Annotated in this window: 108 protein-coding genes, 4 tRNA genes and 1 pseudogene (1 of these 113 running past the window's edge); 74 read left to right on the top strand and 39 right to left on the bottom strand. The window is 60.3% G+C overall.

Annotated features, from left to right (window positions below):
* The 8 genes from QM649_RS02720 to QM649_RS02685 form a co-directional block, all read left to right on the top strand.
* Positions 1–499, top strand: partial view of a DUF3857 domain-containing protein gene (locus tag QM649_RS02720; RefSeq protein WP_415197467.1) — the final stretch only. 2660 nt of this gene lie to the left of the window's left edge; 499 of the gene's 3159 nt are visible here — the last part of the coding sequence; the start codon falls outside the window, past its left edge; the stop codon is at positions 497–499.
* 98 nt (positions 500–597) lie between these two features.
* Positions 598–3081, top strand: coding sequence for an ABC transporter permease (locus QM649_RS02715; protein WP_415197466.1), 2484 nt, complete (start codon positions 598–600; stop codon positions 3079–3081).
* An 85-nt stretch (positions 3082–3166) separates the two neighbouring features.
* Positions 3167–3817 (top strand): tRNA (adenosine(37)-N6)-threonylcarbamoyltransferase complex dimerization subunit type 1 TsaB, encoded by a 651-nt coding sequence (gene tsaB, locus QM649_RS02710; RefSeq protein ID WP_415197465.1) that lies wholly within the window; start codon positions 3167–3169, stop codon positions 3815–3817.
* Between the two features lie 8 nt (positions 3818–3825).
* Positions 3826–4305, top strand: coding sequence for a ribosomal protein S18-alanine N-acetyltransferase (rimI, locus tag QM649_RS02705; RefSeq protein WP_415197464.1), 480 nt, complete (start codon positions 3826–3828; stop codon positions 4303–4305).
* A 61-nt stretch (positions 4306–4366) separates the two neighbouring features.
* Positions 4367–4585, top strand: coding sequence for a YdcH family protein (locus tag QM649_RS02700; protein WP_415197463.1), 219 nt, complete (start codon positions 4367–4369; stop codon positions 4583–4585).
* A 206-nt stretch (positions 4586–4791) separates the two neighbouring features.
* A complete protein-coding gene (locus QM649_RS02695; protein ID WP_415197462.1) occupies positions 4792–5460 on the top strand; it encodes a phosphatidylserine decarboxylase family protein in 669 nt (222 codons plus the stop codon).
* Between the two features lie 35 nt (positions 5461–5495).
* Positions 5496–6323 (top strand): CDP-diacylglycerol--serine O-phosphatidyltransferase, encoded by an 828-nt coding sequence (gene pssA / locus QM649_RS02690; protein ID WP_415197492.1) that lies wholly within the window; start codon positions 5496–5498, stop codon positions 6321–6323.
* Positions 6320–7375, top strand: a complete 1056-nt coding sequence (locus tag QM649_RS02685; protein ID WP_415197461.1) for an Asd/ArgC dimerization domain-containing protein — start codon at positions 6320–6322, stop codon at positions 7373–7375. The genes pssA and QM649_RS02685 overlap by 4 nt, the downstream gene beginning before the upstream one ends.
* A gap of 79 nt (positions 7376–7454) precedes the next feature.
* Here QM649_RS02685 and QM649_RS02680 read toward each other — a convergent pair whose 3' ends face one another.
* Positions 7455–8663: an aldose 1-epimerase gene (locus QM649_RS02680; RefSeq protein WP_415197460.1), complete on the bottom strand. Its 1209-nt coding sequence runs from the start codon at positions 8661–8663 to the stop codon at positions 7455–7457.
* Positions 8664–8845: 182 nt separating this feature from the next.
* Between QM649_RS02680 and QM649_RS02675 the strand changes: the two genes are divergently transcribed.
* Together QM649_RS02675 and QM649_RS02670 are read left to right on the top strand one after the other, a co-directional pair.
* The gene (locus tag QM649_RS02675; RefSeq protein ID WP_415197459.1) at positions 8846–9595 is read left to right on the top strand and encodes a uracil-DNA glycosylase; all 750 of its coding nucleotides are present in this window, start codon (positions 8846–8848) and stop codon (positions 9593–9595) included.
* Between the two features lie 88 nt (positions 9596–9683).
* The gene (locus tag QM649_RS02670) at positions 9684–9833 is read left to right on the top strand and encodes a DUF3309 domain-containing protein (RefSeq protein ID WP_415197458.1); all 150 of its coding nucleotides are present in this window, start codon (positions 9684–9686) and stop codon (positions 9831–9833) included.
* 115 nt (positions 9834–9948) lie between these two features.
* Here the strand turns inward: QM649_RS02670 and QM649_RS02665 are convergent, their stop codons facing one another.
* On the bottom strand, positions 9949–10884 hold the full coding sequence (locus tag QM649_RS02665) for a LysR family transcriptional regulator (RefSeq protein WP_415197457.1): 936 nt from the start codon (positions 10882–10884) through the stop codon (positions 9949–9951).
* 235 nt (positions 10885–11119) lie between these two features.
* On the opposite strand from QM649_RS02665, the gene QM649_RS02660 reads away from it, so the two are divergent.
* Together QM649_RS02660 and QM649_RS02655 are read left to right on the top strand one after the other, a co-directional pair.
* Complete coding sequence (locus QM649_RS02660; protein ID WP_415197456.1) at positions 11120–11860, top strand: SDR family NAD(P)-dependent oxidoreductase; 741 nt, start codon at positions 11120–11122, stop codon at positions 11858–11860.
* A gap of 89 nt (positions 11861–11949) precedes the next feature.
* Entirely contained in the window at positions 11950–12717 is a 768-nt protein-coding gene (locus QM649_RS02655) for an SDR family NAD(P)-dependent oxidoreductase (RefSeq protein ID WP_415197455.1), read from the top strand.
* 24 nt (positions 12718–12741) lie between these two features.
* On the opposite strand, the gene QM649_RS02650 is transcribed toward QM649_RS02655, so the two are convergent.
* Positions 12742–12816 (bottom strand) — tRNA-Gly (locus tag QM649_RS02650).
* A gap of 191 nt (positions 12817–13007) precedes the next feature.
* On the opposite strand from QM649_RS02650, the gene hemQ reads away from it, so the two are divergent.
* Positions 13008–13844, top strand: coding sequence for a hydrogen peroxide-dependent heme synthase (hemQ, locus tag QM649_RS02645; protein WP_415197454.1), 837 nt, complete (start codon positions 13008–13010; stop codon positions 13842–13844).
* Positions 13845–13848: 4 nt separating this feature from the next.
* Here the strand turns inward: hemQ and QM649_RS02640 are convergent, their stop codons facing one another.
* Entirely contained in the window at positions 13849–14505 is a 657-nt protein-coding gene (locus QM649_RS02640) for a TetR family transcriptional regulator (RefSeq protein ID WP_415197453.1), read from the bottom strand.
* Between the two features lie 136 nt (positions 14506–14641).
* Between QM649_RS02640 and QM649_RS02635 the strand changes: the two genes are divergently transcribed.
* The 3 genes from QM649_RS02635 to QM649_RS02625 are packed head-to-tail and all read left to right on the top strand — an operon-like array spanning position 14642 to position 20532.
* Positions 14642–15892: an efflux RND transporter periplasmic adaptor subunit gene (locus QM649_RS02635; protein ID WP_415197452.1), complete on the top strand. Its 1251-nt coding sequence runs from the start codon at positions 14642–14644 to the stop codon at positions 15890–15892.
* A 3-nt stretch (positions 15893–15895) separates the two neighbouring features.
* Complete coding sequence (locus QM649_RS02630) at positions 15896–19111, top strand: efflux RND transporter permease subunit (RefSeq protein WP_415197451.1); 3216 nt, start codon at positions 15896–15898, stop codon at positions 19109–19111.
* Positions 19112–19113: 2 nt separating this feature from the next.
* Positions 19114–20532 (top strand): efflux transporter outer membrane subunit, encoded by a 1419-nt coding sequence (locus QM649_RS02625; RefSeq protein WP_415197491.1) that lies wholly within the window; start codon positions 19114–19116, stop codon positions 20530–20532.
* A 66-nt stretch (positions 20533–20598) separates the two neighbouring features.
* Here the strand turns inward: QM649_RS02625 and QM649_RS02620 are convergent, their stop codons facing one another.
* The 7 genes from QM649_RS02620 to QM649_RS02590 all read right to left on the bottom strand — a co-directional run bounded on the left by QM649_RS02620 (position 20599) and on the right by QM649_RS02590 (position 29112).
* Positions 20599–21192, bottom strand: coding sequence for a biliverdin-producing heme oxygenase (locus QM649_RS02620; protein ID WP_415197450.1), 594 nt, complete (start codon positions 21190–21192; stop codon positions 20599–20601).
* An 11-nt stretch (positions 21193–21203) separates the two neighbouring features.
* Positions 21204–22697, bottom strand: a complete 1494-nt coding sequence (locus QM649_RS02615) for an ATP-binding protein (RefSeq protein ID WP_415197449.1) — start codon at positions 22695–22697, stop codon at positions 21204–21206.
* A complete protein-coding gene (locus QM649_RS02610) occupies positions 22687–23145 on the bottom strand; it encodes a response regulator (RefSeq protein WP_415197448.1) in 459 nt (152 codons plus the stop codon). Before QM649_RS02610 ends, QM649_RS02615 begins: the two co-directional genes overlap by 11 nt.
* Positions 23146–23159: 14 nt before the next feature.
* Positions 23160–25481, bottom strand: coding sequence for an ATP-binding protein (locus QM649_RS02605; RefSeq protein ID WP_415197447.1), 2322 nt, complete (start codon positions 25479–25481; stop codon positions 23160–23162).
* Between the two features lie 211 nt (positions 25482–25692).
* A complete protein-coding gene (locus QM649_RS02600) occupies positions 25693–28389 on the bottom strand; it encodes an ADOP family duplicated permease (protein ID WP_415197446.1) in 2697 nt (898 codons plus the stop codon).
* Positions 28390–28414: 25 nt separating this feature from the next.
* Entirely contained in the window at positions 28415–28768 is a 354-nt protein-coding gene (locus tag QM649_RS02595) for a PadR family transcriptional regulator (protein WP_415197445.1), read from the bottom strand.
* 188 nt (positions 28769–28956) lie between these two features.
* Positions 28957–29112 (bottom strand): hypothetical protein, encoded by a 156-nt coding sequence (locus tag QM649_RS02590; protein ID WP_415197444.1) that lies wholly within the window; start codon positions 29110–29112, stop codon positions 28957–28959.
* A 183-nt stretch (positions 29113–29295) separates the two neighbouring features.
* Here QM649_RS02590 and QM649_RS02585 point away from each other — a divergent pair, with 183 nt between their 5' ends.
* From QM649_RS02585 to QM649_RS02565, 5 genes are all read left to right on the top strand, one after another.
* Positions 29296–30696 (top strand): NTP/NDP exchange transporter, encoded by a 1401-nt coding sequence (locus QM649_RS02585; RefSeq protein WP_415197490.1) that lies wholly within the window; start codon positions 29296–29298, stop codon positions 30694–30696.
* A gap of 21 nt (positions 30697–30717) precedes the next feature.
* The gene (locus QM649_RS02580) at positions 30718–32025 is read left to right on the top strand and encodes a hypothetical protein (RefSeq protein ID WP_415197443.1); all 1308 of its coding nucleotides are present in this window, start codon (positions 30718–30720) and stop codon (positions 32023–32025) included.
* 84 nt (positions 32026–32109) lie between these two features.
* Complete coding sequence (locus QM649_RS02575; protein WP_415197442.1) at positions 32110–33369, top strand: hypothetical protein; 1260 nt, start codon at positions 32110–32112, stop codon at positions 33367–33369.
* Positions 33321–34949, top strand: coding sequence for a hypothetical protein (locus tag QM649_RS02570; RefSeq protein WP_415197441.1), 1629 nt, complete (start codon positions 33321–33323; stop codon positions 34947–34949). Before QM649_RS02575 ends, QM649_RS02570 begins: the two co-directional genes overlap by 49 nt.
* 50 nt (positions 34950–34999) lie before the next feature.
* Complete coding sequence (locus tag QM649_RS02565) at positions 35000–35974, top strand: metallophosphoesterase (RefSeq protein ID WP_415197440.1); 975 nt, start codon at positions 35000–35002, stop codon at positions 35972–35974.
* Between the two features lie 44 nt (positions 35975–36018).
* On the opposite strand, the gene QM649_RS02560 is transcribed toward QM649_RS02565, so the two are convergent.
* Positions 36019–38031, bottom strand: coding sequence for a glycoside hydrolase family 3 N-terminal domain-containing protein (locus tag QM649_RS02560; protein ID WP_415197439.1), 2013 nt, complete (start codon positions 38029–38031; stop codon positions 36019–36021).
* Between the two features lie 182 nt (positions 38032–38213).
* On the opposite strand from QM649_RS02560, the gene QM649_RS02555 reads away from it, so the two are divergent.
* Entirely contained in the window at positions 38214–39098 is an 885-nt protein-coding gene (locus QM649_RS02555) for a lysostaphin resistance A-like protein (protein ID WP_415197438.1), read from the top strand.
* Between the two features lie 190 nt (positions 39099–39288).
* Here QM649_RS02555 and QM649_RS02550 read toward each other — a convergent pair whose 3' ends face one another.
* The 8 genes from QM649_RS02550 to QM649_RS02515 form a co-directional block, all read right to left on the bottom strand.
* Complete coding sequence (locus QM649_RS02550; protein WP_415197437.1) at positions 39289–41331, bottom strand: TonB-dependent receptor plug domain-containing protein; 2043 nt, start codon at positions 41329–41331, stop codon at positions 39289–39291.
* A 201-nt stretch (positions 41332–41532) separates the two neighbouring features.
* Positions 41533–42915 carry an LLM class flavin-dependent oxidoreductase gene (locus QM649_RS02545; protein WP_415197436.1) on the bottom strand — a complete coding sequence of 461 codons (1383 nt, stop codon included), beginning with the start codon at positions 42913–42915 and terminating at the stop codon, positions 41533–41535.
* Positions 42916–44268, bottom strand: a complete 1353-nt coding sequence (locus QM649_RS02540) for an NtaA/DmoA family FMN-dependent monooxygenase (RefSeq protein WP_415197435.1) — start codon at positions 44266–44268, stop codon at positions 42916–42918.
* Entirely contained in the window at positions 44268–45101 is an 834-nt protein-coding gene (locus tag QM649_RS02535; protein WP_415197434.1) for an SDR family oxidoreductase, read from the bottom strand. The genes QM649_RS02540 and QM649_RS02535 overlap by 1 nt, the downstream gene beginning before the upstream one ends.
* A gap of 57 nt (positions 45102–45158) precedes the next feature.
* On the bottom strand, positions 45159–46379 hold the full coding sequence (locus QM649_RS02530; RefSeq protein WP_415197433.1) for an acyl-CoA dehydrogenase family protein: 1221 nt from the start codon (positions 46377–46379) through the stop codon (positions 45159–45161).
* 35 nt (positions 46380–46414) lie between these two features.
* The gene (locus QM649_RS02525) at positions 46415–47029 is read right to left on the bottom strand and encodes a CbiQ family ECF transporter T component (protein WP_415197432.1); all 615 of its coding nucleotides are present in this window, start codon (positions 47027–47029) and stop codon (positions 46415–46417) included.
* Entirely contained in the window at positions 47026–47832 is an 807-nt protein-coding gene (locus QM649_RS02520) for an energy-coupling factor ABC transporter ATP-binding protein (RefSeq protein ID WP_415197431.1), read from the bottom strand. The genes QM649_RS02525 and QM649_RS02520 overlap by 4 nt, the downstream gene beginning before the upstream one ends.
* Positions 47807–48349 carry a biotin transporter BioY gene (locus QM649_RS02515; RefSeq protein ID WP_415197430.1) on the bottom strand — a complete coding sequence of 181 codons (543 nt, stop codon included), beginning with the start codon at positions 48347–48349 and terminating at the stop codon, positions 47807–47809. Before QM649_RS02515 ends, QM649_RS02520 begins: the two co-directional genes overlap by 26 nt.
* A gap of 450 nt (positions 48350–48799) precedes the next feature.
* On the opposite strand from QM649_RS02515, the gene QM649_RS02510 reads away from it, so the two are divergent.
* The 4 genes from QM649_RS02510 to QM649_RS02495 all read left to right on the top strand — a co-directional run bounded on the left by QM649_RS02510 (position 48800) and on the right by QM649_RS02495 (position 54116).
* On the top strand, positions 48800–49402 hold the full coding sequence (locus QM649_RS02510) for a CGNR zinc finger domain-containing protein (protein ID WP_415197429.1): 603 nt from the start codon (positions 48800–48802) through the stop codon (positions 49400–49402).
* Positions 49403–49608: 206 nt separating this feature from the next.
* On the top strand, positions 49609–50784 hold the full coding sequence (locus QM649_RS02505; protein ID WP_415197428.1) for a serine hydrolase domain-containing protein: 1176 nt from the start codon (positions 49609–49611) through the stop codon (positions 50782–50784).
* A 451-nt stretch (positions 50785–51235) separates the two neighbouring features.
* Positions 51236–51718: a hypothetical protein gene (locus QM649_RS02500; protein WP_415197427.1), complete on the top strand. Its 483-nt coding sequence runs from the start codon at positions 51236–51238 to the stop codon at positions 51716–51718.
* Between the two features lie 853 nt (positions 51719–52571).
* On the top strand, positions 52572–54116 hold the full coding sequence (locus QM649_RS02495) for a protein adenylyltransferase SelO (protein ID WP_415197426.1): 1545 nt from the start codon (positions 52572–52574) through the stop codon (positions 54114–54116).
* 477 nt (positions 54117–54593) lie between these two features.
* Here QM649_RS02495 and QM649_RS02490 read toward each other — a convergent pair whose 3' ends face one another.
* Entirely contained in the window at positions 54594–56363 is a 1770-nt protein-coding gene (locus QM649_RS02490; protein ID WP_415197425.1) for a peptide-N4-asparagine amidase, read from the bottom strand.
* A 490-nt stretch (positions 56364–56853) separates the two neighbouring features.
* Between QM649_RS02490 and QM649_RS02485 the strand changes: the two genes are divergently transcribed.
* From QM649_RS02485 to QM649_RS02465, 5 genes and pseudogenes are all read left to right on the top strand, one after another.
* The gene (locus QM649_RS02485) at positions 56854–57228 is read left to right on the top strand and encodes a thiamine pyrophosphate-binding protein (RefSeq protein ID WP_415197424.1); all 375 of its coding nucleotides are present in this window, start codon (positions 56854–56856) and stop codon (positions 57226–57228) included.
* 17 nt (positions 57229–57245) lie between these two features.
* Positions 57246–57871 (top strand): annotated as a pseudogene (locus QM649_RS02480) (hypothetical protein).
* 43 nt (positions 57872–57914) lie between these two features.
* Entirely contained in the window at positions 57915–58142 is a 228-nt protein-coding gene (locus QM649_RS02475; protein WP_415197423.1) for a thiamine pyrophosphate-dependent enzyme, read from the top strand.
* A complete protein-coding gene (locus QM649_RS02470) occupies positions 58123–58398 on the top strand; it encodes a thiamine pyrophosphate-dependent enzyme (RefSeq protein ID WP_415197422.1) in 276 nt (91 codons plus the stop codon). The genes QM649_RS02475 and QM649_RS02470 overlap by 20 nt, the downstream gene beginning before the upstream one ends.
* Before the next feature lie 325 nt (positions 58399–58723).
* A complete protein-coding gene (locus QM649_RS02465; protein WP_415197421.1) occupies positions 58724–59047 on the top strand; it encodes a hypothetical protein in 324 nt (107 codons plus the stop codon).
* A gap of 53 nt (positions 59048–59100) precedes the next feature.
* Here QM649_RS02465 and QM649_RS02460 read toward each other — a convergent pair.
* Positions 59101–59177 (bottom strand) — tRNA-Met (locus tag QM649_RS02460).
* Between the two features lie 264 nt (positions 59178–59441).
* Between QM649_RS02460 and ffh the strand changes: the two genes are divergently transcribed.
* Genes ffh through QM649_RS02445 form a run of 3 tightly spaced genes read left to right on the top strand, consistent with a single transcriptional unit; the run spans position 59442 to position 61775 of the window.
* Positions 59442–60824, top strand: a complete 1383-nt coding sequence (gene ffh / locus QM649_RS02455; RefSeq protein WP_415197420.1) for a signal recognition particle protein — start codon at positions 59442–59444, stop codon at positions 60822–60824.
* Positions 60825–60830: 6 nt separating this feature from the next.
* On the top strand, positions 60831–61484 hold the full coding sequence (locus QM649_RS02450; RefSeq protein WP_415197419.1) for a peroxiredoxin-like family protein: 654 nt from the start codon (positions 60831–60833) through the stop codon (positions 61482–61484).
* An 18-nt stretch (positions 61485–61502) separates the two neighbouring features.
* Entirely contained in the window at positions 61503–61775 is a 273-nt protein-coding gene (locus QM649_RS02445; RefSeq protein ID WP_415197418.1) for a hypothetical protein, read from the top strand.
* 70 nt (positions 61776–61845) lie between these two features.
* Here the strand turns inward: QM649_RS02445 and QM649_RS02440 are convergent, their stop codons facing one another.
* The 8 genes from QM649_RS02440 to dnaK all read right to left on the bottom strand — a co-directional run bounded on the left by QM649_RS02440 (position 61846) and on the right by dnaK (position 70256).
* A complete protein-coding gene (locus QM649_RS02440; RefSeq protein WP_415197417.1) occupies positions 61846–63435 on the bottom strand; it encodes an NAD(P)/FAD-dependent oxidoreductase in 1590 nt (529 codons plus the stop codon).
* Between the two features lie 166 nt (positions 63436–63601).
* On the bottom strand, positions 63602–64804 hold the full coding sequence (gene hpnI / locus QM649_RS02435) for a bacteriohopanetetrol glucosamine biosynthesis glycosyltransferase HpnI (RefSeq protein WP_415197416.1): 1203 nt from the start codon (positions 64802–64804) through the stop codon (positions 63602–63604).
* Positions 64805–64920: 116 nt separating this feature from the next.
* Positions 64921–65334: a MerR family transcriptional regulator gene (locus QM649_RS02430; RefSeq protein ID WP_415197415.1), complete on the bottom strand. Its 414-nt coding sequence runs from the start codon at positions 65332–65334 to the stop codon at positions 64921–64923.
* 8 nt (positions 65335–65342) lie between these two features.
* Complete coding sequence (locus tag QM649_RS02425) at positions 65343–65819, bottom strand: hypothetical protein (RefSeq protein ID WP_415197414.1); 477 nt, start codon at positions 65817–65819, stop codon at positions 65343–65345.
* A 31-nt stretch (positions 65820–65850) separates the two neighbouring features.
* Positions 65851–67071 (bottom strand): DnaJ C-terminal domain-containing protein, encoded by a 1221-nt coding sequence (locus QM649_RS02420; RefSeq protein WP_415197413.1) that lies wholly within the window; start codon positions 67069–67071, stop codon positions 65851–65853.
* 57 nt (positions 67072–67128) lie between these two features.
* The gene (locus QM649_RS02415) at positions 67129–67923 is read right to left on the bottom strand and encodes an Fpg/Nei family DNA glycosylase (RefSeq protein WP_415197412.1); all 795 of its coding nucleotides are present in this window, start codon (positions 67921–67923) and stop codon (positions 67129–67131) included.
* Between the two features lie 133 nt (positions 67924–68056).
* Entirely contained in the window at positions 68057–68245 is a 189-nt protein-coding gene (locus QM649_RS02410; RefSeq protein WP_415197411.1) for a hypothetical protein, read from the bottom strand.
* A gap of 91 nt (positions 68246–68336) precedes the next feature.
* Positions 68337–70256 carry a molecular chaperone DnaK gene (gene dnaK, locus QM649_RS02405; protein ID WP_415197410.1) on the bottom strand — a complete coding sequence of 640 codons (1920 nt, stop codon included), beginning with the start codon at positions 70254–70256 and terminating at the stop codon, positions 68337–68339.
* A 275-nt stretch (positions 70257–70531) separates the two neighbouring features.
* Between dnaK and QM649_RS02400 the strand changes: the two genes are divergently transcribed.
* On the top strand, positions 70532–72106 hold the full coding sequence (locus tag QM649_RS02400; RefSeq protein WP_415197409.1) for a DHA2 family efflux MFS transporter permease subunit: 1575 nt from the start codon (positions 70532–70534) through the stop codon (positions 72104–72106).
* A gap of 64 nt (positions 72107–72170) precedes the next feature.
* Here QM649_RS02400 and lexA read toward each other — a convergent pair whose 3' ends face one another.
* Positions 72171–72776 carry a transcriptional repressor LexA gene (lexA, locus tag QM649_RS02395; RefSeq protein WP_415197408.1) on the bottom strand — a complete coding sequence of 202 codons (606 nt, stop codon included), beginning with the start codon at positions 72774–72776 and terminating at the stop codon, positions 72171–72173.
* Positions 72777–73009: 233 nt separating this feature from the next.
* Between lexA and QM649_RS02390 the strand changes: the two genes are divergently transcribed.
* The 10 genes from QM649_RS02390 (at position 73010) to QM649_RS02345 (ending at position 80920) form a co-directional block, all read left to right on the top strand.
* Positions 73010–73684, top strand: a complete 675-nt coding sequence (locus QM649_RS02390; RefSeq protein WP_415197407.1) for a response regulator transcription factor — start codon at positions 73010–73012, stop codon at positions 73682–73684.
* A gap of 43 nt (positions 73685–73727) precedes the next feature.
* On the top strand, positions 73728–75023 hold the full coding sequence (locus QM649_RS02385; RefSeq protein ID WP_415197406.1) for a sigma 54-interacting transcriptional regulator: 1296 nt from the start codon (positions 73728–73730) through the stop codon (positions 75021–75023).
* A 73-nt stretch (positions 75024–75096) separates the two neighbouring features.
* Positions 75097–75489 carry a flagellar basal body rod protein FlgB gene (gene flgB / locus QM649_RS02380; RefSeq protein ID WP_415197405.1) on the top strand — a complete coding sequence of 131 codons (393 nt, stop codon included), beginning with the start codon at positions 75097–75099 and terminating at the stop codon, positions 75487–75489.
* A 40-nt stretch (positions 75490–75529) separates the two neighbouring features.
* Positions 75530–75976, top strand: a complete 447-nt coding sequence (gene flgC, locus QM649_RS02375) for a flagellar basal body rod protein FlgC (RefSeq protein WP_415197404.1) — start codon at positions 75530–75532, stop codon at positions 75974–75976.
* Between the two features lie 37 nt (positions 75977–76013).
* A complete protein-coding gene (gene fliE / locus QM649_RS02370) occupies positions 76014–76334 on the top strand; it encodes a flagellar hook-basal body complex protein FliE (RefSeq protein ID WP_415197403.1) in 321 nt (106 codons plus the stop codon).
* A 77-nt stretch (positions 76335–76411) separates the two neighbouring features.
* Positions 76412–78088: a flagellar basal-body MS-ring/collar protein FliF gene (gene fliF / locus QM649_RS02365; protein WP_415197402.1), complete on the top strand. Its 1677-nt coding sequence runs from the start codon at positions 76412–76414 to the stop codon at positions 78086–78088.
* A gap of 118 nt (positions 78089–78206) precedes the next feature.
* On the top strand, positions 78207–78614 hold the full coding sequence (locus QM649_RS02360) for a hypothetical protein (RefSeq protein ID WP_415197401.1): 408 nt from the start codon (positions 78207–78209) through the stop codon (positions 78612–78614).
* On the top strand, positions 78583–79110 hold the full coding sequence (locus tag QM649_RS02355) for a FliH/SctL family protein (protein WP_415197400.1): 528 nt from the start codon (positions 78583–78585) through the stop codon (positions 79108–79110). Before QM649_RS02360 ends, QM649_RS02355 begins: the two co-directional genes overlap by 32 nt.
* Complete coding sequence (locus QM649_RS02350; protein WP_415197399.1) at positions 79094–80443, top strand: FliI/YscN family ATPase; 1350 nt, start codon at positions 79094–79096, stop codon at positions 80441–80443. The genes QM649_RS02355 and QM649_RS02350 overlap by 17 nt, the downstream gene beginning before the upstream one ends.
* Positions 80444–80920 carry a hypothetical protein gene (locus tag QM649_RS02345; protein ID WP_415197398.1) on the top strand — a complete coding sequence of 159 codons (477 nt, stop codon included), beginning with the start codon at positions 80444–80446 and terminating at the stop codon, positions 80918–80920.
* A gap of 497 nt (positions 80921–81417) precedes the next feature.
* Here the strand turns inward: QM649_RS02345 and QM649_RS02340 are convergent, their stop codons facing one another.
* On the bottom strand, positions 81418–81708 hold the full coding sequence (locus QM649_RS02340) for a hypothetical protein (protein WP_415197397.1): 291 nt from the start codon (positions 81706–81708) through the stop codon (positions 81418–81420).
* Positions 81709–82339: 631 nt separating this feature from the next.
* On the opposite strand from QM649_RS02340, the gene QM649_RS02335 reads away from it, so the two are divergent.
* From QM649_RS02335 to flgL, 23 genes are all read left to right on the top strand, one after another.
* Complete coding sequence (locus tag QM649_RS02335; protein ID WP_415197396.1) at positions 82340–82843, top strand: hypothetical protein; 504 nt, start codon at positions 82340–82342, stop codon at positions 82841–82843.
* 32 nt (positions 82844–82875) lie between these two features.
* Entirely contained in the window at positions 82876–83451 is a 576-nt protein-coding gene (locus QM649_RS02330) for a flagellar hook capping FlgD N-terminal domain-containing protein (RefSeq protein WP_415197395.1), read from the top strand.
* 40 nt (positions 83452–83491) lie between these two features.
* Positions 83492–84727: a flagellar hook protein FlgE gene (locus tag QM649_RS02325; protein ID WP_415197394.1), complete on the top strand. Its 1236-nt coding sequence runs from the start codon at positions 83492–83494 to the stop codon at positions 84725–84727.
* Between the two features lie 146 nt (positions 84728–84873).
* The gene (locus QM649_RS02320) at positions 84874–85224 is read left to right on the top strand and encodes a FliM/FliN family flagellar motor switch protein (protein ID WP_415197393.1); all 351 of its coding nucleotides are present in this window, start codon (positions 84874–84876) and stop codon (positions 85222–85224) included.
* Positions 85214–86200 carry a flagellar type III secretion system pore protein FliP gene (fliP, locus tag QM649_RS02315; RefSeq protein ID WP_415197392.1) on the top strand — a complete coding sequence of 329 codons (987 nt, stop codon included), beginning with the start codon at positions 85214–85216 and terminating at the stop codon, positions 86198–86200. Before QM649_RS02320 ends, fliP begins: the two co-directional genes overlap by 11 nt.
* Before the next feature lie 14 nt (positions 86201–86214).
* Positions 86215–86484 carry a flagellar biosynthetic protein FliQ gene (locus QM649_RS02310; protein WP_415197391.1) on the top strand — a complete coding sequence of 90 codons (270 nt, stop codon included), beginning with the start codon at positions 86215–86217 and terminating at the stop codon, positions 86482–86484.
* A 4-nt stretch (positions 86485–86488) separates the two neighbouring features.
* Positions 86489–87313 (top strand): flagellar biosynthetic protein FliR, encoded by an 825-nt coding sequence (locus tag QM649_RS02305; RefSeq protein WP_415197390.1) that lies wholly within the window; start codon positions 86489–86491, stop codon positions 87311–87313.
* Positions 87310–88608 carry a flagellar biosynthesis protein FlhB gene (locus tag QM649_RS02300; protein WP_415197389.1) on the top strand — a complete coding sequence of 433 codons (1299 nt, stop codon included), beginning with the start codon at positions 87310–87312 and terminating at the stop codon, positions 88606–88608. The genes QM649_RS02305 and QM649_RS02300 overlap by 4 nt, the downstream gene beginning before the upstream one ends.
* Positions 88605–90692, top strand: coding sequence for a flagellar biosynthesis protein FlhA (flhA, locus tag QM649_RS02295; RefSeq protein WP_415197388.1), 2088 nt, complete (start codon positions 88605–88607; stop codon positions 90690–90692). Before QM649_RS02300 ends, flhA begins: the two co-directional genes overlap by 4 nt.
* Before the next feature lie 146 nt (positions 90693–90838).
* On the top strand, positions 90839–91759 hold the full coding sequence (locus QM649_RS02290) for a FliA/WhiG family RNA polymerase sigma factor (RefSeq protein ID WP_415197387.1): 921 nt from the start codon (positions 90839–90841) through the stop codon (positions 91757–91759).
* 67 nt (positions 91760–91826) lie between these two features.
* On the top strand, positions 91827–92837 hold the full coding sequence (locus QM649_RS02285) for a flagellar motor switch protein FliM (protein WP_415197386.1): 1011 nt from the start codon (positions 91827–91829) through the stop codon (positions 92835–92837).
* Between the two features lie 77 nt (positions 92838–92914).
* On the top strand, positions 92915–93685 hold the full coding sequence (locus QM649_RS02280; RefSeq protein ID WP_415197385.1) for a FliM/FliN family flagellar motor switch protein: 771 nt from the start codon (positions 92915–92917) through the stop codon (positions 93683–93685).
* Between the two features lie 140 nt (positions 93686–93825).
* Entirely contained in the window at positions 93826–94599 is a 774-nt protein-coding gene (locus tag QM649_RS02275; RefSeq protein ID WP_415197384.1) for a hypothetical protein, read from the top strand.
* 66 nt (positions 94600–94665) lie between these two features.
* Positions 94666–95400: a flagellar hook-basal body protein gene (locus tag QM649_RS02270; protein ID WP_415197383.1), complete on the top strand. Its 735-nt coding sequence runs from the start codon at positions 94666–94668 to the stop codon at positions 95398–95400.
* A 79-nt stretch (positions 95401–95479) separates the two neighbouring features.
* The gene (flgG, locus tag QM649_RS02265) at positions 95480–96268 is read left to right on the top strand and encodes a flagellar basal-body rod protein FlgG (RefSeq protein WP_415197382.1); all 789 of its coding nucleotides are present in this window, start codon (positions 95480–95482) and stop codon (positions 96266–96268) included.
* Between the two features lie 11 nt (positions 96269–96279).
* A complete protein-coding gene (locus QM649_RS02260; protein ID WP_415197381.1) occupies positions 96280–96762 on the top strand; it encodes a flagella basal body P-ring formation protein FlgA in 483 nt (160 codons plus the stop codon).
* Positions 96759–97517 (top strand): flagellar basal body L-ring protein FlgH, encoded by a 759-nt coding sequence (locus QM649_RS02255; protein WP_415197380.1) that lies wholly within the window; start codon positions 96759–96761, stop codon positions 97515–97517. Before QM649_RS02260 ends, QM649_RS02255 begins: the two co-directional genes overlap by 4 nt.
* Positions 97518–97552: 35 nt before the next feature.
* Positions 97553–98722 carry a flagellar basal body P-ring protein FlgI gene (locus QM649_RS02250; RefSeq protein ID WP_415197379.1) on the top strand — a complete coding sequence of 390 codons (1170 nt, stop codon included), beginning with the start codon at positions 97553–97555 and terminating at the stop codon, positions 98720–98722.
* Positions 98719–99132, top strand: coding sequence for a hypothetical protein (locus tag QM649_RS02245; RefSeq protein ID WP_415197378.1), 414 nt, complete (start codon positions 98719–98721; stop codon positions 99130–99132). The genes QM649_RS02250 and QM649_RS02245 overlap by 4 nt, the downstream gene beginning before the upstream one ends.
* 47 nt (positions 99133–99179) lie before the next feature.
* The gene (locus QM649_RS02240) at positions 99180–99524 is read left to right on the top strand and encodes a flagellar biosynthesis anti-sigma factor FlgM (protein WP_415197377.1); all 345 of its coding nucleotides are present in this window, start codon (positions 99180–99182) and stop codon (positions 99522–99524) included.
* Positions 99521–99796, top strand: coding sequence for a hypothetical protein (locus QM649_RS02235; protein ID WP_415197376.1), 276 nt, complete (start codon positions 99521–99523; stop codon positions 99794–99796). Before QM649_RS02240 ends, QM649_RS02235 begins: the two co-directional genes overlap by 4 nt.
* A gap of 46 nt (positions 99797–99842) precedes the next feature.
* Positions 99843–101264, top strand: coding sequence for a flagellar hook-associated protein FlgK (gene flgK, locus QM649_RS02230; RefSeq protein ID WP_415197375.1), 1422 nt, complete (start codon positions 99843–99845; stop codon positions 101262–101264).
* A gap of 32 nt (positions 101265–101296) precedes the next feature.
* Complete coding sequence (flgL, locus tag QM649_RS02225; RefSeq protein ID WP_415197374.1) at positions 101297–102196, top strand: flagellar hook-associated protein FlgL; 900 nt, start codon at positions 101297–101299, stop codon at positions 102194–102196.
* Between the two features lie 111 nt (positions 102197–102307).
* Here flgL and QM649_RS02220 read toward each other — a convergent pair whose 3' ends face one another.
* The 3 genes from QM649_RS02220 to QM649_RS02210 all read right to left on the bottom strand — a co-directional run bounded on the left by QM649_RS02220 (position 102308) and on the right by QM649_RS02210 (position 103138).
* On the bottom strand, positions 102308–102625 hold the full coding sequence (locus tag QM649_RS02220; protein ID WP_415197373.1) for a DUF3467 domain-containing protein: 318 nt from the start codon (positions 102623–102625) through the stop codon (positions 102308–102310).
* 66 nt (positions 102626–102691) lie between these two features.
* Positions 102692–102776 (bottom strand) — tRNA-Leu (locus QM649_RS02215).
* Between the two features lie 122 nt (positions 102777–102898).
* Entirely contained in the window at positions 102899–103138 is a 240-nt protein-coding gene (locus QM649_RS02210) for a glutaredoxin family protein (RefSeq protein ID WP_415197372.1), read from the bottom strand.
* 138 nt (positions 103139–103276) lie between these two features.
* On the opposite strand from QM649_RS02210, the gene QM649_RS02205 reads away from it, so the two are divergent.
* Positions 103277–104857, top strand: a complete 1581-nt coding sequence (locus QM649_RS02205) for an outer membrane beta-barrel protein (protein WP_415197371.1) — start codon at positions 103277–103279, stop codon at positions 104855–104857.
* A 57-nt stretch (positions 104858–104914) separates the two neighbouring features.
* Here QM649_RS02205 and QM649_RS02200 read toward each other — a convergent pair whose 3' ends face one another.
* From QM649_RS02200 to QM649_RS02190, 3 genes are all read right to left on the bottom strand, one after another.
* Entirely contained in the window at positions 104915–107023 is a 2109-nt protein-coding gene (locus tag QM649_RS02200) for a penicillin-binding protein 1A (protein ID WP_415197489.1), read from the bottom strand.
* A gap of 358 nt (positions 107024–107381) precedes the next feature.
* On the bottom strand, positions 107382–108605 hold the full coding sequence (locus tag QM649_RS02195; RefSeq protein ID WP_415197370.1) for a S41 family peptidase: 1224 nt from the start codon (positions 108603–108605) through the stop codon (positions 107382–107384).
* A 143-nt stretch (positions 108606–108748) separates the two neighbouring features.
* Positions 108749–108825, bottom strand: a tRNA-Met gene (locus QM649_RS02190).
* 153 nt (positions 108826–108978) lie between these two features.
* Between QM649_RS02190 and QM649_RS02185 the strand changes: the two genes are divergently transcribed.
* From QM649_RS02185 to QM649_RS02165, 5 genes are all read left to right on the top strand, one after another.
* Positions 108979–109395, top strand: a complete 417-nt coding sequence (locus QM649_RS02185) for a hypothetical protein (protein WP_415197369.1) — start codon at positions 108979–108981, stop codon at positions 109393–109395.
* Positions 109396–109436: 41 nt separating this feature from the next.
* Positions 109437–110666 (top strand): hypothetical protein, encoded by a 1230-nt coding sequence (locus QM649_RS02180; RefSeq protein ID WP_415197368.1) that lies wholly within the window; start codon positions 109437–109439, stop codon positions 110664–110666.
* A gap of 220 nt (positions 110667–110886) precedes the next feature.
* Positions 110887–111240 (top strand): PilZ domain-containing protein, encoded by a 354-nt coding sequence (locus QM649_RS02175; RefSeq protein WP_415197367.1) that lies wholly within the window; start codon positions 110887–110889, stop codon positions 111238–111240.
* Positions 111241–111263: 23 nt separating this feature from the next.
* Positions 111264–112034 (top strand): LuxR C-terminal-related transcriptional regulator, encoded by a 771-nt coding sequence (locus tag QM649_RS02170; RefSeq protein WP_415197366.1) that lies wholly within the window; start codon positions 111264–111266, stop codon positions 112032–112034.
* Positions 112035–112178: 144 nt separating this feature from the next.
* Positions 112179–113444, top strand: coding sequence for an MFS transporter (locus QM649_RS02165; RefSeq protein WP_415197365.1), 1266 nt, complete (start codon positions 112179–112181; stop codon positions 113442–113444).
* Positions 113445–113480: 36 nt separating this feature from the next.
* Here the strand turns inward: QM649_RS02165 and QM649_RS02160 are convergent.
* Positions 113481–114629, bottom strand: a 1149-nt coding sequence (locus QM649_RS02160) for a mechanosensitive ion channel family protein (protein WP_415197364.1), incomplete at its 5' end; no start/stop codon positions are given.

The following is a 114629-nucleotide window of genomic DNA, read 5'->3' as shown; positions in this document are numbered from 1 at the left end:
GTCGGAGTCATATATTCAGGCAGCATGGGTTGGACGACGGAACCTGGTTATAGGCATGCATCTTGGGGAAGTCCTCGAGGCGCTGGGTCGCAAGGGGGAAGCGCTTAGCCAGGACGGAATGATGCTAGGAATGGCGAAGCTTCAGGGAGACGCATCCTCGCAGGACGAACTGAAGCTGCGGATCGAAAAGCTGCACGCGGAGCACGTCGCGGAACGGATGATGCCCATGTCTTCGATGGTCTCAGTACCGAGGGCGGCGGATGCCGCTGGCAGCGCGGTAATGATGGTCGCTGTGAAGGGTGGAGCGATCGAAGACCTGCGGCGGCAGAGCGGCGATGGAGGGCTTGGGGGAGTTGTTGCCGCGGTAAAAGGACGAAAATTGTCAGGGGTGGAGCCGGCAGGCTCACAGGCGCGCATTTTTTTTGAAGGAAATCTCAATTGTGTGAAGGGAGTTCCTACCTGCGAGATGACATTAATGCCTCCTGCGAGGTCCAACTGAAAAACTGCCTTTGGTGACAGGCAGAATGCGCCGGTGAGCGCTGTCCATCACTTCGGCGTCTGTTCGATCACGCACGTGAACGAGAGCTGGAGGCGATCATGGTGGGATGGTTGCAGGATCTTCGGATCGTGTTGCGGCAGCTTGGGCGCGCGCCCTTGTTTGCCTTGACGGCGGTGGTGACGCTGGGGCTGGGTATCGGCGCGAATACCGCGATTTTCAGTACGCTGAATGCGCTGCTGCTGCGGATGCTGCCGGTACGGGATGCGGCGAGTGTCTATACGGTGACGCTGGAGCATGGCGGCACGCAGCCGCCGAACACTTCAGGCTCAGGATACGGAAATACTTCTTTTGCTTTCCCCGTATTTGAGCGGTTGCGGGGCCGGTCGGATGTCTTCGATGCGTTGATTGCGCATGTGCCGCTGGGCGCCGGCAAGGTCGCGGTGCGCGTGGGCGATGCTCCGGACGAGCGCACGGGCGAGGAAGTGAGCGGTAACTACTTCTCCGGGCTGGGCGTGCCGATGGAACTCGGCCGCGGATTGACCGAGCATGAAGAGCGCACGCACGCGCAGGTGGTGGTGATCAGCGATCGCCTCTGGCAGGAGGGCTTTGGCGGTGCGCCGGATGTGCTCGGAAAAACGCTCTTCGTGAAAGGCGTGCCGCTGACCGTCATCGGCGTTACGGCTCCTGCGTTTCACGGCGTGAGCTACGCTGGTGCAGTCGATTTATGGGTTCCGCTGCAGACGCGACCGGAACTGGCTCCTTGGGGCGATGCGACCTCGTCACTGTACGGATCGCCGAAGTGGTGGGCGGTTCCCATGGTGGCGCGGCTGCGGCATGATGTCTCTCCTGCTGCGGCGGTGAATGCTCTTCAGGCGAGCTTCTGGCAAGCGTCGGAGGAGAGCGCAGGCAAGCTCGATCGCGCGAAGTGGCCGGCGACGCTCGGCTTTACGTCGGTGCGTGGCGTGCCGGGTGCCGAGGGGAGATATGGTCCGGCGCTGCGGATCATGATGGCGCTGGTGGGGCTGGTGCTGCTGATCGCCTGCACGAACGTGGCGTTGCTCATCACGGCACGGAACCATGCGCGTCGGCGCGAATTTGCGGTACGGCTGGCGCTAGGAGCGAATTCGCAACAGATACTGCGACAATTCCTCACGGAGAGTGTGCTGCTGGTGGCCGCAGGTTCGGTGCTGGGATGGGCACTGGCCCTGCTGGCGACGCGGGCGCTGGCGGCATGGGCGCATATCGAGAGCGGTCTATCCCCAGATGGGCGCGTGCTTGGGCTGACGCTCGCGGTTGCAGGTGTGACGGCATTGCTTTTCGGACTGGTGCCGTTGCGCAGCATGCTGCGGATTGGTCTGGAAGAAGAGCTGAAGGCCGGCCGGCAGATGGCGGGGCTGAGCCGCGCGCAGGCTTTCGCGGGTAACGCAGCGATGGCGGTGCAGATTGCGCTGTGCTTCACGCTTCTGGGGGCGTCGGCTCTGGCGGTACGCAGCCTGTTGCATTTCGAGGAGCGTGATCTGGGCATGGACGCGCAGAAGCTGCTGGTCTTCGACGTAACACCGCAGCAGGTGGCGACCGATGCACAGGCGCAGGGCTTCTATACGCGGCTTGTGCAGCGGCTGGAGGGAGTGCCAGGCGTGGCGTCTGCGTCACTGGTGCGCTTCCGGCCCGGGTCTTCGTGGCTGATGAGCGGAGGGATAAGTCTGGACGGGGTGCAGTTGAATGAGGCTTCCGGCGCAAAGGCGGATATCTCCTCAAACGATGTGGGACCAGGTTATTTCAGCACGATGGGTATCGGTTTGCTGCAGGGTCGCGGTATTGATGAGGGTGATCGCGATGGCTCACCGCTGGTGGCCGTGGTCAACGAAGAGTTTGCCCGGCGCTATCTGAAGGATGGCGCGCTTGGCCACCACATCGACGGAGAGCCGGGCGGCAATCCGGGGTATGAGATTGTCGGCGTAGTGAAGGACAGCAAGTACAAAAGCGTCACCGAGGCGACACGGCCCACGGTGTATCACGCGCTGGCGCAGCGCGGTATGCAGGGGCAGCTGACGGTGGAGGTGCGCGCCGGTGGCAATCCGCTGGCGCTGCTGCCGGAGATCGGGCGGGCGATGCGGGAACTGGACCCGGCGATGCCGCTGCAGAAGCCGATGACCGAAGAGGCGCAGTTTGCCGAGACGTATCTCGGATCGCGCCTGTTCTCGCGGCTGGCTGTGGGCTTTGGCGGCCTGGCAGTGCTGCTGGTGGCTACCGGTCTTTACGGCACGCTGGCATATCGCGTGCAGCGGCGGCGGGCGGAGATCGGTGTACGCATGGCGCTGGGCGCGGAGCGGGGCGGGATTGTGGCGATGGTGCTGGGCGAGAGCCTACGCATTGCTGCGGGCGGACTGCTGCTGGGCGCTCCGCTGTGTGTGATGGTAGCGCGGCTGCTGCGCACGCAGCTCTATCACCTTGACCCGCTTGATCCTCTGAGCCTGGGCATCGCTCTGGGCGTGACCCTGCTGATGGCGGTGACTGCGGCATGGGTTCCGGCGCGCCGCGCGGCTTCCTTCGATCCGATGGAGGCGCTGCGCGTCGACTAGTGCGCATCCCGTCCTGAGAGAATAGGGCGTGATCTTTTCGCGGACAGCCGGCCTTCGGCGTGCGCGGGAAGCAGGAAGGAATCGGATGTTGCTGGGAATCGATACGTGCGGCGCGGTGGGGTCGGTGGCGCTGGCGGCCTGGGATGGCAAGAACGCACGCCTGCTGGGAATGACGGAGCTGGCGGGCAAGACCTTTTCGTCTGACCTGCTGCCTGTGTTGCAGGCACTTCTCTCTGAGCACGCATTGGAAGCCGATGCGCTGAACGCGATTGTGGCCGTGCGGGGGCCGGGGAGCTTCACGGGGGTGCGCATCGGGCTGAGCACGGTGAAGGGCCTGTCGGAGGCGCTGGATATTCCGGTGGTGGCGGTGTCGCGGCTGGCGCTGCTGGCGCGCAAGGCTGGAACGAAGTCGGCGGCGCTCGATGCTGGACGGCGGGAGATCTATTTCGGCGAGACGGTAGCCGAAACATTCGCGGAACGCGTGATTTCGGTTAGCGATGCACCTTCGGCAGCGCAGGTTGCCGTCTGTGAAGAATCCCTGGCGTCGCTGCCGGGAGCGGTGCGGGTCGCGGATCCTACGGCGTGGGATGCAATCGAGGCCGCGCTCGACCGTCTATGGGCGGATGACTACGAGGATGTCGCGGCTCTCGATGCGAACTATGTGCGGCGTTCAGATGCGGAGCTCTACGGCAAGCCTGTGCTGGCGTCGCTCGAGCATCCTCCCGCCGGGGCGTGATCGGCGGTATGGCAGCAACTTTACGCGTTCTGAGACAGGAAGATCTGGCCGCGGTCATGGCGCTGGCCGCCGATGCTCCGGAAGCTCCGCACTGGAGCCTGGCGGTATGGCGACAGGTGCTGGAGCGGGTGGAGACGATTGCGCCTGCTGCCTTCGTCGACGGGCGGCTGGCCGGGTTTGCCGTGGCTGCAGTGACGCTCGATGTGGCAGAGCTGGAAGCGATTGCCGTGGCAGTGGCGTATCGGCGCCAGGGCCTTGGGGCGGCATTGCTTGCGGAGGTTATCCGGAAAGCGCAGGCGCTCGGGGCGATCCGGCTGGAACTCGAGGTGCGAGCCAGAAACGCTGCGGCGATCGGACTCTACCTGCGCGCCGGGCTGGCCAGCGAGGGGCTGAGGCGCCGGTACTACCGCGATCCGGAAGAAGATGCATTACTGATGGGGCGAAATCTCGGAAGTGCTCCGGAAAAGGGCGAAAAAACTCCCGGTTGATCGTTGCAGGCAGACCTCCTCGGTGCTAGGTTGTACGTCTGAGACAGAAGGAGGTATTTTCATGGCGCTGGAAGCGAATCGCTTGCCGGAGAGTGAAGAAATCCTGAAGCTCGAACAGGAGCATCGCCGCTACTCCGCTCAGCTCGAAGCACTCACCCAGAAGCCCTATCTTTCCGAGGAAGAGCAGCTTGAGGAGACTCGCCTGAAGAAGCTCAAACTGCGTGCCAAAGATGAACTGACCGCCCGACGAAGCGGTCAAACCCAGGCCTACGTCGCGTAGGAACCCATCATCCATAGACCCGAAGCAGCCGCTGCCGCGTGGCAGAAAAGGCCGGTCGTGCCAGAGTGCGGGGTCGCGCCTTTTCTGCCGGCGGAGTGGGACGGTGGCGTACCGCTCAGATCGAAGCTTGTCCATTCCTGATTGGAAACGGGGCTTGAAGGGGAACCTATCTATAATGAACGGGAGGTTGCGCCCTTTTAAAGCTCATGGTTCGTGACGGATACTTTTACGGAATCGCGCTGTTCGCGGTGGCCGCTCTTTTGTTTGTGCTGACGCACAGTGTGCTGTTGCCGGTAGTCCCGGTACTGCTTGCCTTCTTTTTCCTCTGGTTCTTTCGTGATCCGGAGCGGAGGATTCCCCAGGAGCCGGGGCTGGTGGTTTCGCCGGCCGACGGCAAGGTGACTTCCATTCTGCGGGTAACGACGCCCGAGGGTGAGTCGCTCAAAATGAGCGTCTTCCTGAATGTGTTTAATGTGCACGTGAACCGCTCGCCAGTGGCGGGCATTCTCGAAGACGTGCGCTACCAGAAAGGCCTGTACCTGAACGCGATGAACCCTGAATCTGCGGATAAGAACGAGCAGAACATGGCGGTGATCCGCGCGGACGAGGGCTATACGATCGCTTTCAAGCAGATTGCTGGCCTGCTGGCGCGGCGCATTGTCTTCCGCCCCGCAGTGGGTACGCGGTTGAAGCGTGGTGAACGCGTGGGGCTGATCAAGTTCGGCTCGCGCGTGGATGTGATCTTCCCCGGCCATGCGGAAATTCTCGTCAAGGTAGGCGATCACGTGAGCGGCGGTTCGACGGTGCTGGCGCGAATCCCGGAGCGTGCTCCGGCGGCGGATCACGACGAGCAGCTGGTGGAGACCCTGGCTTGAAGCCTGTGGTAAAAAGCGGACGGCGACGGCGGGGTATGTACATCCTGCCGTCGATGTTTACGGCGGGAAACATCGCCGCGGGGTACTACGCGATCACCCAGAGCCTGCAGGGTTCGGTGCGCGAGCCGCACCACTTCGACTACGCGGCGCTGGCCATCGGCTTTGCGATCCCGTTCGACGCACTGGACGGACGCATCGCCCGCATGACGAATACGACCAGCGAATTCGGCAAAGAGCTGGACTCGCTGGCTGACGTGATTACGTTTGGCGTGGCTCCCAGCATCCTGGCCTTCAGCTGGGGCGTGCATATGCTGCCGGTCACGATCGATCCGCTGCTGCGCGAAAAGCTGATCCAGTTCGGCGGCTTCCTGTGCTTCTGCTTCCTGCTGTGTGGGGCGAGCAGGCTGGCCCGCTTCAATATCAGCCATGATCCGGTGCCGAAGAATCCCGGGCGGCCGGGCCGAAAGTACTTTGTCGGTATGCCGATTCCTGCCGCGGCGGGTGTGGTCGCGGCCGTAGTGCATGCCTTTCTCGGACGGCCGGTCTTCAACCAGTGGATCGCCATGGTGTGGCTGGCGCTGGTGGGGTTGCTGGGCTTCCTGATGGTGAGTACCTGGCGGTTCTGGAGCGGCAAAGAAATCAATCTTTCGAGCCGGCATCCATTCCAGCTCATTATTCTGATTGGGCTGGTGATTTATCTGCTGGTCTTCTTCTCGCGGATCGTGCTCCCGGCGATGGCCCTGATCTACATGTTCTCGGGCATCGGGGCGCGTATCGCTTATTCGAGGCAGCGTCACCGGAAGACCGCGCATGCGGAGACGCTGGATTCCTCCTCCACTTCTTCCACGGGAACACCCGCATGACAGAGAGATACAGGATTGCCATTGTCGGAGCCGCGTCGCTGCGCGGCAAGGAGTTGAACGAAGCGCTGTCGGAGTCGCCCTTCACCACGTCAGAGTTTTCGCTGATGGACGATGAGTCGCAGCAGGGACAGCTCGAATCGGTGGGCGATGAAGTCACCTTTATCCAGCGCATCGAGCCCGACGCCTTCACCCGCGAAGACTTTGTCTTCTTTGCCGGGAGTGAAGAAACGACGCAGAAGCACTGGAAGCAGGCGCTGGCGAGCGGTGCGAGCATCCTCGACCTGACGTATGCGCTGGAGAATGAGCCCGGCGTGCTGGTGCGCGCTCCCTGGGTGCGTGAGGCTCTGGGCGAAGGCGCAGGCGATGCTTCCGCGGTCGAGCCCGACCTGGCGACGCCGGCGATTGTGCCAGCGCATCCAGTATCGGTGGCGCTGGCGCTGATCTTCGCCCGCCTCTCCGAGGTAGCGGAGGTGAAGTCGGCTTCGGCGACGGTGCTCGAGCCTGCATCGGAATACGGCCGCGCGGCGATGGACGAGCTGCATCAGCAGACGGTCGGCCTGTTGAGCTTCCAGAGCCTGCCGAAGCAGTCTTACGACGCGCAGGCTGCCTTCAATCTGCTGCCGGTGCTGGGTGAGGCGGCGAAGATCAACCTGGGTGCGAGCGAGGCTCGCATTCGGCGGCACTATGCCTTGCTTGCGGGGGAGACCCTGCCACAGCTGGCGATCCAGCTGCTGCATGCGCCGGTGTTCCATGGGCATGGCATCTCTCTGGCGTTGGAGCTGGAGCAGGCGGTGCAGGTGGAGCATCTGGAAGCGGCGCTGGGTTCCGAGCACATCGACGTGGTGCTGGGTGATACCGAGCCGCCGAGCAACCTGAGCAGTGCAGGACAGGGCGACCTGATGGTACGTGTGCGCACGGCCGAAGGTGGCGAGCAGGCTTCGAAGCGCTTCTGGATCTGGGCAGCGCTCGACAACCTGAAGTTCAGCTCTCTGAACGCGGTGGCCTGCGCGCAGGACCTGCGCCGTCTGCGTCCCAAGGGCAAGGTGCAGTAAAAGAGCGACTCATCCGGAAATAAAAGGCAGCGGCCGAGAGCCGCTGCCTTTTTGCATCTGTAACCGTGACAGTTGTGTTTTACTGCGCCGGTGGCACGAAGAGCTTGAGCGCAACATGCCAGGTGGTGGAAGCGCCGGGCTTGAGCGTGACCATGCCCGTATCCATGCCCTTCCATTCCTTGCCCCAGGGGTCGCCGAAGTTGTACTGCTCTTCGATGGCGGCGAATTCCTTTGTCGGTGGCGCATAGACCTGAACGGTCTTGATCTCGGGCGAGAGGCCGAGAACATCGATACCGTATTTGGCCGCGGGATCGATGAGCTTTACATCGACGGCGCCATCGGTGCGCTGGAGCTTCGACCAGTTGTCATCGAGGAAAATGTCGTTGAGCGGCCTACCGTCCGGCGCGGTGAAGTCGTACTTGGTGCCCTTTACCGGGATCAGCTTGCCGGTAGGGAAAACATCGTCGTAGTTGTTGACCTCGGCAGTCTGCTCGCCGGGAACATGCAGGCGGGCCTGCGTGCGATCGCCGCTGGGGATGTTGAAGTACGGGTGCCAGCCGATGGCGATGGGCTCAGCCTCGTCACCCACGTTCTTCGCGGTGATGGTGGCGTCCACCGTGTCGCCGGTGAGCGCGATGGTGAAGGCGAGATCGGTCTTCGAGGGCCAGTGGCCGCCGAAGTCTCCGGCATGGATGGTGCCGGTGATGGTCTGGCCGTCCGGCGTGGTCACGGTCTTCACATCGTCGGTCTTCACGTTCATGATGAGCCCGTGCATGGCATGCGGCTCGGCGCCAGCGTTCTTACCCTTCCAGTTCGCGGGCAGGGTTAGCGTCTTGCCATGCCACTCGGTGCTAATGGTAGTGCCGTCGGACGAGAGCTTGCCACGGATGCGGTTGGGATAGGGAACCAGGAAGGCTCCGCCGAAGGAGAAGCTGGCATTGCCGTCGAGGTCGGCCGGTCCGCCGAACTTTGCGTTTGCATCGGCGAGCGAGGGCGAAGCGAAGACTTCGACGTTGCCTTTACCGGGGATGTTGGCGGTGATCTGGAAGAGGTTCATGCCGCGGCCGGGCAGGATGGTAGCGGAGAGAAACTCCGGCTTCGCGCCATTCGAAGTGGGCTGGCGATGGAGGGTGACGACGTCTTCGCCATTGATCTGTGTGGGCGCGGCAGCGACGGCCGGCTGCGGCGTGGAGGCAGACTCAGAAGGCGCGGGGGCCGACTTGCATCCGCCGAGCGTAAGCAGAGCTGCGGCCGCGACGGGAAGGATGTACTGCGGGCGAAGAGACATGCGGATCGAACCTCGACAGGGGTATGGAGATGCTGCGTGTGGTTGCTGGCAGCGCTTAGGGGAACGGCAGAAGCGCGCTGTCGACCGACAGGTGAAAACGCCCTCATTCTACGACGAACGATGTACATCTGGCCCGCATGCTTCCGGTTGCGGCAGGGCGCGGCAAAATTAGAATCACAACGATGACGACCCGGAGCCCGAAGAAGCGCGCGAACGACAACTCCCATACCGAGCCGAATACTGGCTTGGATGCACTGGAAGCGCTGAATGCGCGCATCGTGGCATGTACGCGCTGTCCGCGGCTGCGGGCCTATGATCTGGAGATTGCGGCAAAGAAGCGGCGCGCTTATCTCGACCACGAGTACTGGGGGCTGCCGGTGCCTTCGTTCGGCGATCCCAGGGCGCGGGTGCTGATTGTCGGGCTTGCGCCGGGAGCGCATGGATCGAATCGCACCGGCAGGCCGTTTACCGGGGACGGCTCAGGGGATTTTCTCTATCCCGTGCTGTATGAGGCGGGGTTTGCCTCGCAGCCGCTGGCGACCAGCCGCGATGACGGCATGAAGCTGCGCGGGCTATGGATCACCTCCGTGGGCCGCTGTGCGCCGCCGGATAACAAACCTCTGCCGCAGGAGCTGGCGAACTGCGCGCCGTATCTCGATGAGGAGATTGCAGCGCTGCCACGCATGCGCGTCTTCGTGTGCCTGGGCAAGATCGCCTTCGATGGCGTGGTGCAGCACCTGCAGCGGAAAGGTGAGATCGCGCGGCGCGGCGAACTGAAGTTCGGCCACGGCGTGGAGTATCGCCTGCCGGGCGGACGCATCCTGATGGCGAGCTATCACCCCTCGCTGCAGAACACGAATACCGGCAAACTGACGGCGCCGATGTTCCTGGCCGTCTTCCGGCGTGCACGCGAGCTGGCCGGGCTCAGCTGAGTCCAGCGATGGATTGCGCTGCCGGGCATCTTGTCATGGTGAGAGCCGCATCTTTGAAGCAGAACGTATACGAGCGGAGGGTGGCACGATGACGATTCTTCTGGTGATCCTGATTCTGTTGTTGATTGGCGCGTTTCCGTCCTGGCCGTACAGCCGTAGCTGGGGATACTACCCGAGCGGTGGCCTGGGTCTGATCGTGCTGATTCTGGTGATCCTGCTGCTGCTGCACGTCGTGTAGCGGCAGGCAGAGAACCTGAAAGTCCACAAGGGAAGGCCCGGAAGCAGGCGTGCGCGCACGCATTGCCCGGGCGTTTTCCATTTTGCAATCGATTCGCGCTGTTGCGGGTAGGTAATTAGTCTGCGGCTGCAAGCTCCGCGGTCGCGGGATTGAATTGCGTACAGAGAGCGAACGTCTCTTCGAGATAGTCCGTGAGGGCGCGCACACGTGCCGGAGCACGGCGGCCCGCGGGTCGCACAGCAGAGATCGGCACGGTGCGTTCGTAGCTGGTGAGCAGACGCAGCACGGTGCCTTCCCGTAACTCAGCCGCGAAGAGCCATGCAGGCGCTTGTGCGATCCCAAGATGCTCAAGAACGCCCATACGCAGCTGCTCGTAGTCTCCGGTGCGGAAGACGCCGTTGGGAACCACGCGCAGCGGCTCCGAGCTCGATCGGCCTGCATCGAAATCCCAAGGCCGTACGGCGCCGCTTTCAATGCGGGGGATTGCTGGAAACGCACGCAAATCATCGAGGGTCTTCGGGATGCCGTGGCGCATGACGATCTGCGGCGTTGCTACGAGAACGATGCGGGTCTGCGCGAAGCGCCGTGCCACGAGGCCCGAGTCGGGAAGATGGCCCGAGTGCAGGGCGAGGTCGAAGCCATCTTCGATGAGCGTGGAAGGGCTGTCGGAGCATCCGAATTCGATGGCAATCTCCGGGTAGCGCTCGAAGAACGCGGCGAGTTTGGTGATCAGGTGAAGGCGTGCGAAGGATGCCTGCACAGACACGCGGATGAGGCCACGGGGCGCGGTCTGGCCCCGGCCGATGTGGGATGTGGCGCTCTCGAAATCTTCGAGGATGCGCTGGGCAGCCTGGTAGAAATCCCGTCCAGCTTCCGTCAATGCAATGGAACGCGTATTGCGGTGCAGGAGTTCGGTACCGAGCTCAGCTTCGAGCGCGGAGATCTGCTTGCTGACTGCTGGCTGTCCGACGCCGCGCTCGCGGGCGACCGACGAAAAGCTGCCGGAGTCGACAACGCGAATGAAAATCTCCATGGCTGCAAAGCGGTCCATTCGTTTCTCCGTGCGGCCGAGAGCTGCGGCCGGCTATCAGATTGGGCATTGAAATGGTTCAGGGGCATTTTACTGATCCGGCGAGCGCTGTCCTGGCGTTATTCCAAATATGAATAAGTCGTATTCCCCGGGCAGCATGATCGCGTGGGGGAGAATTCCATCTGATGTCTAGCTGCCGCCTGGGACGAATGTAGGCAAAGGGCCTCAGCGAATACGAGCGGCAAGAGGAGAGAGTATGGCGAAGCTTAAGGACAAGGTGGCTCTGGTAACGGGTGCCTCACGCGGGATCGGTGCGGCGATCGCGAAGCGGTTGGCAGCGGATGGCGCAGACGTTGTAATTACTTATGCACGCGACGCGGCTGCGGCGGAGTCCGTAGTGAAGGCGATTGAGGCGAGCGGGCGCAAGGCGTTGGCAGTGCAGGCGGACGCGGCCGATGGGAACGCGGTGACGGCTGCGGTCGACAAGGCGGTCAAAGCTTTTGGGCGCATCGATGTGCTGGTGAACAATGCGGGCACAGCCGTACCGAAGCCCTTTGAGCAGACGACACTCGATGAGATCGACCGGATGTTCGGGATCAATGTGCGAGGCGTGTTCGTGGCCACACAAGAGGCGCTCAAGCATATGCCTGACGGTGGCCGCATCATCACCATCGGCTCATGCGTGGGGGAGCGCATACTCACGCCGGGGCTTACGGCGTATTCGGCCACGAAGGGCGCGGTGAAGATGTTTACGCAGGGACTGGCGCGCGAAGTGGGTGCGCGCAAGATCACGGTGAACAACGTGCAGCCGGGGCCCATCGACACGGACCTGAATCCGGCAGCAGGCGACTGGGCGGAGCCGCAACTCGCGGTGACGGCTCTGAAGCGCTATGGGCATGTGGATGAGGTAGCCGCGCTGGTGGCATTTGTCGCGAGCCCGGAATCCTCCTACATCACGGGTGCAAACCTGACGGTGGATGGCGGTACGAATGCGTAATCTTCGCGGATCGGTGCTGCTTTTCCGGTTCGCTGGAAGAAGCAGCCCACTGCGGCGCTTCAGCAGGGATGAAAAGAAAGGACGAGACTGTGAGCAGTTCTGAGAAGAAGATCGCACTGGTAACGGGCGCGTCGCGGGGCATCGGCCGCGCGACGGCGCTGGCCCTGGCTGGCGATGGTCTGAAGGTGCTGGTGCATTATGGGCGTTCAGCGGTCGAGGCAGAGGCCGTGGTGGAGGCGATTCGCGCCAATGGCGGTGAGGCCGAAGCGCTTGGTGCTGACCTTGCGAGCGAGGATGGCGCGAAAACTCTGGCGGAGAAAGTGCGGACGATTGTGGGCTCGCGGCTGGATGTACTGGTGTTGAATGCGGGCGTGAGCAAGGCGGCGCGAATCGAAGACTACACCACGGCCGATCTCGAAACGCTGTATGCGACAAACGTGCGTGGACCGTTCTTCCTGGTGCAGCAGCTTCTGCCGCTGCTGGGCGAGGGATCGAGCATCGTGGTGGTGACCTCGGTTGTCGCTCGTGGAGTGGTAGGGAAGCCGGCGCTTGAGAATCCGTCGATCCTTGCATATGCCTCGACGAAGGGCGCACTGGAGACGCTGGTGAAGAACTGGGCGGCGATCCTGGGACCGCGCGGCGTGCGTGTGAACGCGGTGGCGCCGGGGATCATCGACACGGACATGTCGAACTTCACGAAGACGGAGGCCGGCCGCGAAACAGCGCTGTCGATGCAGGCGCTGAAGAGGATCGGAAAGCCGGACGATGTTGCCGATGTGGTGACTTTCCTCGCGTCGGAGAAGGCGCGGTGGATTACGGGCGCAAGCATCCCTGCGGATGGCGGATCGAAGCTGTAAGGGAATTGCTGCGTTGAGAGCGATTGGAGCGGGAGACCGGGATCGAACCGGCGACATTCAGCTTGGGAAGCTGACGTTCTGCCACTGAACTACTCCCGCTTTTCTTTCCGGGGCCTGCAGGCGACCGGAGAATCCATCGTGTTTCCTGATTATAACCACGAAAACCTGCGTGGGAGGGGATCGGCAATTGCGCAGGACAGGCTGTGACGCGCAGCACAACGGAAGAGCGCGGATGAGCCGGTATCATGAAAGGGTACGCGGGCTGTGCCTGTGACGAAGGAGGATGCACATTGGCTGAGTTACCGCTGGTCCCGATGACCCTGGAAGGCTCGAATGTGTTGCACCAGATGTTTCGCTTCGACTGGAGCGCGTGGCGAAAGCTGAGCGCAGCGGAGCAGTCCGAGATTGGCGCGGAGTTTGCGGCGTTGCTCGGCGAGTGGGAGAAGGGTGCCGGGGAAGGTCATCCGAACCAGTCCGCGATTTTCTCGCAGATCGGCCATAAGGGCGATTTGATCTTTGTGCATTTCCGCGACTCCTTCGCGGACCTGAATCGCGCCGAGCTGGCGCTGGCGCAGACGCGGCTGTTTGCCTATCTGCAGCCAACGAACTCGTATCTCTCCGTTGTGGAGCTGGGCCTCTACGAGTCTTCGTCCAAGACTTATGCGGCTCTGGCCGAGCAGGGGCTCGAACCGGGTACACCGGAGTGGACAGCGCAGGTGCAGGAACAGGCCGCGCGTCAGAGCACGGCCATGGCTCCGCGTCTGTTTCCGGCGATTCCCGATGCGCCGTACCTTTGCTTCTATCCGATGGATCGCAAGCGCGGCGAGCAGGTGAACTGGTATTCGGTGCCGATGGAAGACCGCAAGCGGATGATGCATGAGCACGGCATGATCGGGCGGCGGTACGCGGATGTGGTGCGGCAGATTATCACCGGCTCGATCGGCTTCGACGACTGGGAGTGGGGCGTGGACCTCTTTGCCCACGATCCGATTGTCTTCAAAAAGCTGATCTACGAGATGCGTTTCGACAAGGTAAGCGCGGAGTATGCGCTTTTCGGACAGTTTTTTGTCGGTGTGCGGCTGCAATCGGACAAGCTGGGTGGCTGGCTCGAAGGTAAGCTCGGTTAGACTGTTAGCAATCGAATAGTTCGGCAGCGATGGAGCGAAGCAGGGTCATCACTCGCTCCTCGCTGAAGCTTTCCGGATCGAAGAGACGATTGATTGCGAGACCATCGATAGCAGCAGAGACGCGGGCGGTCTCCCGGCGCTTTTCGATTCCGGTTTTGTGTTTGAATTCACCGAGGTACTGGCTCATCTCGCCTTCGCTGAAGCGGGCGCAGATGGCGTGGTGAAGGTCTGCCAGCCGCTTTTTCTTTTGCGGATGGCGAATGGCGTACATCTTGAATTCCAGCATGAGCAGAACACGCTGCTCATCGCAGATGACCTTGTAGAAGTGTTGTGCCAGTGCTTCCCGTTTTTCCTCAACAGATGTCGTACGACAGAGATTGCGTAAAAAGTCTTTCTTGTACCGGTTGAAGTCGTCCTCGATGATGGCGATGAAGACGTCTTCCTTGTCACGAAAATTTGTATAAAAAGCCCCGCGAGTCTTGCCTGCGAGGGCTGCAATATCCTCAATCCGGGCCTGTGCAAAGCCGTCACGGGCGAAGACCTTTCGTGCCGCCATGATGAGGTGCTCATGGGTCTGTATCGCCCGCTCCTGTTTCTTGACGGGTGTTGTGGAATTCGCAAAAGCAACAGGAATTGTGGCGTGTTTGGCAGGCCGAGGCATGGTATTTCAGCTCCGTTCCATTCACCTGCGGCACAACGAAGAGTGAGTTCTCTGCATCGCCGGGCCAACTCGTGAATCTCTTCTAACGATACATCCGTGTATGTTTTATTCGAAAACAATTGCAAGGAGACCAGCCATGTCGCCAGTTTCGCCCCGTGGAGTGCGCAGGGCGCACCGCGATTTTCTTTCCCGGAGCCTGATTGTTACGGCGTCCGCTGCATCGATGCTGGCGGTAGCCGGTTGCGCGCCGTCCAAGCCGGCTGGACCGGCGATGGGGCCGTTTCCAGTGACGGTTACCGAGGCAAAGCAGCAGAACGTGAACCTGACCGGTGAGTGGGTCGGTGTAATGGACGGCTACACCAATGCGCAGATTCAGCCGCAGGTGACCGGCTACCTGATCAGCCAGGACTACAAGGAAGGCTCGGTGGTGTCGAAGGGGCAGATCCTCTTCCATATCGACCCGCGTCCCTTCCAGGCAGCGGTCGATCAGGCCGCGGCACAGGTAGACCAGGCCAAGGGCCAGCTCGCGGAAGCGGAAGCACAGCTTGGTCTGGCGCACATCAACGTAAACCGCGACACGCCCCTGGCCGAAGCACGTGCGATCGCACAGAGCCAGCTGGACACCGAGAAGCAGACGCTCGCGCAGGATGAAGCGTCGGTCATCGCCGCCAAGGCTTCGATCGAGGCAGCCAATGCCGCGCTTGAGACCGCGAAGATCAACCTGGGCTTCACGCAGGTACGTTCGCTCATCAGCGGCATCGCCGGCGCGGCAACGACGCAGGTGGGCAACCTGGTAAGCACGCAGTCGACGCTGACATCCGTGTCGACGGTCGAGCCGATCAAGGTGTTCTTCTCGATCAGCGACGCCGAGTACCTTGCGCTGGTGGCGAAGGCGAAGCAGAAGGGTTCCGATCTGCTCAATTCGAATCTGCCGCTCACGCTTTCGCTGGCGAGCGGGCAGAAGTATGACCATCCGGGCAAGATCGTCTTCGTCGATCGCCAAATGAACCAGCAGACCGGCGCCATCCGTATCGCGGCGGCCTTCCCGAATCCCGGCAACGTACTGCGTCCTGGCCAGTTCGGCCGTATCTCGGCGGACACGCAGGTAGAGCACGATGTTCTGCTGGTGCCGCAGATCGCAGTGCAGGAGATGCAGGGCATTGAGCAGGTCTACACCGTAAGCCCCCAGGGCACGGTGCATGTGGTGAACGTGACGCTCGGTTCGCAGTATGACAACAGCTGGATTGTGACGGGCGGCCTCGAGCCTGGCACCAAGGTGATCATCGACAACCTGCAGAAGCTGAAAGAAGGCATGCCGGTCAGTCCGCATGAGGGAACGCCTCCGGCTGTGACCTCCATGACGACCTCGCAGGCAACCGGGAGATAGTTCATGTCGAAATTTTTTATTCGCCGGCCTATTGTGGCCATCGTCATCGCGATTATCACGGTGATTATCGGCACCGTGTCGCTGGTGACGTTGCCGACGGCGCAGTATCCGGACATTGTGCCGCCGGAAATCATGGTGCAGTCGACGTATCCGGGTGCGGATGCGAAGACGCTGGAACAGGCCGTATCGACGCCGATCGAGCAGCAGATGAACGGCGTCGACAACATGCTGTACATGTACTCGGTCAACGCCAACAACGGCCAGTCGACCGTATATGTGGACTTCGACGTCAAGACGGATCCGAACATCGACCAGGTTCTGGCGCAGCTTCGCGTTTCGCAGATCCAGGGTGAGATTCCCACGGAAGTGACGCAGGCGGGCATCACGGTGCAGAAGTCTCTGACTTCGCCGCTGATGCTGGTCGGTATCAACTCTCCGGATAACCGGTACAGCGGCGACTTCCTGACGAACTACGCGATCATCAACCTGCAGGATGAGTTGACGCGTGTTCCGGGCGTGGCCCGTATCCAGGTCTTCGGCGGCCAGTATGCATTGCGCATCTGGGTGAAGCCGGACCAGCTCGCAAAGCTGGGCGTGACGGCGACCGATGTCATCAATGCGCTGCAGACGCAGAACAATGTGTATCCAGCCGGTCAGATCGGTGGCGAGCCGGTTCCGAACGGACAGCAGTTCACCTACACGGTCCGCACGCAGGGCCGCCTGGTGACGCCGGAGCAGTTCGGCAACATCGTCATCCGTGCGAATGCGGATGGTTCGGTGCTGCATCTGCGCGATGTGGCGCGGGTGGAACTTGGAACGCAGACCTACAACCTAACGGCCCGTTACAACAAGGGCCAGGCGGGTATGCTGGCGGTGTACCAGCTGCCGGGCGCGAACGCGGTACAGACGGCGCTCGGCGTGCGCAAGAAGCTGGCTGAGCTCTCTGGGCATTTCCCCGCGGGCATGCGCTACGACGTGCCGCTGGATACGACGCTGGCCGTTACCGCGGGCATCCACGAAATCCTGATTACGCTATTCCTGGCGCTTGGGCTCGTGGTGCTGGTGGTGTTCCTGTTCCTGCAGGGCTGGCGCGCGACGCTGATTCCGCTGCTGGCCGTACCGGTCTCGCTGATCGGTACGTTCATCATCTTCCCGTTCCTCGGGTTTTCGATCAATACGCTGTCGCTCTTCGGTCTGGTGCTGGCCATCGGCCTGGTGGTCGACGACGCCATCATCGTGGTCGAGGCCGTCGAGCACCATATCGACGAGGGCATGTCTCCGAAGGACGCGAGCATCAAGGCGATGGAAGAGGTGGGTGGTCCGGTTGTGGCCATTGCGCTGATCCTGGCCGCGGTGTTCATCCCGACGGCGGCCATTCCGGGTATCACTGGACACCTTTATCAGCAGTTCGCGATTACCATTGCGATCTCCGTGCTGATCTCGGCCTTCAATGCGCTGACGCTGAGCCCGGCACTGGCCGCGCTGCTGCTGAAGCCGAAGGATCCGAATCGCCGCAACGGTCCGCTGAGGCGCTTCTTCGACTGGTTCAACCGCTTCTTCGGGCGCACGACGGATCGCTTCGTGAGCACCTCGGGCGTGTTGATCCACAAGTCAGGCTTCGCTATGCTGGCGCTGGTGATCATCGCGGTCGTTGCGGTCTTCATGGGAGGCAAGCTGCCTACGGGCTTTATCCCGCAGGAAGACCAGGGCTACCTGTTCGTGATGACGCAGCTGCCCGATGCTTCCTCGCTGCAGCGCACGGATGCTACGGGTCTGCAGGTGAGCGATGCATTGCTGAGCACACCGGGAATTCAGGGCGTGGTCCAGGTCAATGGCTTCAGCCTCCTTACCCAGACGCAGAGCACGAACTCCGGCTTCTTCTTCGTATCGCTCAAGCCGTGGGATACGCGTAAGTCGAAGGAAGAGCAGCTGGCGTCCATCCAGGCGTCTATCGGTCGCAAGCTGATGGGAATCGGCGGTGGTCTGGCCTTCTCCTTCCCGCCTCCGGCGATTCCGGGTATCGGTACTTCGGGCGGCGTGACGATGATTCTGCAGGACCGTTCGGGTAACGACGATCCTACGTTCCTGACCAAGAACCTGTACGCCTATCTCGGTGCGCTTTCCAAGCGTCCGGAGATTGCGGCCGCTCTGCCCTCGTACCTGCCCGCGGTTCCGCAGCTGTACGCGGATGTGGATCGTGAGAAGGCGCTCGAGCAGCAGGTCAGCCTCGACAACATTTACACCACGATGTCGACCTTTATGGGTGGCTACCTGGTGAACTACTTCAATCGCTTTGGCCGCCAGTGGCAGACTTATGTGGAAGCTGAAGGCGATACACGCACAAATATCAACAACATCAGCCAGTTCTACGTGCCGAGCGCGAACGGCGGCCAGGTGCCGCTGGGATCGCTGGTGCATGTGAAGAAGATCACCGGACCGGAGTTCATCCTGCGCTTCAACGAGTACGAAGCGGCGCAGTTGAACATCACCGGCGCTCCGGGCTACAGCTCGGGCCAGGTGCGGGCGGCGCTCGAAGAGGTCTTCAAGCAGACGATGCCCCAGGGTATGGGCTATGCCTACCAGGGCATGAGCTATCAGGAGCAGGTTGCGGCGCAGGGCGTGCCGGCGTGGGTGGTCTTCGGACTCTCGTTGCTGTTCGTCTTCCTGATTCTTGCCGCGCTCTACGAGAGCTGGACGCTGCCGTTCAGCGTGCTGCTGAGCACGCCAGTGGCTATCCTCGGTGCGTATCTTGCGCTGACTGTGCGGTCGCTCGAGAATGACATCTTCGCGACGATCGGACTGGTCATGCTGATCGGGCTCTCGGCGAAGAACGCCATCCTGATTGTGGAGTTCGCCGTGGTGAACTACCGCAGCGGCAAGAGCATCTCGCAGTCTGCTCTTGAAGCCGCAAGGCTGAGGTTCCGTCCGATCGTGATGACGGCACTTGCGTTCATCTTCGGCTGCCTGCCGCTGTGGACGGCATCGGGCTCAGGCGCCGGTTCACGGCGCATCCTGGGCACGGTGGTGATCGGCGGTATGACGATCGCGACGCTCTTCGGTATCGTGCTGATCCCGGTGACCTTCGCGGTGGTCGAATACCTGTCGCATCGCTTCAGCAAGCATGGTGGAAAGAACACGACGATGGATTCGACGCATCCGCCGGAGTTTCCGCACGGAGACCCCAGCAACGGACCCAAGTTGGAAGGAGGCCACGCGTGAGAATGAAGAGCCAGGCAATAGGACGAGCGGGCGCCGCGGCACTGCTGAGCGTGTGGCTGGCAGGCTGCAACGTCGGCCCTAACTACAAGCGACCGCAGGTGGCCCCGCCGCCTGCGTATCGCGGGGCGGATAATACCGTCACCGATACGGTGCAGACCGCGTCTCTCGGCGATCAGAAGTGGGCGACGGTCTTTCAGGAGCCGGAGCTGCAGGACCTGATTCAGACGGCGCTGAAGAACAACTACGATGTGCAGATCGCGGCCAAGCGTGTGCTCGAGCAGCAGGCGCAGGTGAAGATCACGCGGTCCAATGAGTTCCCGACGCTTTCCGTCGGGGGCACGGGCGTAGGTGTGGATCTGTCGGGAGCAGAGGCGAAGCAGTTTGGGATCGACAACCCTCTGGCCGAGGGCGATTTCAGCCTCTCCGCGGCATGGACCCCGGACTTCTGGGGCCAGTATCGCCGTGCAACGGAAGGCGCGCGTGCGGTGCTGCTGCAGCAGGTATGGGCGCAGCGCGCGGTGCGGATGTCCGTCGTGCAGCAGGTGGCGACGGCTTACTTCACGCTGCGTGCGCTCGATCGCCAGTTGGAGATCTCGAAGGAGACGGTCAAGATTCGTCAGCAGTCGGTGGATCTGACGAAGCGCCTGACCGATGGCGGTTCGTCTCCGCTCTCTGACCTGCGTCAGGCGGAGGAATCGCTGTACACGGCTACCTCTGAGATTCCGCAGCTCGAGCAGCAGATCCAGGAAGAAGAGAATGCTCTGAAGCTGTTGTTAGGGCAGGATCCGGGCACGGTGGCGCACACCGATCCGCATGCGCTCGATCCGGTGCCGGAGGCTCTGCCGACAGGCATCCCGTCGCGCCTGCTCGAGCAGCGTCCGGACATCCTGGAGGCGGAAGAGCAGCTGATCAATGCCAACGCTCAGATCGGCGTGGCAAAGGCGCAGTTCTTTCCGTCCCTCTCGATCAGTGCGTCCGCCGGTGTCGGTGGCGATGACTGGGGTAATCTCTTCAACCAAAGCGGCAAGACGATCTATGGTCTGGGATCGCTGACGCAACCGATCTTCGAGGGCGGCAAGCTGAAGGGGCAATTGAAGCTGGCCGAATCCACGAAGGAAGAGATGGTGCTCAATTATCAGAAGACGATCAAGGGTGCTTTCCGCGACGTCTCGAATGCATTGATCACCGTGAACAAGACCAAGGCCACGCGTGAGCAGCAGCAGCGCCTGGTCGCTTCAGCGGAAGACGCTTCGCGCCTTGCGCGTATGCGTTATCAGGCTGGCGCAACGAGCTACCTCGAAGTGCTGACCACGGATGCAACGCTGTACTCGGCTCAGCTGAACCTGATAACGGCGCAGCAGAACGAGGCACTGTCCCTGGTGACGCTGTATAACGCACTCGGCGGCGGCTGGCAGGAATAGCCTTCGCGCATGATAAAGGCCGCCACGGCTGATGCTGTGGCGGCCATTCTCATTTAACGGTGAGGATCAGGCGACCGCGGGAGCTGCAGCGGCAAAGAAGACGCGGAAGGCCTCGAACTGCGCTCGCGCTCCATCGACGATCTCATTTTCGGGCAGCGAGGCAGACTCGGCAGTCAACACGGATACAAATTCGCGCCACTTGTTTCCGGTTTCCGAACCATGGCCGTAAAAGTAACTGTAACCGTTACGGTTGCTAAAGCCGAGATTCGTTTCGAGCTGGCGGGAGATGACCTGTCCGCCGAGCGTGGAGCCTTCCATCACGTACATGGCTCCCCAGAAAGATGCAGATGTACGCAGGTGGGAGAGGCTTGGGTGCGCCTCCAGCGCCGCTGCGGAGAAGAAGCGGAGATCTTCCTCAAGAAGCGCTGCGCGGCGGCGGCCTGCGAAGAATTCCCGAAAGGCTTCTGGGCAGTGCTGTTCGCCGATGTTTTCCCACTCTGTAACGAATGCATGGAAGAGCTGCAGTGTGCGGATGTAGTCGGGTAGCGTAAGGCCGGCGTGTCCAAGGGACAACCCGCTCTCCAGATCGCGATGCGCCTGCGCGGTGCCTTCGCGAAGCGCGGCGAGGATGGGGGAAACGGCTTTTTTTTCTGTATTCATGGGGCCTTCGGTCATCCTGTTTTCATCGCGCGGCGCGATGGCTGTGCGGGCAGGAGCACACGCATGCGGGTGCCTGCGCCAAGCTGCGATTCCACGAGCACCTCGCCGTGATGGCGCTCCACGATCTCTTTCGAGATGTAGAGGCCAAGGCCGTTGCCGAGCTCACCCTTGGTACTGTGGAATGGGCTGAAGAGGCCCGAGATACGATCGGCTGCGATACCGATGCCGTCATCCTTGACGGTGAAAGCCACGAATGGCTGTCCTTCGCGGCTGAACTGGTGGGCGTGGAGCTCGATGTGGCCTCCTACCTTCACCGCGTCGATTGCATTGCTGAGCAGGTTGGCGAGAACCTGCCGGATTTCTCCGCCGACGGCGAGGAAGTGCAGATCCGTCTCTACTTCCGTGCGCAGCTCAATGTGCTTGTTGCGCAGCTTGCCTCCGAAGAGGCGGATGGTCTCCTCGACCAGGTCGGCTGCGGCCAGCAGCGAGACTGCGCCACTCTCCCGCGACCATTGCAATGTGAGCTTGGTGATGGCGGACATGCGCAGCAGTTCGTGCTCCACCTGCGCGAAGTACGTCTCACCCTGAGACGTTGCCTTGACCTCGCCGCGCAGCAGGAAGAAAAGATTGGTCAGGGCTTCGAGCGGGTTGTTGATCTCGTGCGCGATGACCGAGGCCATGCGGCCGGTGAGCGCGAGCTTTTCGGCGGTGCGAAATTGCGCCTCCCGGTGCCGTTGCTGCTCCGTGTCGGTGCATGTGCCTACCCACCCAACCAGATCCTGCTCGGCGCTTTCCACCGGAGCTGCCCATACCAGGTGCCAGCGATACTCACCGGTCGAGAGCTGGTAGCGGCAGTCGAGCTCGAAAGGCTTTTGCAGGAGCCGAGCGCGCTCCCACTCGGCTTCGCAGGCCAATATGTCAGACGGGTGGATGATATCGCGATCAAACAAATAGCTGGCGCGACCGACGCGCTCGTCCCACACCGTATTGGTGTAGGTAAGGCGGCCTTCCAGATCGCTGGTCCATACCATGGCGGGCAGGCTGTTCGTCAGTTTGCGAAAGCGTTCCTCGCCGCGCTTGAGTTCGGCTTCGGCCAGCTGGCGGGACTTGTACTCGGCATATTCGGAGAGCGCGCGGAGAACCGCCGGGACAAGGCGGTCGAGGCGCTGCTTGAGGACGTAATCCGTAGCGCCGGAGAGCAGGGTATCTACAGCGACGTCCTCGCCGAGGACGCCGGAGATGAAGACGAAGGGAATCCGCGGATCGTGCCTGCGGACGAGCTTCAGAGCGCCGAGGCCATCGAAGTCTGGAAGGGAGTAATCGGCGAGGATCAGGTCGAAGGTGTGCGAGGCGAGCGCGCTTTCAAAAGAGGCGCGGGAATCGGCAACGATGACATCGAACCGGAGGCCGGCAGCGTGGAGGCGGTCGGCAGTGAGCTCGGCGTCGAGAGGGTTATCTTCCAGATGAAGAATGGAGTAGGTTTTGGACTGCTCGCTACTGCCCATTGGTGGGGTTACCTCTAAAAGTAGGGGGCGGTTCATTGAGAACTGCCCAGAAGATGCCAAGGTCCTGGATCGCCTTGAAGAACGCAGAAAATTCGACGGGTTTTACCACGTAAGCGTTGCTTCCGAGCTGATATCCAGCGGCAACATCGGCTTCTTCGCGCGAAGAGGTAAGGATGACGACGGGAAGGCGTTCGGTGCCGGGGGTATTGCGGATCATGCTCAGCAGCTCGAGGCCGTCTACCTTCGGCAGCTTTAGATCGAGCAGGACCACGGCGGGCAGGCCGGGCGCGCGATCGGCAAATGCGCCAGTGGCGTACAGGTAGTCCCTCGCCTCGGCGCCGTCACGGGTGACGACGACATCGTTGGCAAGTCCGCTCTTGGCAAGAGCCGCGAGGCTGAGTTCGAGGTCGTTCGGATTGTCTTCGACGAGCAGGATGGGTTTGAGCATCGGTCCTTTTCCCGTTAGCTGTTCTTGGGATTGCCTTCGGGGGCTGTGCCGGGGGGAGCGGCCGTGGTTTTTCTAGTGATCGAGACGGTTGGAAGTGTGAAAAAGATGCTTGCGCCCTGATTCACTTCGCCTGTCGCCCAGGTTCTGCCGTTGTGCCGGGATACGATACGGCGAACATTGGCCAGACCGATTCCGGTGCCTTCGAATTCTTCCATGCGATGCAGGCGCTGGAAAGCTCCAAACAGCTTGTGGGCGTACTGTCCTTCGAACCCGACGCCGTTATCCATCACGCAGAATGTATGCTCCGAGGGGCCGGACTGACAGGAGACGGTGATGACAGCGTGTTCGCGGCTCCGCGAGTATTTGATGGCATTTGAGAAGAGATTCCACCAGACCTGCCGCATCAGGTTGAGATCGGCCTCGACCGTGGGCAGATTGCCGATATGGATAGCGATATTCCGATCCTTGGCCTCCTGCTGGCGGACGTCGTGCCACACATCGCGGGCCAGCATTTCCATGGAGATGGGGCGCAGTTCCAGCTGCGTGCGGGAGATGCGCGAGAAGTTGAGGAGGCTGTCCACCAGCAGGCCGGCAAACTGTGCGGATTGGGCGATGGTGGCCAGGTGGCGCTTGCCGGTTTCGCTGAGGCGTGAAGCCTCGTTCTCCATCAGCAGCTCCGCAAATCCCGAGATGTGGCGGAAGGGTGCGCGGAGATCGTGCGACACGGAATAGGAAAAGGCTTCCAACTCCCGATTCGTGTGCTCGAGCTCAGAGGCCATATCCGCCAGCTCTTCTGCGCGCTTTAGAACAATTTCGAGGACAATGCTGCGGAACTCGCGTGCGGAATCGATCTCGACCGGTGTCCATGGAGCGGACTTGCCGTGCACGATCTGCTTCCATGTGGCGAAGGAGTGGCGAGGCTGAATCTGGAGGATGCCATCGACGAACTCCTCGCTCTTGGCCGGCTCACCAGCCCATTGCACGGTCTCCAGCAGCTCCGGACGGAACCAGAGAATCTGCATGCGATGGACCTGCGAAAGGGAGATGGCGATCAGGCCGCTGGCCTTCGCGCGCATGGCCTCAGCCTCGGGAAATTCGAGCGAGAGCTGGTGCGTGACGTAGAGGTCCTCCCGTCCACGGCGCGCAAGCGTCTTGGCAAAGCGCAGCACGACGGCCGGATCGGGTCCCTCACCGACGACGGTGCAGCGGTCGCCGACAACGATGGCCGCTCCCTTGGCATGTGTGACTGCGAGCAACTCGACCGGATGTTTCACCAGGCCGTCGATGTAACTCTCGCCGGCTGCCATGAAGGTGAGCAGCTGGCCATGCACGGACTTGAGGCGAATGGCCTGCTCCATGGCGGACGAACGATGGTGTGCGATGAGCTGGGATGTGGCAATGCGGGTGAGGACTTCCGTGGCGGAGCGTACCAGGTACGGCACGCTGAGCGGCTCGCTATGATGCCCGGAAATCAGTCCCCAGAGGCGCCCTTCCGACACCATGGAGATGGACATGGACGAGATCGTGCCCATGTTGCGCATGTACTGACGATGGATCGGCGAGACGCTGCGCAGGATGGAGAGCGAAAGGTCCAGCGGCGGGGCATCCTGGTATTCCGGCGTGGAGACGAGCGGCGATGGCGTGTAGTCGACATCCGGAATGATGCGGATGCGGTTGAGGACATAGAGCGCGCGCGCCTGCTGTGGAATGTCGGTATTCGGGAAGTGGATGCCGAGGTAAGAGGGCAGGCGCTCGTTGCGATCCTCGGCAAGGACATTGCCGTGGCCCTCCTCGTCGAACTGGTAGAGCATGACACGATCGAAGCCAGTCAGCCTGCGGATCTGACGAACCACGGCCTGGCAAAGTTTGATGGGATCATGAAGCTCTTCGATGGAAGAAACAAAATTAGAGATGACCGTGTTGAGTTCGGCCTGCGATACAGACTGTTTGGTGTGCTCGAACTCAAGAACGAAGAGGTCATCGAGCCGGTGGCCGACGACCTGAAAGTCGTAGCGCGTCGAGCCGTGGCGCGGGAACTGACCGGTGCCTAGAAATCGCACATATTCGCCGGCTGTGCCTTCGGAAAGCAGTCCCTTTTTCAGGGATTCGGTCAGTTCGCTCTCCATCAGGTCGGAGAAATCTGCCCCGAGAATGCGATCGAGCGGCAGATCGAGATAACGGGCAGCATTTTCGCTGGCGGTTATGACCTCGAGAGTGGTGGCCGAGCCGGCCCGAAGCACGAGCAAAAATCCGTGTCCCTGGACGCTGCCGGGGATATGGATCGGCTCGCGATCGCAGTTCGTGAGGTCAACAGTGCCTTGTGGAGCAGAAGTCATTACGCAGGGCGCCTTGCCGTGAGAGTGCCGGAAACCGGGAAGTGCATAGAACCTAATGAAGTGGGTTGCGGGGCATACGGGAAAGCGTTGCTTCCGCGTTCATTGTAGCAATGGGCCGAGCCGGCGCTTCGGCGCAGCCGGAACAGGCAACCTGGCGGAGCCTGTGGATTGACGCTGGTAATAGAGAAGCGATGACCAACGTATGAGTTGGTTACTCGGCCCTCAGCACACGTGCCGGATCGAGCCACGCGGCCCTGCGCGCCGGCACAAGGGCGGCCAGCAGTGCCGCTGTGGCCAGCAATAGCAGCGAGCCCAGAACCACCTCCGCCTGCAGCGGAGAGGTGTTGTAGAGGAAGCGCCGCATCGTTGCGCTGGTGATGGCGATGAGCACGATCCCTGCGCCGGTGCCGATGGCCACCATCAGCAGCGCTTCCTGCAGTACGAGATTGAGGATGTTGCGACGTGTCGCGCCGACTGCCAGCCGTACACCGATCTCCGGCAGCCGCTGCTGGACGCGCAGCGCCAGCAGGCCGAAGAGGCCGATACTGCTTAGCAGCAGGGCCAGCGCCGCAAACGACGAGCTGAGCGTCGCGATGAGACGCTCGCTGCCGATGGACTGATCGATCTGGTGGGTGAGCGCGAAGAAGGTCATGTAGCCGGTATTCGGCGCGTCATCGGCCAGCGCGCCCCGGTAGGCGGAGATGGCCTCCCCTTCCGTCCGGCTGCGCATGAAGAAGACCAGGTTGTTGTTGTAGCCGCCGCCCTCGACCGTCGATGTCCCGATGGGGAAATAGACGGTGGGCGGAGCCGGATCCCGCAATGAGGCGTAGCGCGCATCTTCGACGATGCCGATGACACGGCAGATGATATTGAACTTGTTACGGATATTTTCCGGCTCCGACACATGGAGGGAGTTGGCGAGCGCAGCTTCGCCGGGAAACAGGGTGCGTGCGGCGGACTGGTTCACGATGCAGGCAGAGCGGTCGCGATCCTGCACGGTGAACTCGCGTCCGGCGAGGATACGAGAGTGCATCGCGGAGAAATAGCCGTCGCTCACATCATTCCAGCGGAACGAGTGATCCTGGTCCGGATGCGAGCTGCTGCTCGCTGTAATTTTCGGAGACTCTCCGGTGATGGGCGTGTACCACGTATATGCGACGGCCTGAATGCCAGGCGCGCTGCGCAAAGTAGTCTCCATCGTCTGATAAAGGGCAATGATCTGTTCCGGAGTTTTCTTGAGCGCCTGAAACTGCGCGGTGACTCCGGTGATGTGTTCTGGATCGAATCCGAGGGGTGTATCGCGCAGCTGGCGCAGAGTATGTGTGAAGAGTCCGGCAGCGAAGACCAGCGCTACAGCCAGTGCGAACTGACCGGGGATGAGGATGCGCGATCGCAGCGTGTCGCGTCGAGTGCCGGTACTCTTGCTCCGAAGCAGGGATTGTGCCGGGATGCGCACGGCGAAGAGTGCCGGCAGAAAGCCGAAGAGCAGCGTCGTGAGAAGGGAGATGGCTCCGGCGATGGCCAGGATGCGGAGATCCGGCTTCAGCACCATGGGATCGCCGTTGCCTGCCGGAGTGAAAAAGCCTGTAAGGGTGCGGATGCTTGACCAGGCGATCGCGATCGCACACGCTCCGCCGAGCAGAGCGAGCACAAGCGACTCCACCAGGCATTGCTGCGCGATGCGCGAACGGGAGGCTCCGAGTGTGGATCGCAACGCAAACTCCTGACGGCGCGATTGCAGCCTGGCGGTCTGCAGTCCCGCCAGGTTCAGGCAGCACAGCACAAGCACCGCGGCGGCGATGCCCTGGATGAGAAAAAGCGGCTGAGCATACCGCAGAGAAAGCGCGGAGAAGCCACGGGATGCGGATTCCGCGGCCAGATGGGCGTCGCGGAAGGTAGGGTTCTGCTGGAGCCGTGGCGACAGCAGCGCATGCATGGCCGGAGTGTTGAGCGCAGCAAGCTCCGCGTTCAGCGAATCCAGCGTAGCGCCGGGACGAAGCCGTGCCAGCGTCTGCATGCCCAGCATATCCGGGTGCTTGTATGGATCCTGGTCAGGGGAAGTGGCGAGGGCGGAAAGGAAATGAGCCGGCAGGAAGATGCGCTGCGGCTGCCCGACATAGATCCCGTCGAAATTCTGGGGCAGCACGCCGACGATTACCGCAGGCTGCCCGGAGACGAGAAGATGGCGGCCGATTGCAGAAGGATCGCCACGGAAATTCGCCTGCCAGAAGCCATAATCCAGCACGATAGGCCAGCCGCCTTCCGGCCCTCCGGGCACATCGTCAGAGGGAAGCAACAGGCGTCCCAGCGCGGGCCGAATGCCGAGCATGGAGAATGCGTTGCCGGTAACCATGTCCGCGCCGAACGAGCGAAGTGTGTTCTGGTCGTCCGGGAAGGTGACCATGCTGCCGGTCCATCCGGCGATGTCGGAGGCCGAATGCAGCTCGCCGCTGAGGTGCGTGATCACGGACCAGATCTGCACATTTATGAACTGCGGCACAGCGGGATTGCGATACCCAAGCTCCACCAGTTCCTGTGGCTTTTCCACGGGCAGAGAACGCAGCATGGCATCGTCTATTACAGTGAAGATGGCGGCATTCGCGCCGATGCCGAGCGCCAGCGTGAGGATGGCGGTCAGTGCGTATCCCGGGGCCTTGCGCAGTTGAAAGAGTGTTCCCCGCAGATCGCTCCAAAGCGATTCCAGCAGGCGGAACTGCCAGATCTCGACGCTTCTCTCATACGCCAGCGGAAGGTTGCCGAGTTCACGACGCGCCTGCTGCGTGGCTTCCCCTTCCGGTATGCCACTGGCGATCAGGTCCTGAACTCGCTCCGCAAGATGCGTTTGCATCTCCTTAAGTAGATCGGCACGGAGTTCCCTGCGGTGAAAGATGCGGCGAAGCCAGGACATGGCGCTCTCCTTCTGCATGCTGCGATCAGGACTGCGGTTCGGGGAGTGGGGCGAGTACCTGCCGGATTCCCAGAATCATGGCTTGAAGTTTCGAGGCCTCACGCTTGAAGTGGCGCCGGCCTTTCTCCGTGAGGGAGTAGGTCCGCACATTGCGTTTCGCCGGGGAAATCTCCCATTGGGCGTGGACGAGTCCTGCCTTGAGCAGGCGTTGCAGCGCGGGATAGAGCGAAGCAGGCTCGATCTGCAAGCGCTCCTGGGACTGCTGCTGGATGCGTGCCGCCAGTGCGTAGGTGTGAAGCGGCTCGAGCGCCAGAGTGTGGAGCACCATCAGGTCAAGGGCTCCCGGAAGCAAATCCCGTTTGTAGGATGCGTCTGTCATTCGATCACTCGATGCCTAGAGTAGGCAGATGACCTGGCAGGCGTCAAATCTTTTCTCAAAGAAGGCAGAACGCACACCTTTCCGGAAAGCTGACCTGGAACGTGGTCTCAGGCTTGTAATACCAATGCCAGGGGCGTCGTCAGCCTGATTCTCCTTTTCAAATTGCGGCATCTTTTTCACCGTTCTGCTCACCAGCTTTTTCTCAGGCCTCTTGTCCCATATCCCTGATTCACCAGCCGGGCAATTTTTTCTATGACTTCCATCAAATTGAGAGAAAAAATGCGAAGCTTTTTCGTTTTGCCAGCGATCCAAGCTTTCAAGGCTGCTTTCAGGGCTTCTGCCACGGTAGAAACACTGCCTGCTTTGCAGAGAAATGAGCCCTAAGCCTGGATCTCTGCGTGGTGAGGCGAACGCTTCTGCTTGTCGTATGGAAGCGCTACCTTTCTGCGTAATTTGGTTTCCGGTGTGCTGAGCTGCGGCTGCCGGTTTGCGCTGTCCACATGCCCAGGAGGGTCTTGGTGGGAACGATGGAGCAGATGGCTGTGATCGGCCCTGAGGGGAATGGGCCACGGAAGAGCTTGCTTGAGCGCATTCTTTCGGTGGTGTGCGAGGTAAAGCCGGGAGAAGGCATTGGTGCTTTGCTACTCTGCCTGAACCTTTTCGTGCTGTTGGGTGCCTACTATCTTCTGAAACCGGTGCGGGAATCGCTCGTACTTGCCGAAGGCGGAGCGGAGTGGACAGCTTACTCCTCGGCCGCGCAGGCAGTGCTCCTGCTTGGGGTGGTTCCACTCTATGGATGGATCGCACAGCATCTGAATCGCATTCGGCTGTTGCGTTGGACGACGTTGTTCTTTGCGTCGAATCTTTTGATCTTCTATGTCCTCGGGCTTCGTGGCGTGCATGAAGGCGTGGCTTTTTACATCTGGATCGGAATATTTAACGTCTTCAGCGTTGCTCAGCTCTGGGCGTTTGCCTCGGATCTGTTTAACGAGGAGCAAGGGAAGCGGCTGTTTCCTTTGCTTGGGGTTGGAGCTTCGGTCGGCTCCGTTGCCGGCGCGTGGCTTGCGAGTGATGCCTTCAAGAAAGTCGGTCCATATTCGATCATGCTGATCGGCGCGGTGGCGCTCTGTGTATGCACGGCGCTGACGCGGCTGGCCGGATATGCGGTGGTCCGCCGCGAGGGCGAGGAAGAGCAGCGCAAGGACAAGGAGACCCTGTCGACGACAGGTGGGTTCGAACTGCTGCTGAAGGATCGCTACCTCATGCTCCTCGGCATCCTGACGGTGCTCTTGAACTTCGTCAGTCTGAGTGGCGACTTCATCCTCAAGACGATGGTGGTGAATCACACGAACGAGGTGGTGGGCACCGCAGCTACGCTCATGAAGGCGCGGAAGGCTTACATCGGTGAGTTCTTCGCGCATTATTACGCCTGGACAAACCTGGTGAGCTTCCTGGTGCAGACGCTGTTTGTCTCACGGCTCTTCCGCTGGATCGGGATTGGCGGCTCGCTGTTCGTGATGCCGTTATTGTCTGCCGCGACGTTCATCTCCATCCTTGTCGCTCCGGTGCTTGGCGTCGTGCGGATCTTGAAGATCGGTGAAAACGCAACGAACTATTCCCTGCAGAACACGGTGCGGCATGCGCTGCTGCTCCCCACCTCTCGCGAGGCGAAGTACAAAGCGAAGGCGGCCATCGATACGTTCTGCTGGCGGCTGGGGGATGTGTTGCAGGCCGGCGTCATTGCATTGGGAACGCACGTGCTGCATTTCAGCGTGAGGCAGTTTTCCGCGCTCACTCTATTGGTGGCAGTCGTGTGGGTCGTCGTAGCGATGTTGCTCTTCCGGAAATATCGGCAGCTTACCCAGCAACCGTCGGATCCGCAGCCTGGTATTGTCGCGCAGCCGCTCGCCACGGCAGAGGCGCATTGAAGCGAAGTGGAAGGGAGAGAGATGGAAAAGCTGTATGGGCTCGATGTATCGGAATCCGCGCGGGCGCTGCCGGTCCTGGTTCTGGGCTACGCCGTACTGATGATGCACTTCGTTTTCAGCCGGTCGTTCCGTGACTCGCTGCTTGGTTCAGGCCTGCATGTATCTTCTCTGCCGGGGCTGACGGTTGCCGGTACGTTGCTCGCGATCACGCTGAGCCTGCTTCTGTCCTTTTTTGTGCGCACTCAGGAACGGACCACAGTTGTGCGTACGATGTACGGAATCAACGCCGTGGCAGAGTTGCTAATGGGTTTGTTTTACCGCGGGCACAGCTGGATCTACTCGGCTTACTACATTGAAGTCTCTGCTTCGACCGCGCTTGGGTTGTCGCTGATCTGGGTTTTGATCGGGGATTGGACCAATCGCTGCAATGGCAAGTCGGGAGACAGAATTCCCACCATCCTGATCTGTGGCACGGCGGCAGGAATGTTCGCGGGACTTGCGCTGGTGCATATCCCCGGAGTGCTGAACTTCGGTACGGCGAACTTCATGCTCGCGGGCATGCACCTGCTCGTCGCCGGAGCGCTGATGCTCTATCGCGAAGACGGCTGCCGCAGTGGCACGCATCGCGTTCATGAGGCGCTGGCGAAGGGCAAAGCACATCTGACGAAGGGAATCGTCGGCGCACTGGCGGCAGTTGCAGTAGCGGGCGCGGCTACATCGACACTTCTCGACCTGGTGTTTCGTGTCGACATTGCACAGCATTATGCCCAGCAGGCACAGAGACTGCACTTTCTCGGCATCTTCCAAAGCCTGCTCTTGCTGGGCGCATTGCTGGCGCAGATGCTGATGAATCGTCTTCAGCACCTGCATATGGGAGTCCGGGTGTTGCACCTGCATCCGGTTTTTGTGGGCGCCGCTGCGCTGATCTGCGCGATCATGCCGGGTGTCTGGACGATGGGATTCTTCCGCACCTTCGAGTACTCGATGCGTAATTCCGTATTTCGCACGGGGACGGAGCGAACCTATCTGCTGCTGCCGGATGAAGTCCGCGTCGAGACCCGTCCGCTGATCGATGTGGTGGGTGAGCGGCTTGGAGACATGGCTGCCGCGGGCATGTTGCAGGTCCTGCTGATGACCGGGACTGCTCTGGCTCCGCGTACGACGCTACTGACTGTGGCGGGCTGCTCGGCTCTGCTTTATGGCATGTGCCGGATGTTGGAAAAGAAGGCAGTTCTGATGGAGTCGCCAGTGAGACGGGCTCGGGAACGCGATACAGAGCGAGAGATTCCGCTGGATGGAATCGCACGCGAGAAGTCGGTGCTGGTATGAGCGATTTGAACAAGGCCAGGGAGGAACGAGCAGGGCATGGAAAGACGACGCAAACGAACTCGGTGGGCAACAACATGGGGCCTGGTGGCAGCCCTGGGAGTGGGTGGAGGCGCATCCGCGTGGGGACAGGCGGATGCTGCCTCGACCCCGGCGCAGACAGATCCCGCAAGCCAGACACGCGCCGGGGAGATCCAGACGCAGGAGCAGGAGAAGGCGAAACACCTCACGCCTCTCGTGCCCCCAAAAGGTGAAGCGAAGTTCGACTCGATCGAGAAGACGTTCATCGATCCTCTCATCAACCCGAACGGCTTCTCGCCAAAACTTGGTGGGCTGCCGACAGGCGGCGGCTTCTCGCTTGGGCCGCGATATACGCGCCAGGACCTGATGAACGAGCACTTGCTCCTGGATACTTCGATCGTGGGCTCGACAAAAGAGTGGTATCGCGGAGATGCTTCGCTGACCTTCCGCCATCTCTTCAACGATCACCTGACGATCAAGCCGGATGCCGCCTATGAAAATGCGGCGTCCGTGTACTACTTCGGCGAGGGACCGTTTTCCTCCGATAACAACAAGTCGGATTTTCGTCGCGAGTTCACGACTGCGCATCTCGATACAACCGCTCATCTGGCCGGCCAGAAGCTTCAGGCCGGATACACCATTGGTGGGCTGCTGGTAAACGTGGGCGCCGGCCAGAAGACCAGCGATGGATTTGTTTCGAGCGATACGATTTTTACCGAAGCGAACACGCCTGGCCTCGAGCACCAGACCAACTTCATTACCAGCACGGTGCACGTGGGGCTCGACCTGACGCAACCCAGCTTCAGCAACGTGAAGGGGCTGCGGCTGGAAGCATCGGACTCGCAGTTTTTCGACCAGGGAGATACGCACAACTCCTTCCATCTCCTGGATACCCAGGCAACCTATTCGCTGCCGTTTCTGAACGGGATGCGGGCGGTGGTCTTCCACCTTCATAACGAATCGACGTTCCACTCGGATGGTCAGGTCGTTCCTTTCTACCTGCAGCCGACGATCGGCGGCCCGAACGATCTGCGTGGATACGATCGCTATCGCTTCTATGACGAGAATGCATCGACGGCAAACGCGGAATATCGATGGCCGGTATCGCAAACGCTGGAGTTCGCGGTGTTCGGGGATGGAGGCAACGTGTATGGCCGGCCAGGTCTGATCGGCTTACGCGATGCGCGCGGCGACGGTGGATTTGGGGTTCGGTTCAAGGCGAAGGATCAGACAGTAATACGCTTCGATGTGGGAATTTCTCCGGAAGGGGTGAAGGTATGGTTCGTGTTCAACGGCATTTTTGCGCCGCTGGCGCACTCGTTCTAGGGCTGGGACTCACAGGAGTTCCGCAGGCGAAGGCGCAGCATTTTCTCCCCGACGATCCGCTCCGGGATGTTCCCGAGGTCGCGGCAGTGGGGAAGACCACTGCACAATCTATCAACCAGCTTTACGATTTCGCGGTGAATTCCGGCCAGTACAAGCCGCCGAAGGTGATGGGGCCGTCACTGGGCGTGAATACTCTCGGCGAAGTGCCGGATTCGAGCTGGTACACCAACCGCGACCTAAGCGCGATCACTCCGGAGGAGATCCGGAAGGGATCTCGGACGCATGGGCTGCCGCAACCGCCATTCACCGTGGTTGCTGCGAAGACCGAAGGTGTGACGCCGGGCTTTCGCATCCGGGATGGGCGAGGCCTGCTGTACTTCGTCAAGGTGGATCCTGCGACGAACCCCGAGATGGCCTCGACAGCGGACGTCGTAGGAGCGCTGTTGCTGTATGCTGCCGGCTATAACGTGCCGGAGAACTATATCCTGACTGCTCCTCGCAGTGCGTTTGTGCTCTCGAAGACGGCGAAGATCACGGCTGCCTCGGGCAAAGCTCATCCCATGACGAAGTCGGACCTGAATCACATACTGGATGTCGTGCCGGTGGAGCGCGACGGGCAGATCCGGGTGATGGCGAGCTTGGCGCTCGAGGGCAAGATCGTAGGGCCGTTCCGTTACAAGAGCACGCGTCCCGACGATCCGAATGACCTCATCCCACATGAGCAGAGGCGCGACCTGCGCGGGCTGGATGTCGTCTTTGCGTGGTTGAATCATACCGATGCGAAAGGCGACAACAGCCTGGACACAGTCATAGGCAAGGGCGATGAGGCGCGCTTCCGGCATAACCTGCTGGATTTCGGCGATAGCTTCGGTAGTGACAGTGACATCGCCAAGGATCCGCGCCATGGGCAGGAGTATTTTCTGCCGACGAGCGGGGAGCAGTGGAAGCGTGGCTATTCGCTGGGCCTTGCAGCGCAGCCGTGGGAGCGGGTGCATTATCCCGGCGAGCTCAAATCGATTGGAAACTTCACAGCTGTGGCCTTCGACCCGCTGACGTGGAAGCCGAATTATCCGAACCCCGCATTCCTGCAGATGACGCCGCTGGACGCATACTGGGGCGCGAAGAAGGTGATGGCCTTTACGAATGCGCAGATTGAGGCTGCGGCAGCGGAGGCGCAGTTCAGCGATCCGCAGGCCACGGCGTATATGGCGAAGGTGCTGGAGCAGCGTCGCGACGCGATCGGTCGTGCATGGTTCTCGCGGGTACTGCCGCTTGAGGGCTTTACTTTGCAGGACGGAACGCTTCACTATCAGGACCTAGGCGCCACGTATGGCTTCTGGCCGCAGCAGCACTATCGCACCGCATGGTTCCGGTTCGATAATCAGACAGGCCAGGAGAGCATCCTCAGCAGTGAGGGCGATGCTGCTCCTTCCGAGTTGGCAAATCTGGCGGAAGGAAGTTTTATCGGCTGCCGGTTGAAGACAGAAAAAAATGATGAGAGATCGACAACCGTGTATTTCCGGCGAGATGCCGGTGCATGGACGGTTGTCGGCATCACACGTACAGCATTGCATCTATGACGAATCACGATCGAGCAGGACTGAGCCGCAGGGAATTTCTGCGGCAGAGTGTGGCATTTTCGTTGGCGGGGGCCGTATGGCCCTCGTCGCTGCTTGGAGAAGAGCACGGGCCTGCACCGGATCCCGGCCGGGCTCATCTGCTCTGCCTCGGCGACTGGGGCACAAATACGCATCCCGAGCAGCAGACTGCAACTGCAGAGGCGATGCGTATGTGGACCGACCGGCAGAAGATCCGGCCGGAAGCCTTGTTGATGCTTGGGGACAACTGGTACGGAGATCTCGACGGCGGTGTCAGCAGCAAGCGTTGGCAGACGGGCTTCGAACAGATGTATCCGGCGAGCCATTTCCCCGGGCCGGTGTACGCCGTGCTGGGCAATCACGACTACGAGAAGCGTGGATCGAATAAGGCGGAAGCAGAGCTTGCGTACGCCAAGCAGGGCGGAAGCCGCTGGCAAATGCCGGCGAAGTGGTACAGCTTCCAGTTTCCTGAGAAGAATCCGCTGGTAACATTTTTGTGCCTGGACTCGAATGTGCCGGGAACGAAAGGCTTTGACTGGCTTCCGTGGAGTTACGTGATGAGCCATGATGAGGCTGCCGAGCAGGATGCGTGGCTTCGCGAGCAACTGTCAAAGCCGCGCGATACTCCTTTCGTTGTTGCGACTGCGCATCACCCGCTTTACTCAAATGGCGGGCACGGAGACAATGCGCTGCTCATCCGCAAGTGGGATGCACTCTTCCGCGACCACAAGCTGGATATGTATCTCACGGGGCATGATCATGATCTCCAGCACCTGGAATTCGCCGAACACCCGACCTCGTTTGTTATCTCCGGAGGAGGCGGCGCGGAGCTCGTGAAATGGTCGCGTCCGCCGGAGAGCCGTGGGCCCTGGGGAAGCCGCGTGCTTGGGTTTACGGATCTCGAGGTGAGTGAGGAGACGATGATTGTGAGGCACATCGGGACTCAGGCCCAGGTGGTGCATGCTTTCCAGCGCAACCGTGCGGGAGAAGTGAAAGTGCTCGCATAGCACTCCACTAGGATACGAGCGATTTGCTTTGTTCCGTGCTGTCGTCATCTGCTGCTGTAAGCGAGTCCGGCTCCGGCCTTGAAGAGAGGGTCGACATCATCATCAGGCACGTCACTCTTCTGGTCTTCTACGGCCTTCTCTGATCTGGGCAGGTTGAAAGGCAGATGCCCTTGCGGGGAGATGCGCCCGGTCAGTACGTCGAGCAGGGGTCCGTCGGCGATACCGAAGTCTCCCAGAAGAGCGTTCACCCGAGGCAGTATGTCCGTGAGTATCAGAGGCCGTTCGAGAGTTGTCACGAATACGATGGGAATCCTCTTTTTTACCTGTTCAAGCGCGCGAAAGACTGCGTCCTCATTTGTGAAGTACAAACGCCCTTCATGCTGGCGTGAACCGAAGAAGTAGTTCGGATGCTCGCTCTGGAAGGGAGACGGGGCATGAATGATCACCAGGTCGGCCTTGGATGGATCATCGACGACATGGAGCCCGTGCCGCTCGGCTTCCTGCTTATCTATTCCAAAGAGATAGACATTCTGCCCGGCGGGCGTGAGCGGGAGCAGCGGAGAGCCCGCACGTGATGGCCCATTCTTGAGGAGGACCGTGGCTGCAGCCTGCGCTCGGCGACCCTCCTCTACAAACGCTGGCTTGCCGGCAACCTCCGCAGCTTTGTCTTCGTCGACGAATGGGGCTTCGAAGAGGCCCATCTGAAATTTCTGCAGAAGAATGCGGCCAGCCGCTTCGTTCACTCGTGCCTCTGAAATCAGGCCCGCGTGTACAGCGGCAACAATCAGCGGAGAATCTTCCGTGCCACCAATCTGGTCGACACCGGCGTTGATCGCTTTCGCAAAGCGCTGCTCCTGTGTCAGTTGCTGCACGCCCCAGGGCATGCCGATATCCGCGGGTGTAGGTTTCTGATTCGCGGGCGTCCCATTCTGGCAGTCGGTATTGCAGTCATTCGTGATGGCCCAGTCGCTTACAACAGCACCCTGAAAGTGGTTGGCCTGACGTAGAAGACCGGATAGTAACTGCCGATTGAAACCGGAGCCTACCTGCTCGACAGGTTTGCCGTTGAGTTGCAAGTTCTGCAGGATCGAATACGTAGGCATGACAGACGCCACGTGTGCAGTGAAGGCGCCTTCAAACGGGATGAGATGCTCGGCAAAGTTATTGCCGGGGAAGGTAGCGAACCGTCCGTAGTAGTTATGGCTATCCCATCCATCTTTAGCGGCGCCATATCCAGCCCAGTGTTTCACTACGGCCATCACGCTCGAACTGTTTAAGCCGCTTTCGCCATGTTGCACCCCTGCGACATATGCTTCGACCATCTCGCGGTCCACCGTGGCACTCGCGCCGAAGGTGCCGTCTCCACGAGCCCAACGCGGTTCAGTCAGCAGGTCTGCCTGAGGTGCAAGCGACTCTCGAATTCCAACCGAGAGATATTCCTGGCGCACGATGTCAGCAAATTTTCTGGTGAGTGTAGGATCGCCGATGGCACCGAAGCCAAGCGCTCCTGGCCAAAGAGAAAACGTGGCGTCCTGAACACTGGCTCCGAGAACAGCCTGGAAGTGATGGCGCGGATCACTGGAGATGGTGACCGGTATCGCCCACCGCGAGCCCTCGGCAATTTCCTGAACCGCATTGTTTTGATGTGCGAAGTCCCGCGCATCTGGGGTCAGTCGTGTAATGAAGGTGTTCACTTTATTGTTCGCGACGATTGCACGGACCTTATCGAGGTCATAGGCCTCTCCAACGCCAAGCGCTGCGAGCGGACCGAAGCTCGGCAGAGTGCCATGAACCATGAGCCCGGCCTTTTCTTCGAGGCTCATCCTCTCCAGCAGGTCGGCTGTGCGCTCCTGTGCCGGGAGCCGCCAGTCTTCAAATGGCTCCAGCTTTCCATCCCGATTCAGATCCCGGAACTCCAGGCCGTCGCGATGAAGAGTCGGCACAGAGCGTGTGCTCAGTGCAGGTTGTATTGTCTGGTGAACCGACTGTGCAGGCAGCGCCTGCGGAATAGACAGCTGTGCTGCCAGAGCTCCGGCAAACCAAAATTTTATCTGCATCGATCACTTCCCTGAAAAAAGAAGTTTCATGATCTAACTACACGGAACGAACTGTCCAGTCTTTATAGGTTCACCATAAAGACCTGTAGGTCGAAGGTATGCAGGGGTAGCTGAACATTGACGTCATAGCCATCGATCGCAGGGAGTAACATTTCCTCTGCCCCATTGTGAGAGGAATTGTCATGGACGCAAACATGCATTCGAATACACATGTGTTTGATCCCGGTTCCTCGGGCATCCTTGCTGCTGGCCGGTTCTTTTACGCGCGGGTGGTCGCGTGGGCAGTCCTTCTTTTCGCCATCGCCACTGTTTTCTTCTTTGCTTCGGTCTTCGGAGCACACTGGCTAGGCCTGCGCGGAAACTGGTTCTACGCGCTTGCTATGGTGCTGCCGCCCCTTGCTTGTTGTATCTATGCAGTTCTGGTGCATTTCTTCGAGAGGCGCGAGGTCCGGGAGTTCGAGTTCACTCCGTCGCTGATCCCCGAAGGTGTGGCCGGCTTTGTGTTTGGCGGTGTCTTCATTGCTGCTATGTGGGGACTGCTCCTGTCCATCGGGCTCTACACCATGCATCGTGGCGTGTGGACTCGCTGGTTTCAGGACTTGGTTTTCAGCAGCTATATCTCTGCGGTTCTTGAAGAGCTTGGTTTTCGCGCGGTGCTCCTCAGAATTCTAGCTAGAATGTGGGGCGTGCGCGCCGGAGTGATCGTTTCGTCGATTCTCTTTGGCCTCGCTCATATTACCCATGGATCATGGTTCGCTGTACTCGGAATTATTCTCAACGCAGGGCTGGCCCTGGGGCTGCTGTATGTGATCACCGGACGCCTGTGGATGTCGATGGGGATGCATCTCGGTTATGACTTCATCGAGACCTCGATGCTCGGTGTTGGGAATCATCATGGTCTTTTAGTCAGCGCGCCCAAAGCGGGCGCTGCCGCATGGCTGACCGGAGGATCGTTCGGTCCGGATGCAGCTATCCCCGGAATTGCTCTCGGTATCATCGTCAATATTCTGTTGTGGAGATTTGCCTTCCGTGGATCCAAGGGGCATGGATCTGAAGCGGCTGGATAGCCAGCTGTTACTAAACGTATGCAGGCGGGCTACGGAATGCTCGCGGAGGCTTTGTCCAGCCTTCAACGCAAATAAAGGGGCGGAATGCTACAGGTTATGGGCCCTTGCAGTTCCAATGAGATTTCTTCTCACGTCTGAATCCGTAATGAGCGTGACATTGCTCATTACGGATTCAGTTTTCGAGAGGCTGTTAGTCGCCGATCTTGATAGAAATACCAGCGACTACTGCGCGTCCAGGCATGGCAATATTTGTAAGTTCCTCATAACCTGTGTTGCTTAGATTGGTGAGGCGAACATACGGACGGATTCTTCCCGACTCCCGCGCAACATCGAGGTTCCACACCGGATAGGGATTGTCATTCCATGGCGTGCTGCTCTGCTGATACGGTCTCACGACAGCCACGGAATTGGTGATTGTTACGGTATTCCGGATTGAAGCGATCCAGTTGAGATGGATGTTCGTGTCCGGATAGTTCAGCGCGACCTCGGAGATGGTGTTCAGCAGCGGAGCCTGCGATCCGAACAGCTGGGTCCATGCGAGTTCCACTCTTTGCCCACTGGAGGGAGTCCAGGTGGCGGAGGCTTCGACACCGGAGAAGTGCACGCCGTTGACGTTGACCGCGCAGTAGACGTTGAGCGGGCACCAGGAGGGCAGCGCATTCGGCGTCTTCGTCGCCTCTGCAATGTCGATGGTGTCATGCTGACGGCTATAGAAGCCCGTGGCGGAAAGCGACCACTTATTGGAGAGATCCCAATCCGCGCCACCCTCGAACGACCACACCGACTCTGGCTTGAGATTTGGGTTACCGTACTCGCCCGGTGCATGGTAGTAGAGGTCGGTATAAGTCGGAAGCCTGAAGCCGTACCCGGCATTGCCGCGCAGCTTCAGCTGATGAGGCAGACGCAGGCTGCCTGCCAGGTGTGGCGACGTGACGGAACGCAGGCCACCCGAGAAGAGTTCCTCGCGCACGCCGGCCGAGAGGTTCCAGCGGGCATTGGCCGGGCGCAGGTTGAAGTCTGCATATCCCGCGCCGCGGTTGCGCGCATAGTTGCCCAGGTTCGTGCTCTGGATGCTGTCTCCATCCGCATCGAGCCCGATCAGCAGCACAGAGTTGCTCGCAATAGGCTGCTTGTTCCGGAGCGAAGCCTGCCAAGACTCGTCGATATGGTTGTTCTCATAGACGGATGGGTCATAGCGTTCCCAGACATATTCATCCGTATGGCGGCGGTAGCCGAAGGCCGCCTCGGTACGCTCCCCCAATTCCTGGCGGCCCGATGCAAACCATCCCTTGGTGCGCTCCCACTGCGGTGCAATGCCGTAAAAATTCAGAGCGCCGAAAGAGCGATCGCTCGTCGCCAGCAGAATGTCTGAGAGCCCAAGCCGTGAATTGAACCAGCTTTCTGACGAAGCATCTTCGTTGCGATAGTCGCGATCGGCGATGAACCCGGTGGAGAAGTTGCGCTCCGCCGTAAGGCGGCTGCTCCAGCTTTTTTGCAGCAGGTCACCGAGAAAGCCTTCTTCGTTCTCCCCGAAGCTCCCTCCACCTGCGCGCAAGCGTACGGAAGTCGACTGTGGCGCTGCGGTGATGAAATCGACCACGCCGCTCAGTGCGTCTGCACCATGCAGGGTTGAACCTGCTCCGTGCAGCACTTCTATGGAGTCGATGGCATCCATGGGCAGCGGGATATCGAGATTGTGATGTGAAGACTGGGCATCATTAATGCGGAAGCCATTGAGCAACACCAGGACCTGCTCATAGGTGCCACCGCGCAGGATGATGTCTGCCTGTCCTCCGCCCGAACCTCGGTCTTCGATATAGAGCGAAGAATCCTGCCTCAGGAGATCCTGCACGGACTCGAGGGAAAGAATCTGGCTCTGGACCGGCAATACCACGACCGAAGAAGTTGATTCGGTCAGAGGTATGGGTACCGAGGAGCCCAGCACGACCACTGTTTGTGAATCATGCGGCTGCTGGTTCGCTGGCGCTGCTTTTACTGAATCAGCCGTGGCCGTCGTCTGGATGTCGGGGCTGGCCTGTTTATCAGGATTAGCCTGGGCAGTCGAGGTCGTCTGGGCCGCTGCCTGACGTGCGGAGAAAATAAGGATGAGAAGAGCGACGAAGCATGCTGCTGAGAATGGGGACAAGAATCGCATGTGAGTGGAGTAGCGTCTCGGATTGTTGTCATCGAGCGTGGTTTGTTTGACTGCTACCTGTCTGTGTGTGGAAAGCACGTACTGATCTCCTTGATGCTCGTACTAACTCGGTGCGGTGCGACTGGAGGGACGAAGGAGAAATTCTCTCTTCTGGGGCTGCGTAGTTCGTTAGGTAGAGACAACAAGCACTGGCGGTAGCGTGGGTAGGCATGGTTTCTCCTGTGAGTGAATTTGAGTTGCAGCTATTGATCGTGACGGGACACCGTACGATCAACAGATTCAGAGAGTCGTCACATTTGCGCTCTGCTTCAGCGGGTGTCTGTCATTGAGATAGTCGCCCTGGCCAAAGAATTTTTGCCGCAGGGTTCCGGGCCTGTATTCCTCTTTGAGCAGGCCACGCTTGCGGAGCTCGGGAGCGAGGCCATCGGCGAAGTCTTCGAAGCTCTTTGGCGAAATGACATAGGATACGTTCACGCCATCGATGCCTGCGTCCTTCCATTCCTGGAGCACGTCGGCGATGCGCTCCGGAGATCCGACGATCTGGCGATTGCGACGCCACAGGAGTACTTTTGCAAGTGTCCATTGCTGGTTAGGTGCGGAGGCACGGATGCTGTTAAGCCAACCCTGCATCGTGTTGGTCTTGATCTGGTCGAGAGGCGTCTCGAGGTCGATGACAGAAACGTCTCCGCCGACCGCGCTACTCAGCTGTGCGGCGAATGCCTCCGGCCTCAAGTACTCCACATAACTGTCGTTCTTCTTCTGCGCTTCTTCATCTGATCCGCCAACAACAAAGGTAAGCCCCTGGAAGAAGCGGATGTCGGATGGATTTCTACCGACGGAGGCGGCTCGTTGGCGCACGTCGGCGATGATCCCGCAAGCGCCGAGCGGAGTGGATGAATCGAGGAATACGCCTTCGGCGTTGGTCGCTGCATACTGGCGTCCGGCTTCGGATGAACCAGCCTGGAAGAGGAGCGGCGTGCGTTGCGGCGAGGGCTCGGAGAGATGCGGTCCGGGCACTTTGTAGTATTTGCCCTCGTAGTTGATCTTCCTTACCTTCGCGGGGTCGGCATAGCGAAAGTTTTTCTTGTCTCTCAGCACCGCGCCTGCCAGCCAGCTGTCTTCCCAAAGCGCGCCGCAGATGGCGAGGTATTCCGCGGCCATGGCATAACGCGTGTCGTGTTCAGGCAGGTCGTCCCATCCCAGATTCCTGGCTGCGCTCGCCAGGTGCGAGGTGACAATATTCCATCCGACACGACCCTCGGTAATGTGATCGAGCGTCGAAATGCGGCGGGCAAAGTTGAATGGCGGTTCCTGCAGGATGGACTGAGTAAAGACAAAGCCAAGATGCTGTGTCACAGAACTCATCAGCGGGATAAGCACGCTGGGATCTCCGCCCGGCGTTTGCATGCCCAGCTCCACGGCGGTTTCATAGCCGCCTTTGTACAGGTCATGCACGCCGACTACGTCGGCGAGAAAGATGGTGTCGAAGCCGCCACGCTCCAGGGTCTTCGCCAGGTCGATCCAGAACTTCGGCTTGAGGTAATCGAAGCGGTTCGACTCCGGATGCGCCCAGAGGCTGTGATAGGCGAGCGAGATGCAGTTCTGTTCAAACGCGTTGAACAAAAGCTCATTGGAACCGAATGTATCGGTGGTTCCCGTCATTTACAGGACTCCTTCTTGAAAGGGCTGCCATGTTGGTTTATCGAGATTCAGATTTGCGCGCAGCGTCGCCCCCTGATACTCCTTGCGAACGAATCCGCGCTCCCGCAGCATCGGCACCAATCCGTCCAGAAATCCGTCGAGTGCGAGTCCGAGGTCCGGCGGGAACACGACGAAGCCGTCGCACGCGCCGAGGGCAACACGCTCTTCGAATGCGTCGGCAACACTTGAGTAGCTTCCAACGGGAATCCAATGCCCACGAGATGTGACAAGGGCCTGCAGCAGCTCGTTTAACGTCGCGCCGCTGTCTGCCAGCTTGAGCAGGGCCACGGCTGCGGCGCTCGAGACTGAAGCGCGAGCACGTTCGTCCAGGTGGGGAGCGATCGGCTCATCAAGGGGCAATGCATCGAGCGATACACCGCCGAAGATAGAGGAGACTCGGGCTTTCGCCGTTGAAATATCGGTCAGATCGGCTAACGTCTGTTTCAACGCGTGTGCGGCGGTTTCCGTAGCGCCGACAAATGGCGCCACACCCTGCAGAATACGGATTTCATCGGGCCGCCGTCCCCAGCGCACCGCCCGTTCCCGTATCTCCTTTGTGAAATCGATCCCGTCGGAGAGTGCAGGCTGCATGGTGAAGAGAATGTCTGCATAGCGGGCTGCAAGGTCGCGCGCCGAGGGCGACGCACCTGCAAGCACCACCAGAGGACGGCCCTGCCGCGAGCGCGGGCTAGGCAGCGCACCTCTGACCTTTATGGCGCCGCCCTGAAGGTTCAATTCCTTAACATGATCAGGACTTCCATATTCGCCAGCTTCCCGGTTGGTGCGAACAGTATCCGGCGCCCAGCCATCCCACAGACCTCGCACGGCTGCCAGTGTTTCCTCGGCGCGGTTGTAGCGGCCTTCGTGCGAGGGCAATGTGTCTTCCCCGAACAAAGCTGCGCCGCCGCGTGAGGTCACAACATTCCAGCCTGCGCGGCCGCCGCTGAGATGGTCGAGGGAGAGTATCTGCCGCGCAATCGTATACGGCGGGGTGAAGGTGGAAGAGACGGTGCCGATCAGGCCGAGGTTCCGTGTGACTGCGGAGATGGCGGAGAGCAGAGAAATCGGCTCAAGCTGGTTGGTTGGCCAACTACGCAGAGAATCAGGGGCAAAGCCGAGCACATCGGCCACGAATAGCGCATCGAGGCGCGCGGCTTCGGCCCGCCGCGCCAGATCCGCGAAGAGCGAGAATTCGCTGATCTGTTCGACTCTGCTTTGAGGCAGACGCCAGCTCGCCTGATGAAAGCCAGCATCGCCGATCGCCAGCATGAGATGGATCACGCGGCTATCGCGACCTGTGCTGGAACGGCTCATTACGCGCCCTCGGCATAGTCGGTTGCAGCCGCGCCAGATCTGTTTGCCTCCAGTTGGGCCGTAAGCAGATCGACCTTTGTCTGAATCACCCGCAGAGCATCGGATCCCAGGATGAGACGGTTCGCTACGTTCTCTTGAAAGGGCTCGCTGACACGCTCGATGATGCGAGTGGCCGCGGCCTGCGGATTGCCTGGCTGACGGCTGTTATTCCCTTCGAGACGCCGCCGCTGTTCACTCACGCCTTCATATGCGGCAATCTCTTTCCCGCTTACAAGCAGGTTGTCCGCGTTCAGGAAGGAGGTGCGGAAGACGCCGGGCTCGACGATCAACACCTGGATGCCGAGCGGACCGCTCTCCTTGGCCAGCGCTTCGCTTGCACCTTCCAGCGCGAATTTGCTGGCAGAATAGACTCCCCAGCCCGCTCCACCGGAGACTCCGCTCAGAGAACTGATCGCAACATACGTGCCAGAGCGTTGCTCACGGAAGAAAGGCAGAGTGTGGCGAATGATATTCAGCGCTCCGAAGAGGTTGACGTCGAACACGGTGCGAATCTCCTGCTCGTTCGCTTCCTCAACCGCGCCAAGCAGGCCTCGTCCGGCGTTATTGACCACAACATCGATGCGTCCGAATCGATCGATCGTTTCGCGAACAGCCGCTGACACCTGGTCTTCGTTGGTGATGTCGGCGGCAATCTGCAACAGACTGTTGGAAGACTCTGCGCTTTTGTGTGGATGGCGCGAGAGAGCTGCGACAGAGTGTCCTTGTGCGAGGAGTTCCTGCGTGAGATAGAGTCCGAAGCCACTGCTGGCGCCGGTAACAAGCCATACCGCCATGATGAATCTCTCCAATGAAAAAAAGAAATGAATGCAGTAAACAGGGAACAGGCCGAATCAGATGATCCCGGAGCTCGGCACGCGTGCCCTGTTCAGGAGCCAGTTGCCAATATGGTGGGTTTTCCAGCGCACCGGATCGTGTAATGAGTGCGTTCTGACGTTGCGCCAATGGCGGTCATATCCGTGTGCGGAAGCTGTACCGCTGGCGCCCATAAACTCAAAGATTGCGCTGCTGATTCGCAGCGTCTGTTCCGAGGTGAAGGCCTTTGCGGCGGCAATTTCGAGCGAGACCTGGTTAGCTGCATCGAGAGGGGCTGGTCCTCCCTGTACCGGGCGCCGCACGAAGGGGGCCAGCCTGTCGTACGTTCTGGCTGCTGATGTAACCAGTGCGCTCGCTGCCCGGTGGGCAATCTCATAGCCGCCAAAGGTGTGAATGACGACGGGATCCTGATCGTTGCGGTCGAAGGGCGAATCGCCCGAGGGGCGCGACTTCTCCCGCACGTAATGAACGGCATCGGCAATCACCGCGTCCAGGATTCCGAGGTCGAGACCGATGTGGTGAAGCTGCGTAAACGCACCATGCGTGTGCGGCGTTTCGAAGATCCGCCAGCGCTCCAGGAAATGGCTACGCGGTACGGAGATGTTTTCGAGGATCGCTGTGCCGCTCGAGGTTCCACGCTGCCCGAAGCCGGTCCAGTCTTCACCGATCGCGAGGCCGGTTGCGTGGCGCGGCACCAGTGCAATACCGACCCTGCCCTGCGGGTCCTTCGCCATGACCGCGATCCAGCTGCCGTTATCGGCGCCGGTTGCATAGAACTTTTTTCCGGAGAGGAGATAATCGCCGCCTGGCTTCTCCACAACATGTGTTTTGAGATTTTCAACGCCGCGCTTGCCTCCGATTTCCGCGGTGGCGTTTCCTATCCAGGCGCCATTCAACACGTCGGAAAAAATCATGCGCTTCAACGCATCGCTGCCCACGCGCGAGACTACGTCGACAGCGGCGAAATGCGGCTGAAAATACTGGGCGACGCTCGAATCCGCAGCGGCGATACGTCGGCATACCGTAACGATCGTCTCCGCGCTGGCCTCAACGCCGCCGAAATCTGCCGGAACGTTGAGCGCCAGCAAACCGCTTTCGGCGATGAGAGCGAGTGCTTCCGCAGGCGGCAGCCGTTCCGCATCTCTGACGACTGCGCCTGCGCGGATTGCCGGCGTCAAACTCGAGAGGATTCCCTCAATCTCCGCCTCGTCGCGAATCACGTGGGCTTTTCTTGTCATACAAAACTTCTCCAGAAAACCGACGAACTAAAAAGTCAGGCCAGGTCAGGATCGGAATCGAGACCTCGGGCAATGATCGCGTCGCCTATGGCTTCACTGGCGAAGATAAGACGGACGAGGCTTGGCATCAGGATCTGATAACCGGGATGCACGATGCCTCGCGCCGAACAAGCCTCCTGCGAGCGACGTACGCCGTTGAGGACCACCGGGATGGAGGACAGCGAGAGCGACAAGGTCAGCGAGACCTTCCACGGCGAGATTCCGAATACGGAAAGCGGCGCAATAAGCGCTTCGAACACGGCGAATATTTCCGAAGGCTTGGTCGTCAGCGTAAGCAGGTCGGCGAGAAGGATGGCCAGAGACATCGAGGCCACGCGCATGAGTGCTGCCTGCCAGCCGTAACTGAACCATGTCGCTGCGAACAGCATGAGAAAGATGATCGCCATGCGGCGCAGCATGCGGTAGAGATAACGGACGAAACCCAGGCCCGAAACTTCATACAGGATGGCCGTGATGAGCAGCACCGCGCCTGCCAGATAGATCTTCGGCTCGAAAGTGAGCAGCGAGACCACGGCGAAGAGTACGATGAACTTCCACTTTGCGCTCAGCCGGTACAGAAACGAATGCCCCGGAACGTAAAGCTCCATCATGGGGCTATCCTCGTGGACAGCGACTCTATACGGGCGCTCCAGCGGTCACGAATAAGCGCGCGATAGTGATCGATTGCTTGCGTGGGCCGTCCATCGAAGGAAACACGGCCCGCATCGATCACGATCACGCGATCGAAATCCTCAATGATGTCCAGGTGATGCGTGAGCAGGATCACCTGTTGTTCAAGTTCTCGGAGCGTGTCCACAAAGAGCTCAACGTTGTAGAGATCCAGAAGCGTAGTGGGCTCGTCGCACACGAGAACCTCTGGCTCTGTGACTAGCACCGAAGCCAGCGCCAGCATCTGCTTTTGCCCACCGGATAGCAGGTGCGGCGATTGAGACGCTTGCTCGAGCAGGCCGTAGCGGGCAAGAGCGCTGTTGACGCGCTCCTCGCCTTCCTGCCTACTCAGTTTCAGCCGCCGAAGACCGATAGCCACGTCCTCGCTGACGGTGGGCATAATGATCTGGCTATTCGCATCGGAGAAGATGAAGCCGACTTTTCTTCGTACCTTCGACAGATTCTTTCGAACGTCGAGCCCATCTACGAGGATCTCTCCTTGATCCGGCAGCAACAGGCCGTTGAACGTGCGAACCAGAGTGGACTTTCCGCTGCCGTTTGCGCCGATAAAAGCGATCCGTCGCTCGGTGAGATCGAGGCTGATGCCGTCGAGGACAGTCCGGCTGCCGAATTTGTGGACGACATTTTTTAGAACAATCAATGAATTCACCGTGCATTGTGTTTTGGGGCCGGGGAGGTACAGAGAGGCGTTCGGGAGCTTATCTACAGCCGTCAGGAAGTGCACGCGACACGCTGCGTCCGACGAACGCGGAAATCACAGCCTTGGCCAGATCTCCAGGCAGAAACTGCACGGTCGAGACTGCGATCGCCACCACGCGGCTGTGGAACCACCAGGCGGAAACCGGTATTCCCACGGCATAGACGACAGCTATGCCGCCGATGATATTCGCGGCCAGGGCGCGGCCGAGATGGTAGCTTCGACCCGAAGGCCGAGCCAGAAGGCCGATGACCAGAGTTCCTGGAATCCATCCGATCAGATAGCCGGCGCTCGGGCCGACCAGCGGCGCGATGCCGCCTCTGCCGCCGGCGAGCAACGGCAGGCCTGCGAATGTCAGCAGTTCGAAGCACACCACCGCGGCAACACCCCTGCGCGCGCCCAGTAGCGTTCCAGCCAGCATCGCGCCCAGATTCTGGGGTGTGACGGGAATGGGGCCCAGCGGTAGTATGCCAAGCAGGCCAAATGCAGAGATGAGAGCTGCGAACAGCCCGATGAGAGCCCAGTCACGCGGACTGTTGGACAAGGCTATCCCTTCTCTTTGTGCATTCACTGCTCTCTCTCTCCTTGCGGGTATCAATCCCGCGGAACCTGCTGGGTGTTATTGGCTCAGCGTATAACGCAATCGAAACCTTGGCAAGGCGGTTTTTCTGCGGAAGGAGCTATGCTCGATCTTTGCCCTTCACATCTTTCGCCCAATCTCCGCAGCAAGGGAACAAAAGCATCTTTTTGAAATCGTCGTGGGCATGCAGAGAATGGTGTATTACTGATATGAATCACGCGCCCTGTAATGAATCGGTCCTGAGCTGCTGGAGTTTTCTCAGGAGAGGGGTGCTTTCCATGCAAAAGCACTTTGGGTATCGATGATGATATGGGTATGATCCATAACTTTATATAGGATAAAGACGCAAATAAAATGCGTTTTACCCATAACGGGGTACAGGGAAATCCGGCGTTCGCGGCGAGGGAGAGATGGATGACAGATGAAACAACGAATCCGGCGGACCTTCAGCTGACGGATCGTGATTTGTGCTTCAACTTTCGAAGCGGCGCTTTGTCTCTCCACCTGGTGGAGACATTCGGAGAGTGGACACGAAGGCGATACGACCGGATTTTGAATGGCGCGGTGTGGAACCAGTGGCTTGAAATTGTCGGGCTGCCCCCACTTACACGGCTTGCGACAAATGCAGAGCTTGGGGCTATGCGGGATTTGCGCCGGGCGATTTATGGCCTTGGTCAATCCAGAGTGAAAGGCATTACGCCTCTGCCGGCCGATGTGCGCGTGATCAATCAGTTTGCGGCTTTGCCTGCGCCGGCGATCACACTGGACGACTCCGCGCTGAAATATGCCTATACCGGGTCTGTAACCCAGGACAACATTCTGTCCTTGATTGCGCGCGATGCGGTGGAACTGTTTGGCGGACAGTACGCGACGCGCATCCGCGAATGCGCCAGTCACATCTGTCCCGTCATCTTTGTGGACCGCTCTCGCCGGGGCGATCGGCTTTGGTGTTCGACGAACTGCGGCGCTCGTCATGCGACGGCGCGTTATCGCAAGAGACTGCAAAGCGACAATTAGGGGCTATTTGCGTGAGGCGGGCAAGTCTCACTCCGGTGCTCTTCGTTGATAAAGCGAATTCGAGAGAGTGCGGCGAAAACTGGACCACTGATCCATCTCCATAAAATGAGGTTGAGATGAAGAAAATGAATGTGTGCCTGATGCGGTCTTCGGACGAAGAAGAATTCTCAGGCTATAGAGTCAGGACTCGGAGCACGCAGTCTCTGTTGTCTCTGGGTACAGCATTTCTGCTTTGTGCAGGTGTGTGCGCTACGGCGCAGGAGTCGCAGAGCTCTCTCTCCGTCGGACAGAGACTCGCGGCAGATCTGACATGGACTCAGGCACAGCGTGATGAGCGCTTCGGGCATATGGACCAGGTCTTTCCCGTGCATATCGCTCATCGCCAGGGTAAGGTGCATGCGCTGCCGGAGGGCAGGGCATTGCATCTTCGCGATGGCGTGGTCTCGGACTATATGGATCGGGAACATCTTGCGGGCCTGCTCGTGTTGCAGGATGGCCGCGTTCGTCTGCAGCGTTATGGCCTGGGGGCGGATGCGGAGACCCGTTGGACCGGCTTTTCGATGACCAAGTCCGTGACAGACACGCTGGTGGGCGTTGCTCTGCATCGAGGAAAGATTCACTCGTTAAGCGACCCTGTAACACTCTATCTGCCGGAGTTGCGTGGGAGTGCCTACGAAGGCGTAACGGTGCTCCAGGTCATGACGATGACTACCGGCGTTCGCTGGCACGAGGATTACACCACTACCGATGCGGACAATGTGCGCCTCTACACACAAACGCCGCCGCGTGGTGAGAACAGCACGCTCGCATATATGAGCACACTGCCGCGCGCCGCTGCCCCGGGATCGGTATGGAACTACAACACGGGCGAGACCGATCTTTTGGGAGTGTTGCTGCGTCGCGTCACGGGCCAGTCGTTGGCAGAGCAGCTGTCCTCGGCAGTCTGGCAGCATGCGGGCATGGAGCGGGATGCTACCTGGATCGCAACAGCGGATGGAGCGGACGGCGAAGAGTTCGGCGGATCGGGCTTATCGGCTACGCTGCGTGACTGGGGCAGACTCGCACTGTGGGCAATGGCTGGCGGAGAGGGCGCAGTAGATCGCGGCTGGTTCGCTGAGGCGACACGTACGCAGATCGAGGCGGGGAAGTCAGCCTATGGCTATGGCTGGTGGCCACAGAAGGATGCCTCGGGCGCGTTCGATGGATCGTTCGCTGCACTGGGCCTCTTCGGGCAGTCGATCCTGATCGATCCAAAGCGGCAGCTGGTGATTGTCGCGCTGGGAGACTGGGCACAGGCTACAGGCGGGGAGCATAGTGCCTCGCGCGCGGCTTTCTGGCGAGAAGTGCAAGGCGCGATAGATCAGGAAAGGAATACGCGCTAAAAGCATTCTGGCCACAGAACGTGCGGTTTATGCTGCCATGAAGTGCAGCAGTTTTGACGGAATCCGGGATCAGGTCCATAGAGATCCCGGGTTCTTGCTGCTCGCTGATGAAAGCTGAACGGGGCGGGCACAGCATGTGAGTGATGGAGCCGGATATATCGATGACGCTGATTGATACTGTGCCTGTAGCGGCCTGGAAACAGTTACCGGGCTAGACTTCCAGTCTTGAACAGAAGAGTGGTGACGAGCACCGGCGACAACTTGCAGACTTTCTGCGGACACGGCGAGCCTTTCTTGTACCGGCAGGGGTGGGATTGCCGTCGACTTGTCGTCGCAGGATACGTGGCCTGCGGCGGAAAGACGTCGCTGAGATCGCCGGTATTAGCGTTGCATGGTACACATGGATCGAGTAAGGACGCGACCCAAGCTCTCCGCAGGTACGCTGCAACGCTTGGGTGCTGTATTACGACTGACCGAAGCTAAGCAGGGGCACTCATACCGGCTTGCCGGGCACCCACCACCGTATTTCCCTGTTCGAGGTGACGAATCGGTCGTGCCGGTGCTCCAGCGCATGATTCATGCAATGGATCCGAATCCTGCCTGCGGACTCGATCCTGTCTGGAATATCGTCGCCTGGAATCCGGCTGCCGTCGATCTGTTCGGGGAGTTTAGAAAGACTCTTGACGAGCAACGAAATATGGATCGTCTTATTTGCTGGATGAGCGCTTTTGCCACGCTAGGCACGAATAGATTACTTGCTAAGATCCATAGCGAACAGGAAGCTTTCCGAACTCAATCGCCGGTATATCGATCCGTATACGTCGGCCCGACATGGACCGTGAGTGTGACTTCTGTTCCTGTATCCGGCGCGCTAATGATTGATAATGAGCCTCCTAACCTGTTTGCTCGTTCGCCCATTCCTGCAAGGCCATAGTGTCCAAACGAGGACAACCCGGGTCCGCTCATCAAGGCGAGTCTCATACTAAAGCTGAAGCCGGCTCTGTAGTTGCTTCAAACGCGACAAGTAAGCGCAATAGATGATGAGGCCGCCGCTAACGATGCAAAGCATCATGAATTCCCGCGTCTGAAATCATGCGGGGGTTATTACGACACAAAGAATCGTATCATCGGAGCTCCATGGACCTGTACCGTTCCGCGATGCTACATGGAACTCGTATTTTGCAGGGTTCAGGTTCGAGTACATAACTTCTCGTTCCGTACCATATATTGCCAACCTTTATCTACATTCGTAAGAAGGTAGCGGTATGTCACGTGCGTTGGATCGATGAGATTGATTCCCGTAAACCGGAACTTCAAGGTCCTGATATGCGGGGGAAGTCTTACTTCCTGGGCCAACGGCACAGGTTCGTCGTTGGCTTCAAGAGGGCGAATATATGTCGCAGGTGCCCGGTCTTGAGCTTCTATTTGTGCAACGTATACGCATGATGCTTTCATGGCTGACGGGCCATAGAAATTCGATTCGTTGCTGCGTATGGGTCGCGTGCGTAAGATTAAGGCCATCACCGATCCAGATATGCCCGGATATGCCAGGTCTCACTTCCATATCGGTATAGCCCATACTGAATGGGCTCACGACGACTGGAGACTTCCGAAAGCAATCCATGCGAATGAAGTTGGCCCAACTAAAATAGGTGCAGAGCGAACTTTTACAAATAGCTCATTTGATTTATCGCCATCGCGCTCATCTACCACTACTGCACCTGTAAGAGAATAGTAGTCATGAGCTTGAACCCGAGCGAATCCAGACTACGGCCATCCAATCAAGCATGAGTTCAACAGATTCTCCCTCGGCGCGACTGCCCGATACCCACAACTCCGACCGCCAGCTGATCCGCTTCGGCTTCGATAACACCTATGCGAGATTGCCGGAGCGCTTCTATGCCCGGGTCAATCCCGTCCCTGTAGCCGCGCCGCGCCTCGTGAAGCTCAATCTGGAGTTGGCACATAGTCTTGGGCTGGATCCGCATGCGTTGGCGAGCGAACAAGGAGTGCAAATCCTGGCAGGCAACCAGATCGCCGAGGGATCTGAACCTCGGGCGCTTGCTTATGCCGGGCACCAGTTCGGACACTTCGTGCCGCAGCTCGGCGACGGCCGCGCCAACTTACTTGGCGAGCTGATAGGGCTTGACGGCATGCGTTACGACATCCAGCTCAAGGGCTCCGGTCCGACGCCTTTCTCCCGCCGCGGAGATGGCCGAGCCGCACTTGGTCCTGTTCTGCGCGAGTACATCGTCAGTGAAGCCATGGCGGCGCTGGGTGTGCCGACCACCCGAGCCCTGGCCGCGGTCACCACTGGCGAAGCCGTGTTTCGCGAATCGGTTTTTCCGGGAGCCGTTCTGACTCGGGTCGCTGCCAGTCATCTCCGTGTGGGCACCTTCCAGTATTTCGCCGCTCAGGGGGACACGGAAGCGATACGCCATCTGGCCAACTATGCAATCGTCCGCCACTATCCTGAAGCCGCAGAGAAGAAGCGGCCATATCGAGCATTCCTGGATGGTGTGATCGTTCGGCAGGCACATCTGGTCGCACAATGGATGCTCTTCGGTTTCATCCATGGCGTGATGAATACCGACAATACCTCAATCTCCGGCGAAACCATCGATTACGGCCCTTGCGCTTTTATGGAAGCATACGAACCAGGCAAGGTGTTCAGCTCTATCGACCGTCAGGGGCGTTACGCCTATAACAACCAGCCCCACGCCGCATTCTGGAATCTCGCGCGGCTCGCCGAAGCACTGCTGCTCATTCTGGATCTAGAAGAAGGTAGCGAATCGGCGGCGATAGCATCAGCCAACGAAGCGTTGACGGCTTTCCAGCCCACGTTCGCAGCCGCTCGCATCGCCGGTTTGCGTCGCAAGCTCGGCCTCTTCGAAGAACGTGAGGGCGATACGGAGCTGGCCGAGAGCTTTATGCAGCGCATGGCAGCGAACGACGCCGACTTCACCCTGACCTTCCGCCGGTTGTGCCATGCTGCGGCCGGAGCGCAAGAAGACGAAGGCGTCCGCAGGCAGTTCGCGGATGCCGGAGATTACGACGCATGGGCTGCTGACTGGCGCCGGCGCTTGCAGGATGAGCCTGTATCCGCAGAGGTGCGCGCTGCTGCCATGCGGTCGGCAAATCCAGCGTACATCCCTCGAAATCACGTGGTAGAGGCAGCACTTGACGCCGCCGTCGAGCGGCAGGACTTCCAGCCATTCGAAGACTTACTCAAGGTCCTGTCGCATCCCTATGAAGAAAGGTCGGGGCTGGAACGATATCTCACGCCGGCCCGTCCGGAGGAAGCTGTCTCACAGACTTTTTGCGGAACCTAAGCAGGCGATTGTTCAACCGGCTGGCAGCTGAGTCTTTCCAAAGTTCACATCGCAGCAAGATACGGACGGCATCGGTGCCCATGATGGCTTGACTGCTTTGATCAGAAGCCATCTTTGATACCGATAGATACTTGCTTGCTCATTGATCATGGACATTTGGAAGCATGAATATCATAAGTGCAGCGGCTTGTAGTTATTGACAATTGAGAGCAGCGTTAAAGCTAAATTAACCTCTCGACCGCTGCATATGCGTGGAGGAGGTCTGAGAGAAGTTTACAGGGTAATCACGTTTTCGGTATCTATGTCCTGATCGATATCTGACTAGCCGGCCGCACTGAACCTCTCATAAACCGGCCTATCATCCCAAAGAAATATCGCTCAGGAATATTCCCGGTCTGCAGCCGTCGATTCCCATCTGGCCCGGTCTATCCCACCGATACTACACATAGGACAGACCGGGATGCAGACAGTTTTCTGCTAGAAGTGAGCCTGGAACGGGTGGCGCCAAAAGTGCTTAGGCGAGTGATAGCCCGAAGAACTGCCAGAGTGCCGGTTCTGGTTCTTGCAGTTATCGGTCACATCCGTCAGCACGTTCGACGCCGCGGTCAGTGTCTCGTCGTAGCAGCCACCAGGATAGGCGTTGGTGCGGTAGGTTTGCGAAGAGTTCGACGTGTCGGTGTAGTTGCCCTCTGCATCTTCGAGCTGATCGTCGACCGACTTGGTCTCCTCGTAGGTTTTGGCTTCCGGTCCGCCGTCGATCTTCGAGGTGAGCTTGTAGATCTGATCCACGCTTACGTTCTCATACACGCCGCCGGCGGCAGGCACACCGTATGCGAAGTCCACGGTGATCGGATAGGCGAAATGCTGCTCGCTGGTCGACTGATTGCGGCCCGAGGTGGTGGTCACTACGGAGTTGAGCGTTGCGTTCTGTACCGCATTCTGAATATCGGGCGTGTAGGTGGACGGATTCACGTCGAAGGTTTGTGTGTTGGTGAAGCCGATGGTCTGCTGCAAGGTGGTTTCCACGCGGCCATGCGAGGTATTCACGTATCCCTTGATGACATAGGAGCGCGAAGAATCATCGCTGACAGTGCCCGTGTATTCGCCGGTGGAGGAGTTCAGCGCAAGGTTCTGGGTCACGGTGGGCGAGGGTTCGGTCAGCGTGTTTTCCAGCACTCCGCCGGTCACCTTCTTGCTGCCATGGTCTTCGTACACCAGCAGGTTGGCCGTGGCCAGGAAATAGGAGTTGGCGTTGAAAACGCTCACCGCGACGGTGTGCGAGCTGCCATCGCCAAGCAGCCCGGCAAACGGCGTCAGGTTGACGCGGAAAGGCTTGAACTCATGCGTCTGGTTGCCCACAATCGGGATCCACAGGTTGGGATCGATGCCGCCGGTATTCAGAAAAGGATAGACGGGAGCCGCGCCGGCTGGCTTGCCGTCGATCCAGACCTCGACCTCGCGGAAGGCTGTGCCCCCGTCGCTGGCCAGTTCGGCCTCGTCCGCTGTCGGGACGTTGAAGTAGTAAAACTCGTCATCGCTCTGCGGCTGGGCGATCACGTCGAGGTACACGCTCTCGACATTTTCGGGCAGGCTTACCGTCTGCGAGATGGTGTCGGTGGTGGTATTCAATGTACCCGCCGTGCCTCCGGAGCCGGTCACCGGAACCAGGAGGTCGGGAACGGCGGGCGCAGGATTGACGGGGTTAGCCGGGTAGAACTCCAGCTCAGCATTAGCGTAGATGATGCCGTCGTAGTCGGTGCCATCATATACACCCACATAATTGCCCAACACAGCGGTACCGGTCTGTTCTGACTTGAAGATGTAAGAGAGATCGGTCACATCCCGCTCTACATGCCAGCTCGGGCTGTAGTCGCTCGAAGGCTCGGAGGTGGTTCCGTAATAAATATTCGCGCCACCGAGATAAAACGCGCCGGTGCGATCGTATTGTGTGCCTGCGGTGACGGTGAAGTCACTGGTAAAGACCACCTTGGCCCAGGGCCCTGGGCAACCGGCCGGGGGCTGATAGGAAAAGGTCTTGTTGTCGTAGTTGGCGAACTCAAGGTTGGTAAACAACTGGACCGTGCAAGGCTTGGTGGTGGGCCGCGGCACCAGCGGCTGCGCTGTCACCGGGTTCGACGAGCCCACCTCCGGCGTAGTGGGCGCAAGCACGACCTGAGCACTGGCAAGAGAGACGGGGGAAACTACCAGGGTCGCGAGCATAACGCGACGGAGAAAGATCGAGGCCATAAGATTGTCCTCTAGTTAAGATGGAAACGCGTGAGCAACCATAGCATGCGCATGGGAAGAACCATGCAGGAATAAGTAATTGCTTTTTCATGCGCTGCCGACGGTTTGTTCATGAAGAGAAATCAGCAGATGAAGGCAACTGCGGGCAGCTTTATGGGGCCATTTATCGTACCGGGTTTCCTCTCGTAGGACGGACTTCGCGGAGGCCATGTCTTGGAGTGTGTATGCGGAAAGGTCGCTCTCGGCGGATGCTCGATCGATGAGATGCATGTGTCTCTGCCGGAACCCGAGGCCTACCTCAAGGCGGACCTCTCACGCGACACCAATCAGAGGCTAATGGAGGTAGAGCAGATCAAGAAGCCATAGTGACCATTACCCAAGACGAGGCGAATTATGGATAAGAAGAGAGGTGCTCAAGTCGTCGTGGCTCTTGAGTTGCAGGGCGTGCAATATGTCTTCGGAATCCCGGGGGCGAAGATCGACGTAGTGTTTGAGGCGCTGGCTGACTCCTCAAATAGAGGCCGTAGTCTGTCGGCACGAGCAGAACGCAGCATTCATCGCGGGCGGGATTGGGCGTCTGACGGGGAAAGCAGGTGTTGCGATCAGGACATCCGGTCCCGGCGTGAGCAATCTCACGACGGGCCTAGCCTCCGCGACCAGTGAAGGCGATCCAGTCGTGACTCTCGGGGGATCGGTACCCACATCTCAGAGTTTCAGCCTGATTCATCAAACCCTGCATGCCGTAAACGTACTGAAGCCGGTGACGAAGTTCTGCGCTGAGATCAGTTCGCCAGAGATGATCGGTGAAGTCATGGCGAACGCCTTTCGGTCCGCTGAGTCTGGCGGGCCGGTGCCGCCTTTGTGAATCTTCCCAAGGACATAATGGAAACCGAAGCGGCCTCTACCGCGCTCGTCGGAAGGCGCACACCTCGATATGGCGCGGGGGATGAGGAATCACTATGGACAGCCGCAGCTTTCATTCATAGCGCAGTCCGGCCCGTCGTGTTGCTTGGGGTGCTGGCCAGTAAGCCCGATAACGCGAAGGCCATCCGGGCCTTCCTGCAAAAGAGTGGCATACCTTTGGTGGGAACGTTCCAAGCTGCCGGAGCGGTATTAGGTGATCTCTTCCGACGCTTCGCCGGGCGTGTTGGGCAAATAATTCACCTGTCGATGAATTGTTCGCTGCTGCTGATCTCATCCTTACCATCGGCTATGACCCAGTCGAGTACGATCCATCGATCTGGAATCACGCGAAGATCATTCATGTCGATAGCGTGCCTGCCAACATCGACAACTACTATCAGCCGGCTGTGAAGATACTCGGGGACATCGCTGCATCGTTGACCGCGCTGGCCAGCTTCATTCCCCCGGTGGTGCTTGCGGATGACGTAGATCGCTTTCTCAATGTACTTGCGAAGAAGAGTGCAGGGAGACTCGACGAGGCTTACAAACATACTCAGACCCCGATCACCCTCTGCGCATCGTGGCGAAGTCACAACACTGGATGACTGATGATGTAACGCTTTGCCTTGATATAGGTTCGTTCCATTTATGGATTGCTCATTATCTTTTCAGCTTCCGTGCTCGGCAAATTCTTATCAGCAATGGCCAGCAGACCCTCGGGGTTGCTCTCCCCTGGGCATTGCAGCGTGCCTTATACGTTCTCACGAGAAGACGCTCTCGATCTCCGGCGACGGCCGTTTCCTCTTCTTCTCTATGGAGTTGGAAACTGCAGTGCGCCTAATTGAATCTTGCTCACATGGTGTGGATCGATGGTAAATGTGACATGGTTGCAGTGCAGGAAGAAGCAAAATACGACCGCAAGTCAGGCGTGGACTTTGGTCCGGTCGATGTCATCCGCTACGCTGAGGCATTCGGAGCCGTGGGCATAATGATTCACACTCCAGAACAAATCCTACCCACGCTCGAAGATGCCTTTGCAATTGCAGGGCTTGTTCTAATCGGAGTACGCGTTGATTACCGCGACAATCATCTATTGTTCGAGCCGACGAAAGAGCACCTGTTCATGAAGTGAACCATCCAGTAGACCGTAAAGCGACGGCGGATAAGCGACTCACCTAAATGAATTGGACGAGATGCTCGAAGTGCGGGTCTGGTGCGGGTGTTTGGTGTTTCGAAGACGGTAAGACACCGAACGGTAAGAGACTGCCGCTGCACGATGAGCGGTGGGAGGCCGCTGGAAAGTACGGTAGTGGAGCAGGCCCCTAAGACGCAGAGTGCCGTGCGGAAGATTGCTATCTCCCCCGCAGCTCGCCGAACTAGTCTGGAAACAGATCGGGCGGCAAAAGGCGGCAGGGCATTCCTTCCTGTTCACGGTCAGAACTGGCAACCCTCTGGATATGAACATTGAGCGGAAGCGGAGGTTCGCACCCATCCTCAAGACGCTGGAGCTGGAGAAGGCTGGGTACCATGCCTTTCGCCAATTCAATGTCTCGATCATGGATTGGCTGCGGGTGCCGCTGAAGACGATCCAGGAGCGGATAGGCCATGCGCTCACGGGTAGCTTTACCCTCGACGTTTACGGCCATGCCCTCGACTGGTCGGCGAATGAGGAAGCCGCAAGGAAGCTCGGCGCGGAGATTGCTCAGGCGGTCGCTGCGAAGGAGCAGGAAGGGGATGAGGAGAAGGCAATCGAGAATTCTGCCCTCTTAACTACCCTCTAAAACAAAAACTTCCAAGCTCGGGACTTGGAAGTGCTTTTGATTCAGCGTCTCTTTGGTTGCGGGGGCAGGATTTGAACCTGCGACCTTTGGGTTATGAGCCCAACGAGCTACCGGACTGCTCCACCCCGCAATCTGATAGTAACAATTGGGGGTACTCAGGTCAAACCGTGCCCCGTGTACTGCTTTGTCACTTCGCAAATGTGCTGGAAATAACCCATATTCTCCTTTGTTTATAGGGGTTTTAGCCGATCTCCTGTTTGCCGTAAGGCGCAGGAGTGAGCGCCGGGGTGCACCCGTTTTTCCACACCGCAGGTGCTTTGTCGCATCTCAAATTTGAGCCCTCGATGCGAATCGCTTCGAGGGCCGGACTGGCTGATAAACTGCTGAATGAGCCATGTTTGAGAATCTTTCCGAAAAACTGCAGCGCGCATTCAAAAATCTGCGCGGCCAGGGCACCATCACTGAAGAGAACATTCAGGAGGCGCTGCGCGAAATCCGCGTGGCTCTGCTCGAAGCCGACGTCAACCTGAACGTCGTCAAGGAGCTGATCGAGCACATCCGCGAAAAAGCCGTTGGCCAGGAAGTCATGACGGCGCTGTCGCCGACCGAGCAGGTCATCAAGGTTGTTCGCGACGAACTGGTTGCGCTGCTGGGCAAGGACACCGCGCGTTTCCAGTTCTCCTCGCGCCCGCCCACGGTCATCCTTATGGCCGGCCTGCAGGGTTCCGGTAAGACGACAACCTCGGGCAAGTTGGCAGCGTGGCTGCAGAAGGGCGGTCACCGCCCCATGCTTGTCTCGGTCGACGTCTATCGTCCCGCGGCGCGGGAGCAGCTCAAGGTTGTCGCGAACTCTATCAAGGCGAAGATCTACGAAGGCGATACCAAGGGTGAAGAAGCCGGCACGCCGCTGGTCGAGCGCCTTGCCAAGGAAGCGCGTCGTGAGGCCGTCATCAGCGGTTGCGACACGCTCATCGTCGATACGGCGGGCCGCCTGCACATCGATGCCGACCTGATGGACGAGATGGCGATGCTCAAGTCGCTGCTCTCGCCGCAGGAGATCCTCTTCGTCGCCGATGCCATGACTGGCCAGGATGCTGTGAAGTCCGCCGAAGAGTTCCACAAGCGCCTCGCGCTTACTGGCGTTGTGCTCACCAAGATGGACGGTGATGCACGCGGTGGCGCTGCGCTTTCGATTCGTCACGTGACCGGCCAGCCGGTGAAGTTCATCGGTCTCGGCGAAAAGCCGGACGCCTTCGAGCCCTTCCATCCGGACCGCATTGTGAGCCGTATTCTCGGCATGGGCGACATTATGACGCTCATCGAGAAGGCGGAAGCCACGCTCGATAAGAAGAAATCCGAGGAGTTTGCCAAGAAGGCGCTCAGCGGTGACGGTTTTTCGCTCGAGGATTTCCGCGATCAGCTTCGCCAGATCCGCAAGCTCGGCTCGCTGCAGAGCATCATGAAGATGCTGCCCTCGGTCGGTCCCTTCGCCGGCATGCAGCAGATGGCCGACCAGGTGGACGAGAAGCAGTTCACGCGCGTAGAGGCGATTATCAACTCCATGACGCAGCATGAGCGCAACAACCACGAGATCATCTCCGGAAGCCGCCGCAAGCGCATTGCTTCGGGCTCGGGTACATCTGTGCAGGAAGTGAACCAGTTACTGCGCCAGTACGCGCAGATGCGCAAGATGTTCAAGAACGTGGGTAAGGGCGGCATGCTGCAGCGGCGCGCCATGGGTATGCTCGGTGGCATGCGCGGCGGGATGGGCAGGTAAGCGCGGATGCCCCATCTCCAGGACCAGCTCGATGAAATCACCGCGCAGACTCGCACACTGGTGCAGCCTGAACGGCTGGCTATTGGAGAGCGCGCGGTAGAAGAGCTGTTCGCGACCGGCATCGAGCAGAAGATTCTTGGGGTGGGCGCGAAAATCCCGGAATTCTCCCTGCCGGATGCGAGCGGTCGTCGCGTAAGCTCGTCAGACCTGTTGGCTCTTGGGCCTCTGGTCATCGATTTTTTTCGCGGACGCTGGTGCCCCTACTGCGTAACGGAGCTGGAAGCCTGGCGCGATCTTTATCCCATCGTGCGCGAGCGTGGCGGCCTTACGGTGGCGATCTCGCCGCAGACCACGCGGCAGAGCGACTTCACGCAGGGGCAGCATGACATCCCGTTTCCCATGCTGCGCGATGAAGAGTGCCGCTTGGCTGAGCAGTTCGGCCTGGCGTATACCGTGCCCGAGTTTCAACGGCAGTACTATCGCAGCGTCCTCGTAAACATCCCCTTCGTCAATGGAGAAGAGAGCTGGCGTTTGCCTTTGCCCGCCACGTATGTCGTCGATATGGATGGCACCGTGCTCTACGCCGAGGCGCATGCCGACTATCGCGTGCGGCCGGAACCCGGAGACGTGCTTGCACATCTTCCGGTGAGGGCTCGCTAGTTCATCCGCGGAGGCACGATGAAGAAGCTGCTGTGGCTGACGGTGCGGGCTTTGGTGGTCGTATTTGTTGTCGCGTATGTCGCGGATTTTGCCGTCTTCCGCGTTGAATCTGCGCGTGGCCGCGGATATGATTCCGTCGAAGTGAAGCAGTTCCTCGAAACCCCATTGAAGGGCAGCAAGGCGGAATACGACTATATGGGCACGCAGCCAGTAGATTGCGCTCGGGCGCTGTTTCCGCATGGCGCGCCGCCGTGCTGGTGGTTGCGGCGTCACGCGTCGCAGTGGGAATAACGGAGTTTCTGCCTGAAGTGAAAACGCCTGCGCTCAGCGCAGGCGTTTCTATTGCAAGGTTCTGACAAGTCTACTGCTTGTCCGAACCGTTTTTCTCTTCGTGATATTCCTGCTCGGTATTGATTTTCCAGAGCGGATCCTTATCCAGGTTGCCGGCCGTGATGTTGTCCACCGCAGTCATCGCGGTCAGCATGGAGTGGTCCTGGTTGTTGTACTTGTGCATGCCGTTACGCCCGACCAGAAAGAGATTCTCGAATGTCGAGGTGTAATCGATAATCTCGTCGAATCGATCGTAGGTGCCGAAATATGCTGGATAGGTCTTCGGCACGCGCACCACATGTGCGTCGAGCACATCCGCAGCCTTGAGAATGCCGATCTTCTCCACTTCGGCGATCGCGTAGCGCGCTATCTCGTCATTCTCCATGTGCCACATCGGGTCCGTGTCGTAGCAGAAGTACTCGAGCCCGATCCATACCTTCGTCGGGTCGGCAACCATGTACGGACTCCAGTTATTGAAGATCTGCAGCCTGCCCAGGGTCACATCCGGCTCCTGGATATAGATCCAGGTGTCCTTCAGCGGCGAGCCGTCCGGCTCCGTGACAGTTAACTTGTTCACGAGCAGCCCCACCGTGATGAAGTCGCGGTAGATCAGGCCATCGGCTACTTCCTTTATCTTTGCCGGAACAGGCGCATCCAGGCAGTGAATCAGTTCGCGGATTGGCATGGTCGAGAAGACGAAGTCCGCTGGGATGACCTCGCGCTCGCCGTTCTCATAGCGGACCTCAACTGACGTGACGCGGTTGCCATCCGTGAAGAGGCGCTCTGCGCGGGTATGCATGCGAACCTCGCCGCCCATGCGAACCACTTCGTCAGCCACGTGTTCCCACAGTTGGCCAGGGCCGAGCTTGGGATAGAGAAACTTCTCGATCAGAGAGGTCTCGGTGTCCTTCTGTGCGATGTCGCTCGACCTTTTTTTGCGGCTGAAGGCCTTCTTGAAGAAGTGCACAACGGCGGTGCGCAGGGAGAGCCCCTTGATGCGCTGTGCGCCCCAGGCCGCGCTGATCTGATCGCAAGGCACACCCCAGACTTTTTCCGTATAGGACTGGAAGAAGGTCTTGTACAGCTCTTTGCCGAAGCGGTTGATGAGGAAATCTTCGAGTGTCTTCTCTTCTTTGCGCGGGAAAATACGCGCAAGCAGATAGCTGACGCCGATCTTGATGGTTCTCACCGCGCCCAGCCGCGTCAGAGTGCCTGCGCTCAATGTGATTGGGTAATCGAAGAAGCCGCGGAGGAAGTAAATGCGGCTCTTACGCGGACGCACCAGCATCACGAGGTCTTCGTCTTCGCTGGCGGTCTTCGCATTTACGGTTGTCGTCCTGTTCTGGTAGCTGACAGTATGCGCGCCATCGCCGTTCTCATCGGCGACGATCGGCATCAGTTCCGTCCACCAGTCCATCACGCGGTCCACCTTCGAGAAGAAGCGGTGGCCGCCAATATCCATGCGGTTGCCCTTGTACTCGATCGTGCAGGAGATGCCGCCGATGCGGTGGCTCGCCTCGAGCACGATGGGGCGGATATCGCTGCGGCGCAGGAACTCGAGCGCGGCGGTGAGTCCGGCGGGTCCGGCTCCGATGATGACTGCGGTTCTGCCGGCGCTCATCGGGCGACACTCGCAGAAAGAAGATTTACCAGCGGGGCGGCATTGCGCGAGAGTGGCGCGCCGCAGATGTTCGTTCTCTTAGACATGGGCAATCCGTGCTTGCCAGGGTCGACGGCGGGCGCGCGGCCGGCCGGACTGGCGGTTGCGAAGCGGGCCTCAGACCCGCTCAGGAGGTGAACGCCGGAGCGCTCTTCGAATCGTCCTCGGCTTCGGCTGGAAGCATGAGGCCATCGGTAGTCAATGTGTAGTTCTGATTTCTCCAGACGATGGTGCTGCCCGCATAGCTCGCGGCCCAGTAGAAAAATCCCAGCAGATCGCGGAAAGGGAAGATCAGCGCTGTGCGCAGCCAAGTCGTTTCGTGGACGACATTGCGGCTGAGCATCGCGGCCATCGCGATGCGGCTCAGCAGGCTGTAGCCCAGCAGAATAAGCGCCAGGAGCGGGAGGTGCATGCCAAGAGCAGCCACAGCTCCTAGAATGCCGAAGGGCACGCTGAAGGTCAGGCAGGTGCCGAAGTGCCCCTTCGGGCGCGAGAAGCGCGTCGACTTCATCCAGCGGACCTGATGCTTTTGCGAATCCACAAAATCCTCATTGAGCACGATGTGGTCGATCACATGTGAGGAGAGCACCACCGTATGCCCATTGTTGTGGATGCGGTTGCCGAGTACGAAGTCGTCTGCGCAGTAGGAGCCGAGAGCGCCGAAGCCTCCCATCTCACGCATGCAGATGCGCCGCGCGGCCATTGTGGGACCCAGCGTGAACTGCATGCCTTCCATCATGTTGGCTACAAGCACGCCTGCCGTCATTTCCACTGACATGCCGGCTGCTTCAAGATGCGACCAGAGGCCGGTGCCGATGCCGCGATAAAGGCATGTCACCGCGCCGACCTTCTTGTCGGCAAAAGGAGCAACGACTTCGCGAAGATAATTCTGCGTTACGCGTACATCGCTGTCACTGACGATGAAGATGTCATGCGTGGCCACGCGCTCCATCAGTTCGAGCGTGCACACCTTGGCGTTGATGTACCAGGGCTCGCCGGTGAGCACAAAGCGAACGGGAATATACGGGTAGCGGGATGCGACGCGGCGGGCGGCTTCCAGGCCGGGATCATTGGCGACGCGTGCTCCGAAGAGGATTTCGTATTCGGGGTAGTCCTGCCGGAAGAAGCTTTCGAGGTGTTCTTCCAGGCCCGGTTCGTAGCCGTGCAGCGGCTTGAAAAGCGAGACCGGTGGTGCAAACGGCAGGGAGGCATTCCCTGGGACAGCGCGACGGCGCCGCGTAAAACGTTGCGCGGCCAGAAAAACCAGAATGCTGAACACCGTGGAGCTCAGCAGGCCCAACAGGCTAAGGCCAAGCAGAAGTTTCATCATGAGTTGGTGAAGGTGCCCGGGTTGCAGAGTCCCCATGGCGATCGAGCACACTAATAGACTAGCGCAGCGGCGCGAAAGTTGCGCTGAGATATCGTAATTGACTCGAAAAACGGCACTTACCGCTTCGTCCTAGGCTTCGGAATCACCACTACCGGCCGTACCGCGGGCCGGCGCAGCGGCACCATGGCCGAAGCTGCGGGCTGATTCATCCCTTGCATGCGGGAAACCATCTCCGACCGTACGTAGTCCACAAAGCCCTGCATCTGGCGGTTCATCTCTTCCATGCGCTCGCGCATCTGCAGGATGATCGCGATCCCGGCGATATTTACGCCCAGGTCGCGCGCCAGGTTCAGGATGAACTCCAGCCGCTCCAGGTCCTCGTCGGTGTACATGCGCGTATTGCCGTCGCTGCGCGAGGGCTTCAGCAGGCCTTCCCGCTCGTAGAGGCGAAGCGTCTGGGGATGAATGCCGTACATCTCGGCGACGGCCGAGATCATGTATGCGCCTTTGGACTTGCGTTTGGTCGGCATGACCTTCCTCAGGGAGTAAACAACTGGGCTTCCGATGGTTGCGTGCGGATCGCTCCAAAGCGCACCACGCGGGGAAAGAATCCGAAAAACTGCCCTCCGGTGATCTTATACGGGACAAACGCCTTGATCACATACCCCTTGCGGTGCTCGATTTCCACCATGATGGCGTCGCGGTAGCCCTCGCCTGAAGGTTGCCCCATGGTGACATTCGAGGCCATGGCCGCAGCCGGCAGCTTGCCGCGCTGTGCCCGCTCGAGAAGCTGCTGGCGCAGCAGGCCGTGGAGCAGGGAAGCATCCGGCGGCATGTGATGCTGCGCGATGCTCTCCATCACGGCCTTGCCTTCTTCGTTCAGACGAAAGCCGAAGGGCCCAAACTCGCCATATTTGCGCAACATGCGCTTGCCGTAGGAGACGGCGGCGTTCAGCAGCTCGTTGGCGTCGTCGCGTACGACTTCGTCGGTTTCTGTCTGCGCTGGCTCTATCATCGCCGTCTCTGTTATCTCTCCCTGAACGAGGCTATACCTTCGTCCAGAGTTCTTCGCGCGGATCTTCGGGGTTGAGGCGCGCCAGCTCGCGAAGGATCTCCTTCGAGCGCTCGTCCTGTACCTTGGGTACCGCAACTTCGATGGTGACAATCTGGTTGCCGCGTACGCCCGCATGGGAGGCCGAGGGAACACCGCGTTCGCCCATGCGCAGCTTCTGCCCGCTCTGCGTGCCTGGCGGAACTTTCAGCAGTGCGCGCCCATCAATCGTGGGAACTTCGATCTTCGCGCCCAGCGCTGCTTCCGCTACGGTCACCGGGATCGTGATCTGGATGTCGTCGCCCTGACGCGTATAGACCGGATGCGTGCCCACGCGGATGTTCAGGTAAAGGTCGCCGGGCACGCCGCCGTGTACTCCGGCATTGCCCTTGCCGGCCAGCCGGATGCGTTGTCCGTCGCGCGTGCCTGCCTTGATGCGGAACTCGATGGTCTCGGTCCGCGTCACCGTGCCCTGTCCGTGGCAGGTGCCGCAGGCGTTGCGCACTTTGCCGGAGCCGCCGCAGCGCGGGCACTGGATGTTGAACTTCATCCGTCCGCCCATCTGTGTGACCTGGCCGGAGCCATGGCATTCCGGGCAGGTGTGCGCGCCGCCGGTCGAAGCCTTGCCCTTGCACGTTGGGCAGATCTCCTGCCGCTGCACCTGCAGCTTCGTGGTGCCACCGCGGATCGCCGTCCAGAAATCCACCTGCACCTGGTATTCGAGGTCGCTGCCGCCCTGCGGACCTTCCTGCTGCCTTCCGCCCTGGCCCTGATTGAAGATGCCGGAGAAGATGTCCTTGAAGCCGCCCCAGCTCGAGCCGCCCTGCTGCTGCCCGGCCGCGCCCTGCTGGTTGGCAAAGTCCGAGAAGTCGAAGCCGCCGAAGTCGAACGGCACTTCCTGGCCGCCGCGTCCTGGGCCTCCCTGGCCGTAGCCGGGACCATAGGCGCCGCGCGCCGCAGCCTCTGCCGTAGCCGGGTCGATCTGGTCAGAGTAGAAGCCGAACTGGTCGAAAACCTTCCGCTTCTTCTCGTCGCTCAGAATGTCGTTGGCTTCCGAAATCTCCTTGAACTTCTCCTCGGCCTTCTTGTCGCCGGGGTTTACGTCCGGATGATACTTGCGTGCGAGCTTGCGGAAGGCTTTGCGAATCTCATCCGCTGTCGCTGTCTTTTTCACGCCAAGGATGGCGTAGTAGTCCTTGTTTTGAGTCGATGGCATCGTTGGTCAGCTCTTCTCAAACTTTCCGGCAGGATGACGTCTCAGGCCTTCTCGGGCTTAATTCGCCTGGCACTGGGGGCACCAGTACACGGTGCGTCCGCCCATCTCCTGCCTTTTGATTGTCGCACCACACACAAAGCACGGCTTGTTGTGGCGGCGGTAAACGTAATGCACTTCCTCATCCTGCACCGGGCGCCGCGCATGAGGACGATCCTTCGGCCGCGTCGTCACGATGCGGCGGTCTTCCATCGCTTCGGGCATCAGCTTGCAGGCGTCTTTCCATATCGACCGCAGCTCGGCGAGCGATACGTCCTTGCCCGGCCGCATTGGATCGATCCGCGCACGATAGAGCAACTCCGCACGAAAGATGTTGCCGATTCCGGAGAAGATGCGCTGGTCCATCAGCAACAGGCCGATGGCGGTCTTACGCTTGCGGATGACGGCGAAGGCCGGATCCGGGTCGGCATCATCCCGCAACGGGTCTGCGCCCAGCCGCGCCAGCAGCGCAGCCCACTTCTCCTCGTCGAAGATCGAGCAGTCGGTCGCTCCACGCAACTCGATCCAATCTGTCTTGTTCCACATGCGCAGCCGCAGCGCGCCCTTCTCAGGAGGCAGCGGCATCTGGCCTTCCCAGAAGTCGCCGTACATGCCGAGATGCACATGCACGATCAGGTCTTTGCCGAAGACATACCCCAGATGCTTGCCATACGCCTCGACCGACTTCAGCGTGCGTCCGTCGAGCACGGTCGCGTCGGGGAAGCCTCCGTTGGGAGAATCCACATGCAGGCGATGACCGGCGAGCGCGGCGGCGTGCTGCTTGGCAAAGCGATGGATCTCGTTTCCTTCGGGCATCGATCTCCGTTCTTGAGTTCCGGTATTCGAACATCTCAAAAGCTCTGTGATTCCAGCCAAAGCGACCAAAGGGAGCGCACTGGCCCGGCGGTGCCGCTCAAGCCTGTTGTCGGCACTGGGCGGGGGCGCAAGCTTAGTTCCACACCATGCGCGCTTCCACCGCTTCCACGCGCCAGAAGAGATCAGGCTCTGCCTTGTTCATCTGTACGCGGAATTGCTCGGCCTCTTCCTTCGTGTCGAACATTACCCGGTTGTACACCTGGCCCGCGCGAATCTGTTCGCACTTCCAAACCATGCTCGATACCGTGTTCGCTTCCGTCATTGCACTCCTTCGCCGAAAGTCTGGCTAAAAAATGAGGGGCGGCCCTTTACGGAGCAGCCCCTCGGTAATGCAAACGCAGCTGGCTGCGCGCTTACTTCTTCTCTTCGACGTCCACGTACTCGGCGTCGATAACACCTTCGTCCTTCTTGGCTTCCTCGGTCGTGCCAGAGGCCGCCGCGGCGCCGTCGGTCGGGGCTCCCGGTGTTGCACCGGCCTTGTACATCGCCTCGGCCAGCTTGTGCGAAGCGGCAGTCAGCTTCTCGCGCTCGGCGTTCATTGCCGCCGCATCCGGCTGACCTTCCAGAGTCTTCTTCGCGTCGGCCAGGGCGGATTCCACCTCGGCCTTCTCCACGCCGGAGACCTTGTCGCCGTTGTCCTTCAGCATCTTCTCGATGTTGTAGACGAGACCGTCGAGCTGGTTGCGAGCCTCGATCTCCTCACGCTTCGCCTTGTCCTCGGACGAGTGAGCTTCGGCTTCCTTCGCCATGCGCTCAACTTCTTCCTTGCTCAGGCCCGACGAGGAGGTGATGGTCACCTTCTGATCCTTGCCGGTCGCATTGTCCTTGGCCCAGACGTTCAGGATGCCGTTCGCGTCGATGTCGAAGGTGACCTCGATCTGCGGCACGCCGCGCGGAGCCGGAGGAATGCCGCTCAGCTTGAACTTCGCCAGCGTGCGATTCTGTGCGGCCATCGGACGCTCGCCCTGCAGGACGTGGACTTCCACTTCCGTCTGGCTGTCAGCTGCCGTCGAGAAGGTTTCGGTCTTCTTCGTCGGGATGGTCGTGTTGCGCGGGATCATCGCTGTCGCCACGCCGCCCAGCGTCTCGATCGAGAGCGTCAGCGGGGTCACGTCGAGCAGCAGAAGATCCTTGACCTCACCAGCCAGAACTCCGGCCTGAACCGCCGCGCCAATGGCAACGACTTCGTCCGGGTTTACGCCCTTATGGGGCTCCTTGCCGAAGAGCTCTTTCACGATCTGCTGAATACGCGGCATACGTGTCTGGCCGCCGACGAGCACAACTTCATCGATCTTGCTCGCGTCCACGCCGGCATCGATCATGGCCTTCTTGCAGGGCTCGATCGAGCGCTGCAGGATGCCTTCGACCAGCTGCTCCAGCTTGGCGCGGGTCAGCTTCTTCACAAGATGCTTCGGGCCGGTCGCATCCGCCGTGATGAAGGGCAGGTTGATCTCGGTTTCGATTGCCGTCGAGAGCTCGATCTTGGCGCGCTCGGCCGCATCCTTCAGACGCTGCAGGGCCATTTCATTGCCCTTTGCGCCGAGGTCGAGACCCTCTTCCGCCTTGAATTCGGCGATGAGCCAATCCACGATCGCCTGATCGATGTTGTCGCCGCCCAGGTGGGTGTCACCATTGGTCGACTTCACTTCGATGACGCCTTCACCGACTTCGAGGATCGAGATATCGAAGGTGCCGCCGCCGAAGTCGTACACGGCGATGGTCTCTTCCTTCTTCTTGTCGAGACCATAGGCCAACGCGGCTGCCGTCGGCTCGTTGACGATACGCTTGACGTCCAGACCGGCAATGCGGCCGGCGTCCTTGGTCGCCTGGCGCTGCGCATCGTTAAAGTACGCAGGCACGGTGATGACGGCCTCGGTAACGGTCGTGCCGAGATAGTCTTCCGCCGCCTTCTTCAGCTTCTGCAGGATCATGGCGGAGATCTCGGGCGGGGTGTAGTCCTTGCCCTGAGCCTCGACGACGACGTGATCGCCCTGCTGCTTGACCTTGTAGGGGACCATCTTCATCTCGTCGTTGACTTCATTGGCGCGGCGGCCCATGAAGCGCTTGACGGAATAAATGGTGTTCTGGGGGTTGGTGATGGCCTGACGCTTGGCCACCTGGCCCACGAGACGCTCACCGCTCTTGGTGAAGGCTACGATCGAGGGGGTGGTGCGACCACCTTCCTCGTTGGCGATAACCTTGGGCTCGCCGCCTTCCATCACCGCGACGCAGGAGTTCGTGGTGCCTAAATCGATACCGATAATCTTTGCCATTTGGCTGCTCCTCAACTGTTGACGACTCGCGTCAAGCACTACATTCGCACTTGAGTGAGTTATTGTCAATCTATCTGATGCGGTCTCTGCCATCCGGGATGCAGGAGGTTTTGCCTGTTCCCGACCGGCAGGCCGGACTCTGCATCTTCCGCCCCTACTCGCGTATCCAATTGAGGCATATCTGTTTGTTGGCTGGCCCTGCGGTTCGGAAATGCCGTCTTCGCGACCTTCATTAGCCACAGACCGGCACGCGATTTTCAATCAGAAGCAGGAACATGGCAGACGAACGTAGTCAGCAGGCGCAGAATGCCGGGGTAAACCCCTGGCTTATCGCTGTTTCGGTGATGCTGGCCACCTTTATGGAGGTCCTGGATACGGCCATCGCCTCGGTGGCGCTGCCGTATATCGCCGGGTCTCTTTCGGCCTCGAACGATGAAGCCACCTGGGTGCTGACCAGTTACCTGGTCGCCAATGCCGTGATCCTTCCGGCCAGCAACTGGTTCTCGCTGCGCTTCGGACGTAAGCGGTTCCTGCTGACCTGCGTGGTCATCTTCACGGTTTCGTCATTCTTCTGCGGCGCGGCTCCTACGCTCGGCATCATGTTGCTGGCTCGCGTCATCCAGGGAGCCGGCGGCGGCGCCCTCCAGCCACTCTCGCAGGCCATCCTTCTCGAAAGCTTCCCGCCGCAGAAGCGTGGCATCGCCATGACCGTGTTTGCCTTCGGCGTGGTCGTGGCCCCGGTACTCGGTCCCACCCTGGGTGGCTGGCTAACCGATACATACAGCTGGCGTTACGCCTTCTACATCAATATCCCGGTGGGTGCGCTGGCGGTCTTCATGATCAGCCGGTTCGTGCATGATCCGCCGTACATCAAGAATGCCAAGGCCGGCAGGTTCGACAACCTGGGCTTCGGTCTGCTGGCGATCTGGACCGGCTGCCTGCAGGTCATCCTCGACAAGGGCCAGGAGGACGACTGGTTCGGTGCTCTGTGGATCCGCTGGGCGACCTTCTTCCTCGTGACCTCGTTCATCTGGTTCATCTGGCATTCGTGGCGCTCGAAGTCGCCGCTGGTCAACCTGAAGACGCTCAAGAACTGGAACTTCGCCATCGGCTGCCTGCTGATTGCGATGTTCGGCCTGTGCATTTACTCCATGATTACGGTCCTGCCGCTCTTTTATCAGGATCTGCTTGGTTACACTGCGTTCACCGCTGGGCTGGTCGTAGGACCGCGCGGCATAGGGTCGATTCTCGGCATGCCGGTGATCGGCTACCTGGGCGGCAAGATCGATGCGCGCTACCTGCTGAGTTTCGGCTTCATCACCTTCGGCGTCATGTCGCTGTTCTTCGGCAACCTCACGCTGGATATCGGGCCGACCACGCTGCTGCTGCCCATCGTCGTCACCGGGTTTGCGCTGAGCTTCGTCTTCGTGCCGATTACCACGCAGGCTTACGGCACGCTGCGGAATGATCAGATCGGTTCGGCCAGCGGTATCTTCAACCTCCTGCGTAACATCGGCGGATCCATTGGAATTTCTGTCGCGCAGACATTGCTGACACGGCGTACGGATGCGCACCAGAATGAAATCGCCAATTACATTCCGCGATCGGGCACATGGTTCGAGCAGCAGACGACGGCGCTCAAGAATTATCTCGGGCACATGACGAATCCGGCGAATGCGCAAGGCGCGGCCTCGAGCCGGCTCTACACCGAACTTGGGCAGCAGGCGCAGCTGTGGTCTTTCGTCGATGTCTTCCGCTGGATGGCATTGTTGTGCTTCGGCTGCGTGGCGCTGGTGTGGCTCTTCCGCAAGGTCGTGCCGGGCAAGAAAGCTCCGGCAGGCGCGCACTGACCTGAAAAAGCCCGGCATCCGCCGGGCTTTTCGCTGCACTCCATCTGCTCTGCGTGCGCTGTTGTTAGTAGCGCCGCAGCATGCCGACCACGCGCCCCTGGATTGCCACCTGGGCAGCGGGAACGTAGATCGGGTCCATTTCGGTATTTGAGGGCTGCAGGCGGATCGTCGAACCCTCGACGTAGTACCGCTTAAGCGTGGTTTCCATCCCTCCCACCAGCGCTACCACGATATCGCCTTCGTGCGCGACATTGCCGCGTTCGACAAAGACAAAGTCGCCGTCGACGATATGCTCATCGCGCATTGACTCGCCGCGTACCTGGAGAGCAAAGACTTCACGGTTGCCGACGACATCGGTGAGCGCAATGGAATCCTGGTTTTCGACCGCCTCAATCGGCAGGCCGGCGGCAATGCGACCTAGCAGGGGAAAGCGCTCGGCGGAACGGGCTTTGGGAGGGCGTGCCGGTAGCACATCGATCGAGCGGCTGCGGTTGTGCGCGCGCTGCAACAATCCCTTGTTCTGCAGATTGGTGACGTGCTTGTGCACGGTGGCCAGCGAGCGCAGCTCGAGCCCTTGGGCGATCTCCTCGAACGAAGGAGAATAACCGTTGCGCTGAACAAACGCCGTGATGAAGTCCAGCACCTCTTTTTGCCGACGCGTGACAGCCATGCGTACATTTTAGCGAATAAAAAGCGAATTGCGGAGATTTTTTCTTTTGCGCCTCGCGTTCGCCGCTCCCTCGCTGCGCATGAGGAGGTTTCTGCTTTGCGAAGCGAGTCTGGTTTCCTTTTAGAACTTGCGGCGCCTGTGTCCCAAAGAGGAATGATGGGCTGCTCTCGCATAGCTTTGCCTGTTGTTCGCCCCGCTTCTTTGCGCGAAATTGGGGCACGAGGAAATACGAGATGCGACTTCTGGTGGTGGATGGAGATCGGGCCCTGGCGGCGTTGCTGCAGCGATCCTTTGCCGGCGAAGGGCATGTGGTGATGGTGGCGACCGATGGGCAGGAAGCGGTAGAGCTGTTCCAGGCATCGGCTCCGGATCTGACGATTCTCGACCTGAACCTGCCCCGGCGGGATGGCCTTGAGGTCCTGAAGTTCTTGCGCGGCACAGGAGAGGATGCTCCCGTGGTGGTTCTGACGGCGCGGTCCGGTGTCGAGGTGCGGGTACAGGCTCTCGAACTCGGAGCTGACGATTTTTTGCCCAAGCCTTTTGCGATGGCCGAGCTTCGGGCACGCTGCCGGGCGGTCGTGCGTCGCCGCGGCGCCGCCGCGCTGGTGCTTCGCCAGCGCGGGCTCGAAGTAAACCGCGTGGAGCGCAGCGTGCTTTGCGAGGGGCGCCCGGTCGCTCTGACGAACAAGGAGTTCGCGCTGCTCGAATATCTGCTTCTCAACCGCGGCCAGGCCGTCTCCCGGGCGGCGCTGCTGGAGCACGTATGGGAGCTGCGCGCGAGCACCACGAACGTAGTCGATGTGTATGTGAACTACCTGCGGCGGAAGCTGAACGATACCGGTCAGCCGGCGTTGATCGAGACCGTACGCGGGCAGGGCTACGCGATCGGTCTGGCTTCGCAGGCCTGAATCGCGATCGTCTTCCGGTAAGACATCAGAAATCGAGGTCTTCATGTTCTCAGCACCCTATCCCCGGGAACTCGCGCATCCCCGCACATCCTCTCCGTCGGTGCCGCCGCGCGCACGCACGGCCGTTCTGGTCAGCTCCGATCTTTCCTTTCGCCAGCGGGTGCGGGATACGCTGTCCAGCCTGCGCTGGCAAGTGAGGGAGGCCTCGGGAGGCGCTGAAGCGCTGGGCATGCTCGATGCGGAATCCGCCGAGACGCTGGTTGTCGATACTTGGCTGCCGGATCTCGAGGTGACGGAATTTCTCGCCGAATGCCAGAGGCTCTTCGCCGAGATGGATGTTGTGGCCTTGGGCGATGTCGAGGCCGCGGGCCGTGGCCGGAGTCCACGCCGCAACGAGGTGCTGCTGGCCGTGCGCCGCGGCCAGGATGGTGACGGCGCAGCCTGGAACGCGGCCCCGGTGATTGAAACGTCGAGGGAGATATCGAGGCCGCTGCACGCTCCACTCCTTCATCCTGAAAATTCCGCTTCGCTCCGTCCGTCGACGGCGAACATTCCATCTGCGGTTGCCAGCCTACGGCTGCCGGAGTTCATCGGCGAGGATGCAGCCATGCTCGAGGTGAGCCGGCGTATCCGGCTGGTTGCGCCGCGGCCGACGCCGGTGCTCATCCAGGGCCCGACAGGCACGGGCAAGGAACTGGTGGCGCGGGCTCTCCATCGGCTGAGTCCTCGTTCCTCACGGCCATTTGCTGTGCTCAACTGCGCCGCTATTCCCGAATCGCTACTCGAGGCCGAGCTCTTCGGGCACACCCGGGGCGCATTCACGGGAGCGGTGCAAGGGAGAACGGGCAGGATCGAAGCAGCGCATGGCGGAACACTTTTTCTCGATGAGATTGGCGAGATGCCTTTGCCGCTTCAGGCCAAGCTGCTGCGCTTTCTCGAGAGTGGGGAACTGCAGCGCATCGGGGACAACGAGGCGGTGAAAGTAGACGTGCGGCTGGTTGCGGCGACCCACCGTCCGTTGGCGCGAATGGCGAGGGAGGCGAGCTTCCGGCTCGATCTTTATCACCGGCTTTCCGTCTTCTCGATCCGCACTCCTGCGCTTGCCGGACGCGTTGCCGATATCGATCGGCTTACGGAGTTCTTCCTCGCCCGGCTGGCTGAACGCAGCGCGGCGAGGAGCCTGTCTTTCGCGGCCCGCGAGCAACTGCGTGGTTATTCCTGGCCAGGAAACGTGCGCGAGCTCGAACACGTTCTTGAAAGAGCCTGGATCCTCGCCGAGGAGCGCGCGGAGATCGGGGTTGCAGAGATCGAATTCGGCAACGACGAAGAATCGGCATGAGAGTTTTTCAATCTACTCCTGTGCGTCTTTGGAACACCTTTTGCAGATATGCGAAGCGGAAGGAGAACCGGCCATGCATGTGACCACTTTGCTGAGCGAGCAACTCGAGCGCTACCTGGATCTGACAGGGCTGGAGATGAAACTGACAGCCCAGAACGTAGCCAACGTGGACACGCCTGGATACAGGACCGTGGGTCTCGACTTTGCCGCGGAGATGGAAGCCTCGCTTGAGGAGATCGCCGGGGAAAGGCGCGATGAAAGTCATGGAAAACCCTCAACGGTGCGCCGCAATGCGTCTGTGGAGCGTGTCGATGGGCTGATCGAACGGCCTGATGGCAATAACGTCTCGATGGATCGCGAAGGCCTGAAGATGGCCGAGGATCAGCTGAGGTTTCGCATGGGTGTCTCGCTGCTCAAGAACGAATATGCAACCGTTCTCGATGCCATCCACGCAGACAGCAAGTAGATGAAGTCGATGCGGCCGGGATCAGGGAGGAGAACCGGAAATGAATCTCTTCGGAATCATGCATGTGAGCGGATCGGCGCTCTCTGCCGAGCGGCTGCGGGCCGAGGTCGTGGCGGCGAACATGGCCAATGCTGAAACCACACAGACGCCGCAAGGCGGACCTTACCGGCGTCAGCATGTGGTCTTCGAGTCCGAGGCGCCGAGCTTTGCCGATGCCTTCACGGAAAACGGCTTTTCGGCCGAGGCCGAGGGCCGGATCGGCGGAGTGACGATTGCCGCCGTCGTTCCCGATCAGTCTAAGGGACTGCGCCGCTACGATCCGCAACATCCCGACGCGGACAAGGATGGCTATGTCTCTTATCCGGACATCAATCCTCTGACCGAGATGGTGGACCTGATGAGCGCGAACCGCGCTTACGGACTCAACAGCTCGGCTGTGCAGGCAACCAAGGCGATGATCAGCTCCTCGCTGGACATTCTCAAGTAGTGCGGCAGGAAATTCGTGCAGCAGAGATGAGGGAACCATGAATCCGATTCTTCTCAATGCCGTGGCCGGAAGTGGCGTAACACCGGCTTTCTCGGCAACACCCGCTAGCGGCCTTTCTGGCGGCGCGAGTGGAGGCGAGTTGCCTTTCAGCGATCTTCTGCGCACGGCGTTCGAGAGCGAGCAGCAACTCGAGAGCCAGGCGAGTAGTACGGTGCAGGGGCTGATGGCAGGCGATGGCGTGGACGTGCACGAGGCGATGATCGCAACGCAAAAAGCGAATCTGGCCTTTGAGATGACTCTGGCAGTGCGTAACAAGGCCGTGGCTGCGTATCAGCAGCTGATGCAGATGCAGTTCTGATGCGCGACGGCACCATCTGGCACCGTTGAACGTGTGGAACGAACTTGCCGATAAACGATCGTTGAGGATGAGGGGCAGTGGCGGAACGAGAGACACCGACGGAGACGCGGGCCGAGGGAGCATCCGGGATGCAGCCGGGAAGACGCCCCGGCGAAGGGCCTCAGGCAGGTGGCGCCCGGGCCATGCGCGAGAGGGCTGCGCCGGCAATTACGCTTGCCCTCGGGCGCTTTCTTGAGGGTTGGCAGAGGCTCGAATCGCGGCAGCGGATGTGGTTCGGAGCGGCTGCGGCGCTGGCTCTGCTCAGTGTGGTCGCCATCGGCTGGTATGCGACGCGCACGGACTGGCGGACGCTTTATTCCGGGCTCGATGCCGAAGATACCCGCGAAATGTCATCGACCTTGAGCGGCGCCGGCATCCTTGTCCACGCGGTGGATGGTGGAACGCTCCAGGTGCCGGCCGAGTCACTCGATAAGGCGCGGCTGCTCACTGCGTCGAAGGGCGGTCCTCGCAGCGGACGCATGGGCTTCGATCTCTTCGACAAGCCGAACTGGATCGGCTCGGAGTTCGAGGAGAAGGTGAACTATCAGCGTGCGCTTGAGGGCGAACTCGAGCACACCATCGGGACATTGGCCGACGTCGAAAGCGCCCGGGTCAACCTTGTTCTGCCTCATGACTCTCTCTTCACCGACCAGCAACGGGAAGCCAAGGCCTCGGTCGTGCTCAAGCTGCGTCATCGTGATCTTTCGACGGAGAGCTCAGAGGCGATTCGCAATCTGGTCGCTGCTTCGGTCGACGATCTGCGTGCGGAGAATGTTGTCCTCGTCGACAGTACTGGCCGGCAGTTAGGGAAGAAGAGCGCGAGCATCGAGACGGCGGCTCTCGAGCAGTCGCTGGCGGATAAGCTGATTGCCACGCTCGAGCCGGTGGCTGGTGTCGGCAATGTGCATGCGTCGGTCGATCTTGACTACGACACCGCGACCTCGGACGAGGTCGATGAAACGTACGATCCGAGCAGCGTGGTTACCCTTTCGAGCCAGAAATCGGACAGGCAGGCTAATCCCGCTCCCACCGCAACCGGTGTGCCCGGAACCGCGAGCAATGCTCCCAACGCGCAGCCACCCGTCTATCCAAGTTCTGCTGCCAGCGTGGAATCAGCCAAGCAGGATAGCGAAACCTATGCCGCTTCGAAGAAGGTGCGGCACACCACCGAAGGGCCCGGGCGTCTGCGCCGCGTCAATGCCGCCGTGCTGATCAATTATCAGCAGATAGGCAGTGGCAAACAGGCGCGCTGGGAACCACGCTCAGTCGAGGAGATGAAGCGGCTGACCGATCTGGTGAAGGCAGCTGTCGGCTACGATGCGACGCGGGGTGACCTGGTAAGCGTCGAAAGCCTGCCCTTTGACGAAAGTGGTCTTGCACCTGCACCGCTTGGCGAGCGCCTGCTGCACACCGCCGGAGAAGCCGCGCCGCTCTTCCGCTACGGAGGGCTGCTGCTCTGCGCTGTGGTGCTCTTTCTCGTCGTCATCCGTCCGGTGATGCGACAGGTCGAAGCGATTGCCGTGCCGCGCTCTCTGCCGGCTCCCGCGGGTAGCGCTCCGATGCTGGCGTCGGGAGAAGTTCCCTCTCTTGATGTGCCGATGGACCAGCGGCGGCTACACGCCCAGGCCGTCTACGACTCGGTGAGCGAGCATCTGCGCAAGGAGCCACAGCAGAGCACGCGCCTTCTGCAGAGCTGGATCCATACCGACGGTTAAGCGTGGAAGCATGCGAGGTTGCGTTGAGAAGACGCTCGCCGAAAGAGCGCAGGCGGCGGGAATGAAAACAGGCTGGACAGGGATCGGATAGGGACAAAGGCAGGGAAAGGATCAGGGCATGGCGGCAGGAGGCACGGCGGCGCTCGCAACTGCATCACCAGTACCGGGCGGAGCTCCAGGGGCCGCTTCCGGCTCGACTCCGGGCTCTGCTTCGAGTTCCGGGCAGTCCGAGGCTCAGTCCGCAGGCGCTCTCAGTCCGGCGATTCGCCAGCAGCTGGGTCGCATGTCCGGAGTAAAGAAGGCCGCGATCCTGGTGATCGCGATGGGCGATGAGCTGGGCAAGGTGGTGCTGCAGAATCTGCCTGAGCAGGATGTGCAGCGTCTGACAGAAGAGATCGCGCAGACACGCAATGTCCCTCCGGACCTCTCGGCAGCCGTGGTCGAGGAGTTCCACGAGATGCTGGGTACCCAGCATGTGATGGCGCAGGGAGGCGGTGCGCGAAGAGGCTTACCGGATGGCGCGTGATGGGGTGGAGCAGGAGCGGCAGCAGGCTCTTGCGAGACTTGCAGGCGGCCTGAGCGATGCGTTGGTTAATTTCGAGGCGGCGCGCAGCCGCTACTTTGCCGCGGTGGAGCGCGAGGTCGTCGAGCTGGCATTGGCCATTGCGGCTCGCATTCTTCATCGCGAAGCGCAGATGGATCCGCTGCTGCTGCGTGGCGCAGTACGCGTGGCGCTTGGGCGGCTGGCGGAATCGACCGAGGTGCAATTGGCGGTGCCTGCGGCAGACCAGCCGCTGTGGGAGGAGACGCTGCGCCTGACGGGCAATCTTCCGCTGCAACCCGCAGTCACTGCGGACGAACATCTGCATGTCGGGGAGTGCCGTCTGGTGGCCGAGGTGGGTTCCGTTGATCTTGGTGTGAAGGCCCAGCTTGAGGAGATCGAGCGGGGATTCTTCGATCTGCTCGACCGCCGCGATGGTGTAGGCTCGTCACGCCGGATCTCCGATGCTGCCATTGCCTGACTCTGACTTGTCGGCTGCACCCCGGCTGTTGGCCGGATACTTTGGTCGTCTGCGCCATAATCCGGTGCTGCGCTGGCGAGGCCGCGTCAGCGAAGCTTCGGCGCAGACGGTTGAATCGATAGGGCCACCCTGCGCTCTTGGAGAGTGTTGCGAGATCGTCGACGCCGAAGGGGAACGGCACTTGGCCGAGGTGATCGGTTTTCGCGGCAATCATGTGTTGAGCATGACGGTAGGGCCGGCTGAGGGTATCCGCTATGCCGACGAGATCAGCGGTCTGGGTCGTGTGCCGCAGATCGAAGTCGGGGATGGGCTGATCGGACGGGTTCTCGACGCCCTGGGTATGCCGATGGATGGCTCAGGGGCAACGCTTGGAGCCTGCGAACTGCGTGCGCTCGATGGCCTGCTGCCGCAGGCTCTTGATCGTGTGCCCATTCGCACGCCCATCGGTACCGGGGTGCGTGCGATCGACGGACTGTTGAGTGTAGGGCGCGGGCAGAGAGTCGGAATCTTCGGGGGCTCTGGCGTTGGCAAGAGCACGCTGATCGGCATGATGACCCGTCATAGCGACGCGGAGATCATCGTCGTCGGCCTGGTTGGCGAGCGAGGTCGCGAGGTAAGGGAGTTTCTGGATGAGAGCCTGGGAGAAGAGGGAAGAAAGCGTGCTGCGGTGGTGGTTTCAACCTCTGACCAATCGCCGATCCTGCGTATGCGGGCGGCGCTGGCCGCAACCACTGTGGCCGAATATTTTGCCGCGCATGGCCGGCATGTGCTGCTGGTCATCGACTCGCTCACCCGTTACGCGATGGCCGCGCGCGAGGTGGGTCTTGCAGCCGGGGAGCCGCCGACGGCGAAAGGGTATACGCCTTCGGTCTTTCATCGCCTTGCGAGGCTCATTGAACGGGCGGGCGAGTTTGAACGAGGCAGTATCACCGGCTTTTACACCGTGCTGATGGAAGGGGACGATCAGCAGGATCCGCTGGTGGACGCCGTGCGCTCGTTGCTCGACGGCCACGTCGTGCTTGCGCGCTCACTGGCCTCCGAGGGATGGTATCCGCCGATCGAGGTTCTCGACTCGATCAGCCGCCTGATGCCTGCAGTGACCACGGCTTCGCATCGGGAAGCGGCTGCTGCGGCGCGTCGCATGCTCGCTGTCTATGCGCGTTCCGAGGACCTTATTCGCATTGGCGCCTATCGCACCGGCAGCGATGCGGCGCTCGATGCGGCGGTGCGTTGCCGTGACGCGTTGCGTGCCTACCTGGTGCAAAGCGCGAGCGAGCATGTGAGCCGTGAACAGGCTGTGGCCTCTTTGATGGCTCTCGCAGGGAGATTCTGAGTGAGCCGTCTGCTCGAGCGGCTGATGCGCCTTCGTCTTCTGCTTGAGGATGCGGCCCGGGCTGAACTGGCGGTGCGGGCCGGGGCTCTGCATGCGGCCGAGCAGGCAGAGGAATACGCCCGCAAGGAAAAACAATCGCTCGAAACGCGGGCGCTGGCCCCGCTGCGTGGCCGGGGAGAAGAAGAGAAAGAGCATGGCGAAACGCGCTTTCTTCTGTTAAACGCCGCGTCCATGGCCGAGCCGGAGCTTGAGTTTCTCGAACTCCGGGTCCGTGAGACGGCTGCCATGATGGAAGCGGCCCGGGATCAGTATCTGGCGCGTCGGCGTGAGCGCCTACAGGCGGAAATTCTTCTGCATGCGGCGAAGGAGGTGGCAAGCCGTGAGCGAGAGAGAAGCGAACAGCGTTCGCTCGACGACAGCTTTGTCATGGCTCGCTGGCGCCATCTTGAGCGGGACATCTCTGGCCCTGATTTCTGAGAATTCATTCATAAACGCCTTCTTTCTTCCACCTTTGCTGGCCTCATGCTTGCAGTCCTCTGGTGTTGTCACGCTCGGAGGCCTTACTTGCCGTCAGCCGCCAGTTCTGTTCGTTCCGTCAGCTCGTCTGCGGAGGATATGTCCGTCAAGGGCTCACTACTGAGTTCTGCTTCGGGCTCCACAAGCGGAGAGGATGCGACAGGCATCTTTGCGGCCTTGTTGGCGCTTGCCGCTGGAACGATGACAAAAGAGGAGCAGGACGAGGCGGCATCTTCCGACTCGAATTCAGGAAAAGTATCCGCGGATAGTTCCGCAGCGGGCACCGCAGATGTTCTGCAAGCAGCAGACGACGCGACGTCTGTCGCAGCATCCTTGAAGGCGAAGCAGGGAGCGGATGCTGTGTCTTCGGCTGGCCTGACCGCCCCTGCTTCGGCCTCTGTGGAAATGAAGACCACAGCGATCGGTAACCTCTCCGCGCTGTCGGCGTCGAGAGGAGCCTATTCGGGATCGGACAACATGGCGCAGGACGCGATCACTTCGGATGCAAGCGAATTCAAATCAACTGCGCCTGCGGCATCGGCAGTGGCGATGTCCTCGGGGTCGACGTCGACAGCGGCCAGCTCCTCGGCTATGTCCGGCAGTGCGGCGATGCTACTTTCAAGCCGCGTCTCAGAGCAGTCTGGAAAAGATTCTTCCCCGGCAGGAAAGGTCGTTGGTAAGACAGGCAATGCAGAGAGCTCAGGGAAAGCAGCGAGTACGGAAACGAATGCAGAAACGAGAACAGACAAGACCTCTCAGTCCCTGACACTCACGGGGGCAGTCCGGACTTCTTCACTCAAATCCTCGTCGGTTTCTTCTTCCGCGGCCACGTCGGACTTACATAAGAAAGTTTCGAATGAGGTCACAGCATCAAGCGGGTCTACGCAGGTTGCTACGGCCGTGAGCATAGGCGCTGATCCCCTAACAAATCCGGCGGCGACGACGCTCGCAGCCAGCCTCCCGGTAAGCGCTGCTGCGACTGGGATGGCGTCGTCGAGTGCGAAATCCGGATCGAGCGTCTCCGGTCGAGTGCAAACAGGAACTGCTTCCGTTGGACGTCTCACAGCGGCGAGTGACGGCACGAATGCTTCGTCGGCCAGCTTGTCGCAGGTTTCGTCCGATACTGCGGGCACACCTGGCGCCCGTGTTACCGGGGCCGTCCCATCCGCGATGGTGGTTGCAGGGAGCGTGCATATAGCAACCTCAACGGCGCCACACGCGACCGACAGCGCAGGCACGTCGTTGTTGCACCCAACGGACTCCCAGGCGAGTACCTCTCTCAATGGATCGGCGGCAGCTGGCTCAAGTTTGGGTACCGCGACAGGGACCGGAGCATTCGGCAGTGCGCATGCAGGAAAGACGCTGGCGGAGACAGAAGCGGTGACCGCGAATCCGTACCAAAAGCTCGATCAGTCAACGAGCGCTCCTGCTCTGCTGCACGCTTCGGCGGGTCGGGTCGCGGTCGGCCTCGAAGATCCCAAGCTGGGATGGCTTGAGGTGACGACGCGCTCGGCTCCTGAAGGACAGGTTGCGGCAGCGATCCTGACCGGTTCAAGCCACACGCAGGCCGCCATGGCAGCGCAGCTTCCGTCGCTCTCCCATTACCTGGCAGAACAGTCCGTGAAGGTGAGCCATCTCGACGTGGCGCAAAAAGCAGATAGCCAGGGTGCTGCCGGCAGCCAGGCTGAAACGCAAAGCGGAACAGAGGGTGGAAGCCAACAAGGACAGTCACAACAGGGAAATACCGCGAGCACAGGAAGCGGTCAGGATCCTATTCAGGCTGCGCTGCCGGGAAGCACGCTGGATGCGCAGGGCGGATGGCTAAGCATAGCCAGCGAAGATACAGATGCCACGCCGCTGCGCTATATCAGCGTGCGTGCCTGAGCGGGAAGGTTGAGACAGGAGGAATGTCAGGAATGGATCTTCAGGCACGGCTTATGCAGGCCCAGCTTTACGCACACCAGTCAACAGCCGCTCGCGCGCAGGCGACCGCAGCAGACGATGGATCGAGTTCGGACTCCAGTACCACCGCATCGGCCACAATTACCGCCGATGATTTTCTTCAGCTGTTAGTTACCGAGTTAAAGAATCAGGATCCGACCGAGCAGACCGATCCGACGGAGTATGTGGATCAGCTGGTGCAGGTGAACAGCCTCGAGCAACTGATCCAGATCAACCAGAACACCGAGCCGAGCACGACTTCATCCGGAGCCTCGGGAAGCGTCCTTCCGGTCTCTTCGCAGAATTCACCTCTGGCTGGCGCATCCATGGCGTCCTCCCATGGCCGGTCCGGCAAAACCGCAGCTGCCTTGCCTGGTTCGGAGACTGGACAGACGAATCTGTCCGGAAGCGCGCCTTCGGGGACGCTCGAGGCTGCGGCGATGCGCGTAGCAGGTTCACTCTCACCCGGCGCTGCTGCTGCTTCGGCTCCGGGCCTTCCGGCCAAAGGCAGCAGGCCCTTTTCCATCCCAGGGAATCCGGCGCTCCGCTAGGCCGCTACCCAATATCTTGCTCCACAGGAGACCAACGCTCATGCCATCGTTCTGGATTCCCCTCACCGGCCTCGAGAGCTCGTCCGAAGCCCTGAACACGATCGCCAACAACCTCGCGAACATGAACACCACCGGCTACAAGGCCGAGACAGCTCAGTTCAGCGATCTTTTCTATCAACAGCTCGGAACCTCGGGCAACGACGACCCGGAGCAGTTCGGCACCGGCACACAGATCGGCGCGACGACCACCGACTTCACCACCGGCAGCCCCACCTCCACCGGCGTTTCGACCAATGTGGCCATCGACGGAGATGGCTTCTTCGTATTACAGAACAGCAGCGGTTACGAATACAGCCGAGACGGCGACTTTTCGCTGACCTCGGATGGCTATTTGATTTCAGATAGCGGTCTTCAGGTCATGGGTTATCCAGCGGTGAATGGAGCGATCAATACCGGTGGAACGCTCAGCGCGATTCAGATTCCGGTGGGCTCTTCCATTCAGCCGAAGGCCAGTACGGAATTCTCAGTCACTGCGAATCTCGATTCTGGTGCGACCGTAGGCACATCTTTCCCGGCCGATGTCACCCTCTACGATTCGCTGGGTAATTCCTATCAGGCGACTATCACCTTCACCAACACCGGGACGAATGCCTGGAGCTATAGCATCGCACTGCCTTCCGGCGATGCCAGCGGAGGCACGAATCTGACCGGCAATCTCACCTTTGACTCGAGCGGCAACCTGACCTCTCCAACCTCCGATGTCACCGGCATTACCTTTACGGGACTCAGCGACGGCGCCAGCAATATGAGCCTCGACTGGAACCTCTACAACTCGGCCGGTACATCCACTCTCACTCAGTACAGCGGCGGAACCTCGGGGTCGACCCAATCCGCGCAGTCCTCTGACGGCTACGCCAGCGGTGAGTACAGCAGCATGAGCGTCAGCGCAGATGGCGTCATCTCGGTGACCTATAGCAACCAGCAAACCCTTGATGTGGGACAGTTGGCGATGGCTAACGTCGTCAATGATCAGGGGCTGGAACGGCTGGGCGACAATAATTACGCAACGACCTCTGCATCGGGGCAGGCGACCGATGGCGTGGCAGGAACCGCGGGACTCGGCACTCTGGATGACGATGCTCTCGAGGCTTCGAACGTAGATATCTCGACGCAGTTTTCGAATCTCATCGTAGCGCAGCAGCTCTACGAAGCGAATTCCAAGACCGTCACCACTTTCGACACTATCTCTCAGGACACGATCAACATGATTCACTGATCTCTTCCGCTCTGGTTGATGTGCTTTGCTGGAAAGAACAGGCCCGTCCAAGTGGCGGGCCTATTCTCTTTCAAAACGGTTGTCGTGTGAAGTTTTTTTAAGATGTTTGCCCCATTTTCGGTCATCCGTTCGCACTCTTTGCGTTCATGGATGCCACCTCAACTCCCATCGCCTCTGTCGACATTGGCGAAGACGAAGCCGCAATCGAAGGCCAGGTCGAAACTCAGCTGATGGCTTCTGGCTCCGCGTCTGCTTTGCCGCCGGAATTTGAGGTGCCTCCTGCTCTCGGCTCACTGCCGCTGCAACTCGATGTTGCTGTTCCGGTGCGCGGCTTTCGTGTCCGTGATCTGCTGCGTCTTGAGAAGGGTGCGGTGATTGCGAGCGAATGGCCGAATGATGAGGACCTTCCCATCTGGTGCGGCGGTGCGCAGCTTGTCTGGACCGAGTTCGAGGTGGTCGACGATGTGCTGGCCGTGCGGGTGACCCGTGTACTCTGAGGCCCGCCGCGGGCATCCCGATCTGGCTTCCGCCGGTGGATGGGTGGGAGCACTGGTTCGCGGCCTCAGCTCTCTGCTCGATGCAAGGCCGAAGACGCCGCGCCGCGCGTTATTGCTCGAAGAGCGCCTTGCCCTCGGAGGTAATCGCGCGGTGATGCTGGTTGCGTGCCATGGCCGGCATTATCTGCTGGGCGGCTCCGGCGATTCTCTGTTTCTCATCGGAGAGGTCTCGCCGGCTACGGAATCTATCGACCTCTCCGCACTTGCTGCGGAAGGCAGCGCCGGGGGCAATGCGATGACTCTGATCGCCGCCTCGACGCCCCGTCTGCTGCCTTTGCCTGTGCCCGCCGACACGCACTCGGTGCCGTGGACAGTGCTCTTTGTTCTGACGCTGCTGACCCTGCTGCCGGCGATCGTGCTTTCGATGACGCCGATGGTGCGGCTGCTGGTGGTCTTTCACTTCCTGCGTCAGGCTCTGGGTACACAAACAGCTCCCTCGAATCAGGTGCTGATGGGGCTGGCGCTTCTGATGAGCTGGTTCCTCATGCAACCGGTCCTTATGAAGGTCGATCAGCAAGCGGTCGAGCCCTTCCGCACCGGTCAGATCGATGGATGGGAGGCGATCAAGCGAGGCATCGATCCACCCCGCATCTACATGCTCCATTACGCGAAGGAGCAGGACCTGGCCATCTTCACCTCGGCCTCCGGCCTGCCGCGGCCCGCGAAGCCTGAAGATCTTCCCCTGCGTGTGGTCGCGCCTGCGTACATGCTTTCCGAGCTGAAGGCAGGTTTCGAGATCGGCGCCATTCTCTTCCTGCCTTTCCTGCTGATCGACATGATCGTAGCCTCGATTACCACGTCGATTGGTATGTTTCAGCTGCCTCCTGTGGTTATCTCTACGCCGCTCAAGATCCTGCTCTTCGTGATGGCAAATGGCTGGAACCTGTTGGCCGGTTCCTTACTCAAGAGCTTTTGAAAGAAGGAGACCCTGTGAGTGTCGATGAGGTCGTGGTCATTCTGCGGCAACTGCTCGAAGAGGCCATGCTGATCAGCGCTCCGGTGCTGATCGCTGCGGCGCTCATCAGCTTTCTGCTGAGTCTTGCGCAGACGCTTACGTCGCTGCAGGAGCAGACCTTCACCGCCGTGCCCCGGCTGCTGCTGGTGGGCACGCTGATCCTGATCGGTCTGCCCTGGTTCACGCGGAGGCTGGTCGAATACACGATCCTGATGTTCTCGGATCTGCACCGTTATCTGGGATAGACAGATGAACGCATCGGCTGGTCTTGCGTTGCCGGGCGGCTGGGCCGCCTACCTCTCGGGCATGTTGCTGGTGATGGTGCGCATCAGTTGCCTGATGGTGACGGCGCCCATCTTCTCTTCCGAGGTAATTGCTCCCCGCGTGAAAGTCGCTTTTGTCCTGCTGCTGACTTTGCTGGTGGCGCCCGTGGCGGCTGCGCTGCCCGGCACAGAAGCTAACGATGCACATGTGCAGCATGTTTCTCAACTCAGTTTTCGCGCGATCGCCGGAGAGCTTGCTGCAGGATCTGTCTTCGGTCTCGAGCTGACGCTCTTCAGCGAGATCTTGCTCTTTGCCGGTCAGCTGCTCGGCTTTCAGTTCAGCTTCTCGCTGGTAAATCTGCTTGATCCCTACGCCCCGTACCAGACGCCGCTGCTCGGCCAGTTGTTCTCGCTCTTCGGCACGCTCCTGCTCTTTGCCTCCGGTCTCTATCGCGAGCTGCTGCTGGCTCTGCTGCGTAGCTTTCGTGCGGCTCCTCCGGGGATGGTGTGGCTGGGCGGAGAGAGCGGACTGACGATCGTCGCGCGCGTGGGAGGCGTGCTGCTTGCGGGGCTGGAGCTTGCTGCGCCGGTGCTGGCAGCGACGCTGCTGGTGGAAGTTGCGATCGCTGTGCTGGGACGCGTTGCGCCGCAGCTTCCGGTGATGATGCTCTCGATCCCGGTGAAGACGCTGGTCGGCTACGGAGCGCTTTCGGCAGGGCTGGCTCTCTGGCCGCGTTTTCTCGAAAACCGCTTCGCAGATCTGCTTGATGCCGGGGAGTCGCTGCTGAGGCAGATGGCGGTAGGGCATTGAGCGACGAACGCACAGAACGGGCCTCGCCTCGCCGCCGCCAGCGCGCGGCTGAGCGAGGTGATCGCGTCTTCAGCCGCGATCTGGTGGCAGCCTGTGGCATGCTCGCGGCGCTGCTCGCGCTCTCGTGGATCGCTCCATCCTGGCCGGGGCGCTGGATGGCAGATTTCGCGCATACTCTCGCTGCTACGGCCTCTTTTACCGCGCCGACCAACTCCTCCGCCGACTCAGAGGTCCAGACCTCGATCTGGATTGCAAGGTTGCGGCCACTGATGCTCGCTCCTCTGCTGCCGGTTGCTGCCATCCTGCTGGCCTCGCTTTCGGCTTCGTTTCTGGCTGCGGTGGCGCAGGCACGCGGCGTCTCCTTCAGCGTCGCTCCGCTTGGCCCGCACTGGGGAAGATTCAATCCTGTGCAAGGTCTCAAGGGCCTCTTCTCGTTGCGCGGATTGGCGCGCCTGATGCGCTCGCTGCTCCCGGCTGCCGTGCTGGTCTTCTTTGCTATGCGCCGGATCTATGCGCAGGCCGATCTACCCTTGCTCGCGACCAACCAGTTAAGCGCGATGCTGGTGGGCAGCTACCACATCGTGCTCGATACGGCGTGGATTCTCTTTGCCTGGTCGGCGATTGACTATCTTATCGAATGGCGCAGCTGGGAGTCCCGCCAGCGCATGACCAAAGAGGAAGTGCGTGAGGAGCACAAACAGACCGAGGGCAATCCTCAGGTGCGCGGCCGTATCCGCTCCCTGCGGCGGCAAATGCGCAAGCGGATGCTCAAAGCGGATGTGCGTCGGGCTACGGTGGTGATCACGAACCCGACTCATTATGCGGTGGCACTGAGTTTTGATTTCGAAACCATGGAGCCGCCGCGGATGATGGCGAAAGGGCGCGACCTGATTGCCGCGCAGATCCGTGAGGAGGCGCGCTGGGCGGGGATTCCGATCGTCGAAAACCCGCCACTGGCCCGCTCCCTCTATCACGCGCTCGAGCCTGGGCAGAGCATTCCCTACAACCTCTACGCTGCCGTAGCCGCGATCCTCGCTTACCTCTATCGGCAGCGCGTTGAAGAGCGTTTCCGGGAAGAGCAGGCTGAACGCCGCCGCGCCGAGCAGGCGCGAATGCACCGCTCTGTATCGAGCAGAACCAGACTCAGCAGAACTGAATCGAGCGGTGCGCAAGAAGGCCACGCAACCCAAGGCCTTCCGCAGAGCGTAAGTGCCTCGCCTGCTCAGACAGATGATCCTTCGCCGCCGTCCCCTTCCGCCGCAGATCCGACTGATGAAGCCAGAGGTCTCGAATGAGCAAGACCGTTGTGTCTCCTACTGTGAAGAAGCGCCAGCTGTTGAACGCAGCACGCGAGCTCGCGCTCCCTCTGTGCGCCATCAGTGTCATCTTCGTGATGCTCGTTCCGATCCCGGCCATGCTGATGGATCTGCTGCTGGCCTGCTCGATGGCCGCATCGGTATTGGTCTTCCTCTCAGCTGTGCAGGTGCGTCGCGCCGTCGATCTCTCCGTCTTTCCGACATTGCTGCTCCTGCTCACGCTCTTCCGCCTCTCGCTGAACATCGCCTCGAGCCGTCGCATCCTGCTGCACGGCAGCGAGGGCACGAATGCGGCTGGCCATGTCATCGAGTCCTTCGGGCAGTTCGTCGTGGGTGGCAATTACGTTGTGGGCTTCGTTCTTTTTCTCGCCCTGATTGCGATCCAGTTTCTTGTCGTCAGCCATGGCGCGGTGCGCACCGCCGAGGTTACTGCTCGCTTCACACTCGATGCGCTGCCTGGCAAGCAGATGGCGATCGACGCTGACATGAATGCCGGGCTCATTGATGAGGCCGGGGCGCGGGCGCGACGCCAGGCTGTAGCCCAGGAGGCGGAGTTCTATGGCGCGATGGATGGAGCCGCACGCTTCAATCAGCGTGACGCTCTCGCGACCATTCTGATTACCGCAATCAACATCGTCGCCGGACTTTTGATCGGTACCCTGCAGCAGGGCGCGCCGCTCGATGAGGCGGTGCGCACCTACACCATTCTCACCGTTGGCGATGGGCTGGTAACGATGATTCCATCGCTGCTGGTCTCAGTTGCCGGAGGCATGGTGCTGACCCGCGCCTCATCGTCCGGAGCGCTCAGCTCGGAGCTGGGCACGCAGCTCTTCCGCCGCCGGGCCACGCTCTATGTGGGTAGTGTGGTGATGGGCGCAATGTGCCTCGTGCCTGGCCTGCCTTCGCTGCCTTTTCTGCTGCTGGCTGCGGTTTTGCTGCTGATAGCGCGGCGTATTCCCGGAGATGCGGCCACGGAAACTGCGTCAGCTAACAGCTCGGCAGCAGCAACAGCAAAACCCGCAGCCGAGTCGGCGATGGTACTGCTGCGTAGCGACGATCTGAGTCTCGAGATCGGCTTCCAGCTGATACCGCTGGTCGATGAAAAACAAGGGGGGCAGATGCTCGCACGCGTGCGCACGCTGCGCCGCAGCCTCTCGACAGAGCTGGGCTTCCTGATTCCGCCTGTCCATATCTCGGACAATCTGCGCCTGCGGCCGCGGGAGTACGTCATTTCGCTGCGAGGACTGGAGATTGGGCGATGGCAGACCGAGTCGAACCTGTTGCTGGCGGTGAGCGCAGAATCAGAACCGAGGCCGATCCCGGGGAAGGAAACTCGCGAGCCGGCATTCGGTGTGCCGGCGCGCTGGATCCAGGCGGGTCTCGAGAACCAGGCGACAGCAGCCGGATATTCCGTAGTCGATCTGGTTACGGCGATCACCACACATCTCGGCGAGATGATCCGCCGCCACGCGCACGAGTTGCTGGGCCGCGCCGAGACCAAGCGGCTGCTCGACTCGCTCAACGACACTCACCCCAAGCTGGTCGAGGAACTGGTGCCGAAGGTGCTCACACTCGGCGAGGTGCAGCGCGTGCTGCAGCAGCTCCTGCGCGAGCAGGTCTCGATCCGCGAGCTGGGTACGATTCTCGAGGCGCTGCTCGAAGCCGCGCCTGCCAACAAGTCTCTGCCGGTGCTGGTCGAGGCCGCGCGCCGCGCGCTAGGGCGGAGAATTCTCCAGCCCTTGCTCGATGCCGACGGCACCCTGCGCGTGCTGACCCTCGACCCGGCCATCGAGGACGAGTTGCCTGCGTTGCTTCAGGGCGAGGCCGCACAGCGCACCTCGGTCGACGGGCGTCTGGCTGCAAGCCTCCGCCGCCTCTCCGATTCTGTGAAACAACTCATCGGACCACCCGCTGCTTCGGCCCCTCCCGTGCTCCTCTGTCCGAGTCCGGCGCGCTTTTATTTGCGTCGTTGGCTGGAGCCGGTGCAACCGCGTCTGGCAGTCGTCGCCCCATCGGAGATTCCACCCGATGTGCGGCTGCGGCCGATGGGGCTGGTGCGATGAAGGCGGCGATGTGGGGCGGTATCTGAAGCGAGGGTCTCTTGGGTTCTTGAGGGAAAGGGTAGTCATCGGGCATGGAATGTATGGGCCGTGACGGGGAACACGCAGGAGCAGAGCGAAGGGATGGGGGCAGGGGAAAGGAATTGCCGGTGCCGGCTGTCGGTGCGGCGCATCCCCTGCCTTCGGTGGAGCTGACGGCAGGAAGTTCCGGCAGCGGAGCGGAGGAGGTGGACGCTGCGCCACAGGCCAACAAGATGGCGGCGCAGGGCGCGATCGAGGGAGTGATGCATGGGGGGGCTTTCTCCATCGAGCAAGAGCGGCTGATGCTCGACCACATGCCGACCGTACGCTTTCTCGCTCGACGCATCCACGAACGTCTGCCGCAGCATGTCGAGATGGACGATCTGGTAAGCGCCGGGGTGCTCGGGCTGATGGATGCGTTGCAGAAATTCGATCCGGCGAAAAAGGTGCAGTTCCGCAGTTATGCGCAGTTCCGTATTCGCGGAGCCATTCTCGACAGCCTGCGCACGCTCGACTGGAGCCCGCGCGATCTGCGCCGCAAGGGGCGAGCGGTGGAAGAGGCGATCCGCACACTGACGACCCGCATGGGGCGCTCGCCTTCGGAAAACGAAGTCGCGGCTGAGATGCAGATGGAGCTTGGCGAATATCAGCAGCTGCTCGGCGAGTTGAAGGGCCTCGAGATTGGAACGCTGCACGCGGAGCGCTCCGAGGACTCAGGCGAGGAGGAGCTGGCGTACATCCCGAACAGGCCGGAGGATGATCCGCTCTTCCGTTGCCTGCGCGGTGAACTCAAGTCACGGCTTGCCGAGGCTATCGATCAGTTGCCCGAGCGTGAGCGGCTGGTGATGACCCTCTACTACTACGAGGAGATGACCATGAAAGAGATTGGGCTCACGCTGGGCGTCGTCGAATCGCGCGTCTCACAGATTCACGCCTCGGCGGTGCTCCATCTTCGCAGCCAGCTGGCGGCCTTCCGCCGTGAGAGCAAGGCGCAGGCCGGCAGTGCACGGGATGGGACGTTGCGAGCCGCAAAAGCACGCGAAGGCTAAGAGTGCAGCATTGTTTCTTGAATAGAAGGACGATAGAAGTTTCGATCCGGAAGAAGGAGAAGGATCTGTGGCCGACAAGCCGGGCAAGGACAAACCGCTCAAGCAGGATGAGATCGACGCACTCTTTCAAGCGGCGCAGGGAACGCCTCCGGCGAGCGTCTCCGGCAGTGCGAACGCGAGCGCGCCTGCGGCCGAAGCTCCAGCGGCCCCGAAACGCCGTGTCCAGCCGTACAACTTCGCTCGCGCCGGGCAGATCAGCAACGACCAGATGCGGGCCATCAGTCTGCTCAACGACATCTTCGCCCGCAACCTTACGCACTATCTCAGCGTGTGGCTGCGCAGCCCTTTTCAGGTCACGCTGGTCTCGGCCGAGCAGATCCCCTTCAATGAATTTATCGCCCGCATCCCGGATCTCTCCTATGTCTGTTCGGTGCGTCTCGAACCATTGCGCGCCATCTCCGTGCTGATGATGGAAATGACGCCTGCTCCTCCGATCATCGACCTGTTGCTCGGTGGCCAGGGCGCGGCGGGGCAGATGCGCGAGCTGACGGATATCGAAGAGGCCATTCTCGCCAGTGTCATCGAAATCATCTGCCGCGAAATGAGCGCGGCGTGGGAGCCGGTGGGACTGAGTTTTCATTATGAGCAGCGGCAGATGCAAACCCAGATCGCGCATCTGATGCCGGTCTCGGAGAAGACGCTCTGTCTGAACTTCGAAGTCAAGCTCGAGGCTGCTGCAGGCCTGATGAATATTGCCTTCCCCGCCGTGGTTTCGAATACCATTCTGCATCGCATGGTGGGCGACTGGACACGCCAGCGCAGCCACAATCCGGAGATCCGCGCGCGCCTTCGGCACAGCCTGGGAAAGGCCAGAATCGGCGCGGCGTTGCAGCTGCCCGCTTTCCGTGTACCGACGCGACAGATCGAGGGTCTCGAGGCCGCATCCACCCTGCGCTTTCCCCTTTCCGCGACCGTGAGGCCGCAGATGCGTGTCTCCGGCGTTCCGCTCTTCGAGGCGATGCCGGTGCGCTATGGAGAACATCGCGGCGCTCAGCTGGGGCAGCGCAAAGCGCCATGATGCGGCCGTGACGCGCACTTGAGCAGGTTTGCATACAGGGAGCCGTGCCATAGAGAGCTGAAACACCGGAGAAGAGAATGGACAGAAAGAAAAATCTGACCGGGCGATGGATGGAGCAGGCTGCCGGGATCATGGCACGCGAGGTCTCGGCCGAGATGAAGATCGGCCCCGCGGCGCAGCTGCCGGTTGCCGCTTCGTCTCTGTGCTTCGAGGTCAGGGTCAGGGGCACTCTCGACGAAGCCACGATTGAGGGCTCAGTTGTGGTGCTGGCCGAAACCGAAGGCATGCATGCCCTGCTGGTGGCCTCGGGGCTTGCCGGAGAGGACGCCGCAGCGATCGAGGACTGGGAGGTCGAGCTCTGGCAGGGGCTGGTAGCACAAGCCGTACAGGCGTCGCTTGCGCTCAAGCCTGGATCGCCCGCAGTCGCCGCCGAACGTTCCGAGTGGGCAGCGGGCATTCCCGCCGCGGCGCTTGAGGTCTCACTGGGTGAGGCACGGATGCTGCTTGCCTTTGCCGACCGGACAGAGCTTCAGGTGGTTGCACCTCCACCCGCTGCGGCGCCGTCCGCTCCGTCTCTCTCGCCCGGTGTGGAACTGCTGGTCGACATCGAACTCGAGGCATCCCTGCGCTTCGGTTCGCGCGAGATGTCCCTGAACGAGGTGCTCGATCTTGGTCCCGGAGATGTGATCGAGCTCGATCGGCACGTTGCCGAGCCGGTGGATCTGCTGGTGGGAGATCGTATCGTGGCTCGCGGTGAAGTGGTGCTGGTCGACGGCAACTTTGGGCTCAATGTGACCGAAGTTGCGACCGCAGAGAAACGTCTGGAGAGTATCCGATGCCTCTTTTAAGTGGAGCCCTGCGCGGTCTTGGCAGCGGACTGTGGTCTTCCGGGTCTGCAACCCGACAACGGGAGAGCACGTCGCTCTTTCCCGAGTGCGCACATCCTGGCTGCCGCAGCAGCCGTCTCCATCTCCTGCGCAATCGCACCGTGCCTGTACTCGAGGGAGGATGGACCTGCAGCGCCGCCTGTACGCTCGCGCGCATGCGGGCGCTGGTGGCCCGCGAGCTGGTGGGATACGGTGAGCCTGCCGCCCCCTATCGCCATCGTCTTCCGCTCGGATTGCTGATGCTGCAGCGCGGCTGGGTCGATCGGCCATCGCTGCAGAAGTCTCTTGCCGCGCAGCGGAAGGAGCCAGGGCGGCGTATCGGCCATTGGATCCGGAGTCATGCAAAACTCAGCGAGCAGCGTATTACCGAGGCACTCAGCCTGCAGTGGAACTGCCCGGTCTTTACCGCCGACTTCGATGCCGGCGTGCTCGCCTGTCCGCCGCTGCCGCGCATCCTCATCGAGGCCTGCGGCGTGCTGCCGCTACGCTGGTCCGCCACTGGTGCCCTGAACGTAGCCTTTGAAGCGGGCATCGATCATCGCCTGGTGCTGGCCTTCGAGCGGCTCAGTGGACGGAGGATTGAGGTGGGCCTGCTCTCGGATTCCCAATTCGCACGCTGTCGCGCCCGCTTGCTCGAAGCTCCATTCGATCGCGTGCGTTTGCTTGAGGCCGCGAGCCCTGAGGCTCTGGCGTCGGCCCTGGCGCGGCAGATCGAGCGGGTGCAGCCGGTGGAGGCCCGGCTGGTCCGCTATGACCGCTATCTCTGGATGAGGATGTGGCCGAAAGGCGAGGCAGAAGGCAGGATGAAGTCAGGGCCTGGGCAGGAAAGCGAAGATGTGCTCGCTGTGATGGTGGACTTCGCCGGCGCTTCTTAAACCTTTCTTATCCTTTTCTCCCTCTTCTGGTTCACCATCTGCACTCTCGTCTTATGAGGAATCGTCATGAGCAGTGGATTCTACGCAGCCTACTCCGGACTACTTGCACGCACCGAGGCGCTTGACGCTGCGGCCAGTAACCTTTCGAACTCGAGTACGCGCGGCTTTCGGGCCGAGCGTGAATTTTTTCGCGGCGCGCTGATGGGCCCGGATGCTGGGAATTCGCAGCTCAATCGCACGATCAACGACTTCGGCATCCTCGGCGGCAATGTGCTTGACATGGGGCAGGGATCGCTGACGCCGACCGGCAATCCACTCGACCTAGCGCTGCAGGGACAGGGCTTCTTCGCGGTGCAGACAGCGAATGGGATTCGTTATACGCGCAGCGGTCAGTTTCAGCGTTCGATCGCGGGGCAGCTCACGACGCCGGAAGGTTACGCCGTGCTCAACGGGCAGAACAAGCTCATCGCGCTGCCACCGGGCGAGGTTACGGTGAGTTCGGATGGTGTGATCTCGGTCGATGGAGCTGTTGTAGCCACGCTCGGATTGTGGAACTTCGCCGCGCCTGAGGATCTTAACCCGGAAGGAACCGGTCTCTACGCGCCGACCGCAAAGGCGAAGCCGGTTGCAGCGAAACCCGAGGTGCGGCAGGGCTCGCTCGAGGGTTCGAACCAGGATGTTATCTCCGGCACCCTCGAGCTGATTCTGGTTCAGCGCCAGGCGGAGATGATGCAGAAGGCGCTCACCGTCTTCGACGGCAACCTCGACAAGACAGCCACCGAAGTTCTGCCGAAGGTCTGAAGCAAGTCGAAGGATGGCAAGAGGCACTGCATATAGGTAACGCAGGGCTCGCGACGCGGGCGGAAGGGCAGGGATACGCATGATCCGGGCACTCTACACGGCGGCCAGTGGCATGAGCGCACAGCAGCTGAACCTCGACACCATCGCCAACAATCTGGCGAACTCCTCGACCGTCGGCTTCCGTCAGCGTCAGCTGCAGTTTCAGGACATGATCTACCAGAATCTCATTACCCCGGGCGCGGCACAGAGTCAGCAGACTGTCTCGGCAGGCCTACAGATCGGCCTCGGCACCAAGTCTTCTGCGACGGAAGTCATCATGACCCAGGGCGACCTCGACCAGACCAACAACCCTCTTGATCTTGCCATTGAAGGCAATGGCTTTTTTCAGGTGCAGCGCCCGGACGGCACGCTGGCTTATACGCGCGCAGGCAACTTCTACTTGAACAACCAGGGGACGATCGTCGACGCCGCCGGCGATCAGCTGTTGCCGGCGATTACCATTCCGACGACGGCGACAGCGGTGACCATTACTCAGTATGGGGTGGTGAACGCCACGCTGCCCGGCCAGCAGAACCCGGCGCAACTCGGTCAGATTCAGCTGGCCACCTTCATCAACCCTGGAGGTCTCGATAGCGTCGGTTCCAATCTCTTCACCGCCACGCTGACCTCGGGAGACGCTGTGCTTGGCAATCCCGGTGGCACCGAGGGGCTGGGCACGCTGCAACAGGGATATCTCGAGAATTCGAATGTCGATGTCGTTAATGCCTTTGTGCAGATGGTGCTCGCGCAGCGCGCCTATGAGAGCGACTCGAAGGTGGTTCGCGCCGCCGACGACATGTACAGCCAGGTCAACAACATGATCCGGTAACGGAGAGGGCGATGAGTTTTCTGTTGCTGTTGACCGCTGCTGCACTCGTGCACATGCCCACAGGCTGCCTCGAGCGCTCTGTCTCTCCGGGGGCTTCCGGAGAGAGAATCGAGGCCGTCATCCATGATGCTGTTCTCGATCGCGACTGGCTGCGGTTGCGTGATTGTGCCCATCCAGAGTGGCCTCCGCGTCTGCGCCTGGCAAATGATGCGGAGCGTCGCATGGCGAGTGCCTCGGGCATTCCTGTGTACGAGAGTCTGGGACTGGGATTGGATGCGGGCCCGCTCGTTGTCCGCGCCGGGATGCAAGTTACTGTATGGCGTGATGGCTCAGCCCGAATTCGTCTGGCGGGCACGGCCACGCAGTCGGCGAGGTTGGGCGAAAGTATCGTGGTGCGCTGCGGAACCGGCTGGCTGCTGCGCGGCATCGTGCGAGGACCGGGCTCGGTCGAACTGGCAACGCCTTCAAGTTGGAATCAGGAGGCGCAGCCGTGAGCGCGCGCGGTGAGAGGCTCAGCGATCGCTCGATGCACGCGATCCTCCTGACGACATCGCTGTGCTCGATCCTGTTGGTGGCGTTTTTGCCGCAGGCCCGCGGGGACAAGACGAAGAAGAATCAGGTTGCGAAGCAAACGCCGCCCGACGCCGCGCTGAGCGCCTACATCGCCCGGGTGCGTGCCGAGCAGATCACGATGGTGCATACGCCGGGATCGCTATGGAGCGCGGATGGCCGCCTCACGCGGTTGTCTAGCGATGTACGTGCCGCGCACATTCACGATCCAATCGCCATTGTGGTTTCTGAGAGCCTGACTGCATCGACGGACGGCACGGTCAAGAACTCCCGTGCGTCGAATGCTAGCTCGGCGGTGAGCCAGTTGCTCGGCAAGCTTTCAGGAAGCAGCTCGCTCAATAATCTGCTGACACAGACATCCACCTCCGCTCTCAATGCGCAGGGCCAGTCGGTCACGGACTCGAGCCTGACCACAACCTTTGGTGGCGAAGTCGTCGACGAATTGCCGAATGGCATGCTGGTGATCCAAGCGGTGCGCCAGCTCACCTTCAGCCAGCAGACACAGACCATCCGGCTGCGCGGCCTTGTGCGTCCGGAGGACATCAGCAACTATAACCAGGTTACCTCGACCAGCATCTCCGATCTCGAGATCGAAGTGGTGGGCAAGGGCATCATCAACGACTATACCTATCGCCAGAATCCGGTCGTACGCTTCCTGCAGAAGCTGCTGGTTTTTTAGTCGAGAAGACTTGTTTAGCGAGAGGATTCGCGGAGATGTATATGCGCGGTGCGATGGGAGAGATGACGAGCAGGCAACGCAGGTGTTTCTTTGCGGTCCTGTTCCTGCTGATTCCGCTTGCTCGCGCGGCGTGCGGCCAGCTCGTAGAGAGTACGCCTGCCAGGCGCGCCCGCATCAAGGACATCGCCTCGGTTGAAGGCATACGCGACAACCAGCTTGTTGGCTACGGTATCGTGGTCGGCCTGAAGGGTACGGGCGACAGTACGCAGGCCGTCTTTCCCATCCAGACTCTGATCTCGACCCTGCTGCGCATGGGGGTAAACCTGCCAAACAATTCGACCACGGCCTCGTTGCGCACGCAGAACATGGCCGCTGTCTTCATCGCGGCAACGCTACCGCCCTTTGCCCAGCCCGGCAACCGGCTGGATGTGACTGTCTCCTCGGCCGGCGACGCACGCTCCATCGAAGGCGGGCTCCTGCTGATGACGCCGCTTTACGGACCGGATGGGCAGATCTACGCCGAGGCGCAGGGGCCGCTGGTGCTTGGCGGCTACACGGTTGCGGCGAACGGCAACAGCCGCTCGCTGAATCATCCGACGACAGGCCTTATTCCTTCTGGCGGTATCGTCGAGCGATCGGTGCCACTCGATCTAAGCAAGATGCGGCGGCTGACGCTGCTGCTCAGCGATCCGGATTTTCGTACCGCCGAGGAGATGGCAGCTGCGGTTAACAAGCAGTTGCGGCGCAGCATCGCTCACGCCATCGACAGCCGCAGCATCGAGGTCCAGGCGCAGGATGGTGAAGATATCCCCAACCTTTTGGCTGACGTGGAGGCGATCGAGGTCGATGTCTATCCACGGGCGAAGGTTGTGGTAAACGAGCGTACCGGAACGGTGGTCATTGGAGGCAATGTCTGCCTGCAGCCAGTGTCGATTCTCCATGGCGGTCTCTCGATCAATGTCGTGAGCCAGTATCAGGTCTCGCAGCCCGGGCCCTTCAGTTCAGGAACGACGCAGGTGGTGCAGCAGACGCAGGTGCAGGCGCAGGATAAGCCGGTAAGCCGGATCGAACTCAAGGCTGGATCCACGGTCGACAATCTCGTGCAGAATCTGCAGTCGATCGGTGCGACGGCCCGTGATGTGATTTCGATTCTGCAGGCAATGAAGCAGGCTGGAGCCCTCGAGGCCGAGTTGGAGGTCATGTGATCGATCAGGGCATTCACGGTGTTGTGCCAGCGTCGGGGCAGGTTGCGGCAACCTCGTCACTCTCCCCGGAGAGGCAGGAAAAGCTTCGTTCTGCGGCACACGAATTTGAGGCGAGCTTAATGCAGGAGTTTCTGAAGCCGCTGCAGAAGGATCCGCTCTTTTCGGAGGGAAACGACGACGGCGACGAGGCGCTGGATGACGGCCAGGAAGGTGGCGAAGGCAGCCAATCCACGCTGATGAGCATGGGGTCGGAGATCTTCGCCAAGGCCCTCTCGGAACACGGTGGGTTTGGCATAGCGAGCAGGATTTTGAACCAGTTAGGCGTAAGCGACAAGGCTGCGGAGAGCAGTTCTTCTGATTCCGCAACCGTATCGGGAAGTCCGGCAACCAGGCCCATTATGAATTACTAAAGTGCTTCGCCCTATTGCCGATAAGGTAAAGCGAGGAGCACGTGGGAATGAATATTTCAGGAGATTTTCTGCGAAGCGGAGAGGTGCAGGAAACCTCGGGCGCTGCGCAGGCAAGTGAAGCTGCAAATCAATCGTCTGCCGGATCGGCGAGTGTGTCTTCCTCGCAGGAACAAGCGGACAAGGCTTCACTGAGCACGGCCGGAGCAGCGGCGAGCGTAGCCAGCAGTTCCGAGCCCGAATCCGAGGTGCGCAGCGGTAAGGTTGCAACGATCCAGGCGGCGCTGGTCACTGGGAATTACCAGGTATCGTCAACGGATGTTGCGAATACGGTAATCAATTACATGTTAAGCAGTTCGCCCGGGGCGCTGGAAAGAAGCGGAGGCAACGGATGAATCTGGCGGATCAGCTGACAGAGCTTGAGGCGCGCACGGTCGAAGCCCTGACGCGCCTAGACGGCGCAGCTCTGGCCAAGCTAGCCGCAGAGGTTTCCAGCACTTCGAGCGCAACGCAGCTACTCTGGATTACACCCGGGCTTGCCGAGCGGCATCGGGTTCTCGGCTCGCTCTTGCGTCACTCTGAGCGAAATCTGCGGCTGCTGCGCCGGTCGCATCTGGCTCGCATCGAGCAGCAGGCAAGAACAAGTCCACCGCAGCAGGGGCTTTAGCAAATCAGCAGCGAAGCGGCATGCGGTTGGGAAGGCGAGGATCACGATGGCAACATTGAATACAGCGTTCAACATTACCACCGGGGCGCTCGATGCCGATCAGGCGGCACTGGCCGTGGTTTCGAACAATGTTTCGAACGCCAATACCACCGGGTATACGCGCGAAGTAGCGACCTTCGAGGAGAACGACCCCATCACGATTGGCAATACGCAGTGGGGGGATGGTGTGACGATGATCGGTGGCATCGCGCAGCGGGATCCGGTCCTCGAAGAGGAGCTGCAGCAGCAAAATCAGGCAGCCAGCGCGAGCGACTCACGCATGACGGAGCTCGAGCAGATTCAAACCATCTTCGATCAGACCACGACCTCAAGCACCAGCTCGACGAGTAGCACCAGCGGCATCAGTCAGGATATGACTTCGTTCTTCGATGCGCTCTCTTCGCTCGAGTCTGATCCTTCAAGCACCTCGTTGCGGCAGAGCGTGCTTTCCAGCGCCGACACGCTAGCTAGCGATTTTCAGAGCGCATCCTCGCAGCTCACCGCACAGCAGAGCGATATCGATCAGGAGAGCGTCAGCATTGTGCAGCAGGTCAATTCGCTCTCGCAATCGATTGCTCAGCTCAACGGGCAGATCGAGTCGGTCAGTTCCAGCACGGATACAAGCACCCTTGAAGATCAGCGAACACAGGATGTTCAGCAGCTCTCGCAGCTGATCGGCATTCACCAGATTCAGGATGACAGCAATGGCCTCACCATCACCACCTCCAGTGGCGCCGTGCTGGTTGCCGAGGGCAGCTCGTACGCGCTGAGCACCGGATCGGTCGATGGTACGACGCATATCTTCGACTCCCAGGGGAATGACATCACCACCTCGCTGGCCTCGGGTGGCGGTCAGATCGGTGGACTGCTCGAGGTGCGCGATCAGGACATCCCACAGATCAGCAGCGCACTCGACACGCTTGCTTATGACTTTGGCTCCGCGGTGAATTCCGCGAACGAAGCAGGCTACGATCTGAACGGCAATGCAGGCACTGCCATGTTCACTCTGCCCACCTCTTCGACAGGTGCGGCTGCCGAGATCTCCGTTGCCATCACCGACCCATCGCTCATTGCGGCGGCAGGATCGGGCGAGGGCACGTCCGGAGACAGCAATCTGGTCAGCATGGCGGCCATTGCCAATCAGACCATCGTCGATGGATCGACGCCGACCGACTACTACTCATCCTTCGTCTCAACCATCGGCACCATGGTCTCCGACGCGACCACCGACAACAGCGCCCAGCAGGCCTCGCTCTCCCAGTTGCAGACGCAGGTCGATTCGCTCAGCTCTGTGAATCTGAACGACGAGGCCGCGTCGCTTGAGACCTTCGAGCAGTCCTACCAGGCCGCGTCGAAGGTCTTCAGCACGCTCGACACGGTGATGCTCGCGGCGCTCAACCTCGGTGAGCAGGTGGCGTATAGCAGTTAAGGATTCCGATTCTTTTCATCAGGAGACTGAGCATGCGGGTCGATCCGCAGTTTATCTTCAACACCGTTTCGGCGCTCGATAACACGACTGCCAACGAGCAGACGATCACCAACGAGATTTCGACGGGGGTGAGCGTCAATCAACCCGGCGATAATCCAACGGCCTTTTCGCAGAATGTGTCTCTCTCGAGCCAAATCAGCGCGGACGACACCTTCACGCAGACGGCCTCGTCCACCGAGGGCATGTTGCAGGTTGCCGACTCGACTCTCGGCAGCGTGGTCTCGCAGCTGACAGAGGCAATTTCGGTTGCTACACAGGGCAGCAACGGGACTTTGAACAGCAGCAACCTGAAGGCGATTGCGACGCAGTTGACGGGCATTCGCGACGAGGTCGTTTCCCTGGCCAATACCAGCTATCTGGGCAACTATCTTTTCTCCGGAAGCCAGGGCTCGACCGCGCCATTCACGATCGATACCAGTACGAGCCCGGCTTCGGTGACCTATAACGGCGATGATGTGACGAGCTCTGTCGTCACGCCGAATGGCCAGAGCATCCAGACCAATGTGCCGGGAGATCAGATCTTCACAGCGACGGGCGCGAATGTGATCGGTACGCTCAACGCGCTGATTGCGGACTTTTCGTCCGGCACCGTATCTTCGACTGCGACTTCCGACCTGACCTCACTGAACACCGCGCTCAACTACGTCTCGCAGCAGCGGACCACGATCGATAATTCGATCACTGCGCTCACCGCGGCGAGTACCGATACCTCAAGCGAGGAGGAGCAACTGAAGTCTGCGCAGGACACCTTGATTCAGACGAATACCGCGACTGCGGCGACGGAGTTGAGTGCAGCGGAGACCCAGCAGTCCGCCCTTACCAGCCTCATCACTGCCATCGACGGGCAGGGGACGCTCTTCGCGCAGATTTGAAAGGGACACCGCGAGGACCAGAAGCAGCGCGCCGCCCGCTCACCGCGGCGAAAGGCTTTGCGGCGGGACCGGAAGAAAGGTCTCAGGTGAGCGGGGCTCGCGGTTTTCTGCCTAGTTAATCGGTCCGCGCGGAATCGGGACAGGCTGAGCATTCGGCTCGAGCGCGATAGTGCCAAAAGCCTGCTCATACTGCACAAGATTCTGGCCCAGCAGGTTCCACAGAGCCTTGGCCTGCTGCGGGCTCAGGTAGATGCCCTGGTTGTTCTCGATGTTGACCTGATCCGGCGATTCCTGGCGGACGGTACCAAAGGCGAGATGGAAGTCCCACACGCTGGGGCGGATCTGCACGCTGTTGGCGTACGACTCGCGGTAATTTTCGGACCTGGTGACTTCGATCTTCGGCTGCTGCGGAGTGGATTGCGATTGCATGGTGTCTTCAGGGTATCGCAGCGCGGACCGAAGCGCCTTCGAAGCAACCAAAGAGGAAGAGGGAAGTGGTGCGGGAGAAGGGACTTGAACCCCCACGGATTGCTCCGCTTGGACCTAAACCAAGTGCGTCTGCCAATTTCGCCACTCCCGCACGGGCAGCGAAACAGGCCCGCGAAGGGCCTGCCTTGTTCTTAGCGTAGCTGCTGCGCGGTCGCTTGGCAACGCCGCATCACGGACAAAGAAAAATAAAACCGGAGAGCGCGGGATCAGTCTCTAGCGCGAGGCAGCCGAGAGCATCGTCTCCAGGCGATCCGGGTCGAAGCCGATCATGACCTCGCCATCGACGACCAGCGTCGGGGTGCTGCGGCTGTTCATCTCAAGCAGCTCGCGCATTGCTTCCGGATCAGCCTGCACGTCCTTATATTCGAAGGCGACTCCGCGGCTTTTGAGAAATTGCTTGGCGGCAAAGCAGGGAGGGCATCCGGGCTGGCTGTAGAGGACTACGGGTTTCATCCTTTATAGGATACCAATGCCTCCGTTTCGACGCATTTATAAAGCCTTTATGCCCTGCTTAGGGCGCGCTTACGGCTGTCCCGATAGCTTCACAGATGTGCGCGCGAATGGTTCGCGGCACACACATTGTGGAGAGCCATGCGTTTCCAGAGTTTTCAACGATTTTTCAGTTTTCTTACCTTGCTCATACTGTGCGCCGCTGTATCTTCGGCGCGCGTCTCGGCGCAGACCGTCGCGGTGGTTGCCGATGATAACGACGCGGCAGGTGGTGCTGCAGATACGAATGCCAGCGCGGCCATGCCGGATACTCCGACGCCGCAGCGCGGCTTCCTGACCCGCCTGGGGCACGCCTATCTCGATGATTGGACGGCCAGCTCCAGCACGGCGCCGTCTGCTCCCGCTCCGGAGCGGCGTGGCACACCCGCGCCGCTGAACTCGCCCCCGTTTCCGAGCGCGGACTGGCCGATTGGTGGCACCGTGGTCATCGGAGCGCCCGATTACAACACCTACCCACTGATGAACGCGATTGACAACGCCAAGAGCCGCATCAAGGCCTACGGCTGGTTCGATATCGGTTACAACGCCAGCACATCGAATGCCGGCAAGTTTGCCAATGCTCCTGCTGCGTATGATGTCATCCCGAACTCCGTTCAGCTTGACCAGGCCGCGCTCTACTTCGAGCGTCTGCCCGATACCGTGCAGAAGGATCACTTCGATTGGGGCTTTCGCTTCACGAGCCTGTATGGTCTCGATTATCGCTACACCACGGCGTATGGCGTCTTCAGCCAGCAGCTGCTGAAGAACAACAATACCTACGGCTATGACCCGGTGATGTATTACCTCGACTTTTACCTGCCGCACATCGGGCAGGGCACCGATATTCGCGTCGGACGGTACATCTCGCTGCCGGATATCGAGGCGCAGCTCGCGCCGAACAACTACACCTTCAGTCACTCGCTGCTTTATACCGTGGATTGCTACACGCAGCATGGCGTGAATGTGACGACCAAGCTGAGTGAGCACTGGACCGTACAGGGAGGCGTCTCCGGCGGCTGTGAAGCTGCGCCGTGGACCAAGTATGCAAAGCTTACTGGCGATGCCTGCGCCGCCTATACGTGGCACGCGGGTGGCGACAACCTCTACTTCTGCGCGAACTCGATGAACTCCGCGAAGTATTCGTATAACAATGTGTCGGCGTATTACCTGACCTACTATCACAAGTTCAATGCGACCTGGCACACCGATACGGAGGCCTGGTACCAGTACGAACGCGACGTGCCGAACCTCTGCTACGGACTCGACCCCTGTATCAGTTATGGAGCGAATGCGAACGTCGGCGCGAATGCAGGCGAGATCACCGGACCGTCACTGATTACCGGCGCAAACGGAGCGCAGTGCAATCCTTTGGCGACGCACTGCTATGCCCCCGACTTCGCCGCGGTGAACTACATCGAGCATGAGTGGAACAACCACCATACCTCGCTGACCATCCGCAATGAGTTCGTGAACGATCTCAAAGGACAGCGCACGGGCACGGCGACGCTCTACTCCGAGCATTTGGTCGGTCTGAATTACTGGATCGGCAGCACCGTGACCTTTCGCCCCGAACTTCGCCTCGACCACTCGTATGACAAGCCGGCCTTCGATGCACCGACAGGCGGCTATCCGACGAAGACGACGCAGCTCACCTTCGCAGGCGATCTGATCTGGCACTTCTAGAGCCTGTTTGGATTGCATCAAACGCGGGCGTCGGCCATCATGGCCGGCGCCCTTTTCTTATTTCGAGGCGGGCATGGTGCGGGCGATCTGCGATGCGGGCAGGTCGCCGGGGAAGTGCTCATCGGGCTTGTCGGCAATCGCCGCGCGCATGAAGTCCATCCAGATGGGCAGAGCCGCATGTGCGCCGGTCTCCTTGTCACCGAGTGGCTGCCGGTTGTCATAGCCGACCCACACACCGCAGGTGACGGATGGTGAGAAGCCCATGAACCACGCATCGGTGTAATCGCTGGTGGTGCCTGTCTTGCCGCCGAGAGGATGATTGAGGCTCATCGCATCCGCGCCGGTGCCGCCGGGCGCAATGACGGACTTGAGCAGCGTCATCATGGTGCGCGCGGTCTTTACTGAGGTGACTTCCTTCACCTCGGGCGTAGGCTCGGTGAGCGGGATACCGTCCGAGGTCGTTACCTTGCGAATCAGCCGCGGTGCGACGCGGATGCCGTCATTCGGGAAGACCGAATAGGAAGCGACGTGCTCGAGCAGGTTGATTTCGACGGAGCCGAGAGCCACGGGCAGGAATGCCGGGATGTTGCTGGTTACGCCGAACTGGTGCGTAACGTCGATGACCTTGTGAATGCCGACACGCTGCGCGAGCTTCAGCGCGGGAATGTTGCGCGAGTCGGCGAAGGCGCGTTCGATGGTGATGTCCCCAAGGAAATTGCCCTCGTAGTTATGAGGCGTGTAGGAGCCGAAGGACGTAGGCGCATCGAGGATCATATCCGTCGGGCGTACGCCGTCCTCAACGGCCGCAGTGTAGACGTAGGGCTTGAAGGAAGAGCCGGTCTGCCGCTCGGCCTGCGTCGCGCGGTCGAACTGCGAGAGGTTGAAGTCGCGGCCGCCCACCAGCGCCAGTACGTCGCCGGTGGAGTTATCCATGGCTAGCAGCGAAGACTGTGCGCCACTGTCCTGCTCGAGCGTGCCCGCAAGCGTATTACCCGACTGGCCGGTGACGTGAACATAGACGATGTCGCCGAGATGCAGGAACTCCGGCCCGGTCTTGAACTTCGTCCAGCTCCAGCTCTCCGGTGTAAGGATCAGGTCGCGACTGCCGAGCCTTACCGTCGCCTGATACGGCAGAATGCCGGTCACGAGACCGTGCATGTACATCCCGGGAGCCGCCGCCTGTGTCCAGTCGGGATGGCGGAAGGTGTTGATGTCGAGACCGCCTGCAGGCACGTTCAGCAGCCGTCCCTTCCATCCGTGGCGGCGTTCGTATGCAGCGAGGCCATCGAGCACCGCACGGTTCGCAGTCTGCTGCAGATCGAGATCGAGCGTGGTTTCCACCTTCAGACCTGCCTCATGCACACGGTCTGCGCCAAAACGGCGCTCGAGCTCGCGGCGCACCTCTTCCACGAACCAGGGCGCAACCGAGTTGGGAGGCGCTTCGAGATGGAGTCCGAGCGGCGCGGTGCGCGCTGCGTCCGCCTGCGCGGCGGTGATCGCACCGTCTTCAAGCATGGCGTTGATGACCTGGTTGCGGCGGCGGAAGGCGCGGTCCGGATTCGAGATCGGCGAGAACTCAGTCGGCCCCTTCGGCAGGCCGGCGAGAAGAGCTGCTTCCGGCAGGGTCAGATCTTTCGCATGCTTTGAGAAGTAATAGCGCGACCCCGCCTCGAAGCCGAAGGTGCCGTGGCCAAGGGCGATCTGGTTCGCGTAGAGCGTGAAGATCTGCTCCTTGGTAAAGGCATGCTCAATCTGCAGGGAGAGAAAGATCTCCTGCAGCTTACGGTTGCCGGTGCGCTCGCTGGAGAGAAAAAGATTGCGGGCCAGCTGCATCGTCAGCGTGGATGCGCCCTGCGCGCGGCCCTTCGAGGCGATGTCGTGATAGATCGCGCCGAGGACGCGGAAGACATTCACGCCGCCGTGGCTCTCGAAGTTCTTGTCTTCGATGGAGATGACGGCCTGTCGCAGCAGCGGCGAGAAGGCGCTGTAATCGACCACAACGCGGCGCTCGAGCGCGAAGGAGCCGAAGGGCCTGCCGTGGACATCGTAGAGCTCGGTGATCGTGTCCGGCTGATACCGCTCGAGATCCTGAATCTGCGGCAGGTTCACCGAGTACACCAGCATCAGGCCGCTGAGCGAGCCGACGGCGATGGCCAGCGCGGCCATCACGCCGAGTGCGACATTCCCTGCGACCTTGCGGCGCTTGGCCTGTGGCCGAAACGCGGGATTCGTCTTCGCGCTGTTTGTCTTGGAGTTGCTCGTGCCGGAGGCCGGCTTCAGGCTACGGCTGGGAGAAGGCTTCTGCCTGGATGGAGAGGCGGTGGGGGGGGGTGTCCATGGGCCGCGTGATTTCAAAAGCTCTCTCGCAAGGGAAATGGCCGGGGCTTAGAAGATCCTGCACAAAATAACTGCCGAACCCGGATGCGTGATGAGATACCGGGCACGCAGCGCTTGCTACGTGCCCGGCCGGTCCTGCGCTCCGCTGCGGTGTGCGGCGGAGAAAATGCCCTCGGTGGTTGTCGCGTCAGGCTGTCTTCTGCTTGAGAACGTCCAGGGCCTTGGTAAGCTGATCGTCCGTTGCCGGATGTACACGCTCGGTAGGTTGTTCGGACTCGTCGAGGCTCTCCTCGGCGAGGTACTGATCGATGGTCTCGGTCACCACGATATTCGGTGTCACGGCCACATCCTGAATGGCCTTGCCCGAAGGTGAGTCATACTTGGCCACGGAGAGGATCACGGCGGCGCCATCCGGCAATTCGATCGTCTTCTGGATCGCGCCTTCGCCAAAGGTACGGTCACCGACCAGGTCGCCGCGCTTGTTGTCGAGAATCGCGGCAGCCACAATCTCCGCGGGACCGGCAGTGCCGTGATTCACTAGAACCACCAGCGGCGCGTCGGTAACGGACTTCTGCGGATTCGCGTTGAAGGTCTGCTTCTCGAACTTCTGGCCGGAGAGTGAGGCGATGTTGCCCGACTTCAGGAAGGCGTTGGCGAGGCGGATCGCCTGCTCGGAATCACCGTCGACGACATCGCGCAGGTCGAGCAGAACTTTCTTATTGCCGTTCTTCGACATGTCCTTCAGCTTGGCCTCGATCTCGTTCACGCGTTCGCGGCTCAGGACACCGGGCTTGAGATAAAGGATCGACGAATTCTCATACTGCTGTTCGGCCAGCGGAGGGGCAGTGATGTTCGTGCGTGTCAGCGTGATCTTCTGTGGTTCGGCTTTGCCGGGGCGCACGATGGAGAACGTGACGTTGCTTCCCGCCTTACCTTCGAGGCTGAGCCGGATCATGGCGAGGGACATGTCGCTGGTCGACTTATCGCCGATGGCCTCGAGGATGTCGCCGTCCATGATGTGCTCTTCTTTATCCGCCGGGCTACCGGGGATCACGGCTACCACGGTGGCATAGCCATAGCGCTTCGAGACGAACAGGCCTACCTGTGCGGTGTCTTCGTTGGCATGCGCCTTGTAGGCGCTGTACTCCGCAGGCGTCAGGTAGCTGGAGTCCGCGTCCAGCGACTCCAGCAGGCCATGGAGAGCGCCGGTCGTCACATCATTGATGTTCGGCTCGGTGACGTAGTCACTCTGGATCTTGTGCAGGACTTCCTCATACACACCCATCTGCCGGTAGACGCCGTCGCCTTCAGAGCTGGCGTCGACCCCACCTGTAAGAAAGCCACCGAGGAAGACGATGGCGACGAGTGCTACGGAGACGGCAAGGACTGAGCGCTTGAATGCTTTCGACATGGGCAAAAAACGGAGGTCCGTTGCATCCGATGATACTCCAACGCCTCCCGCGGAGAATACGGGCACATAAAGGAGACTCAGAAAGAGTCCTGCGAAGGGAGAAATATGTAAGGGAGCCAGCAGAAAAGAGGGAGAGGATCGACTGGTGGCGGCGGACAGAATCGAACTGTCGACCTACGGGTTATGAGTCCGTCGCTCTAACCATCTGAGCTACGCCGCCATGCTTTTCACGCCCTGCTGATACCTCATTCTACGAATCTTAAGGCCCTAGCGTCAAATGTTTGGGTGGGGCGGCAGGGAGCGGATTGACATGAGATATTTCCTAAGAAGAATGTAAATGCGGTCGTGAAAACTGCCGCGATTCGAGGGTCGCTTGCGATTTCTTCTTAAATATCTGGAACTTGTTCTCAGTGGCGCCGGCATCCTGGTGATCCTCGTGGTGCCGATCCTGTTCTTCCATCAGCAGTCTTCCCGCTGGGAGGCTGCCGCGATCACTGCCGCCGCTGTCGGCATCATTCACGGCGTGATCTTTTTCATCGTGCGTCATCGCCAGCGGCTCGTCCGCCAGACCACGATCCAGGAGATGCGGGTGGTCGTCGAAGACATCGTCCGCAACCAGATGACGGTGGTGAGTCTACTGGCCGGCCTGAACGTCGAGCCGGGCACCGCAGCAAAACAACGCGAATGGGCCCAGCGCTCGATCGACGCGGCGCAGGAGATCGGCCGTCGCCTCAATGACATCGACTCCGAACAGCTGACCGTGCTGGTAAAGCGCCGTCCCAGCCTGTAAAGCTTCTTTCCGCTCGTTGAGGGCAGGTATAGGCTGAGAGCGTGATTTCCGATCTGCGCACAGCCTTCAACGAGCGGTACAAGGAAGAAAATTACCGGCAGCTTCTGCACGGACTCGATGCGTGCACGCGCACGCACATCGGTTTCCGGGTGGCGGAGACGCCCGTCTTCCTCCCGCAATCGTTACTCGATCAGATGGCCGCGGTCGGCGCCGATCTTACGCATCGCCTTGTTGGGGATCGAGACTATCTATGGCGTTCTGCAAAAGCCATTCCCGAGGCATGGCGCGCCGCCGACGAAACGCCCCACCCACACTTCATGACGGTGGATTTCGGCCTTGTGCGGCAGACCGATGGCTCGCTCGCTCCGCATCTGGTGGAATTACAGGGTTTTCCCTCTGTCTACGGTTTCCAGACCGTGCTCAACGAGATGTACCGCTCGGTCTATGCCCTCGATGAGCTGGGAAAGCTGTCCTTTTTTCTCGGCGGTCACAACGAGTCCAGTTTCTGGAAGCTGATGGCGCAGGTGGTCCTGAAAGGGCACGATCCCGAGAGCGTCGTGCTGGCGGAAGTGCAGCCTTTGCAGCAGAAAACTCTGCCGGATTTTCACATCACCGCTGAGAGGCTTGGGATTCCGATCGTCGATATCAGCGAAATCATCCCTGAAGATCGTGCGGGGAAGCCCCCACGTCTCTGTTACCGCAAAGGAGGCCAGCTGGTCCCCATCCGCCGCATCTATAACCGGGCCATCGTGGATGAGCTGATTCAAAAGCAGATTCATCTCGGCTTTGATTACCGGGAGTCATTCGATGTGGAGTGGGCCGGACATCCGAACTGGTATTTCCACCTTAGCAAGTTCTCCATCCCCTTTCTGGATCACCCCTGCGTCCCGGGGGCCGTCTTTCTCGACGACTGGTTTGCGGGGAGAGGACATGCCCGATTGCCTGAGGACCGGAAGGACTGGGTGCTGAAGCCGCTGTTTTCCTTTGCCGGGAAGGGAATCCGCTTTGCGCCGAGCCAGGACGAGCTGGAGGCCATCCCGCCGCAGGATCGCGGAGGTTACCTTCTCCAGGAGCGGGTCACCTTCGAAAAAGTCGTAGATACGCCCCATGGCTGGACCCAGCCGGAGGTCCGCATCCTCTATCTCTGGCCTGACGGTGGAAAACTGGAGCCCGTCATCTCCCTGGTGAGGCTCGGGCGCGGCCAGATGATGGGGGTGGACCATAATCGCAACCTGGCCTGGGTGGGCGCTTCCGCGGCATTTTGCCGGTGATTCCAGACAGCTTGGGGTGGTTTCATTCACTCCGGCCGGGGTATGATGCCTTGGCTGACACACTGGTAACCGAAAGTGCGACCTTTTTCCTATCTTTTCCTTGGATCGAAGGTGTAAACTTTCGTAATTCCGGCATCTTTTTGGCCAGGGTTCTAGTCGCTCTCGCTCAGGTGAGTAGCCGGAAATTCAATACTTTGATGATGTACTGCCGGAGTTCCGTGTGGGATTGCTGCAGCCGATTGCCGAGGTTACAAAAGCAGGTTATCCGCCTCTGATGGGGCCAAAACCGCGGAGCGCGGTACGGTTTCCCCTTTCATTGCCCATCCAGGTGCTGGCTGGATTGACGTGTTACGAAGGATTCACCAGAGATATTTCCGCGAGCGGGATTCTTTTCGAGATTGACGAGATGCTGTCTCCCGGAGCGGAGGTGGAGTTCCTCGTCGAGATTCCCATCGGAATCATCGGAAACGCGCTGTCCGGAGCTGTGCACTGTGCGGGACGGGTCGTGAGATCGTATCGCGAGCAGTCCAGGGCATTCGCCGCAGCCGTCATCGACCACTACAGCTTTCAGTAATTGGAGGCACCACGCAGATCGTTATGGCCGAATTAACTCCTGAACAACAAGAGGCGAAACAAGGCGACGGCACCTTGCATGCTGGCAAGCCGCTTATCCGCATACTCCTTGCGGACTCCCAGGCAATTTACCGGGTGGGCATGCGGAAGGTGTTCGCGCTTGAGGATGACATCCGTGTGGTGGGCCAGGTAGAGCGTGTGGACGATCTCTACGTAGCCCTGACCCGGCATCCGGCGGATGTGCTGCTGCTCGAAGGAAACCTGATTGCCGGTACGACGGACGCGATCCCGGAGATCGTGCGTCTTGTGCCCGACATCAAGATCATCGTGCAGACGGTCGGTACCGACGAGTCGCATACCGTGGAGCTTTACCGGCGCGGCGTGCGGGGCATTATCCCTCGCTCGATTGCGCCCGAGCTCCTAGTGAAATGCGTTCGCAAGATTGCCTCCGGCGAGACGTGGATCGATAACCAGTCGGTGAACTGGGTCATCGAAGCCTATCGCTCGCAGGCGACCGCCATCACCAATACCAAGTCGCAGCCACGGCTCTCGCCGAAGGAGCTCTCCATCATTGCCTGCATCACCCAGGGCAAGCGCAACAAGGAGATCGCCTTCCAGTTGGGAACGACCGAGCAGGTGGTGAAGAATTACCTGCGCAAGATCTACGACAAGCTTGGCGTCTCCGATCGTCTTGAGCTGGCGCTCTATTGTCTACACCACCAGATTCACAAAAAAGCAGCCGAGCAGGAAGTTGTCGCCGCCGCCGCGAAAGCCACCAACGGCAGCGGACACTAAGCGCAAATCCTAATGTCTTCATGCAAGGGGCTGAGTTAAACTCAGCCCCTTGTTCTCTTCTGCACGCATCTTCCTGTCGCCATAGGCGCATCTTTGCTCTGGTAGTCTCAACTCGAGCCGAAAGATGGTCTCCGCAAACTCATTATGGCGAGCCTCTTCCCCAGTCCATTTCGCAATCTTGCTCCTCATCAGCGTCACGCCTTTGCCGCATGCTTTCTCGGTTGGTCGCTGGACGCCTTCGATTTCTTCATCCTTGTCTTCTGCGTTTCAGCCATCGCCAGCGACTTCCATGCCGCGGCCTCATCCGTAGCGGAAGCGTTATTTCTCACGCTGGCTTTTCGTCCTGTTGGGGCATTTCTCTTCGGTGCGCTGGCGGAGAAGTATGGCCGTCGCCCGGCCCTGATGCTGAATGTGGCCTGCTACTCGGTCTTCGAGCTGGCATGTGCTTTTACCACCTCGCTCCACGGCCTCTTCTGGCTGCGTGCGCTCTTCGGTATCGCGATGGGCGGAGAATGGGGTGTGGGCGCGGCGCTGGCATTTGAAACGCTGCCTAAGGAAGGCCGCGGATTCTTCTCCGGGCTTTTGCAGGAGGGGTACGTGGTCGGCTATCTTGCCGCTGCTGCTGCGTATGCGCTCCTCTTTCCGCACTTCGCCCATATGACCTGGCACGGATATAACTTCGGCTGGCGCGGCATGTTCCTGGTCGGCGCTGCTCCGGCGCTGCTGATCGTCTATATCGGCCTCAAGGTCGAGGAGTCGCCGGTGTGGCGTGAGCGCCAGGGGCAGGGGGTAGAGCGCGAAAAGGCTCAGGGCTTATCTTTCAATGAACTGCTGCGCTATGCGCCCACGTTCTTTTTTCTCGTGTTGCTGATGACCGGCTTCAATGCCTTCTCGCACGGCACCCAGGATTTGTATCCGACCTTCCTGCAGAAAGACCACCACTACTCGGCGGCTCTGACCGGCTCGGTAGGGATCGTCTACAACATCGGTGCGCTGCTGGGCGGCATCTTCTTTGGCGGTCTCTCCGAGCGTTTCGGCCGCAAGAGAACCATCATCGTCGCAGCCCTGCTGGCGCTGCCGATGATCCCGCTTTATGCGTTTTCCCGTTCGCTGATTACGCTGGCAGCCGGCGCGTTCCTGATGCAGTTCATGGTCCAGGGCGCATGGGGTGTGGTGCCGGCTTACCTGAGCGAGCTGTCGCCCGGGCCGGTGCGTGCGACCTTCCCGGGACTCGCGTACCAGCTGGGCAATCTGATTACTTCACGCAACTCGGTTTTGCAGGCGCGTGCGGCGGAGCGCTTTGGTGGCTATGGGAAAGTGCTGGCGTTTACTGTACTGATCGTGGCCTGTTTTCTTGTACTGGTAACCGCCCTGGGGCGGGAGTCGAAAGGCGCGGATCTAAACGCCTGAGACTCCCGCTACGGGGCTTATGCCTAGCCCCTATAGCTACCCTTTGACCGAGGCCTGGATGACCGGGAGGCCGTCGACAATGCCTTTGAGTTCGGCGTCCTTTTCGAGCAGGTCGAGAAGAGCCTCGGTTAATTCCTCGTCGATCTCCGCGGCGCGCCGCAGTTCCACCGGGAAGCGCGTCCAGAGCTGGACGGCGCCGCCGAGGAACTGGATGCGGGATTCGATCTCCGGCATGGCTGCGGACACCTGCATCCACTTCTCGAGATTCTGGTGGTCCTTCTCGATGGCGTGGCGGTAGTTGTCGTAGACCGTGTGCATGGCCTTCAAGAGCTGCTCCGAGGCCTTCCTTGGATCGGCGGCCGCGGTGAACTTCACAATCAGCTCGTGCCATGCAAAGTCGCTGCCAGGCAGCTGCTTGTAGAGCGGCGTGGTGGCCTGGAAGAGCACGGAGTTCGAGAAAACGGCAACGCGTCCACTCGGCTTCAGCTCTGTACCGCTGCCCGCCAGTTCCATCACGTAGAAGCGGACAAGGCCTACGTCGATGACGTCGCCCGTTACACCTGCAATGGTGATGCGGTCGCCGACCTTGATGCCGTACTTGCCGATGATGAAGAAGTACGCGGCGACGGACAGCAGAATGGTCTGCAAACCGACGGCAATACCGGCGGTGATAAAGCCCGCAAAGGTGGCCAGCGAGTTGAACTGCGTGATGAAGCCGAAGAGCAGTGTGAGGGCCGAGAGGAAGCTGACCACGACACGGCGCGTCATCAGCAGTTGGCGGCGACGGCGGCGGTCTTTGACGTACTTGTTCGCAGCTCGCGTCCACAGTTCTCCGGCAAGGAAAATCACGACCAGAGCAATGGCGATGACCAGCAGGCGCAGCAGCAGCGAATGAAGGATGCTCTTGTATTCGCGATCCACCGCGCTCTTCCATGCGTTCAGATTCGCTTCGCTCTGTTCGAGAAGAACGATTTCCTGGGCGAGCGGAACGCTGGCTGCCGAGATGGCACGAAATCCGGTGGTGATGGACTGGAGCTGGGTGTCGGCAGACTGTTCGGTGCTTTGCGTAGAGGCGCCGGCGGGACTCGACTGCATCGTCTGCTGTGTCAGCTGCTGCCCCTCGACTACGAGGTTGTGAACGATCTTCGAGATCGGAGCCTGGAAGGCAACGGCCTGCTTGCGCAA

It is taken from the genome of Silvibacterium sp. (assembly GCF_047605705.1).
Classification (GTDB): Bacteria; Acidobacteriota; Terriglobia; order Terriglobales; family Acidobacteriaceae; genus Silvibacterium.
This window is presented reverse-complemented; position numbering and strand designations above follow the sequence as displayed.

Bases quoted from the DNA above. Each gene is read 5' to 3' on its own strand.
- QM649_RS02715 (WP_415197466.1), top strand. From the start codon at position 598: ATGGTGGGATGGTTGCAGGATCTTCGGATCGTGTTGCGGCAGCTTGGG.
- tsaB (WP_415197465.1), top strand. From the start codon at position 3,167: ATGTTGCTGGGAATCGATACGTGCGGCGCGGTGGGGTCGGTGGCGCTG.
- rimI (WP_415197464.1), top strand. From the start codon at position 3,826: ATGGCAGCAACTTTACGCGTTCTGAGACAGGAAGATCTGGCCGCGGTC.
- QM649_RS02700 (WP_415197463.1), top strand. From the start codon at position 4,367: ATGGCGCTGGAAGCGAATCGCTTGCCGGAGAGTGAAGAAATCCTGAAG.
- QM649_RS02695 (WP_415197462.1), top strand. From the start codon at position 4,792: ATGGTTCGTGACGGATACTTTTACGGAATCGCGCTGTTCGCGGTGGCC.
- pssA (WP_415197492.1), top strand. From the start codon at position 5,496: ATGTACATCCTGCCGTCGATGTTTACGGCGGGAAACATCGCCGCGGGG.
- QM649_RS02685 (WP_415197461.1), top strand. From the start codon at position 6,320: ATGACAGAGAGATACAGGATTGCCATTGTCGGAGCCGCGTCGCTGCGC.
- QM649_RS02680 (WP_415197460.1), bottom strand. From the start codon at position 8,663: ATGTCTCTTCGCCCGCAGTACATCCTTCCCGTCGCGGCCGCAGCTCTG.
- QM649_RS02675 (WP_415197459.1), top strand. From the start codon at position 8,846: ATGACGACCCGGAGCCCGAAGAAGCGCGCGAACGACAACTCCCATACC.
- QM649_RS02670 (WP_415197458.1), top strand. From the start codon at position 9,684: ATGACGATTCTTCTGGTGATCCTGATTCTGTTGTTGATTGGCGCGTTT.
- QM649_RS02665 (WP_415197457.1), bottom strand. From the start codon at position 10,884: ATGGACCGCTTTGCAGCCATGGAGATTTTCATTCGCGTTGTCGACTCC.
- QM649_RS02660 (WP_415197456.1), top strand. From the start codon at position 11,120: ATGGCGAAGCTTAAGGACAAGGTGGCTCTGGTAACGGGTGCCTCACGC.
- QM649_RS02640 (WP_415197453.1), bottom strand. From the start codon at position 14,505: ATGCCTCGGCCTGCCAAACACGCCACAATTCCTGTTGCTTTTGCGAAT.
- QM649_RS02635 (WP_415197452.1), top strand. From the start codon at position 14,642: ATGTCGCCAGTTTCGCCCCGTGGAGTGCGCAGGGCGCACCGCGATTTT.
- QM649_RS02630 (WP_415197451.1), top strand. From the start codon at position 15,896: ATGTCGAAATTTTTTATTCGCCGGCCTATTGTGGCCATCGTCATCGCG.
- QM649_RS02625 (WP_415197491.1), top strand. From the start codon at position 19,114: ATGAAGAGCCAGGCAATAGGACGAGCGGGCGCCGCGGCACTGCTGAGC.
- QM649_RS02620 (WP_415197450.1), bottom strand. From the start codon at position 21,192: ATGAATACAGAAAAAAAAGCCGTTTCCCCCATCCTCGCCGCGCTTCGC.
- QM649_RS02615 (WP_415197449.1), bottom strand. From the start codon at position 22,697: ATGGGCAGTAGCGAGCAGTCCAAAACCTACTCCATTCTTCATCTGGAA.
- QM649_RS02610 (WP_415197448.1), bottom strand. From the start codon at position 23,145: ATGCTCAAACCCATCCTGCTCGTCGAAGACAATCCGAACGACCTCGAA.
- QM649_RS02605 (WP_415197447.1), bottom strand. From the start codon at position 25,481: ATGACTTCTGCTCCACAAGGCACTGTTGACCTCACGAACTGCGATCGC.
- QM649_RS02600 (WP_415197446.1), bottom strand. From the start codon at position 28,389: ATGTCCTGGCTTCGCCGCATCTTTCACCGCAGGGAACTCCGTGCCGAT.
- QM649_RS02595 (WP_415197445.1), bottom strand. From the start codon at position 28,768: ATGACAGACGCATCCTACAAACGGGATTTGCTTCCGGGAGCCCTTGAC.
- QM649_RS02585 (WP_415197490.1), top strand. From the start codon at position 29,296: ATGGAGCAGATGGCTGTGATCGGCCCTGAGGGGAATGGGCCACGGAAG.
- QM649_RS02580 (WP_415197443.1), top strand. From the start codon at position 30,718: ATGGAAAAGCTGTATGGGCTCGATGTATCGGAATCCGCGCGGGCGCTG.
- QM649_RS02570 (WP_415197441.1), top strand. From the start codon at position 33,321: ATGGTTCGTGTTCAACGGCATTTTTGCGCCGCTGGCGCACTCGTTCTA.
- QM649_RS02560 (WP_415197439.1), bottom strand. From the start codon at position 38,031: ATGCAGATAAAATTTTGGTTTGCCGGAGCTCTGGCAGCACAGCTGTCT.
- QM649_RS02555 (WP_415197438.1), top strand. From the start codon at position 38,214: ATGGACGCAAACATGCATTCGAATACACATGTGTTTGATCCCGGTTCC.
- QM649_RS02545 (WP_415197436.1), bottom strand. From the start codon at position 42,915: ATGACGGGAACCACCGATACATTCGGTTCCAATGAGCTTTTGTTCAAC.
- QM649_RS02540 (WP_415197435.1), bottom strand. From the start codon at position 44,268: ATGAGCCGTTCCAGCACAGGTCGCGATAGCCGCGTGATCCATCTCATG.
- QM649_RS02535 (WP_415197434.1), bottom strand. From the start codon at position 45,101: ATGGCGGTATGGCTTGTTACCGGCGCCAGCAGTGGCTTCGGACTCTAT.
- QM649_RS02530 (WP_415197433.1), bottom strand. From the start codon at position 46,379: ATGACAAGAAAAGCCCACGTGATTCGCGACGAGGCGGAGATTGAGGGA.
- QM649_RS02525 (WP_415197432.1), bottom strand. From the start codon at position 47,029: ATGATGGAGCTTTACGTTCCGGGGCATTCGTTTCTGTACCGGCTGAGC.
- QM649_RS02510 (WP_415197429.1), top strand. From the start codon at position 48,800: ATGACAGATGAAACAACGAATCCGGCGGACCTTCAGCTGACGGATCGT.
- QM649_RS02495 (WP_415197426.1), top strand. From the start codon at position 52,572: ATGAGTTCAACAGATTCTCCCTCGGCGCGACTGCCCGATACCCACAAC.
- QM649_RS02490 (WP_415197425.1), bottom strand. From the start codon at position 56,363: ATGGCCTCGATCTTTCTCCGTCGCGTTATGCTCGCGACCCTGGTAGTT.
- QM649_RS02475 (WP_415197423.1), top strand. From the start codon at position 57,915: ATGGATTGCTCATTATCTTTTCAGCTTCCGTGCTCGGCAAATTCTTAT.
- QM649_RS02470 (WP_415197422.1), top strand. From the start codon at position 58,123: ATGGTGTGGATCGATGGTAAATGTGACATGGTTGCAGTGCAGGAAGAA.
- QM649_RS02465 (WP_415197421.1), top strand. From the start codon at position 58,724: ATGAACATTGAGCGGAAGCGGAGGTTCGCACCCATCCTCAAGACGCTG.
- ffh (WP_415197420.1), top strand. From the start codon at position 59,442: ATGTTTGAGAATCTTTCCGAAAAACTGCAGCGCGCATTCAAAAATCTG.
- QM649_RS02450 (WP_415197419.1), top strand. From the start codon at position 60,831: ATGCCCCATCTCCAGGACCAGCTCGATGAAATCACCGCGCAGACTCGC.
- QM649_RS02445 (WP_415197418.1), top strand. From the start codon at position 61,503: ATGAAGAAGCTGCTGTGGCTGACGGTGCGGGCTTTGGTGGTCGTATTT.
- QM649_RS02440 (WP_415197417.1), bottom strand. From the start codon at position 63,435: ATGAGCGCCGGCAGAACCGCAGTCATCATCGGAGCCGGACCCGCCGGA.
- hpnI (WP_415197416.1), bottom strand. From the start codon at position 64,804: ATGATGAAACTTCTGCTTGGCCTTAGCCTGTTGGGCCTGCTGAGCTCC.
- QM649_RS02430 (WP_415197415.1), bottom strand. From the start codon at position 65,334: ATGCCGACCAAACGCAAGTCCAAAGGCGCATACATGATCTCGGCCGTC.
- QM649_RS02425 (WP_415197414.1), bottom strand. From the start codon at position 65,819: ATGATAGAGCCAGCGCAGACAGAAACCGACGAAGTCGTACGCGACGAC.
- QM649_RS02420 (WP_415197413.1), bottom strand. From the start codon at position 67,071: ATGCCATCGACTCAAAACAAGGACTACTACGCCATCCTTGGCGTGAAA.
- QM649_RS02415 (WP_415197412.1), bottom strand. From the start codon at position 67,923: ATGCCCGAAGGAAACGAGATCCATCGCTTTGCCAAGCAGCACGCCGCC.
- QM649_RS02410 (WP_415197411.1), bottom strand. From the start codon at position 68,245: ATGACGGAAGCGAACACGGTATCGAGCATGGTTTGGAAGTGCGAACAG.
- dnaK (WP_415197410.1), bottom strand. From the start codon at position 70,256: ATGGCAAAGATTATCGGTATCGATTTAGGCACCACGAACTCCTGCGTC.
- QM649_RS02400 (WP_415197409.1), top strand. From the start codon at position 70,532: ATGGCAGACGAACGTAGTCAGCAGGCGCAGAATGCCGGGGTAAACCCC.
- lexA (WP_415197408.1), bottom strand. From the start codon at position 72,776: ATGGCTGTCACGCGTCGGCAAAAAGAGGTGCTGGACTTCATCACGGCG.
- QM649_RS02390 (WP_415197407.1), top strand. From the start codon at position 73,010: ATGCGACTTCTGGTGGTGGATGGAGATCGGGCCCTGGCGGCGTTGCTG.
- QM649_RS02385 (WP_415197406.1), top strand. From the start codon at position 73,728: ATGTTCTCAGCACCCTATCCCCGGGAACTCGCGCATCCCCGCACATCC.
- flgB (WP_415197405.1), top strand. From the start codon at position 75,097: ATGCATGTGACCACTTTGCTGAGCGAGCAACTCGAGCGCTACCTGGAT.
- flgC (WP_415197404.1), top strand. From the start codon at position 75,530: ATGAATCTCTTCGGAATCATGCATGTGAGCGGATCGGCGCTCTCTGCC.
- fliE (WP_415197403.1), top strand. From the start codon at position 76,014: ATGAATCCGATTCTTCTCAATGCCGTGGCCGGAAGTGGCGTAACACCG.
- QM649_RS02360 (WP_415197401.1), top strand. From the start codon at position 78,207: ATGGCGGCAGGAGGCACGGCGGCGCTCGCAACTGCATCACCAGTACCG.
- QM649_RS02350 (WP_415197399.1), top strand. From the start codon at position 79,094: ATGCTGCCATTGCCTGACTCTGACTTGTCGGCTGCACCCCGGCTGTTG.
- QM649_RS02330 (WP_415197395.1), top strand. From the start codon at position 82,876: ATGGATCTTCAGGCACGGCTTATGCAGGCCCAGCTTTACGCACACCAG.
- QM649_RS02325 (WP_415197394.1), top strand. From the start codon at position 83,492: ATGCCATCGTTCTGGATTCCCCTCACCGGCCTCGAGAGCTCGTCCGAA.
- QM649_RS02320 (WP_415197393.1), top strand. From the start codon at position 84,874: ATGGATGCCACCTCAACTCCCATCGCCTCTGTCGACATTGGCGAAGAC.
- QM649_RS02305 (WP_415197390.1), top strand. From the start codon at position 86,489: ATGAACGCATCGGCTGGTCTTGCGTTGCCGGGCGGCTGGGCCGCCTAC.
- flhA (WP_415197388.1), top strand. From the start codon at position 88,605: ATGAGCAAGACCGTTGTGTCTCCTACTGTGAAGAAGCGCCAGCTGTTG.
- QM649_RS02280 (WP_415197385.1), top strand. From the start codon at position 92,915: ATGGACAGAAAGAAAAATCTGACCGGGCGATGGATGGAGCAGGCTGCC.
- QM649_RS02270 (WP_415197383.1), top strand. From the start codon at position 94,666: ATGAGCAGTGGATTCTACGCAGCCTACTCCGGACTACTTGCACGCACC.
- flgG (WP_415197382.1), top strand. From the start codon at position 95,480: ATGATCCGGGCACTCTACACGGCGGCCAGTGGCATGAGCGCACAGCAG.
- QM649_RS02260 (WP_415197381.1), top strand. From the start codon at position 96,280: ATGAGTTTTCTGTTGCTGTTGACCGCTGCTGCACTCGTGCACATGCCC.
- QM649_RS02250 (WP_415197379.1), top strand. From the start codon at position 97,553: ATGTATATGCGCGGTGCGATGGGAGAGATGACGAGCAGGCAACGCAGG.
- QM649_RS02240 (WP_415197377.1), top strand. From the start codon at position 99,180: ATGAATATTTCAGGAGATTTTCTGCGAAGCGGAGAGGTGCAGGAAACC.
- QM649_RS02235 (WP_415197376.1), top strand. From the start codon at position 99,521: ATGAATCTGGCGGATCAGCTGACAGAGCTTGAGGCGCGCACGGTCGAA.
- flgK (WP_415197375.1), top strand. From the start codon at position 99,843: ATGGCAACATTGAATACAGCGTTCAACATTACCACCGGGGCGCTCGAT.
- flgL (WP_415197374.1), top strand. From the start codon at position 101,297: ATGCGGGTCGATCCGCAGTTTATCTTCAACACCGTTTCGGCGCTCGAT.
- QM649_RS02220 (WP_415197373.1), bottom strand. From the start codon at position 102,625: ATGCAATCGCAATCCACTCCGCAGCAGCCGAAGATCGAAGTCACCAGG.
- QM649_RS02210 (WP_415197372.1), bottom strand. From the start codon at position 103,138: ATGAAACCCGTAGTCCTCTACAGCCAGCCCGGATGCCCTCCCTGCTTT.
- QM649_RS02205 (WP_415197371.1), top strand. From the start codon at position 103,277: ATGCGTTTCCAGAGTTTTCAACGATTTTTCAGTTTTCTTACCTTGCTC.
- QM649_RS02200 (WP_415197489.1), bottom strand. From the start codon at position 107,023: ATGGCCGCGCTGGCCATCGCCGTCGGCTCGCTCAGCGGCCTGATGCTG.
- QM649_RS02195 (WP_415197370.1), bottom strand. From the start codon at position 108,605: ATGTCGAAAGCATTCAAGCGCTCAGTCCTTGCCGTCTCCGTAGCACTC.
- QM649_RS02170 (WP_415197366.1), top strand. From the start codon at position 111,264: ATGGCCGAATTAACTCCTGAACAACAAGAGGCGAAACAAGGCGACGGC.
- QM649_RS02165 (WP_415197365.1), top strand. From the start codon at position 112,179: ATGGCGAGCCTCTTCCCCAGTCCATTTCGCAATCTTGCTCCTCATCAG.